Here is a 115,343-nt window from a genome sequence, read left to right on the forward strand (position 1 = left end):
ATACAACAAATTCGTTCCATCGTTATATTGGTTTAGCCCTGCATTCGAGTAATGGTTCACTGCGAGTTTTATCGTGTGATGTTGTAGAGGGGAGATGCCAAATTCAGCTTTATTCTCGAAGAGCCAATTGTCAACTAAATCACGGTTGTGCCACTTAATTGCATCGACATAGGTTACCCCAATACCTATTCGATAAAAGACATCGACACCAAAGAGAGTGTCATTGATGGTCAGTGTGGGTGTCATAGCGTCTCCGATAATGTCTCTGCCGTAATGATTATCCCAGTCCCAATAACTTGCATCGACACCGAGATATACATTGACGTTAGAGAATTGGTAGAAGGGGAGGTTTTGAGCATGACTGAGTTATATTTATATTGGCTGACAGATGTTCCTCGTAAGAAGGGAGCCTATTGATATACTAATTTGAAAAATGAGCCTTTATAAACGCTCTTTTAAGGCTTGAAAGGTGAAAGGTAGGTCAATATGTCATCTAAGGCCAGTTTAGCTTCAAATCGTAGATGCAGGCCCTAAGAGAGTGGTTGTTGATGGGAGAGGTAAATCGACGCTACTGCGTGATAGGCTACAGCGTGATAGATAGGGCAAGCACTGACATATGGCGTCTGCCTTAATGCCGTGCTTGCTATAGTATTAATCCTTAGCTAACTTCTTCACCCGCAGCTTGCTTGTCTGCATGGTAGCTAGAACGAACCAATGGGCCACAAGCAGCATGTGCGAACCCCATTTTCATCGCTTCGTCATGGAACATTTTAAACTCATCAGGATGAACGTAACGCTCTACTGGTAAGTGGTGTTTACTTGGCTGCAAGTATTGACCAATGGTCAGCATGGTAACGCCATGCGCACGCAAATCGCGCATTACCTCAAGAATTTCTTCGTTTGTTTCACCTAGACCAACCATTAAACCTGATTTTGTCGGTACATCAGGATTAGCTTCACCAAATTTCTTTAACAAATCGAGCGACCACTGGTAGTTAGCTCCTGGGCGAGCTTTCGTGTAAAGGCGAGGCGCCGTTTCCATGTTGTGGTTAAATACATGAGGAGGGTGCTCATTTAAAATTTCAAGCGCGCGATCCATGCGGCCTCTAAAATCAGGCACTAAGATTTCAACTTTTGTATGTGGAGCGTGTTCATCTATTTCTTTAATACACTCTGCGAATTGACTTGCGCCACCGTCACGTAAATCGTCACGATCCACCGATGTAATTACAACATATTTCAATGCCATATCTTTAAGCGTAAGTGCTAATTTCTTTGGCTCTTCTGCATCAGGCTTCAGTGGACGACCATGGCCGACATCACAGAAAGGGCAACGACGCGTACAAATATCGCCAAGGATCATGAACGTAGCGGTACCATGATTAAAGCACTCAGATAAATTTGGGCATGAAGCCTCTTCACATACAGAGTGAAGGCCATGTTTTCTCAAACCCGCTTTAACTTGATCAATTTTCTCTGTAGTCCGCGGAAGCTTGATACGAAGCCATTCAGGCTTGCGCAACATGGTTTCGCGTTCAGAGGCGACAACTTTAATTGGGATGTGCGCCATTTTTTCTGCGTCACGCAGTTTAGTTCCTGGTGCAATTTTTGAAGATTTAACAGTCATTAATCAATTTCCAAGCCTGATTGGTATGCAACATCGGTCGCATCAAACAGTTTAATCATTTGCTGAACTAGTGCATTGCCCGCCTGTTCAACAGTTTCTGGTCCACCAATATCTTTGGTCTGAATCATTTCTAAGCCAGCATACCCACAAGGATTAATCCGCAGGAACGGCGCTAGGTCCATATTAACATTGAGCGCTAAGCCGTGAAATGAGCATCCTTTACGAACACGTAAGCCAAGCGATGCTACTTTTTTGTCATCGACATACACACCAGGAGCGTCAGCCTTGGGATATGCTTTTATACCGAATTGGTTTAGCATATCGACGATACCGGTCTCTATTAGCGTCACTAATTGACGAACCCCCATTTTTCGACGGCGTAGGTTTATTAAAAAGTAGATAACTTGTTGTCCTGGCCCGTGATAGGTTACTTGCCCACCGCGGTCCACTTTTACTACAGGAATGTCTCCTGGCATCAACAAATGCTCTTCTTTACCTGCTTGGCCTTGGGTAAATACAGAGGGGTGTTCAACTAGCCATAATTCGTCAGTAATACTGTCATCACGATTATCGGTAAATGACTGCATGGCGTGCCACACAGTTTCATAATCCATGTTACCGAGTTGTCGAACAATCAACGAGTTATTCAATGTATTTTCTCACAAAATTCGATTTGTTGATTATATCTTAAGATAAGTACCAATACACCGTACAAAAATCGTGGTTTTACCTACAGGATATATCTTACTTGCTCGATTTTGTTTAACGACTGGTAGATGGTTTCAATATGGTCTTTACTGGTTACGCGAACAGCCACTGAAACAGACCAGTAGTTACCTTTTGCGCTCGGCTTAATTTTTGGAGAATAGTCGCCTGGCGTCGTTTTTTGCAATTCGGCGACGATAAGGTCTGGCAATTCATCACAGGCAACGCCCATCACTCTGAAGTTTAATACCGTAGGAAACTCTAATAATTCGTCGAATTTGGTCTGCATGTTTAATCTCTTTGATTAAGCACTCAGCAGGGAGTTTTTGAACTGCTGAAAGTGCTGATGAATAGCCTTTGATACTGGCCCAATACCGCCTTGGTTCACCATTTTATCATCAATTGTGACAACAGGGCTAATTTCGCGTGATGAACTGCTTAGCCATACTTCGTCGGCACTTAACAGGTCTTGGGCAGTAAACTCTTTCTGAGTGACCTTTATGGAGGCATTTTCTGCTAATTCAACAATAAGATCGCGCGTTATGCCTGCCAAAATGTGGTGGCTTTTAGGAGGGGTATAGATAACACCTTGTTTTACCATGAAAACGTTACTGGAGCTTGCTTCGGTAATTATGTTGTCGCGACACAAAATAGCTTCGTCAAAGCCTGCTTGGGCGGCTTGATTGCGCAATAGGATGTTCCCTAGCAACGATGTTGTTTTGATGTCGCAATGTTGCCAACGGAAATCCTCAATAAGAGCAACTTTTATGGGAGATAATTCCGCTACGCTGGTCGAAAGAGGCATTGGCATAATAAGCACTGTCGGTTGTGTTGAGTGCTCACTGACGTGATTTCGCTCTGGATCAGCACCTCTTGTCACTTGAAGGTAAATCGAAAGGTGGCCGCCACCATTTTTGTCGATAATCTGTTGCATCAAGCTTTGCCACTCAGCGCGACTGAAGGGATTGTGGAGCTTTATCTGCGCTAAACAGTATTCAAGTCTATCGAGGTGTTGGTCTAGTCTAAATAAGGAACTGGCGTAGACGGGAATGACTTCATAAATGGCGTCACCAAATAAAAAGCCTCGGTCAAGGACCGAGACTTTTGCTGAATCTTTGGCAATGAAGTCGCCGTTAAGAAAAACTGTATCTGCCATTAATTTGCAAATTGTAGTTTTACATAGTCCATCAAACGGCTAAACATACTGCCTTCGTTTACTTCCTGAAGTGTCACAAGTGGGTATTGCGCGATATCTTCGCCGTTTAGTGTCAAGAAAAGAGTGCCAACTTCTTCGCCTTTAGCAAGCGGGGCAACAAGTTGCTTCTTCAATTCAAAATTAGCTTCGATATTTTTCTTTTGACCACGAGGAATCGTAATTGGTGTGCTCATCAAAATGCCAAGATCAACTTGCTTGATATCGCCCATCCACACTCGGTCACTCACGAATTTCTCACCTGCTTGATACGGTGTAATAGTCTCGAAAAAACGGAATCCGTAGTTAAGTAGCTTTTTACTTTCAACTTTACGCGCTCGCTCGCTGTCAGTGCCCATAACAACAGTAACTAATCGCATATCGCCTTTCGTTGCTGATGTGACTAGGCTGTAACCTGCTTTCGAGTGGTAACCTGTTTTAATGCCATCAACATCTAAACTTTTGTCCCACAATAAGCTGTTGCGGTTGTACTGTTTAATGTTGTTGTACGTGTATTGACGTTGGTCATACAGCTCATATTCTTCAGGTACATCGCGAATAAGCGCTACTGCTAGTTTCGCCATGTCACGAGCTGTTGTGTAGTGATCTTTACTGTGAAGACCGTGGCTATTTTCAAAGTAGCTGTCTAACATGCCAAGCTGCTCAGCATGTGCATTCATTAAATCAGCGAATGCATCTTCGCTGCCTGCAACATGCTCAGCAAGCGCTACACAAGCATCGTTACCTGAGGCGACAATCATGCCGAGGTTTAGGTCTTTAACGCTGACTTCAGTGCCGACTTCGATAAACATTTTTGAAGAATCAGGAAAGTTCTTCGCCCATGCATTCTCACTAATGGTAACCATATCGTCATTTGAAATATTACCTTCTTGCAATTCACGGCCGATGATATAACTGGTCATCATCTTGGTTAAACTTGCCGGCTCTAAACGCTCATCAGCATTACCTTCAGCGATGACTTTACCGGTTGTATAGTCCATCAGAATAAAGCCACGCGCATTAATTTCTGGTGCGCTAGGGGTAACTTTTATAGATTGAGCTGTCGCAGATGAAGATAAAGCTACCGCGCCGATGAACAGCAATAGCTTTTTGCGCGATTTAGCCAGAGAGTTAGCTAATCTAAATGACATAGTATTCCTTCAACATTGTTTCGTGAGTAAGACTGTAGCCGCAGGAAATAGTGGCCACAACAGACAAAATTGCGAAACAGTATATCACTCTGATGGCTATTTTCTATGGGCAGAGCAGGGTATTTGCGGTGTTATTGTAATATTTTGCGACGGTACGCAGATTCATAGCCAGAACGTCGCAAACTGGCGACAAGTTCTGAAGTGTCGAAGCTTTCTTCAAATGGTCCCATCTTGACGCGATAGATGCCATTTTCTTCCGGAAAAATGACGTTTTGTTGGTATAGACTAGAAAGAGCTGCTGCTGTGTTTTGCGCCACTACTTTATTTCGTGTAGCGAACACTTGAATAAAGATGTTGTTGTCTTGTTCCGTAGTGGTCAAAGGTCTAGTTATATTAGGCTCTGAAGATGCTATTACTTGAGGTTCAATAACAGGTTTTACAATGGGTTTTGTTATTGCTTCAATTTTTACGTTCGCTGTGCCAGTTTTTAACATGCCAATTTTGTACGCCGCACTGTAGGATAAATCGATAACACGACTTTGATGGAAAGGCCCCCTGTCATTGACGCGTACAATCACCGACTGTTGGTTCGCCAAGTTCGTCACTTTGACATACGTTGGCAATGGTAAATGCTTGTGAGCTGCACTCATGCCGTACATGTCATAAATTTCACCATTTGACGTTAAATGTCCGTGAAACTTATTCCCATACCAAGATGCGATGCCGGTTTCTGTAAAACCTACTGCATTATCCATTACCTCGTAATATTTTCCTCTCACAGTGTAGTGTTTGTTGCCACCCCGGCTCTTTGGTTCAAAACGTGGTGTTGCGTCACGAAGTTCTGATGCTGACGGTAGACGAGAAGGTGTGCTGTCATGCGTTTGTTGGTATCGGCCTGACTGCATACTACAGCCGACTAGCAAAATGGCTGTAGAAACATATAGCGCTGAGCGAAGTCGGTTCATCATTATTTTTCTTAGGCTAAGAATCGGCGATGTGTACTAATGGCCATTAGGATGCCAAAGCCGGCCATCAATGTCACCATGGATGTGCCACCATAGCTAACCAAAGGAAGAGGAACACCAACTACAGGAAGTAAACCTGACACCATCCCTATGTTGACAAACACATAAACGAAAAAGGTTAGTGTAAGGCTGCCAGCAAGTAACTTAGTAAAGGCTTGTTGTGCGTTAATCGCAATCCAGAGGCCGCGCATGACAATACCTAAATAAACCAACAGTAAAAGCACAACGCCTATTAAGCCAAACTCTTCACTGAAAACAGAAAAGATAAAATCGGTATGTCGCTCCGGTAAAAATTCAAGCTGCGACTGTGTGCCTTGCAACCAGCCTTTACCGTGGAGGCCACCAGAGCCAATCGCTATTTTCGATTGGATTATATGGTAACCGCTGCCTAATGGATCCTGCTCAGGGTTTAGGAATGTTAGAACCCGTTGCTTTTGATAATCCTTCATCAAGAACATCCAGAAAATTGGCGTAAATGCAGAGGCAAGGCCAACACAAGTACCAATAAGCTTCCAACTCGCACCCGCTAAGAAAATGACGAAAATGCCGGAACTAGCAATAAGTAGTGAAGTACCTAAGTCAGGTTGTTTGGCAATTAACAGGGTTGGTATCAAGACAATAACAAAAGCGATTAAGATATTACTTAGCTTGGCAGGCAAATCGTGTTGGCTAATAAACCAAGCGACCGTGATAGGTACTATTAACTTCATTATTTCAGAAGGTTGAAATTGCATAAACCCGAGGTTTAACCAGCGCTGAGCGCCTTTACCAACAGTGCCTACCAGCAATACCGCTACCAACATCAGCAGGCCAATGACAAAAACGGGGACTGCCCATTTTAGGTAAACGGTCGGAGGGATTTGCGCAACAATAAACATCACCACTAGCGCGACACCGAGACGAATTCCTTGTCTAATGACAAGGGCTTGGTCCTGCCCACCTGCGCTGTAAACCACAAAAAGCCCCAACACCATTAGACATAAAATGCCTATTAAAAGCGGTAAATCTAAGTGGAGTATTTGCCAAATATCTTTTTTCTTTTGCTGGTCTTGGCCGGTACTGCGCATTACTCCGTTCCTGCTTGGTGTTCTGTTTCAGAATAGTGTTCATCGTGAGCGGGGTGTTCGCTAGGTATATAACTACTTACCACCACACGGTTGCCGAAATACTGGTCCATAATTTGTCGAGCGACCGGCGCGGCATTGGTTGCACCGCCGCCAGTAGCTACATTTTCGATAGCGACAGAGACAACAATCTCGGGTTTGTCATAGGGGGCAAAAGCAATAAACATTGCGTTATCACGTTTTCGTTCTTGTACCTTTTCTGCATCGTATTTTTCATCTTGGGCAATACGAGCTACTTGTGCGGAGCCGGTTTTACCAGCGGCATCATATTGATGACCTTTAAACGCATTGTGCCCTGTAGCACCTTCTCTTTGGACGGTACTGTGCATCGTATCTAATACCAACTTCCAGTGTTCAGGGTTCTTTAACTGGATTGGCGGTCGCTCTTCAACTTCATAGGCTTCAGGAGTCACTTTTACCGTGCTATTTTCTTCGCCCTGACTATAGGTAGTTTGCGACATGGCTTTAACAAAATGAGGTGTGCGTATTTCACCTTTGTTGACCAAGATAGACGTCGCCTGTGCTAATTGAAGCGGCGTTACACTCCAATAGCTTTGGCCGATACCCACAGAAATAGTCTCGCCGGTATACCAAGGTTGATTGAAGCGAGCACGTTTCCAACCGACACTTGGCAATATACCGCGACTTTCTTCATGAATATCGATACCGGTATGTTCGCCAAAACCAAACTTGTCCATCATGTCACTGATTTTTGTGATCCCTAGTTTGTATGCGAGATCATAAAAATAGACATTACATGATTGTTCAATGGCTTTTGTTAAGTCTACCCAGCCATGCCCCCAACGCTTCCAGTCACGATACTTATGATCAATACCTTTTAATTGATACCAACCTGGATCCCATATGCGAGTTTCCGGTGTAATCACCCCTTCTTCTAAGCCGAGGAGTGCCAGAAATGGTTTAACTGTAGAGGCGGGGGGATAGCCTTGCACAGATCGGTTAATAAGCGGTAAGTCTTTTGAATCAAGCAGTTTGCGATAATTTTTTGAGCTGATGCCATGAACGAACAAGTTACCGTCATAACTAGGGTTAGAGTACATGGCGAGTATACCGCCATCGCGCGGGTCAATGGCGACAACTGAGCCGCGCTTGCCAGCGAGTGCGCGCTTGGCGATCATTTGTAATTCGATATCTAATGTTAACGTAATATCTTTACCCGGCGTTGGCGGAGTAAAATTAAGGGTGCGAATAACTCGGCCTTGGTTGTTAACTTCTACCTCTTGGTGGCCAATGGTGCCATGAAGCGTCTCTTCGTAATATCTCTCTAAACCTAATTTGCCAATCTCACGCGTTGCTGCGTAATTTTCTGATTTCCCCTCTGCCTCTAACTTGTTGGCATCTTTGCGGTTAATTCGGGCAACATAGCCGAGGTTGTGTGTCGTTAAATCACCAAAGGGGTAGTAGCGTTTTAGTCGTGCATCAACAAATACGCCAGGAAACTTGTGCTGATTAACAGAAAAAAGGGCTACTTGTTGCTCACTCAATCGAGATAAAAGCTCGACCGGTTTGAACCGACGTTTACCTTTAATCGCTTTGAAAAACTTAGCTTGTTTCTCTTCAGATATACTCAGCAGTTCACTGATTTCGGCAATAGTAAATTCCAGATCTTCTACATCTTCTGGAATAATTTCTAAGCTATATACTGGGCGGTTCTCTGCGAGCAATACGCCATTTCGGTCGTAAATTTGGCCCCTATTGGGAGCAACAGGCAGCAACTTTATACGGTTAGAGTTAGACCGGGTTTGGTATTGCTGGTATGAGTCAACCTGAATGTTGTAGGCGTTATTGAATAAAATCAATAACATGATAACAACACCAATAAAGGCGATGAATGCTCTTCGAGCAAAAAGATTTGCTTCAGCGGTATGGTTTCGAATGGATACGCGCTTACGAGGAGCCATTATTGATTATTCTCGATGATACGGGTGATTAGTATTCACGCTCCAAGCGCGATAGAGGCTCTCAGCAATTAAAACACGTACCATAGGGTGGGGCAGTGTTAATGGGCTTAAAGACCATTTTTGTTCAGATGCTCTGATGCATGCAGGTGCTAAACCTTCTGGGCCGCCAACAAGCAATGCCACGTCACGACCGTCTAATTGCCATCGCTCAAGCTGATTAGCAAGCTGTGGTGTATCCCATGGCTTACCTGTCACTTCTAGTGTCACAATACGATTACCCTTAGGGATGGCAGCAAGCATTTGTTCGCCTTCTTTATCAAGAATGCGCGCTATATCGGCATTTTTGCCGCGCTTACCTGGCGGAATTTCGACTAAATCGAAACTTAGATCGCGAGGAAATCGCCTCGCATACTCTTGAAAGCCTTGTGTGACCCAATTGGGCATTTTGTTGCCAACAGCATATAAGGTTAAGCGCATTGTATAGGACCAAAGATCTCGCTTATTCCCAAAGTTGTTCTAGTTGGTATTTGTCGCGCTGTTCATCAGTCATGATGTGAACAACAACACTACCTAAGTCAACTAATGACCACTCGCCAACATCATTACCTTCAATGCCCAATGGTTCAACGCCTTCGGCGCGGCATTCCATGGAAACATGTTGTGCGATTGATTTGACGTGACGGTTAGAGTTACCAGATGCAATGACCATGTAGTCTGCGAAATTAGACTTTTCTTGGATATCGAGAGTAATGATATCTCGACCTTTTAAATCGTCGATTTTATCGGATACGAAAGCCGTTAGAGCTTCACTTTGCAACGTTTTTTCCTTTTATTTGATTGAACGTAAATAGTCTACCACTAAATAATGTAGTCGTTAACTGCCAGAATGTAAGAGAACACGAATATTCTTAACGGTATAAGCTGTTTGTGCAGATATAAGACCAAACTGTGTTTGGTAACATCGATTTTGCGGTTGAATGGCTTTCGCTTGAGCTGAGTAGTGCCCGTAACTGAGTCGATGAAATATCTTGCTGTATTGGCGGTGCCAACACTATTTGGCCAGCAGCGTGAAAATCAGCTTCATCTAACGTTACCAAACGGTTGCGCAGTTTTGTATTCAGTGCGGCCTTAATATTGTTGCTGTCATAACCTGGGCGTGTGCAAACTAGCAAGTTCACTCGGTTAATTATATCTTGCCATTGTACCCATTTCTCAAAGTTAAGCAGTGAGTCCATGCCGATGAGTAGCGAAAGTTGCGTATCTGGCTCATCTATTTCAAGTTCTTGCAAAGTATCAACAGTATATGAGGGTTTATCTCGTGCTAATTCTCTTGCATCGATGTTGAACGCTGGATATTCACATGCCAGTTCGGTCAGCATAGCCAATCTATCTTGTGCGCTGACTTTTGCCGCCGCTTTATGTGGCGGAATATTGGCTGGCAAGAGTGTAATCTTATCAAGCGATAGCCAGTCAATAATATGCTGCGCTATGCGTAAATGGCCTAAATGGAAAGGGTCAAAGGTGCCACCAAAAATTACTTTGATATGCTGCTTTAAAGGCCCTTGAATGTCTGAGCTCTTATTGGCTTTCATAGTCAAGGCTGAACGGTTGCAACTGGTCGGCATGAAACAGCGACAAACAGACGTCAGCTAGCAGTTGGAAACTATTAAAGTCACTTGAGGTTTTACTGACAAAATCAACAGCCGCTATTCGGTCGAGCGCCGAGTAGACATTGTCGATCGAAGAGTGTTGTAACGCATTCATGTAAAGAGGTTTGCGTTTATCCCATATTTTAGCGTCTTTAATAGCCGCGTCGCTTGGCATGCCGCCAGCGACATTGCTGAACAGTTGCTTTAACAGTTGAAGCTCTTTGTTGATAAAGAAAATAAGTTTAGCGACGGGCGTGCCTTCTTGCTCCATTTGGCTGAGCATAGCTATGCATTTTGCGGTCTTGCCACTAAGCATGCTATCAATCAAACCAAAAGGGTTAAATTTCGCTTGATTGATAACTAGTGACTCAATCGTGTCGGCATCAATAGGTTGATTGCCGTAAAGTATAGAAAGCTTCTGTAATTCTTGATCAAGTGCTAAAACATTGCCTTCAAACAGTGTCGTCAATAGATTCTGAGATTGTCTGTCTAACGTCAATTGATAATGACGTAGCTGCTTACTTAGCCAGAGGCTCATACCTTTGCTGTCTAAATCATAAATCGCGACATAAAAGCCGAGGTTGTTTAGGCTTTTAAACCATTTTCGGTTGGTTGTTGCGCCGTCTAACTTATCACCATGGAAAAGTAATACCGTATCTGGATTAGGTTGCTCGACAATCTCTGCAATGGCTTTTTGCGCCTTGTCATTTAGTTTACTTGAAAGGAACTCAAGTTCTATAACACGGCGAGCCGCAAATAAGCTCATCGCATTGTATTCGCTGAGCAATTCTGACCAATCAAATTTATCGTCTATCGCAAACCGAATGAGTTCATCAAAACCTTGATGAAGTGCTGCGGATTTTATTTGGGCAAGGCTGTCGTTCTTTTGCCAAGGCTCATCACCAAAAACAAGAACAAACGGTGGTAAAGGCTGGTTGAGTTGATTAACAAGTTGATTGTGGTAAATGCGCATTACTACGAATCAATCTGTATTGTCGCCATGTTACGTAAAATGCGATCTGCAGCTACTTTTCGCATTTCGCCAAGTAATAACGCTAACTCACGGCTTTTCGCAAGTGCTCTGTTAGGGTCATCTTGGTAATCGCGATACAAGTCGAAACTAAATTCTTGTGCATTTTGGTTCGCCAGTCGCAATTGGTATTTCACAGTATAAATAATTTCGTACTCGGCCACTTGGCCGTTTGGAAATACACTTAACGTGCGACGATTTAGTTCGTCTTTAAGAATACGTAATTCAGGTAATTCTGCCTTAGGAACAGCCACAATGTTAACGTCGTTAAGCTTTAAGTGCTGTTTCACAATACGCGTAAGCTCGCCGTGCTTATCGACAGAGCTCACGTATAGCGTTTGAAGTTCTGGTGCCAATAAAAAATCACCACGTAATTGAAAGCCACAACCAACTAACATGGATAGTGATAAACATGCAGTGATAGCGACTTGTGTGATTTTCTTTAAAACTGACACCATGAGCTTCCTTTTATTTCCTATCGACTAAAAACGCTGATTAGTTAGCAACGATGTTTAACAGTTTACCCGGCACGTAGATAACCTTGCGCACTGTTTTGCCGTCAACGAATTTAGACACGTTTTCTTCCGACATACCCATTGCTTCAACGGACTCCTGACTTGCGTCAGCCGCTACAGTAATTTTAGCGCGGAGCTTACCGTTAACTTGCACGATAATCAGTTTCTCGTCTTCAACAAGTGCAGACTCATCTACTGCCGGCCACAACGCGTCTTCAACGTTACCTGCATTGCCTAAGTCTTTCCATAACTGATGACACATATGCGGTGCGATAGGCGTTAGCATTAATACTACAGCATTGATTGCCTCTGCTAACACAGCTTTGTCTTCTGCAGATTCCATGCTCGCTTTCGATAAATGGTTCATCAATTCCATAATCGACGCGATTGCCGTGTTGAAGGTATTACGACGACCAATATCGTCTGACACTTTAGCAATTGTTTTGTGAACTTCACGACGCAATTTCTTCTGCTCAGAACTTAACGTCAAACCTTCTAGTGACGGCGCTTCACCAGCTTGTGTGAAATCGTTCGCTAATTTCCAAACTCGTTTTAAGAAACGGTGTGCACCTTCAACGCCAGAATCAGACCATTCAAGTGTTTGCTCTGGTGGTGAGGTGAACATGATGAATAGACGAACGGTATCAGCGCCGTATTGGTCAATAACTTCTTGCGGGTCGATACCATTGTTTTTCGACTTAGACATCTTGCTCATGCCTGCAGAAATCACCGGTTCACCATCAAGCTTACTAACGGCTTTAACAACTTGACCTTTCTCGTTACGTTCAACGTCTACGTCAGTTGGAGAAATCCATTCTTGGCTGCCATTTGCGCCTTCACGGTAGTATGTGTCAGCTAGCACCATACCTTGACATAACAAGCTCTTAAATGGCTCGTCAGAATCTACAAGGCCTACATCACGTAGTAATTTGTGGAAGAAGCGCGCGTACAATAAGTGAAGAATTGCGTGCTCAATACCACCAATGTATTGATCAACTGGTAGCCAGTAATTTGCTTTTTCTGGGTCTAGCATTTGGCTGTCATCAGACGGTGAACAGTAACGTGCGTAGTACCAAGATGATTCCATGAAGGTATCGAACGTATCGGTTTCACGGAACGCTTCTTCACCGTTGTAAGTGGTCTTCGCCCACTCAGGATCGTCTTTAATAGGCGACGTTACACCGTTCATTACCACGTCTTCTGGTAACTCAACAGGTAGTTGGTCTTCAGGTACTGGTACTGACTCACCGTTTGCTAGGTTAATCATTGGAATTGGTGCACCCCAGTAACGCTGGCGTGAAACACCCCAATCGCGTAAGCGGTAGTTCACCTTAATTTGGCCTTTCCCTTCTTGAGAAAGTTTCCAAGCAATCGCTTTGAACGCTTTTTTGAAGTTTAAGCCATCAAACTCGCCAGAGTTAATTAGCTTACCTTTTTCAGTGATCGCAGCAACGCTGATGTCATCTTCGTCTGTGCCTTCGATAACTTGCTTGATGTCTAAACCGTATTTCGTCGCAAATTCAAAGTCACGTTGGTCATGGCCAGGTACAGACATAACGGCACCTGTGCCGTAGTCCATTAATACGAAGTTTGCTGCCCATACAGGTACTTCTTCGCCTGTTAGTGGATGAATAGCTTTAAGACCAGTATCAACACCTTTTTTCTCGATGTTGGCCATATCAGCTTCCGTTGCACCTTCGGCTTTGCAATCTTTAATAAACGCAGCCAATTCTGCATTGTTTTCAGATGCTTTTACTGACAACGGATGGTCCGCAGCAAGCGCCACGTAAGTCACACCCATTAACGTATCTGGACGTGTCGTGTAGATATCAAAGCTCTCTTCAGAGCCTGCTACCGCAAACGTCATTTCTACACCCTCAGAGCGACCAATCCAGTTTTTCTGCATGGTCTTCACTTGCTCAGGCCAACCTTCAAGCTGGTCTAAGTCGTTTAATAGCTCTTCAGCGTAATCAGTGATTTTGATGAACCACTGTGGAATTTCTTTCTTCTCGATTAGTGCACCTGAGCGCCAACCACGACCGTCAATCACTTGCTCGTTTGCAAGTACGGTTTGGTCAACCGGATCCCAGTTAACCGTCGCCATCTTCTTGTAAACTAGGCCTTTTTCAAAAAGCTTAGTAAAGAACCATTGCTCCCAACGGTAGTACTCTTTAGTACAAGTGGCTAATTCTCTGTCCCAGTCGTAACCAAAGCCTAAAGACTTCAACTGACCTTTCATGTAATCAATATTTTGGTACGTCCATTTTGCTGGCGCAGAGTTGTTTTTGATTGCCGCATTTTCAGCAGGTAAACCGAAAGAATCCCAACCCATAGGCTGCATAACGTTCTTACCTTGCATGCGTTGGTAGCGAGAAATCACATCACCCAGGCTGTAGTTACGAACGTGGCCCATGTGCAAGCGACCGCTTGGGTATGGGAACATCGACAAACAGTAAAACTTTTCTTTACCAGGTTGTTCTTTAGCTTCGAAGGTTTTGTTTTCAGTCCAGAACTTTTGGACTTCAGACTCAATAGCTTGGGGATTGTAGGTGGATTCCATCAACAAATTCTCAGTACAAAATAGTGAAAGGCCTAAATATAAGAAGGAGAGGCTTTCATCGAGCAAATAAAATTGCGCATAGAATACCTTATCTGCCCTTGTAACAACAAGTGTCTTGGCGGGCTTTGCCCAAACATTCGTAGCGCGTCGAGCAAATGCATTTTTTCACGGGTTGCTATACTAGAACTAAGAGGCAATAACACTCGGAGGTCATATGCAGGAAAAGTCGCAACTCGATGTTATTTATCACGATCTTTCTGACTGGTTAGAAGGCGTAAAAAAACATGAAATCACAGAGCTCGTCGAAGTGGTAGAGCAAGCAAAGGCCTATGCAGCAGCGGCCGAAGCGTTGCCTCACGAGCGCGTTAGCCAGTTCATCAGTAATTTTACATACGATCTTAATGACTTTATCAGCAATTGGCAGAAACAGTCTGCCCATTCGGTATATCTTGGCGTGCTCAATGAAACTTTCTGGGACAATGTGGCAAAGGCGGCCGATAAATCACAAGTGGAATGGGCTGAACTTCCTGATGACTTAGCACATCAGGGGCAATACAAAAGTGGTGATATAATTGGCTTTGGATTACTGCAATGTAAGCAATGTGGATACGAGCAAACTATCTCACATTTATCAACGGTGATTGATTGTCCAGAGTGCGGCTGTTCAGAATTTCAGCGACAACCATTATCACCGTAAATTCGCTTTGCTATTGTTGAAGTTAACACGGTAAACTGGCGTTAACTTTCCTGTAAAAGATTGCAATTAGAGTATCTTAATGAGTACAGCTGCAGTTACTTGCCTCTTAAAACCATCTCAACTTTCTGCGACATTAACTGAGTCAATGTTTTCGGTGTCTTCGGAAGAAGCCATTGAGCGCCAACCGTTTATTGGTCATGACCGTGCAAAAGAAGCACTAGAGTTTGGCCTATCGATGGATGCCATAGGCTTTAATGTGTTTGCAATGGGTGAACACGGCACAGGCCGACAAACCCTCATTAAGCAGATGTTAACTGAGCTCGCAGCTGAGCAAGATACACCGCCAGAATGGTGTTACATCAACAACTTTGATGATAACCACAACCCATACAAGCTATATGTCAGCCCAGGTGATGGTAAGCAGTTACTTACGCGTATCAATACATTTATTGATGAGTTGTTAGCACTATTCCCGGAAATTTTTGATAACCCAGGATATCAGCGCCAGAAGGCAGCTATTGATCGCGAGTTCAATCAAAAATACGACGAGGCAATTGACACTGTTGAACAAACCGCACTCAATCACAGTGTGCTGCTTTATGAAGAAAAAGGGGAAGTTGGCTTTTCACCGCTTGTTGACGGTAAGCCTCTTGGCGACAAAGAGTTTGCCAGTTTACCAGAAGACAAACGAAAAGAATTCTATGAGCTATTAGAGGCACTTGAAACGCTACTGTCTGAACAGTTGTTAGAGCTTCCGCTTTGGAAGCGCGAGTCGTCTGATAAACTGCGTAAGCTGAAAAATGAAACCGCTGAGCAATCTATTCGCCCGCTTATCAAAGAAATGGAGCATGAATTTGCCAGCAACTTAGGTGTTCTTAAGTATCTGTCGAAGCTGAAAAACCATGTTGTTGATACGGTGCTTGAAATATTGGTGGACGAAAGCAACGAAAACACCAATGACAAAGACAACCGCAAATTATTGGTGGAACAGTTTTTACCGAACCTACTTGTTGAACGTAAGCTAGGTGAGGGGGCTCCTGTTGTTTATGAGCAAAACCCAACGTTTGCTAACCTTTTTGGTCACATTGATGTCTCAAGTTTCCAAGGGGCAACGTACACTAGCTATCGTTTAATTCGCGCTGGTGCACTGCACAAAGCAAACGGAGGTTACCTAATTTTAGATGCTGACAAACTAATGCAACAGCCATTGGTTTGGAATCGATTAAAACTAGCACTAAAAACCCAACGCCTCGCTATCGACAACCCATATGCAGAACTGGGGCAAGGCTCTAGCTACAGTTTACAGCCCGAGAAAATTCCACTGAATGTGAAAGTTATTCTGCTGGGGGGCTCTGATGTGTACTACATGCTGCAAGAGTATGACCAAGAATTTACCGAGCTATTCCGCGTGCTGGCCGACTTTGATCGCCATATCGACAATGACCATGGCAGCCTAAAAGCATACGCAAATTTAATTCGCCGCCGCGCAGCGCAATATAATTACCCTGAAGTGTTAGATGAAGCTGTGCTTGAGCTAGTGCGCTACGCGCTGCGCCGCGCGGAACATCAACACAAAATATCGGCCAACATCGTGCAAGTGAATGACCTACTCGATGAGTCAGTGTACTGGTGGCGTAAACAAAGCTTAGAAAGCAAATTAACGGCTGAATTTGTCAAGTTAGCACTTGCTGCAAAACAACGCAGAACAGGGCGTTTAAGTGAAACGTGGTTAAGTGAAATAAAAGAACGCCAAGTGCTTATTAGCACTGACGGCAGTTATGTCGGTAAAGTCAACGGGCTGACGGTACTTGAAATTGGCGACAGTGTGTTTGGTACGCCAGCGCGCATAACAGCCACTGTTTATGCTGGCAGTAATGGTGTTACTGATATCGAACGAGAGGTAGATTTAGGGAAGTCTATTCACTCAAAAGGTGTACTGCTACTAACAGGTTATTTAGGCCATAAATACGGACAAGACTTCCCGGTATCTATTTCAGCCAATATTGCGATTGAGCAGTCGTACGGCCATATCGACGGTGATAGTGCGTCAATGGCAGAGCTATGTGCACTTATCTCAGCCATCACTAAATTGCCTATTGATCAAAGCATTGCCATTACGGGCTCTATTAACCAGCACGGTGAGGTGCAGTCTGTTGGTGGTGTTAATGAAAAAATTGAAGGCTTTTACCGACTGTGTAAGGACAAGGGGCTAACGGGCAAGCAGGGTGTTATTATCCCTAAAACCAATGTCATCAACTTGATGCTAGAGCAAGATGTTATTGATGCAGTTAACGCGGGTAATTTCCATATTTACGCGGTTGAATGCATTGACCAAGCCATTGAAATTTTAATGTCGACGTCGGCGGGTACTATCAACAAAACAGGGCGTTATCCACGTAAGTCTATTCACGGCTTAGCGTTAGATAAGTTAAATAAGTTTGCGTCTATTTTAGACGGTGCAGAAGAATAAAAGGGAAGAGGCAAACATGGCTAGCGCGTGTGCACATCATATTTTAGTAAAAGACAAAGCATTGGCGGAAAAGCTTAAGCAGCAACTCTCAAAAGGGGCTGACTTTGCAAAATTAGCAAAGAAGCACTCAATATGTCCGTCGGGCAAAAAAGGGGGCGACTTAGGCGAGTTTCGCAAAGGCCAAATGGTGAAACCTTTTGACAATGTGGTATTTAAAAAAGCATTGTATGAAGTGCATGGGCCGGTAAAAACCAAATTTGGTTTTCACCTGATTAAAACCGTGTATAGAACTTAGCTTGGTGAATAAAAGGTTATTATTTAGTTAACGCTTACGCTAGCGGTGGTTGGAGCACAGTGTAACGAATCCAGCGCGTGTACTTGTTAAATGTAAATGCTCTTACTCCCACCCTAATTCTTTGTATGTCTTTTTATCTTCTTCGGGAGAGTCTGATGAATACTTTCCCCAACCTCTAAACTCATAGTATTTGGTCATTGCTTCGAAGTGAGAGCTAGCCTCACAGGTCCACACTAGTTTTGAATCTGGCTCCATATCTCTTCTAGCTTCGCTGCCAAGTTCACCAGCAAAACAAAAAGTATCAAGTTCCTCAGCGTTTGACCAAAGCTCGTGTTTCATCATGACCTTTTACATATAACGCCCCAATAAGGGGCTGGTAAATGCTTGGCTAAACTGTGTAGCGGAGCGGAACCGAGCCAAGCTTTAGCAGTCCCGCGCTTAATTGGCTTGTTATATTTTACATACTCGCTTTGATCAAGCTAGCTAAAACAGCTTTGCCTTCTTTGTTCTCAACCGACTCAAACAGTTTTAACAATTTGGGGAGTAAGAGTTTCTTTTGCGATGTTGAAAGTTCGAAAGAATCATCAAACCAAATTGCGTTTTCGTTATCTAGCATCAAGGTGAATTTGTCATTGTCCGAAACTAACATAACGCCCATCGTTGTAGCTTCAATAAAATAACCTTCATATTTCAATTGGCTATTTATTTGTTGAACACGGGAGTGATTTACATCACCTGCAATCGTGGGAAATGCAATTAAGAGACTAAATATAAGTAGGCGTATGTTCAAACTAGACTCTCGTAAAATATAACGCCCCAATAAGGGGCTGATAATGCTTGGCTAAACTGTGTAGCGGAGCGAAACTGAGCCAAGCTTTAGCAGTCCCGAGCTTAATTGGCTTGTTAGGTGTATCTATATATGCCAAAACAACATACAGATAAAAATAATACCGCTAAATGCACCATAGATAACGAATTTACCTATACTGGCTTGGTGCTGTTTTGACAATGACACCAAATCTAGGTTTTTATAACGATAATGGACAGTTACCGCAACGATAAAATATAAAATAACTGCACTTACAATGTAGTGTTTTGGGCTAAATAGAAAGTTATTTATTTCAGCAAATACACTTCCTAAGAAAATTTCACCTATTAATAAAACCGACCAAAGATTAAGTAGCAAGAAAAAAGATAATGTCGTTACAGAAGAGATAGCTGTATAAGAGCGTGATTCGCCTTTATCAATTTCTCTGAGTGCTAAAGATAAAAATAGTGATTTCAGCATCGATATTCAGTGATACACCTAACGCCCCAATAAGGGGCTGATAAACGCTTGGCTAAACTGTGTAGCGAAGCGGAACTGAGCTAAGCTTTAACAGTCCCGCACTTAAACAGCTTGTTAGCTTGCGTCTTTATCCATAAATGGGGATTCATTATGATATTTGAATAGCCCATATACAAAAGCACCAGTATAAAATATTGCAAATATAGCAACTGAGGCAATAACCAATCTTTGAATTAAGACTGAAATGGGATCTTCAGAACCTTTGATTAAGCTACCAAATATTGCGATAGACATAGTTGCTATGAATAAAGCACCTCCCATCCTGAGAGCATAATTTGATGCGAATTTTATATAATGCTTCAAAATTTCCACATTTCCTTTGAGCTAGCTAACGCCCCGCTATGGGGCTGATAATAGCTTGCTAAAATTGTGTAGCGGAGCGGAACCGAGCAAGCTGTTAGCAGTCCCGCACTTCAGCGGCTTGTTATATTTCACTTCAACACTTTATCGATATATTGATCTAACAATCTATTTTCTGTTGATGACTTATAAAAAAATAAAACCTCAAATAACGCTATTGGTACTATAAAAATCAAAAGTGAACTAAAACCATATGAATGAATAGCACTAGGAAACATTGGTAACATTAAGATAGGAAGTGCCCAAATATAAATTAATGGTCGAGTTTTTATATGAAGCTTACTTTGGTTTCCGACACTTTCTATCCAAATTTCTTTTGCAATTGAATAGTTAAATTGAGGGTAAGCGATATTTTTATTGAAACTAATACCGAATGTTCGTGTTCCTTTACTTTTCACTTCAATAAATTTGGTATCGTTCACAAACTTATTGTCTAGGGACAATAAGCGGTCGATTGCGTCTTCTGCCAATAATTGCGATTTTATTATCCTAACTTTCCGAAATAGACTAATCATGCTTGTGAAATATAACGCCCTGTTAAGGGGCTGATAATGTTTGGCTAAAATGTGTAGCGAAGCGAAACCGAGCCAAACTTTAGCAGTCCCGTGCTTAAACAGCTTGTTATACGTATTCACTTTGAACGTAGTAAACGAGCCTTTTTAGTTTTCTTATCTACAACTACATCGATATACGCGGGTTTAGAACTTTCCTGAAGTTTAAATGTCACGTACCAGCTACAGCCTTTTGAAACAGTAGAAATTGATTTCCATGACATATACTTTGGACTTTCTAACCCATTTAAATAGTTGTGTGCAATTTTTCTAGCGTGATCATCAGCCAAAAAACCTCACAATAATTATCTGCAAAAGACGTAAAGGACAACACTGATACTATGGAGATGAAAAATAGCTTCATAGTATGCCTTTACGTATAACGCCCCAATAAGGGGCTGATAAATGCTTGGCTAAACTGTGTAGCGAAGCGGAACTGAGCCAAGCTTTAGCAGTCCCGCACTTAATTGGCTTGTTATATGTACCTTACTTCACAGTTTAAATACTTTAGCTTTAAAACGATGCCATCGTCATCTAAAAGCTCAATGACATAAAGATTGTCTTCGAATTTAAACTTTGCATCGCTGATATAAACAGGGTCATCGATAAAAGAGTAATCTACGTCAAGAAAGCTAATTTTTATCTGAGAAAATAGATAATCTTTCAACTCTAACAGAAAACTGTTTTCAGCTAAGTCATGTGAGTAATTGGAAATCGTGCTATCTGACCAAACTAGGTTGTTTAACTTTTCATCAAGTTCACTCATAACGTCCTGTACATATAACAGTATATTATGTAGACGTCTCAGTAATATCCGCCCACGATTATCCCGCTAAACTACCAGAAATAGTAAATAATTCAATTCGTTATAAATGGGTTTTGTGGTCGTTCTTGAAAGGAAAGGGGAATTACTGAGACTTCATAGTAATATCCGATAGTAACCATCTGCTTTTATTTAATTTTTTCAATACATTACACGTTTTAATGTTGGTGCCTTGGGGATTTACTGAGAATTCTCAGTAATATCCGGTAATCTCGCCTAAGCGTAGTTTTTTCTGCAAACAGTAGTGTTCGTCGATAGCGATATTAGCTGGCTAACTCACAGGAATCAGGTTTATCTAATCCTGGTCCTCTTTCTCAAGCGCTTCGTTACGCTCTTTGATTTTCTTGAGTTGCTCATCGGTTAACTTAAACTTTTTTGCCGACTGCTTTAACAGCAGTATTCCACTGACGATAATGCCCAATGCAATCGCGAGAATGATAATGTGTGTTGTCTCCACAATTTCTCCAATAAAAACATATTTATTTTGAAAATCTAATAGAAAAGTAACCGAATTCTAGGTAACTTGGTATACGTTTATGTCATATAAGCACGAGTTTTGAATGCTCGTCTAAAATAACGAAAATTATAAAGAGAGTTGGATAGTGGGTATGCTAGAAAAACTTAACATAAAGTTATTACTGCCTGTGGCGGTCATTGGTCTTATTTTTATCATTGTTGCTGCGGTTATGGGGGATTCATTATCGGGCTTTGGCACGGTTGGGTTACTAGTGGTGATGGTGATAGCACAGGTTGCTGCCGGCGCTGCGTTTATTCAATCACAATTGTCTAATCGTTTAGCTGCGCTTCGTGATTACTTAGCGTTAGTGATAAGTACAGACAAAGCACCAGAACAACCGTTAGTAGACGACAGTAACGATGAGTTAGGCGAAATTACTAGCGAGCTATCAACTTTTATTTCTCAACTGGGCGAGGTTATTGAAGAGATTCGTGCAGAGTCTGAAATGTTGAGCCAAGGTTCGTCTCAGCTGGCGTCGCAAATGGGCGAGTCGGTAAATGCTGTTGATGAGTCATCAAATCAAATAGAGCAAATGGCTGACTCTATTACGCAAGTAGCCGAAACATCAGGCGTGTTGTCAGAAAGCGCAGAACGTGTAAGTGAAACGACTAGCCGCGTGATGGAAATTTTAGCGCAAGGCACGTCTAGCTCAAACACCAGTCAAATTAGCATTGAGTCAGTGACTCAAGAAGTAAATAGCATGGCGGATGACTTAGCCTTGCTACAGGAAGAGTGTTCTCGCATTGGCTCTGTTCTTGATGTTATTCGTGGCATTGCCGAGCAAACCAACTTACTGGCACTTAACGCAGCAATTGAGGCTGCGCGTGCTGGCGAACAAGGTCGAGGCTTCGCGGTTGTAGCGGATGAAGTGCGTGCCCTAGCGCACCGTACACAAGAGTCGACAGTTGAAATACAGTCGATGGTTGAAGGTCTTCAAGAAAAATCAAACAATGCCGTAAGTGCAATAGCGCGCGGTCAAGAATTGGCGCAAGAAAGTTTGTCGCACTCTCAGCAGGTTGTTGAAGCGCTTGACCAGGTGGGTGATGCGTTTGCCGATGTTGACAACTTAACGTCTCAAATTGCAAGTGGTACCGACGAGCAGCGTTTGTCTACGTCTTCTATCAATGAAAACATGTCGACTGTGGTTGGTTTAAGTCGTGAGATTACATCGGGCTTAGCATCAGTTGCTGAGCATGCAGAGCAGCAAAAAATTACGTCAGCGGCTGTTGATACCACGCTGAACAAAATATGCGTGTAATACAGCACTAAACATTAAAAATAAAAAAGGAGCTTGTTAGCTCCTTTTTTTATTCTTGTTTGACACTTGAACTTACTCAGAGCTTTGCTCTTGCTCTTGTTTTTCTCGCCTTTTCTGCGCGAGTGCTTGTAATTGTTTAGATTGTTGATGTAACGAGTGTCTTACCAACACTTCTTGGTCTTCTTCACGGATATACTTAAAGACGACTTTGTGGTGATAACCACCTTCTACTTCCGTTGTTTCTACCACTTCACCCGCTGTGTAAATGGCGCAATTTTCTTCGAGAAGAAACACCTTCATTTCTAGCAAGCTTTGCAGTTCAAATGGCTGCTCACTGAAAAATATAACACCGCCACCGCCAAAACGAACGCCTAAAAAACGATTAGTGGGCTCATCTTGTTGGCTGAGAATATAACCGACCAACATGTCGAGTTTATGTGATTGATGGTTGAGATAGTCGACAAGCTGAGAAGCCACACCGCTTAAGCTTTGTATGGAACGAAGCGCACCTTGGTCAACCGTCATCACTTCTGCTGCCATTTTAAATGGCAGAGGCATATTGGCTACGAAATGGTCGTAAGAAACAGCTTCATGTTTTTCAAGCGGTCGAATATTGATATTGAATTGGTGTTCTATAGAAAAGAATTCATCAAATTGTTGCAATTTACTTTGCAAGTCCGCGTCGCTCATGTGTTAGCCTATAAAAATATTATTTGATAAGTATTCAATATTTAGACCTTTATTACGAGCGCTTTATGTCAAATCTCATCGTAAGAGCAGAATCTAAAAGAGATGTCGATGCTATTTCTGCGTTGATTACTCAAGCATTTAAAGATGATCAATATTCACAGGGAACCGAAGCCGCTATTGTTAATGAGCTGCGCGACGATGGGGACCTGATTATTAGTTTGGTGGCAGAACTTGACGGCGTTGTGGTTGGTCATGTCGCGTTTTCGCCGGTTACTGTCGACAATGAAGTGGTTCGCTACTTTGGTTTAGGCCCGGTGGCGGTGTTGCCTGAACATCAGCAGCAGGGTATTGGTAAAGCACTAATAACAGAGGGACTTACGCAACTTAAAGCGCTTGGTGCACATGGCTGCGTTGTGCTGGGTGAGCCTTCGTATTACCAAAAATTTGGTTTTGCTGTTGATGAGCATGTGACTTTAGCTGATGTGCCTCCGGAGTATTTCACGGTGAATCATTTTATGGAACAAACGCCTAAAGGCGAGGTCAGATATGCGTCTGGATTTTCAGCCACATAGCATGTAATTATGATGACGGGCCTACTTGGTGATCACGTATCAGTACTTAGGTATCATTACTCAGGTACAAGTATTCAGGCATCGGCATGTAAGTAGAGGCGCTGTTGGTAGCATGCTATGCTTGGCGCAATTAAAAGAACAACGTAAGCTTTCGCAAATTTAATATCTTTATGTTTCAACCTGTTCAATGCTTTATCGGTTACCGTTACAGTCAAAGTCGTAGCCGATCAGGTTTTATTTCCTTTATCACCTTTTTCTCTATCGTCGGTATTCTACTGGGCGTTGCTTCATTGATCACCGTTGTGTCGGTGATGAATGGTTTCGAAGGCGAGTTAAAAAAGCGTGTGCTGGGGTTAGTGCCACACGCCATCATTCAAACTGACTCAAGTGATACTTTCGATAGCGCGCGAGAGCAACTAATGACCTTACCTAGCGTAAGAAAGGTAACGCCATTTGTTGAAGCTGAAGCCTTAGTTCAGTCACCAGCGGATATCTCTGGTGTATTAGTACAAGGGTTAAACCTTGCCTATGAGCAGGACTCTTTGGTTGCTAATCATATGATGTCTGGAGAGCTGGGGAACCTTGAGGCGGGCGCCTATCGTGTGGTAATCGGCAGGGCGCTTGCGCGCAAGTTAGAAGTGTCAGTGGGCGATAAAATACGCTTAATATTGCCGAATAAAACGTTATTTACCCCGATGGGACGTATTCCCATGCAACGCACTTTTACCGTAGCGGGTGTGTTCAACGTAGGCTCACAAATTGATGACGGTATGGTGTATCTCCATCAGCAAGACGCTGAGCGACTAATGCGCATAAAAAAAGGTGCTCAAACCGCTATTCGCGTTTACTTACATGACGCTTTTGAACTTGAAGCGCTCATGGCCTGGCTTGAATCTACACGACCGAATTGGCAAGTTGAGACATGGCAAGAAAGCCAAGGAACTTTGTTTTCAGCCGTTAATATGGAAAAAAATATGATGTGGCTGATGCTAAGCCTAATTGTTGCCGTAGCCGCATTTAATATCGTTTCTGCGCTAGTCATGGTGGTTAATGACAAGCAAGGCGAGATCAGTATTTTGCAAACAATGGGCATGAATAAATCCAGTGTTATTGGCATCTTCATTACACAAGGCATGGTAAACGGTGCATGGGGCGTCACTTTAGGTACCGCACTTGGACTGTTATTGACGTTTACGCTGAATCCTATTTTAGCCCTTTTAGGTATTAATATTTTTGGTGCAGGTTATGCAACGCAAGTGCTGCCTATTTTGGTGGAGTGGCAAGACGTTGTTGTTATTGTTGTGTCTGCTTTTGTAATGAGTTTTGTTGCCACCCTTTATCCCGCTTATCGCGCGTCAACCACATTACCAGCTGAGGTTTTAAGAAATGAGTGATGTTTTAGAATGTATTGAACTTGCCAAAGTGTATGGTGAAGGAGATACGCAAACGCCTGTTTTGAAATCGCTAAGCTTGTCAGTAAAGCGTGGTGAGCTATTGGCTATTGTGGGTAGCTCAGGCTGTGGTAAAAGCACGTTTTTGCATTTAGCAGGCGCGTTAGATGAACCAAGCAGTGGCCAAGTACTTATTCAAGGCACGGATATTTTTTCATTAGACGACAAAGCAAGAGCACGCTTTAGAAATGAAAACTTAGGTTTTATTTACCAGTTTCACCACCTCATGATGGAATTTAGCGCATTAGAAAATGTGGCAATGCCGTTATTAATCCGAGGAGATGCGCCCAATATTGCCAAAAACGCCGCGAAAGAGATGCTAGAAAAAGTAGGGTTGGGACATCGTATTGAACATCGCCCAGCACAGCTTTCCGGTGGTGAACGACAGCGCGTAGCAATTGCACGCGCCTTAGTGACAAAGCCAGCGTTGGTGCTTGCTGATGAGCCAACAGGTAATTTAGATTTTGATACGGCGCAGCAAATTTATCAGCTAATCACTGAACTGAATCAAGACTTGGGTATCAGTTTTGTTGTAGTTACTCACGACTTATCGTTAGCCGCGAAAATGGATAGACAGCTAAGGCTTGACCACGGCGCGCTTGCACCACTGATGTCAGGGGTTGCGTAAGTGTTTAAACCGGTTAGTTTTTTTGTTGGTCTTCGTTATATTCGCGCAAGGCGTGGTAAAGGTTTTGCCAAGTTTATCTCTGCTTCATCAACAATAGGCATAGCGCTTGGTGTGATGGTGCTAATTATAGTGCTGTCGGCCATGAATGGCTTTGAAAAAGCACTAGCCGACAAGTTGTTGTCCATTATTCCCCATGCTGAGCTTATTGCCGTTAATGAACCAGTTAAAAACTGGGAAACCAAATCAGAACGTCTACTTTCACATCCGCAAGTAAAAGCAATAGCGCCTGTCATCAAAGCCAATGGCATGGTGCAGTTTAAAGGTCAGCTCAAAGCCGTTGAATTGCGCGGTGTAGATGTGCAGTTGGAAACAACGGTAAGCGATATTACTGATTACATGATGTTGGGCAGTTGGCAGCAATTAGCACAAGATCAACTTGTGATAGGTGCAGGTGTTGCGAAAAAACTCAACGTCACCGTTGGTGACACGGTACAACTGTTGGTACCGAAAAAGCAGCAAGACTTCAGTCAAAAATTTAAAGCGCCACAACGAATTAACGCCACAGTAGGTGGTATTTTTAAATTTGGTGGTATGGTCGATGACACGCTAGCTTATTTGCCGTTATCAATGCTCGGTGCAGAATTGGGCTATCAAGCCAATGAAGTGCAAGGTATTCGTATTAACGTGAATGATGTATTTCAGGCCAATGATATTGCCCGAGCTTTAGCTTATGAATTTGATCACTATGTCTACATTTATGATTGGACGTATACGCAAGGCCATTTATTTAACGACATTCAGCTGGTGCGTGTGGTGATGTTTATCGTTATGGTGCTTGTTATTGCGGTTGCCAGTTTTAACATTGTTTCCACATTGATCATGGTGGTTAACGAGAAAAAGGGCGATATTGCGATACTAAAAACAATGGGGGCAAGTCATGGTCAAATCATGACTATCTTTATTCTACAAGGTACGACAAATGGCGTTTTGGGAGCGCTGAGCGGCGCATTACTTGGTAGCTATATTGCGCATAACCTGACGGATATCTTCACGTCTATTGAACAGGCTTTAGGTGTTACCTTCCTCTCTGGTGATGTGTATTTCGTCGATTATTTACCAACGTTCGTGAACATGAGTGATGTTTATCTAACAACAGCAATAGCGCTGATTATGAGCGTACTAGCAACTATTTACCCAGCCTATCAAGCGAGTAAAGTGCAGCCTGCACAGGTGCTTGGACAGGTGTAAAAACAAGGGTAATTTAGTAGAAATAAAAAGGGGGGCATTTAGCCCCTTTTTTGTTTGATAATTAGTGCGAAATTATCAAGATACGTGCTTCTGTTGTTTGCTTTCGGAACTATGTCTAATAAGTAAGTGAGGATACAAGATTAGCTAAGTTCATGCTTAAAATACTAGGCTGAATGAGCTGCCTGTCCCCACTTCTGTGTTTAATGACACATAACCTCCATGGGCTAACATAACTTGTCTCGTCAACGCTAATCCAACGCCTGAACCTTCTCGCTTCGTGGTAAAAAAAGGTACAAATATTTTTTCCGCAACCTCTGGGGCTATACCTGAGCCGTTATCATTTATCTCGATAAGCACTCTCCCTCGAGCGTTAATGGACGCACTAACAGAGATTGTTGCATTGTGTTTATTTTCTACGGCATGTTCGGCATTTTTCAGCAAGTTAATTAGTACCTGTTCGACCATATCCTTATCCGCATCAAGGGTTAGTGATTTTGGGGTTACAGAAAAAGAAGAGTGAATATTTGTCTCATGCCAACCATGGCAGGCAAGTCGCTCAACGTCGCTAAAAAGCGTGTTAATATCTATGCGTTGTATTCTAGGCGGCGGCAGTCGGGTCAAACGGCGATAGCTTGTGACAAACTGCATTAACCCATCACTTCGGCGCGCAACAGTATTGACTGCATCTTTAACGTCACTAAGTTCATCCACAAGTTCAGGTTGAGTCGCCAACTGCTCTGACACATCTTCCACTAAATCTACAGCGGTTTGGGCCAGTGAAGCGACGGGAGTAATACTGTTCATGATTTCGTGTGTTAGTACCCTGACAAGATCTTGCCATGCTTGAAGCTGTGCTGCGTCGAGTTCTGATTGAATGTCTTGCAGGCTTATTAGTAGCTCTTTTTGCTGTGCAACGATGATTTCGGTGGCCGCAATACTGAGCTGATGCTGAATACCGTCAATGGTGATAGTCATCAGAGACCGCTCGCCGGGTGTTAAACTGAGCAACTGCTGGGCGAAATCTGGGTGGAAATGATTTAGATCAGTAAGTTTTGTCACGGCGTGGGTACCGAACAAACGTCGTGCGCTGTTGTTCCAAATCGTTAATTTATCGTCTGACTTTATACTAATGAGAGGGACGGGCACGTGCTCAACCACGGCTTTAATATGTCTAAGCGTTTCCTCTTGCTGAGTACGAGCAAGTTGTAAACGGTGAAGAATGTCACCAAACGCTTGACCAAGCTCGTCGAAGCCTGCGCCCAGTTTACTCAAATCAAACCGCTGTGAGTAATCAGCATGTCGAGCTGCATCAAAAAAGCGAACAAGTTCGGCGTTGGTTCTGGAAACAAAGCTGAGTAATTCAAATAACTGCCCAAATAGAATTAATGTCATCAATATAGTGGCCATATGGTAACCGGGCTGGCTGATCAGAATAGCGAGCAAAATCGCTGTAAGCATGGCAAATATCGTACGACCAATAATGAGTAAGGAGAAACGTTTAAAGCCCATGTTTTTCCATCCTACGGTAAAGTGCCGCGCGCGTAAGGCCTAGCTCTTTGGCTGAGTGGCTAATGTTATATTTATGCTTGCGTAAGGCTTGTTCAATTGCCATTTTTTCAATGACTTCTAAGTTAAGTTCATCAGGAAGTTGACCTTGGCCAATTCCTGTTTCTCTCGGTATTGGCTTTGCTTCAGGGGATAACGCTGGCGCTGTCGAACTGTGCTGCGGCGCGTGGTTGGTCAGTTGAAAGTCATCTGCAGCGAGTTCAGAGTGCTCTGACAAAATAACCGCGCGTTCTACTGCATGTCTTAATGCACGTATATTTCCAGGCCAAGCATAAGCTAACATGGCTTGCTGGGTGCTTTGAGCCAAGGTTAATGTTTGTTTTTGATATTTTTTGCAGTAAACCCCAATGAAATGATTGGCAATATCAATGATATCAAGACCACGCTCACGTAATGCAGGTAGGGTAATTTCAACCGTGTTAAGTCTAAACAGTAAGTCTTGCCTAAAATAGTTTTCATCGGCCAGTTTTGATTTTTCGACATTGGTTGCGGCGACAATACGAACATTGAAAGGCTCTTCTGTATTACTGCCTAACGGAGTAACTTTTCGCTGTTCTAGCACTGTGAGCAACTTTGCTTGCAGGTGCAGCGGTAAATTGCCAATTTCATCGAGGAAAAGTGTACCGCCTTCAGCGGCTTTAATTTTACCAATGCGATCTTGGTTTGCTCCGGTAAATGCACCTTTCTTATGGCCGAAAAGTTCACTTTCAAATAACGTTTCAGAGATGGCACCTAAATCAACCGAGAGAAACACATGATCTCGGCGCGCACTTTGTTGATGAATATCTCTCGCGATAAGTTCTTTACCGGTGCCATTCTCGCCCAATATTAACACGTTGGCATCTGTAGGTGCTGCGCGGCTCACTAGCGAGTGAACATGCTGCATAGCGGCAGATTGCCCAATAATAGTGTCATTAGTTGATACAGTAGCTTGAACCAGTGCTTGATTGGCAACTTTTAGTGATTGCGACTCTTGGCGCGTGCGTTTTAACTCAAGTGCGGTCGATACTGTCGCGATGACTTTCTCGTTGTGCCAGGGTTTAGCAATAAAGTCTGTTGCGCCTTTTTTAATTGCCTCAACAGCCACATCAACACCACCATGAGCAGTTATCATTACCACAATAACCTCTGGTTTTAGTCGTTTTACTTCGCTAAGCCAATGAAAGCCTTGCGCGCCAGAGCTTTCTCCTGGTCCAAAGTTCATATCAAGCAATAGAACATCATAATCATTTTGTTCAAGCAATTTAGGTAATTGCTCGGGACGGTTACAAATATCGACTTGCGAGAACTTTCTTTTCAGCAATAACTTACCTGCTACCAAGATGTCTTCATCGTCATCAACAATAAGAATATGTGCGTTTTCTTTCACGACTTTTTTCACTCATTCCCTTAAAACTGTTCATTAACGTACACCTAGTGTTCGAATACGTACAGTAATTTATTGTTGAGAACTAAGAAAAAACAAAATAATTCCATAAAAACAAGTGCTTATTGTTTTGGCTTGGTTTTTGTAACTGATGTGTTAACAACGTGCGCAACAGTTGCGCATAGCTGAAGACAAGCAAAGACAGGTTGCTATGACTAATTCACTTAAAGCCGTTCAAGAAAAACCGACGACTGCTGTTACTGGCGCAGGCATGGATCGTAAAGTTGAGAAGAAGAAAGCCAAGTGGCACAAGCAAGGAGCTGCTGTTCTCGTTGGTGCCGCCGTTCTTTGGTTTGCTTTTAATATCAGCCAACAAGGGCAGGGCAAAGTGCTTGCAATAAACAGTGAGCGTATTGTTGTGTCTCAAGTTACAACAGGAACGTTTGAAGATTTTATCCCAGTTAGAGGTCGCGTTGCCCCAGCAAAAACCGTTTTTCTGGATGCTATTGAAGGTGGACGTGTCGAACGGATATTGGTGGAAGATGGCACAGAACTAAAAGCTGGCGACTTAATCGTTGAATTATCAAATGCATCGCTTCAGCTAAACGTGTTAGGCAATGAGGCAAGAGTAGCCGAGCAATTGAACAACATGCGTTCTATTGAATTGAGTTTAGAGCAAAACAGGCTGCGTCATAAAAGTAACTTGATAGATATTGAATACCAAATCAAATTACTAACGCGACAACTTGCCCGAGAAGAGGAGTTAGTGGCGAGTGGTGCTGTATCTCAATCTCAATTTGATGATACGCGTGACACCTTGGATTGGTACAAAAATAGGCTGACAGTGACCCTCGAAAGCCAAGCATCTGATACCCGTATGCAAGAAGAGCAGTTGACGTTTTTGAAACAAACCAGTCAACGTTTAGAAAGCAATTTGGCTATTTCTCGCCAAAACCTAGACAACATGAATGTGCGTGCGCCAGTGGATGGCAAACTTTCTGGCTTTAATGTTGAAGTTGGTCAAAGCATTGGGCGTGGCGAGCGCCTTGGTCAGATTGATACGCCAAATGATTATAAAGTCACGGCATTTATTGATGAGTTTTACCTAGGGCGTGTTGATATTGGCCAATCTGCAACATTCGACAATTTTGCGCTCGAAATCAGCAAGATTTATCCACACGTTCAAAATGGTCAGTTTGAAGTCGATTTCAAATTTATCAACGAACAGCCGAGCGGTATTCGTCGCGGGCAAACGGTTCAAACACGCCTAACGCTTGGTGACGCAAGCTCTGCGCTGCTTATCCCTAATGGCGCTTTCTATCAAGACACCGGTGGTAACTGGATTTTTGTTGTCACTCCAGATGGTAGCGAAGCAGTAAAACGCAATGTGCGCTTAGGTCGTCGTAACAATCAATTTATCGAGGTGCTTGATGGCCTAGAGGAAGGAGAAAGTGTAATTACAAGCCCATATACCAGTTATCAAGACATGCAGCGATTAACACTTCATGACAAGTAAAAATACAACGCAAATTTATCTAAAAGAAACGCAAGACAGAATTTAATAAAGGAATTACAACGATGCTAAAACTACATAACTTAACACGTGTATATCAAACGGAAGACGTTGAAACATTGGCGCTTAACGGCGTAAACATAGAAATTGCCCACGGCGAGTTTGTTGCCATTATGGGACCTTCGGGCTGCGGCAAGTCTACGTTGCTGAACACCATTGGCATGCTGGACTCGCCAACTTCAGGTCAATATTTGTTTGATGAAGAAGATATATCTAATTACTCAGAAGCGCAGCTCGCCCAAATTCGTAAAAAGAATATTGGTTTCATTTTCCAAAACTTTAACTTGATTGACGAATTAACGGTAGAAGAAAACATCGAGCTTGCGTTGTTGTACCATAACATTCCCGCGGCAGAGCGCAAAGCGCGCGTTGAAAAGGTAATGGATCGTGTAGGCATTGCGCACCGTGCAAAGCATATGCCCAATCAATTGTCAGGTGGCCAACAACAACGTGTTGCTGTAGCGCGCGCTGTAGTGGGCGATCAAAAAATGATTCTGGCGGATGAGCCAACAGGGAACCTTGATAGCGCACACGGCCAAGAAGTAATGGAAATGTTGCAGTCGTTAAATGAAGGCGGCACTACCATTGTGATGGTGACACATAGCCCGGCACATGCTGATTATGCTAAACGTACGATCAACTTGTTCGATGGTCATGTGGTAACTGAAAACGTTCGCGCTGCATAAGGCAGGAGGCAATCATGTTTAAGAATTATTTAATTACCGCATGGCGAAACATCGTGAAAAACGGTGTGTTTTCTGCCATTAACATTTTTGGTTTGGCGGTTGGTTTAATGAGCTGTATTTTGATCATGCTGTTTGTTCGAGCAGAAACGGGTTATGACAAATGGCTACCAGAGAGTGATCGAGTTGTGCGGGTTCATGCCGCTTACACTATGCCAAATCAGCAACCATTTTTAACCGTGCGTTCCCCTGGTCGCGTTATGGAAGCTGTGCGTGACTATGCAAAGAATGAGGTAGAAGCCGCAGTGAGGCTGATTCAATGGTCGCTGACGGTACGAAAAGGAGAGGATGTATTTGATGAAGCTATCACCATGGCAGATGGCAGTTTCTTAGATGTTTTCCAACTTCCTTTTGTGCACGGTAATCGCGAAAATTCATTCAGCCAGCCAATGAACTTATTGGTTACTGAGGAACTTGCCAACAAGTACTTTGGTCGCACTGACGTTATCGGTGAAACTTTGACTGTTTGTTGTGTAGGCCCAACAGGACCGGTTGATGTCATGATCACAGGTGTGGTTCAAGATTTGCCCGATGAAACGCATTTAAACATTAATATGCTGTTTTACTTGCAGCCTGCGCTGTTTCCGCCGGGTAACAATGTGCTAGACACATGGACAAGTGTGAATGTGTATACCTACTTTAAACTCAATCCCCTAGTGAATAGTGAGCAGTTTCAAGATCGTTTGAATTACTGGCTAAACAATGAAAGCCCCTATTTGGGGATGTGGAAAAGTTTACTAAGTGATCACAACGGGATGAAAATTACCGATGTATTTAACCTCAATGTGATGAAACTTACCGATTTGCACCTAAACGCTAAGGACGATGCTGGTAACTTAGGGGATATGACGGCAATGGGGGACGAAAGCATGATTCAGACATTTGTGGTCGTCGCACTGATTGTATTGGCTATTGCGTGTATTAACTTTATGAACCTTTCAACAGCTAAAGCCAGTAAGCGAGCAAAGGAAGTCGCAATGCGAAAAGTACTCGGTGCGTCACGTAGACAAGTCGCTTTCCAGTTTCTAAGTGAAGCCATAGTTATCGTCTTTATCGCGTTGTTGTTTGCTTTAGCGGCAACAGAATTGGTACTCCCTCTTTATAGCCAAGTGATTGGTAAAGACCTTCAACTTCAGCTGTTTGATGAACCAAGTCTTCTACTAATGTTAACGATGACTGCCACGGTAGTTGGTGTTCTGGCGGGTATTTATCCAGCCCTTTATTTATCTCGCTTTTTACCTGGTTACATACTAAAAGCCAGTAAAAGCAGCGAATCTGGTCAGTCTGCAAAGACACGTAGCCTATTAGTCATTTCACAGTTCACTGCCTCTATTGTGCTTGTAGTCTCGACTGTCATTGTTTATGCACAGACGATGTACTCGGTAAATGCTGATGTGGGCTACCAAAGTGATAACAAACTGATACTAAATGTCAGAAATGCTGGCGAAAACTTACAAAGTTTAAAGCAAGAGTTACTCAACTTACCTGAAGTGATCTCGGTGACTTATTCGTCAGAAGCGCCAACTCAAGATGATGAAAACAATAACCTGTTTACCTTGTTAGAAACTGATGAAAACGGAAACAAAGTAGAGCCTGTTTCGTTAAATTATCACAACATGGATTATGGCTTCTTCGAGGCGTATCAAATCAATCCTATTGCTGGTCGTGTTTTTAACGAAAGCTTTGGCAGTGATATGTTAACACCTGTTGCTGAAAACACTGATGAAATGGGCCAAGCAAGTGTCATCATTAACGAAATGGCTGCTCGAAAATTAGGATTTAACACCCCTGAGAATGTACTAGGGAAAACACTGAAAATGGGGCATCACAATCTTACGGTGATTGGTGTGTTACCTGACATTCATTTCAGATCAATCAAATTTGGTATTCGTGCTACTGCATATACGCTGAATCCGAATCGTTTTCGTGTTGCCAATATTGCCTTCGATACTGACAACGTACCTGCTTTAATCAGCAAAGTGGAACAAGTGTGGAAGCGAAATGTACCTCAGCATCCAATCAATTTGCAGTTCTTGTCAGAAATGATGGCTGCTCAGTATCAGGATGAACGTACGACTGCGCGCTTATTCTTGGCATTCTCGGTGTTGGCCATTATTGTCGCATGCCTTGGTTTGTATGGTTTGTCAGCATTTACTGTTGAACGCCGAACGAAAGAGATTGGCATCCGTAAAGTCATGGGAGCAAACGTGTCAGATATCGTTAAGTTGCTCATGTGGCAATTTTCAAAACCGGTGGTGTTCGCAAATGTTATTGCATGGCCGGTGGCGACTTATTTTATGTTAGGTTGGTTGCAAAACTTTCCTTACCGAATCGATAGCTGGTTAATTGCTCCGATTTGTATAGCGGTAGGTTTATTATCACTAATGATTGCTTGGGCGACAGTTGGTGGAAATGCTGCATGGGTGGCACGTCAAAACCCAATTAAAGCTTTGCGTTATGAATAGCAGTTACTCAGCTGGGTAGCTGAACATCGTAAATAAAAAAGGAGCTCGTTTGAGCTCCTTTTATTAACTTTTAATGTCTAGGCTTAAGACTACAAACCTGCAGCCGCTTTAAGCGCGTCTGCTTTATCTGTCTTTTCCCAACTAAATGCAGTGAAGGTTTCACCGTCAACCGTTTTTTCATAAGGTTCACGACCGAAGTGACCATATGCAGCTGTTTCTTGGTACATTGGGTGAAGAAGGTCAAGCATCTTAGTAATGCCGTATGGACGTAAGTCGAAATGCTCGCGAACTAAATCAACAAGCTTTTCTTCAGATACTTTACCAGTACCAAATGTTTCTACTGTAATGGAAGTTGGCTCTGCCACACCAATAGCGTAAGAAACTTGAATTTCACAACGATCAGCAAGGCCTGCAGCAACAATGTTTTTTGCAACATAGCGACCTGCGTAAGCAGCACTGCGGTCTACTTTTGATGGATCTTTACCAGAGAAAGCACCACCGCCGTGGCGAGCCATACCGCCATATGTATCAACAATAATTTTGCGACCTGTTAAACCACAGTCACCCACAGGGCCACCAATAACGAAGCTACCTGTTGGGTTAATGAAGTATTTGGTTTCAGGTGTTAATAACTCTTCAGGTAGCACGTGCTTAATGATGTTTTCCATCACTGCATCGTGAAGCATTTCCTGAGAAATATCAGGGTTGTGCTGAGTTGAAAGTACCACCGCATCAATAGCTACAGGCTTGTTGTCTTCGTATACAAAGGTAACTTGCGACTTAGCGTCTGGACGCAACCACGGTAACACACCAGATTTACGTACCTCAGCTTGGCGCTCTACTAATAAATGCGAGTAGTAAAGTGGTGCAGGCATGAAGGTTGGAGTTTCGTTTGTAGCGTAACCGAACATCAAGCCTTGGTCACCAGCACCCTGTTCTTCTGGTTTTGCACGGTCTACACCTTGTGCAATTTCAGATGACTGTTGACCAATTAGGTTCATGATGCCACACGTTTCGCCGTCAAAACCTACGTCTGAAGACGTGTAGCCGATATCACTGATCACTTTACGAGTAAGACTTTCTAAGTCTACCCACGCTGATGTTGAAATCTCGCCAGAGATAATGGCAACACCAGTTTTAACCATCGTCTCACACGCAACACGTGCGTGCTTGTCTTTGGTTATAATTGCGTCTAATACCGCATCAGAAATTTGATCGGCAATTTTATCCGGGTGACCTTCTGAAACAGATTCAGAGGTAAATAGGTGTCTAGACATAAAACCTCAATAATTGATGTGTTTTTTATCACGTATTTTAGATTGTCGTAGAAAGTTTTCTCACGACAAATTTTTCGACATTCTACGCGAACTTTTTTCAGAAGGAAAGGTTTTTACGCCTAGACGTCTAAACGTCTTTGCTTAGCTGTTGATAAGACAGTGCTGTAGGCCAAAACTTTTCGATAACGTATTGTTGATTCTGAAAAAACGCGCTTGAATAAACTTGTTTCTTTACGTTCATTTGCTCGGTAGAGTTCAGTAATTGTTGAGCAAGCAGTCGACGCTTGAGTTCTTGAGTAACAGGTTTAGCGGTTTCCAATAATTCAATACTTGTAGGAAGATGCTGTTGAATTTGTTGGCTAATGAGGGGGTAGTGGGTACAGCCTAGCACCAGAGTATCAATGCCTTTTAAGACAAGCGGAGTAATGTAACGTGAAAGTAAGGCGTTGCAATGTTCACTGTGATGTTGACCTTGTTCAATTTGTTGGACCAGTCCAGGACAGGGCTGGATATGTACTTCTGCATCCAGTTTGTGTCTATCGACCAGCTCTAAAAAACGTGGGTTGTTGGCCGTCGCTTGAGTCACGAGAATACCCACTGATTTTGCTTTTGAAACAAGGGCTGCTGGTTTTATGGCAGGCTCTACACCGATGATTGGTAATTGATATTGCTTTCTGAGTGATTCTATAGCGATAACGGTGGCGGTATTACAGGCCACGACAATGGCTTTTACCCCTTGATTTATCAAGAATTTAGCGACAGAATGAACTCTGGCTATTATCTCTTCATTGCTTTTGTCGCCATAGGGCGCAAATCCGCTATCAGCAACGTAAATAAGCTGTTCATTTGGCAACATCTCACTGATACAGCGAGCAATTGAAATACCTCCTATCCCGGAATCAAAAATACCAATAGGCGCCTGTTCGGGCTGTGTTAAAAGGTCAATAGCCATGTAATCAAAGTTTGTTTCAATAAAGCGATGCCGTTATAGGGATATTTACTGTTTTTGTAAAGTAAATTCGCGGCAGGCGTTTTTATCTATTAGAAAAGATTGAGTGTAAACACGGAAAGTCGTCATGGACAACAAAGTATCGTTTAATGTTGCAAAGCAGTTTCCCGGATTAATGTGGATCATCTTATTTGGTGACTTCATTACACGCGGTAGTTTTTATATGGTTTGGCCGTTTCTTGCTGTCATTCTGTATCAAAAGTTTGGTATCTCTGCGACTGAAGTGGGCTTGATACTATCAGGGGCAGCGGTACTTTCCGTATTTATCGGCTTTTTTGGCGGAGCATTATCAGACAAATTTGGCCGAAAACTGATTATGTTCAGTACTGGCATCGTCTATGTTATTTCGTTTGTGCTGCTTGCTTATGTTGAAACAGTTATGGGTTATGTGCTGGTTATTGCATTGTGCTCAATTTCAAAAGCTATCTGGGATCCACCCACGCAAGCATTAGTGTCTGATATTTTACCTGATGTGAAAGTCAGGGAGCTTGGCTTACAAGCACGTTATTTTGTCGTCAATGTGGGGTGTGCTATTGGTCCTATGGCAGGTGTGTATGTAGGTGTTACAGGTCAGCAATCAGGTTTCTTGTTAACAGCGGCAACTTTCGGGTTCTGGATGGTATTGCTTGCTGTCGGTATGTACAAGCATGGTGATATCAGTGAGCACAGTGTTAAAAGTGATGGCAAACTGCGCGATACTATGAAAATACTGTGGCAAGACCGCGTGCTTCAATGCCTGATTGTCGCGAACATCATTTGTATGTTTGTGTATGCGCAAATGGATTCAACGCTCATTCAGTACCTAACCCGTGCGAAAGTGCCGGAGTTAATGACGTTGATCTCCAGTATGATATTTGCCAATGCGTTGGTGATTATTAGCCTCCAGTTTGTGCTGTTAAAAATGATGGCAAGCTTGTCATTACCTAACCGTATTCAAGTTGGGTTGGTGTTGTTGGCGTTGTCACAAATTTGGATGGCGTTTAATCCCGTTTCGGCGTTTTGGGGGTGGATTGGTGCAGTGGTCATTATGAGTATTGGAGAAGCTATTTTATTCCCGACTATGAATGTACACATTGACAGGCTCGCACCGAAGCATTTGCGAGGAGCCTATTTTGGCGCTGCTTCCTTTTATTCAATAGGCTTTGCGATGGCACCGCTTGGTGGAGGCATTTTGCTTGATTGGTTGGGAGGCCCTTGGGTCTTTGGCATAGGTGCTGTGATGGTACTGTTGGTGATGTATCTTTATTTCATTTTAGAGTCGCTACCACGCCCTGATTTTGGCGAACCTCTTACGCAAGGTGATACGTTGGAAAGTCGTAACGAAACGAATTAAATAAAACGTCTGCTGTGTCAGTGCAAGACAAACAAAGGGGAGAATAGGGAGTGGTTAAAGAAATTTAGCTGCTTCCAGAATGCCGTTGCCAACGTCAGCCCTTGAACACCGTGTGCTCAAGGCGGGAATCAATATACTTGCCGTAGGCTTCTCGGTACAAGCCGAGCATGCTCAATAGCCAGCAAATGATACCCTAAGGTAATGATTATCGGCTCAGGGACATAGTTAACATACGAACATCCCAGAAGACAGGCGTTGATTATAGCAAATATCCCTGCTGGATTAAGTAATTTATTGTAGAGAAGTGTTGTTTGCCGACTATTTAAGCTAAGTGATTAAAACTTCGTTAGTTATTGTTCAAGGGGTGGTTAAGGAGATTCAGGGCAGGGGTTATAATCGGGGTTTAGTGATTTTAATTTTGCTTCTTCTAACATAGCAACCGTTGCAGCTTCTTCGCCAAACTGTTTCCCTGTTTCCAACCAGGTACGCATCAACTCTTGGTCGTGAGTAAACAAAGCTTGCGTGTTGATAAAATCTTGAGAATAGAGTTTGTCATAGAGTAATTGAGATTCTATGACTAACGCGTTTACTGCTTCCGTATCTTTTTCATCTTTATAGTGGTCTTGCAGCATACCAGAGCCCATACTTTTAAGGTTAACCGAGGAGCCGTATTTGCGCATTGCATCGAAAACATTGAAGCATTGTTCTTTGTACTTGTCGTCGTTTCGGCATAGCTCCATCACGTTGGCAAACAAAAGCGGCCTCGCAGCGGCGTATCCAGTAGCTGTGATTGCTAGTTGATTAAATGAGCTGTCGACATAACCTACCGTGTTATTTAAAAAAGTCTGAATAGTGTCAAAGAAATACTCATCAAAGTTTTGCTTGCTGGCGGCTATCGTAAAAAACTGATCAAAGGCATGCAGTTTTTCTTGTTTCAGCATATTTGCAGCATGCTGCAGCCAAAGGACGCCATTCTCATTGTCTGCACTTTCGATGAACTGTGAAATATCTTCACCACAATCATCATCGTTCGGGAGATTAAAACACACATCCAGTAATGCTTGCACAGCTAATTTATCATTTGGAGCTTGCTCAAGATATGCACTAAGAAAGAGGCGTTTATGGTGAGGGCTAACCTCTTTTAATTTGTTGGACGCGAACAGATAGGCGAACCGCTGTTGGATAACATCGGGGGAACTAAGCAACTCTTGAATAAAGCTATCAATTGTTGCGTAGTGTTTGTCACGTTCTTCATCTGAAAATTCAGGAAAAGCACACTGTTGGGTTACTGTCTGTTGATTAGTTTGAAGGTTCTTAGGTTCTTTAGCTTCATCAAGCATAGAATGATTGATAGGCGCTGTGAGCATAGCTTCGGGCACATTGGGCGTGTCGCCTTGCTTCTGTAGTACAGTGCTTTCTTCCATAAACGTTTGAAGAGGCATAGAAGAAATGAAGGATTTTTGCCAAACAATTATTACAACAAGGATCAAGCTAATCAGCAGCCAGAGCTTGTTGCTCATGCCTATGCAGATTTATCTATTTGGGGGGTAAGTGCTTGTTCAATTGTGTGTTGCAGTAGCTCAATCTTACTTTGCGTATCAATACGTTCTTGTTCTTGCTGAGCTTTATTCGCCAAAAGATCGTTGGCTAGGTTGAGTGCAACCATCATCATAGCCTGATCAGGTGAATTAACTGCACCTGACTCTGCAATGCTTTCTAGTCGATTGTTTAGCTCGGTAGCAGCCGCAAATAGGGCGCTCTCCTGTCCTTTAGGGCAAGCTATTTTTAATTTTCGACCAGCGATCGTTACTTCGACTTTATTGCGCATTGCCGGCGCTTTTTCCTTTTAAAAACAAGCGTTATGGATCGCACTATAACTATCTCGATCCTCGGTTGCAAGCACAATAGCGGGCTGTCGCTTTTTTCTGGTTTCATTTCACTGTCAATGGTACGATTAACGCCATCTAATTACATGACATTTGTGAATTTTTATGTCTGATGAATCTTTGCTCGATTTCGCTACAGCACAAGCTGTACTTACCTCTGAGAGCGTCCAAGCACATGCTGCTGAATTACACGGTGTATTAACGGGATTAATTGCCGCGGGTTACGAATTTGAATCTACTGATTATCTCGCAATGATCAACGATATGTTCAACAATGGCGAAGGTTTGCCTTTAGAAGCGAAGAGCTTGGTGAAACAGTTGTATAGCCAGATATGGCAAACTTTGTTGGATGACTCTTATGGCTTCAAGTTGATGTTGCCTGATGACGATGACACCATTGCTGAACGCGCAGCTGGGTTAGGCCATTGGGTGCAAGGGTTTAATTTGGGCTTTGGTTTACAACAAAAAGATACACCTGTAGCGTCTGATGATGTAAAAGAGGTGCTATCTGACTTTGGCGAAATTGCTAACCTTTCTGACGAAATAGATGATGACGAAGCGACAGAACAAGCGTATTACGAAATAGCGGAATATGTGAAAGTGTCTGTATTACTTTGTTTCTCTGAACTTGGCTCGGCGCCAGACACACAAAACAAGCCTATTTTGCATTAAAGCAATGCATTAACACTCTGTACGAATGTGTCGTACGTGAACTCAGAACGATGTAGATTTTATGTTGAAAAATACCCTATTACCTGTAGAAGAGTTTGTTGCTCGTCGCGAAGCACTCTTCGCTCAAATGCCTAGTAACGCCGTACTTATTGTTAAGGCGGCGCAAGAAATCACGCGTAGTAACGACACAGAATTCCCTTTTTGTCAGAATAAAAACTTTTATTATCTCACAGGTTTTCATGAGCCTGATGCGTTATTAGTCATGGTGAAAGCTGAACAAAACTCAAGCATTTTGTTTTGTCGTGAAAAAGATCCTATGCAGGAAGTGTGGCATGGTCGCCGTGTCGGTCCAGAGGCAGCCAAAACACAATTTGCTATGGATTACAGCTATACCAATGAGCAAATCGATGAACTTGTACCTGATATGTTAGAAGGCAAGTCGGTCGCTTTATGTTGCTTTGACGACGACGAAGCAATGGCACTAACAACAGAGCTGATGAGCCATGTCGCCCGCCAAGTGAAATCAGGCAAGAAGTCTCCTGCGCAAATGATGAACTGTGCAGAGATGATCAACGATATGCGCTTGCATAAAAGTGAGAACGAAATCTCATTGATGCGACAAGCTAATGTCATAAGCGGTCAAGCGCACCAGCGTGCAATGAAGGCAACAAAAGCGGGTAAGTTTGAGTATCAAATTGAGGCTGAGTTGCTTCACGAGTTTGCAGTAAATGGTGCTCGTCATCCAGCTTATAGCTCGATTGTAGCTGGCGGTGACAATGCCAATATCCTGCATTACACAGACAACGATGAAGTGCTGAATGATGGCGATTTGCTGCTAATAGATGCTGGTGGTGAACTAGCTGGTTATGCAGCCGACATTACGCGTACTTTCCCCGTCAGTGGTAAATTTAGCGAACCACAAAAGATCATTTATGATCTTGTCCTTGCATCACAACTCGCGGCTATCGATGCCATTAAGCCAGGAAACACGTTTGCACAGTTGAATACTATTGTTTGTGATGTGTTAACTAAAGGCCTTTATGAGCTTGGTATTTTGAAGGGCAACCTTGATGAGCTTCTCGAAAAGAAAGCATGTAAACAATACTTTATTCATGGATTAGGTCACTGGTTAGGGTTAGATGTTCATGATGTTGGTGATTATCATGTCGATGATCAACGCCAACAAATGCGTCCATTTGCACCTGGTATGATAATGACTATCGAACCCGGCATATACATTCCTCTGGGAACCGAGGATGTTGATCAAAAATGGCAAGGCATTGGTGTGCGAATTGAAGACAATATATTAGTGACCGAAAGCGGACATGAAAATTTGACGGTTAACGCTCCTAAAACAACGTCTGATATCGAATACTTGATGGCAAATGGCTAATTCTGCACTTTCTTATGACATAGTGATTGCAGGTGGCGGCCTGTCAGGATTACTCACTGCAGTAGCGCTCAGCCATCAAACAAACTTCGCACGTATCGCCATCATAGAAAGCAATGACTTGTCGACTGCGTCAAATGTTAGCTTTGATGACCGCGTCATTGCGCTCTCTCATGGCAGTGTTGACTACATCAAGCAGTTAGGCGTTTGGCACCAAATGTCTGCAGATGCGACAGCGATAGAGCACATTCACATATCTGATCGCGGTAATTATGGTAAAGCACGAATTGCCGCAAACGATCATAACGTGGATGCACTAGGGCATGTGGTGCCGCTTTCTAGTATTGCCAATACGTTGCTGCAAAAAGCGAAAACGTTTTCGACTATTGATTGGCTGAGCCCTAACAGTATCGCCAAAATAGAGTTTTTAGCAGAACGCGTTGAACTTGTGTTGGATAACACTCAACAGATAAATACCAAGCTACTTGTCGCATGCGACGGTGGGCAATCAATGTGCAGAAAGGCGGCAGGTATTGCAAATACGAGCCGTGATTATCAACAATCAGCCGTTATTGCCAATGTCACCACCCAAAACCCTCACAACAACGTTGCTTATGAGCGATTTACTGAGCAGGGCCCTATTGCCATGCTACCAATGACAGGCAACCAATGTTCATTGGTGTGGACGGTGAATCATGATAATGCCGAAATAATCAAAACATTGAATGAACAAGCGTTTTGTCAGGCGCTTGAAGAGGCTTTTGGGCGCTACTTGGGCGCCATTGAGGGGACGACCAAACGAAGCGTATTTCCATTAAAGCTAGTGCAGGCTGAGCGACAAACCTTTCATCGGTTAGCTCTCGTGGGCAATGCTTCACATGCGATTCACCCCATAGCGGGTCAAGGCTTTAATCTTGGCATCCGTGATATTAAAGAACTTGTACAGTTATTGAGCGAAGGTAACAAGGATACGCAGAAAGAGGAGCGAAGCTTTGATCCAGGTCGAGGTAAAGTGCTTAATCAATATCAACAGTGTCGTGGACAAGATCAACAGGAGATCATTACACTAACGGACTCTATGGTGACTTTGTTCTCAAACGAATTGCCGCCGTTAGTTGCTGGCCGCAACGTTGGCGTTAAAGTGATGAACTATTGCCGTGCCTTGCAGCAGGCTTTCGTCAATAAAACCATGGGATATTAAACACGATGCAAAAGTTTGACTTACTCATTGTTGGTGGCGGTATGGTAGGGCTGAGCCTGGCGCTTGCCTGTCGAAAGCTGTCTTCAATGACAATTGCCGTTGTTGATGCAAATCCTCCTCAACCGCTAAACCATGAACCTGAACTTCGTGTCAGCGCTATAAACGCAGCAAGCCAAACCATCTTCGAAAACCTAGGCGTTTGGTCTTCTATCGTCGAACAGCGCATGCAACCATATCAGCATATGCATGTCTGGGATGTGAATAGTGCAGGTAGCCTTGATTTGAATATTGACGATTTGCGCGGCAAACGTAACCGTGAATCTTTAGGCACAATTATTGAAAATAGTGTTGTTCGCCAAGCCTTGTGGCAGCAGATTGAGCAAGACCAAGGTGTTACTCTGTTTACACAAGAGCGCATTCAAAGCCTTGCTATTGGCGAGCATGAAGTGTTTGCAGCGTTTCAATCACAATCGCCCATTATGGCTAAGTTAGTCGTTGGGGCAGACGGCGCTCAATCGTGGGTAAGACAGCAAGCCGATATGCCCATAGCGTTTCGTGATTATGATAACCACGCTGTTGTTGCGACGGTTAACTGCGAACAAGGTCATCAAAATACTGCTTGGCAAGTGTTTTTACCTGAAGGGCCACTAGCATTTTTACCACTTTATAACAGCAATCAGTGCTCGATTGTGTGGTCGACATCGCCTGAAAAAGCGAATGCTATTTCAAGCATGGCACCTGAAGAAATTGGCAAAGAGTTAACGGCACTGAGTAGCGGCAAGTTAGGTAGAGTTTCAATAGCGAGTGATACTGCGACATTTCCTCTGACAATGCGTTTGGCACATCAGTTTGTTAAAGATCGCGCTGTACTTGTTGGTGACGCTGCGCATACGATACATCCATTAGCTGGGCAAGGCGTTAACTTAGGGTTACTAGATGCGATGGCACTGGCACAACACCTATCAATGGGGTTCGAAGACGATGCCTTGCTTGCCAAGCAGCTAGCACAGTATTCCCGTTGGCGACGGGCTGAAGCGGCCAATATGGTGGCAGCTATGGAAGCTATTAAGCAAATATTTACGCCTCAGCAGCCGATTATTAAAGCAGCAAGAGGCTTTGGCATGGAAATGCTAAGCCAATTAAAACCAGTAAAATCGAAAATGATTGAACAAGCACTTGGCTTAGTCGGTGATTTACCTGAACTGGCGAAAAATACTTGATTTCTTGACCATTTATTCAAGAAAAAAGTTTTTCAAATAAAACACGAAAGCGACCTTTGGTCGCTTTTTTATTTGGCTTTTAATTTTGATAAAGGTTATTTATTTAAATTATATTCGGAATATGTGTTTTTTAGCCTGAATCAATTCGGAATGCGGTGTTAATTCTGTTGAATCAGTGGTTCGCTTTAAATATAATTCAGCGCAAGTTTTGTAAAACCCCTGTCTATCATCTACTTTTTGCCAAGTAGGTGGCTGTTACGACAACAAGCAAGAGTGATCAAACATGACAAACAAAACCGTTCTTCATGCCAAGCACCTAGAAGCTGGCGCTAAAATGGTCGACTTCTACGGCTGGGATATGCCAATTAATTATGGCTCACAAATCGAAGAGCACCACGCTGTTCGTCAAGACGCTGGTATGTTTGACGTGTCTCACATGACCATTGTTGATATTGAAGGGGCAGACGCCAAAGCATTCTTACGTAAGTTAGTGATCAACGATGTTGAAAAACTAAACGTTGCTGGTAAAGCACTTTACACGGGCATGTGTAACGAAGAAGGCGGCGTAATTGATGACCTTATTATTTATTTCTTCACTGATACTAGCTACCGATTGGTGGTTAACTCTGCTACTCGCGAGAAAGATTTAGCCTGGATCGCAAAGCAGTCTGAAAGCTTTGACGTAACCGTTACAGAGCGCCCAGAATTCGGCATGATTGCTGTTCAAGGCCCACAGGCTATCGCAAAAGTGGCGACTTTACTCAATGCTGATCAAGCAGCTTTAGTAGACGGTATGAAGCCATTCTTTGGTGTACAAGCGGGCGATTTATTTATCGCAACGACAGGTTACACGGGTGAAGCTGGCTACGAAATCGTAGTACCAGAGGCACAAGCTGCAGACCTATGGCAGCAATTACTTGATGCTGGTGTAAAACCATGTGGTTTAGGTGCACGTGATACGCTTCGCCTTGAAGCAGGTATGAACCTATACGGTTTAGATATGGATGAGTCAGTAACGCCACTAGCGGCAAATATGGCTTGGACCATTGCATGGGATGATGAAGCACGTGACTTTATTGGTCGTGATGTATTAGCAGCGAAACGCGAAGCCGGTAGCGAACCAAAATTAGTGGGTCTAATTTTAGAAGAGAAGGGCGTACTTCGTTCAGGTCTAAAAGTGGTTACTGAACATGGTGAAGGCGTGATTACTTCGGGTACTTTCTCGCCAACGTTAGGTCACTCGATTGCAATGGCACGCGTGCCGCGCACAGTGAAGTTAGAAGATACTGTTCAGGTAGAAATGCGTAAGAAACTTGTTGATGTTAAAGTCATCAAACCGTCGTTTGTTCGCAACGGTAAAAAGGTTTTTTAATACCTGACAACAGATAAATTAGCGCTATAGTTAAAAGGCTAAACAGCGCTTAACCAAAAGAATTCAACATTAAGATTAGGAACAAGAAAAATGAGCAACATTCCTTCAGAGTTAAGATACGCAACTTCTCATGAGTGGGTACGCAAAGAAGGTGACGGTATTGTTACTGTTGGTATCACTGAGCACGCACAAGAGCTTTTAGGCGACATGGTATTCGTTGAATTACCAGAAGTGGGCGAAAGCGTGAGCACAGGTGATGATGTTGCAGTTGCAGAGTCTGTAAAAGCGGCATCTGACATCTACGCACCAGTGACTGGTGAAGTGGTAGAGGTTAACGAAGACCTTGAAGACTCTCCAGAGCTTGTAAACTCTGACGCATACGGCGATGGCTGGATGTTCAAAATCAAAATTGAAGACGAAGCTGAGTTAGAAAGCCTACTGGATGCTGAAGGCTACGAAAACTCAATTGACGAAGATTAATCGTTAAGTAACAAATAGATAAGGCCTCGGACAACGTTCGGGGCTTTCTTTTTTAAAGTAGATTAAGTGAAGCTGTTTTATGACTATTCGATCGTTAACTGACTTAGAACAAACTCAAGACTTTATCCGTCGCCACATTGGTCCGGACGAAGCACAAACGCAGGCGATGTTAAACGACATCGGTGCTGAATCGGTAGATGCGCTGATTGATGAAATTGTACCGGCAAACATTCGTTTAGCCGACTTACCAGCGATTGAAGAAAGTAAAACGGAAGTTAAAGCACTTGCTGACTTAAAAGCAGTAGCAAGCAAAAACAAAGTAAACAAAACTTACATTGGTTTAGGTTACTACGGCACACATACGCCGAACGTTATTCTACGTAACGTGCTAGAAAACCCAGGCTGGTACACTGCGTATACGCCATACCAACCAGAAATTGCGCAAGGTCGTTTAGAATCGTTACTTAACTACCAGCAAATGTGTTTAGACCTAACAGGTTTAGACTTAGCGTCTGCGTCATTACTTGACGAAGGCACAGCTGCTGCTGAAGCCATGGCACTAGCTAAGCGTGTTTCTAAGAACAAAAAATCTAATGTGTTCTTTGTTGCTGAAGAGGTTTACCCACAAACTATTTCGGTAGTGAAAAACCGCGCGGAATTCTTCGGTTTTGATCTTGTTGTTGCGCCTGCTGCAACCGTGGGCGATCACGATGTATTTGGTGCTTTACTGCAATACCCGACATCAACTGGTGAAATTGTTGATATTCGTCCGCTTATTGAAGCGGTTCACGAGAAAAAAGGTATTGTAGCCGTAGCTGCTGACATCATGAGCTTAGTAATGCTAAAAGCGCCAGGTGAACTGGGTGCTGACGTAGTTATTGGTTCTTCACAACGCTTTGGTGTACCGATGGGGTACGGTGGTCCTCACGCGGCATTCTTCACAACGTCTGACAAATACAAGCGCTCAATGCCAGGTCGTATTATCGGTGTTTCAAAAGATACTCGCGGTAACAGCGCACTGCGCATGGCAATGCAAACGCGTGAGCAGCACATTCGCCGTGAAAAAGCGAATTCAAACATCTGTACAGCGCAAGTATTATTGGCGAACATGGCTGCATTCTACGCAGTATTCCATGGTCCACAAGGCCTTAAAACGATTGCTAGCCGCATTCACCGCTTCGCAGATATTTTATGTTTAGGTACAGCAACGAAAGGCTTACAAGCTATTCATGCAAACTACTTCGACACATTAACGTTTAATGTAGACAACAAAGAAGAAATTGTTTCACGTGCACTAGCTGCTGATATTAATTTACGTACTGACGTTGAAGGTCAATTGTCTGTTTCTCTTGATGAGACAACAACGCGTGACGACGTAGCGGTTCTATTTGACGTGCTACTTGGCGAAGGGCATGGCTTAGATGTTGCTGACCTAGATGCGAAGATTATCGAATGTGGTCACTCGTCTATTCCTGAAGACCTAGTGCGTGAATCAAAGATCTTAACGCATCCAGTATTTAACTCTTACCACAGCGAAACTGAAATGCTTCGCTATATCAAAAAGTTAGAAAACAAAGATTTAGCACTGAACCACTCAATGATCTCATTGGGTTCATGTACGATGAAGCTGAATGCAACCGCGCAAATGATTCCAGTGTCATGGCCAGAGTTTGCAAACATGCACCCGTTTGCACCAGTAGACCAAGCACAGGGCTACGCAGAGATGATCAACGAACTAGGTGACTGGTTAGTTGAGCTAACAGGTTACGACAATATCTCGATGCAGCCTAACTCAGGCGCGCAAGGCGAATACGCTGGCCTTATTGCTATTCACAAGTACCACGAAAGCCGTGGTGATGCGCATCGTAACATTTGCTTAATTCCATCATCTGCACACGGTACTAACCCTGCTTCTGCGCAAATGGTAGGTATGAAAGTTGTCGTTGTTGACTGTGATAGCAGCGGTAACGTTGATATGGCTGACCTAAAAGCTAAAGCAGAAGAAATGGCGGATAACTTGTCATGTATCATGATCACGTATCCATCTACACACGGTGTTTACGAAGAAACGATTCGCGATATCTGTGACATTGTTCACGCTAACGGTGGTCAAGTTTACCTTGATGGCGCAAACATGAATGCACAAGTGGGTATTACATCGCCAGGCTTTATTGGCGCTGACGTATCTCACTTAAACTTGCACAAAACATTCGCTATTCCACACGGTGGTGGCGGTCCAGGTATGGGTCCTATTGGTGTGAAAGCACACTTAGCACCATTCTTACCAGACCACCCACTTATCACAGTAAAAGAAAGTACTAAAGGCAATGGCGCGGTATCTGCAGCGCCGTTTGGCTCAGCGGGTATTTTATGTATCTCTTACCTCTACTGTGCAATGCTTGGTAAGCAGGGTGTTACAGATTCAACGAAATATGCGATTACCAATGCTAACTACTTAGCGAAGAAGCTAAGCGAACATTTCCCAATTCTGTACACCGGTGCAAATGGTCGTGTAGCGCACGAATGTATTGTCGATATGCGTCCGCTAAAAGAAGCGTCTGGCATCACTGAAATGGACGTAGCTAAGCGCTTAATGGACTATGGTTTCCATGCGCCGACGATGTCATTCCCGGTAGCTGGAACATTAATGATCGAACCTACTGAGTCTGAAAGCAAAGTGGAAATCGACCGTTTCATTGAAGCGATGGTGTGTATTCGTGACGAGATTCGTAAAGTAGAGCAGGGCGAGTGGACAGTTGAAGACAACCCGCTTCACAATGCACCGCATACGCTTGCTGATATTACTGATCCAGAGTGGAACCGCGCTTACACAACTGCAGAAGCTGTGTTCCCTGTACCGGCAGCTGCGGCAAATAAATTCTGGCCAACAGTTAACCGTATCGACGATGTGTACGGTGACCGTAACCTTGTTTGTTCTTGCCCGAGCACAGATACGTACAAAGACTAAACAAAAGTTTTATTGTGTTTAAAAAAGCGGGCTTAAGGCTCGCTTTTTTTATTTCAGCCTACCTTCGATTATCTAAAAATGTAGTCTGGTTTGTTGTTGTAAGAATAAATACTGACTGATAATCTATTGAAATTAATGAGTTAAATTTTTATAGGGATATATTCGTTTAAGTAATTAAGACATTGGTATTTTCTTAAACGAGCATTAATACATGAAATCTTCAACACTATTCTTCACAACTCTTTGTTCGGTATTGGTAACGTTATCCGCTTGTTCCCAAAGTAACGAAAATAAACCTTTTAACGCCAAAGCTGCTTGGCTGGAGCTAGAGGACGTTATTAAACAAGATTATGCCTATTTGGATCGTGCATCGTTTAATGTAGAGAGCGCTTTTGACACCTTTGAAAAGCAAGCACTAAACACGACGAATAAAAAAGCATTTATTGATGTTGGGCAAAGGCTTACGCGCTACTTTTCGGATCCGCATTTAAACCTTGGTCCTTATGATGAGTTTGATTTTAGCGTTTTTCCAACTGGCTCTGATATCAGAGCGGTGTATCTCAACAAAAAATTTATTATTGAAGATGTCAAAGCGGACTCTGCGGCTGACAAAGCTGCGCTCCGTCCCGGCAGTGAGGTGATAACCATAGATGGTTTTCCCGCAAAAACAGCGATTGAAAACGTTTTTGGGCAGCCATTTGAATCGCTATCGCTGACTCAAGTTAATTATGGTCTCAACATAGCGTTAGGCGGGCTTAGAAACAAGGAGCGTTTACTTACCATCGCAACTGACGGAGAAGAACAAGACTATGCATTGGCTGCAAGCTATGAGGCAATAAATCAGTTAAATGATGGGCCAACACTGACTTACAAAAAAATAGGGGATTTGGGCTATATCCGCTTTAATAACTCGTTAGGGAACGCTGAAACGGTTAGTGAATTTGCTAACGCTATCACTGAACTAATGAGTACAGAGGGGCTTATTATCGATCTTCGTAATACGCCAAGTGGCGGAAATACAGGCGTTGCAGAGCCTATTTTAGGTCATTTCGTGAGTTCGAAAACACCGTATCAGCGATACCAAAAGCAAAACCCTGAAACAGACTACCAAGCAGCTGACATGCAAACAGCTTACGCTGAGCCTTCAACTCCTTTTTATGCGAAACCTTTTGTTGTTATCGCAGGACGATGGACAGGCAGTATGGGAGAAGGGATGACTATAGGATTAGACGCTATCGGTGCCAAAACAGTGGTAGGGGCGCCAATGGCTGACCTGCTTGGTGGCATCAAAACGGTTCAACTGAGCCATTCAGGCGCGTGGTTGGAGATTGCATTTGAGCGCTTGTACCATGTCGATGGGACATTTCGAGAAGACTTTAAGCCGCATGAGCTTGTCATTCCAGCTGATAGAAGTGCTGATGGCGGTGATCCTTCATTAAAGCACGCTGTTGAGATACTAGAAACGAATTGATTGTGTGAGCGCGACATGCGCTGCCATTTATCGTCAAAGCTAGCGTTGTGACAGAATCTCTTAGTGTTTCATGTTTAACGATTACGTTGACTATTTAAATATAAACCTTTTAATTTTCAGTGAAATAAAGGTGCTCATCCTTAACATTCGATTGTTTTTCTTTTCAAGGATGACATATGATGAGTAGTAACTACACTCAATAACGTACCTGTTGCAGGTTGAAGCTAACGCGGTGTTTCTCATAAATAGCAATACATTAAAAATATGTGTTATCGGGATATTAGCCATTCTAGTGAATGCATTCCCGGTGAGCTTAATTAGCGGCTCAGAACTCATTTTCGGAAATGTGTTGGCTGTTGCTGTTACACTGCTTTTTGGCATAAGAGCAGGGCTTTTCGTTAGTTTAAGCGCGTCTTTAGTTAGTTATTTTAACTGGGATCATTTTCTCTTATTAGCGCCATTTGCTATTGAAATATTATGTGTAGGCTATGCGCGTAAAATTAAGCGTTCTCCACTGCTTGCTGGTTTAGGCTATTGGTGTACGCTGGGTGTATCCATTGTCGCAATAGAATATATATATTTCACTGACTATCTCGATGAAACACGTAATGCCATTATCATTAAGTACCTGCTAAACGGTATAATAAATGTGTCTGCAGGCTATGTACTTGCCTTGGCATTGAGCGGATTTCTCAAAAAAACTCACCTATTCCAACTTAGGTTAGCCAGATTAATCACTTTAGTTGTATTTATGGCTGTCGCCTTTTCTGTGTTACTTAATTCTTATTTTTGGCTGCAAGAAACAAAACAAGATAAATTAGCACATGTACAAGAATCGCTAAGTATTGATGCTCAGCACGTGGCCAAAGGCATTGAGGAATATATTTACAAAACCAGCGATGCGTTAGCACTGCAGGCGGAGCTCTCTCGAGATATGATTGTTTGGGAGGATTTTTCGCGCCAATTACCTCTTATTGCTCAACACCAACCTAATATTTTAACCATGCTAGTTGCAGACGATGAAGGGGATATAGTGGCTACATATCCTGCTTCTTTATTGGCATTGGTCTCGAAAGACAACAGTAGCTTTTCGGTGGTTCACAGAGACTACTTTATACAGGCTAGAGATACGGGGAAGCCGTTTATTTCGGACGTATTTCAGGGGCGCGGTTTTGGCAACGACCCTATCATTGCGCTTTCTTCACCATTATATGCCAACAATCAATTTCAAGGCATTATTGAGGCGTCCCTTAATTTGGATGAGTTTTCTCAACTAGACCGAAAGCTGATTAATCCAGAACAAAGCCTCCTTATTCTTGATAAACAAAAGCGTGTTATTTACTTCTCAGATTCACTTAAATATCAATTCTTACAATCGCTTAATGACGCAGAGGTATCACGTTTTATTGATGCGCCAGATAATTACTTTTTTGTGAATCAGTTTGGCGAACATATGATTGCCCATGGCCATACGCTACCGTCACTGGAGTGGACCGTTATATCGATGTTGCCACGGAGCGTTTATGAGCGCGAACTTGGCGCTCTTGTTCAGCAATCGTTGATGATATTGGCATTGTCGATAGCATTTTTCTTGTTTGTGGCCGTCAGAATTGCAAGGACCATGAGTCAACCGATCAGTGATTTGAGTGCAGCGCTGTCAACAGCCAATAAAACCGGTAAATTTGAGCAATTAAAGCTGGATATGCCCGAAAGTGTATTGGAAGAGTTTAATGAGTTAGTGCCTATTTTGAATCGATTTTCGGGAGAACTAGGCAAAACATTAGATTCTTTAAATGAGTCACTGAGACACTCAGCAAAAGTGAATATAAAACTGGAGCAACTCAACGATGAGTTGGCGAGTAAAGTTGAGGAAAAAACGAAAGCGTTATCAGGTGCGTTAACACAAGCTAAAGTAGCCAATGCCGCCAAAAGCGAATTTTTAGCAAACATGAGCCATGAAATTCGTACACCAATGAATGGTATTGTCGGTACCATTCAGTTATTGCAACAGACGCATCAGACCCAGGAAGCGCGCGATTTGCTAGACAAAGCCATGTATTCGTCAAACGCACTACTGGCTTTGCTTAATGACATTCTTGATTTAACCAAAATCGAAGCGGGCAAACTAACGCTGGAAGAGATTGAATTTAACCTGTCGCCGTTGCTCGAGTCTGTAAGTGACTCTGTTCAAGCCGTGGCGGCAGAAAATGGTGTTACGGTAAACACAGCAGTTGAACAGGGATTCTATTCAAGCCGCGTTGGTGACCCTGTCAGGGTAAGGCAAATACTCCTGAATCTCGTTTCTAACTCTGTGAAATTTACGACAGATGGCACGGTAAGCATTTCTATTGCAGAGATTGAAGGTGAGCGCCTTCGAATGGAGGTGACTGACACGGGGATCGGTATGTCTCAAGAAGCCGTTGAGCGCTTGTTTAGACGATTCGAGCAAGCCGATAGCTCGACTACGCGAGAATACGGTGGTACTGGGCTTGGTATGTCGATTACCAAAAATTTAGTCGAAATGATGAAAGGCGACATTAGTGCTGAAAGTGAAGAGGGCAAAGGGACTCGAATCACTGTGGTATTACCGCTTAAAAGAGCGGCCAATATGGTGGATGAAGTACAAAGCCAAAAAGAACACCCTGTGCCTGAACTTAGCAGTAAAAAAGTGCTTCTTGCCGAAGATAATAGAATTAATCAAGTCATCTTCTTATCCATGATGAAAGAGACCTGTGCTGATATTACCGTCGCGGTAAATGGACAAGAAGCAGTAGAACTGGCGGCTAAAAACACGTTTGAACTGATCTTCTTAGATATACAGATGCCAGTGATGGATGGTATTGAGGCGTGCCAACGAATCCGTGAGAAAAACCCTGATATCCCTATTATTGCAATCACTGCAAATGTGATGGAAGCAGACATTAAACGCTACTTAACAAGTGGTTTTAATGATCATATCGGCAAGCCAGTTCAACTGAATGAGTTGTATCAGAAAATTGCTAATATAATCTAAACCCTATTAACTTGTCATTGTTGGTAGCACTTTGCAAAAACGCCAATTGTAGCGTTTTTGCAAAGTGCTTAACTTCTCAACAAATAGGAACCCTTAAACGACTTCTGTTTTCTCTGTTAGGGCATCGTAGCAAAAGATTCACGTATGACAGGGACCATTCCGCTCAACTGATAAATAAGCGTTTTCTCGCCTTTATGATTAATTATTAACAAATACTTAAAAGTGAATAAGCCATTGTCTCAATAATAAACCCCCAGTTTATAGACTACGATTATCAAACACATTAGGCCACTTGAACTGAATGGTTCAATTAATGTGCTTAGGTATATGAAAACTAAATTATTTTTATTGGGAGTTTATTATGAAGTATGAAGGGTTTCAGACGTTCAGCGCTAAGCAAAGCGAAGGGATTTTAACGGTTACTTTTGACTTTGGACCGGTAAACGTTCAGGGGCAAGAAATGCTTGCCGACTTAAATAGCCTAGCAATGAGACTAGAGCGAGATCGCACGACGAAAGTGGTTGTTTTCCAGTCTGCCAACCCAGAAATTTGGGTGTGCCATTATGATACTGAACTGCTTAAAGATATGTCAGAGGAAGCAGTATCAAGAGAAGATGTGCAGTTATTAGATTTACAGTCAGTTTGCGAACGAATCAGCAAAGTCCCTCAAGCAACCATTGCGAAACTTGAAGGTTTTGCTCGCGGTGGTGGTCATGAATTGGCGCTAGCGTTAGATATGCGATTCGCTGCTCGCGGTAAGTACAAGTTCATGCAAATGGAAGTTGGTATGGGCATTTTGCCGTGTGGCGGTGGTGCGTCACGTATGGCTCGCCAAGTGGGTTTAGGCAAAGCGTTAGAGATAATTCTTAGTGCACGAGATTTTGATGCAGACGAAGCCGAAGCATTAGGCACTATTAATAAAGCACTAGATCCTAATGAGATTGGTGAATATGTTGATAACTTAGCGAAACGTATTTCTCAATTCCCAGCAGAATCAATTAATGCCTGTAAACAAGCGGTTTATGAGTCAATTGATAAGCCAATTGATGAAGCGCTTAAAGCTGAAGCTTATTGGTTGTATCAAGCGACAAGCAAAACACCAGCAATTAAACGTTTTACTATTGCCGATGAGCAAGGTTTAGAGCACGACATTGAAAATCAGCGTAATTGGAATGAGCTTGTCATGAAAGTGCAGGACATTAATTAATTCATTGTTTGTTTAGATACTGACAAAACTAAGCCAAACAAAATAAAACAAGACGAGCAAAAGCATAGGTATTTTATCTATGCTTTTTTGTTGCCATTTTTTATTTTGAGCTTTCCTTGAAGTGCTGAGCTATTGCATAAGTCAGCGCTTTTGACGTTTAAGGTGCAGAGAATGCGGGTACAAAAAAGCACTGTTGTACACAGTGCTTTTTTAAATGACTTGCGCCACAAACGTGCCTATTAGAAAGGGGCCGCGTTGTCTCTTTCTGTACTAGGAATAGACCAACGCTCACGGGCATCAATTGAGACACTATCTACGCTCGTTGGCTGCGGAATCTGCATATGATCGCCATACAGCCAAAGTACCATGTTTGAGCGTTCTCCACTCAGAATAGGTTGTGACGCATGTGCGACATGACCTCGGTGAATCATGGCCGTACCCGGCTCAAAGCTAAGTCGCGTTGTGTTCCCGGAAGCAGGATCATAAAAATCAACCTCAGAGCCAGTAAAATCCTCGCCAGGCAGGTTCATATTGATATTAATAGTGACTGCCGACGCGTCAGTATGTAAACGCAACGATGTGTCCATCCCCGCTTGCCATTTAATCGAAAAGCCAAAGGTTTGCGCGTCGTAGCCCATAATTTCTGGAAACAATAAACGGGCAATAGGGCGCAAATACTTATCAAATAGCTCGCGATAAAACGCTTGAAACTCTGGCGCTGCAAGGTAGCCTTCAGAACGCTCGTCCAACATCGCACCATACCTGTTGAGGACCAATCCATAAGGAGGCCTTACTGGAATGTCCGCATTGGCAACGCTTTCAAGGTAATCCCGCAGTTCAAATAGCTTCTCAGGCGCAAAAAATTGTGCCTTGTATACGCCAGGCGCTGCTTCTTTCCATAATGCCTTAACTGCATCTTCAGAGCTTGGTTTTTGCCAAGCATTGTTAACTGCCGTTTGCAGCTCTTCGTCTAAAATAGACTCGTTAGGGGCCTTCAACATACTCTTGTTTTGGTTTTCCCACTCTTGCCAAGCATCGGCAAGTAACGTGCGATTCTCGTTCCAAAATCTTTGCACAGAAGGCGCTCTAGCAAGCATCTCTTGTCTTGAAGGCAATGCTAATTGCTGTGCTTTCTCTAATGCACTCAATTGAGTGATATCTTTTACGGTATTACTCTGTTTCATATTTGCTCTCCGATAAATACACGAGAGACTTCTCGCATTAACGGATGCAAATATATTGCGTTGTTATTCATTAATAAATGATGTAAATGCCAAATCAGTATTAATGAAATTTTAATAAAAGTGGCGTTATAGCGCCTTTTCCCAATAAGGGTTGTCGCCGTAATATTCGACAAAGTAGTCAATAAAGGCTCTAACCTTGGGCGCTAGAAGTCTAGAGCTTGGGTAAACCGCCCAAATAGCAGTATCTGATTTTAGTGGGAAGTCTTTTAATACTTGAACAAGTTCACCACTTTCAAGCGCTTTGTATGCACACCAAATAGAACAAATCGTCAGTCCATTACCGTTGATACATGCATCTCTTATCGACTCACCATTATCAATTCGTATCGTGCTTTTAGGTTTAATTTTTTCGATACCCGACGGCGTTTCAAAATCCCAGTGGTCAATACCAATCAAGTTGATCGTGTCGTGCTGCAAAATATCACTAGGCACCTTAGGTTCGCCAAAAGCCTTTAAGTACTCAGGTGAAGCGCAAATAATTCGGGTATCTTTCGCAAGTTTTCTTGCAACTAAATTCGAATCGTTCAGTGAGGCGTTTCTGATAGCAATATCAAATCCACCTTCAACCATATCGATCATGCTATCGCTTTGTCTTAGGTCGACTTTAAGTTCAGGGTTTGCTTGCACAAAGCCCTTAAGCGCTGGAATGATGTGCATTCGGCCAAATGAAGCAGGGGCGGCAATTCTAATGGTACCCTGAGGCGTATAACTGCCCACACCAATTGATGCTTTGGCACTATCGACAGCATTGAGCACTTCTTCTGCGTGCGGCAGAAATTCTCTACCTTCTTCAGTGAGTGACACTTTTCGCGTGGTTCGATGGACAAGCTTAATGCCTAGCGACTCTTCAAGACGATTTAAATGCATACTGGCAACAGGGGCTGATAAACCAAGTTCGCTGCCAGCAAGACTGATATTGTGGGTGGCGGCTACACGTACAAAGAGCCTTAAATGTTCATTGTTCATTATTAACAATAGCTAAAATATAAATGACACTTTAATCGTATTGTTAATCTATAGCCTTGTAAACCGAATGGGTGATGAAGTTAGAGTGGCTCTTTATCCAGAATAACCATTCTTATAATCGTTATGGTGACTTTGGGCACCGTTGGGTAGCCAAGTTTAGGGCCTACACCTACTTCAACTTGAGAGATTGCATCAATAACATCAAAGCCTTCAACGACCTCGCCAAACACCGCATAGCCCCAGTCTCTGCCGGGATCTAAGTTGTCGTTGTTGTTGAGGTTGATAAAAAACTGGCTGGTTGCTGAGTGAGCATCTGATAGCTGTTTCGCCATAGCAATTGAGCCAAGTTTGTTTTTAAGGCCATTGCCAGACTCATTAAAAATAGGCTCGTAAGGCGTTATTTCTGTAAAGTCACTGGTATAGCCGCCAGCTTGGATCAGGTAGTCTTCTTCCACACGGTGGAAAATAGTTTTATCAAAGTCTTTGTTCACCACATAGCTTAAAAAGTTATTGGTCGTGATTCTCGCTTTTAGCCTGTCTAATTGCAGGGTGAAACTTCCCATAGATGTTTCAACGCGTACTTTTGGAAATAGGTTATCAGGTTGGACGTATTGACCTTTAGGGGAAGCAATCGATTGAAAGGGCATTGTCGCTACGTAAAATAGAGATGCTGCGAGTAGTAATAATTTTCTTGTCACGCGTTTGCCTGCTGGTTTCTGGAATGAAAAAATAATTAACTGGAATTCTACATTTCAAATAGCGCTGATTGCAAAATAGTCACTCCGTTTTTTCTTTTTGCAATTAGCGTTGCCGTAAATTTGGCGGCAACGCTAACGCTTGTTACCACTCGGTATTAGCGCAGGAAATGGGAAATTGCTTTATGGGCATTGTCTTGAAAAGTGACGTTATTGATATCAGAGAAAATTCTCCCTTGGTCACCCAGCGGTCCGGTTAATCCTTTCTCGCTTGCGTAAAACCCTCCCGATTTAAAGTTTTGATCGAAAACGCCATCAAGGTAGCGGCGCGCACCTTGTTCAACACCGTGCACTTTGCCAAGCCATAACATGACTTTCATCATGCCTTTCATCACATATTGCTTTAGCATTGGCAGCGTATTAAACCCGTCAGTGCCTGTTGTAGCCCCTGGGCTCATCGTAACGAACCGGATATGTGTGTGCTGTCTTGCCAATGATGACATCCACAATGCTGCCATGAACTTTATTGGGCCGTAAGGCACTGTGGGGTCAGTTGTTTCGCTATAGTGCCTGCCATTAGCAAGCGTGATGAATTCGTCCACTGACGCTGAGGAGAAATTTGGGCGTTTCATCCCCATTTCCGGCACTCCACGAGCGGCTTCGGAGCCAGCATATAAAGCAACCTGCTTTAATTTTCCTGTTCGGATAAGTTCTTCAGTAAGTAGAGCATGACCTAACAAATTCACCGCAAAAATTTGTGTAACGCCATCTTCATTGACTTCGTTAAACTGCTGGCCGCCAGTGCCACCTGCATTCATTATCAATGCATCAATAGGCTCTGGTAGTACATTGACCGCGTCTCGCACTGAATTAAGGTTACTGACATCTATATTGATAATTTCAAAGATATCTTTACCTGTCGTATTTTGAAGCTCAATGAGTGCACTTTTCGCTTTGTCTAGGTTACGGCAGCCTAAATAGACTTTCTTAATCCCTGGCTCCATGGCTAACTGTTTTGCTGCTTCTTTGCCAAGGCCTGCATTTGCGCCTGTAATGAATATGCTTTTTATCATGATAGTTACTCTCTTGATTGATTCTTTCGCGTTGTGAACTGTTGTGCAGATGCACGACCTGTGAGAGTGCAGGTTACAGAGGAGTCTGTTGGTCTTTTTGATATTTCTTGCTGACTTGCAGTTTTGCCGGCGAGTTGAGCAAAGATTTACGGTTTGCTTTGCAGCGCTATTCATAAAAATGCCCGCATGTGCGGGCGTGTGTTATTTAGAAACAAGCTAGGTTTACAGTGCTTAAGCGGACTTAGGGGTTACCGGAATATTGAGGTAAATTTTGTTGTTTGGATCGGCGTTGTTAAAGCTAGCTGGCAATAGTTCAAAGTCAGGTTTATCTGCATATTCATAACGACTTTTAGGTAACCAACTCCCCCATATATAGCGAAGTGTATCTTCAAGTTTTTCAATAGGCCCTACGTGGGTAAACCTTGCATACGTTTGTGCATCTAATTCACGGGTAATAAGGCCATCGGGCACATTATCAAAATTGGCCACTTGTGCAGAACAGATATAGGTGAAAGTTGTGCCTTCTTCTTGCTCCTCATAACTTTCATAGATGCCAAAAAAGTCCGTGCCTACACGATTAGGAATGCTATCTCGGTATGGTCGAAAGGCCGACCATAGCTTTGGTAGGCTCAAGTCGCCGTCGTCGTATTGCGTTGCAATACCAACAATTTTCATTGCCGGTTGGTCGATGATTTCTGGCTCCATGCTGATACTGTTCTGTAAGAAGTCCATGTCCTGTTCTGAGAACGGCTTTTTGTATAGCAGCCTGAAAGGTTCATTAATCTTGCGATATTGTGCAGGGGTCATGTTAAATAACGCTTTAAACGCACGGGTGAAAGCCTCTTGTGAATCAAATTGGCAATCTAGCGCAAGAGTTAATATGCCCACGTCTTCAGTGAGTAAGCGTTTAGCCGCTAACGTTAATCGTCGTTTACGCAAATATTCTTTCGGGGTATCGCCAACCAATGCTTTAAATATCCTACTGTAATGATATGTGGAATAGTGAGAAGCAGCAGCGATTTCATGGACACTGATTTTGTCGTGTAAATGCGCTTCAATGTACTCAATACTTTTAAAAAATCGCTGCATGGCTTCTTCCTTTAATATTTTGGTTTGTATGCATTACGCGTTAGCGTGATTAACTGATAGCGTTGTCGATTCAGCATACTGTTTTAACCCCTGTAGTAGTTTGCCAAATGCAACCGGGAATATCAGCCTTAACAACGGATAAAAGGGAAAGGCAAACCATTTGAGCTGCGGTGACGCAACCCAGGTAACTTCACTTTTCTGTTTGCCAATCGACTTAACTTGCATGTGAACATTGTTTTGCTTAATCGGGACAATGGCAGGGTTATTGACGGGTAGCACATCAAACGTAAGGCTTTTATCTTGCTCGCTGAAATGCGTGATAATTTCTTTAACTTTCGCACCATTAGGGTTGTCACTTAAATCGCATATTCGACCTTCCATTGGAGCGCCAGCTTTGCTTTGACCTTCGCCTAAAGCAGTTGAGTTAGGTATAGGCCCCATCCATAAATGTGCTTTGTCGAATTGATGGGCAATTAAATGCCACACTTGTTCCGCTGACTTTTCAATAATGACTTTTTTTGTAACTTGCATAGTAGCTCCAGTATTGCCCGGATTCTTGAGGGCGTTGTTAACCTTGATGGAGCTACTGTACAAAATGCAGGAAAAGGTTTTTTGATATTTCTTGCGGTGTTAGTGCGCTAATTTACGACGCGATTTTTACTACTTGTTTCCCAAACAGACCACCAGCTAACTGGCGGTGCATAGCAGATGTTACTTCTTGGGATTCAAAAGGGATTTCAATCACATCTGGCAGCTTTAGTTGCTTTTTCGTGACTAATTCGAGTAAGCAACTGCCTTTTAATCCTAACTTATGTTGGGCACACATATCGTTTGATAACCAAGCACCGCCTAATGAAATGACATGAATAGACGGGGCTTTGGTAAACATTAGATCAGGATCAAGCTCAGGTAGGCTATTTAAACAGGCGATACTACCGTTGAATTTCAACAATTCAATATCTCGGACAGTGACGTCGCCACCAATAGAATCGAGCACTTTATCAAGGCGCTCATGTCCCAGTGTTTCTCTAATGTCGTCTACCAAGTTGTCACTTTTGTAGTCGAACACAAAATCAGCACCTAAGGTTTTTAAAAAGTTGTGGTGCTGTTTTGATGCAGTGGTATATACGGTTAAGTTGTTAATTTTCGCCAGTTGAATAGCAAACTGACCCACAGCACCAGCGCCTGCTTCGATCAAAATTTTGTCGCCTGCTTGCGCTGATAAAGTACAAATTGACAATGCGGCGGTCATACCGGCACAAGGAATTGTTGCCGCGTCTGCTGACGCAATTTCGTCAGGGACAACAGCAACGGCGTGGGCATCGATTACGGCGTACTCTGCCAACACACCTTGTTTGGTCAGGTCTGAATGCCAGATAACACGTTCACCGAATATAGGGCTATGTTCGTCGCCACTTGCAACTACTTTACCGACACCATCAAGCACAGGAATATGCGGGTATTGCCATTGACTGTGGCCTGATAAAGCCAATTTTGTGTCAACGGGGTTTAGCGCTGCATATTCAACTTTAATGAGCAACTGTCCCTCTTTGGGCTCTGGTACCGGCACTGACATTTCTGTCAGTGCAAAGTCCTCTCCAGCATGCTCTAGCACTAGTGCTTTCATTGTGTCTGGTTTTACAAACATAGTCGCTGTTTACCTAATTCCTAACGCTATCTTCTGTCTTAGTTTCTAGACGATCTTTCTGTTTTGTTACCAGCATATAGAATACTGGCGTAAATAACAGTCCGAAAATTGTTACGCCTATCATGCCAGAAAATACCGCTACACCCATAGCTTGGCGCATTTCTGCTCCGGCACCATTAGCAAGCACTAGTGGAATAACCCCAGCGGTAAATGCGATAGAGGTCATTAAAATAGGGCGCAAACGTAATCTACACGCTTCTAAAATAGCCGCGAATGGAGATTGACCGCCGTCTTGAATTTCTTTGGCAAATTCCACCATTAAAATAGCGTTTTTACAAGCCAGTGCTACCAATACAATGAGCGCAATTTGCGTAAAGATATTGTTATCGCCACCGATTAACGCAACGCCAGCGAGAGCAGAGAATATCGTCATGGGCACGATTAAAATAATCGCCAATGGTAAGCGCAGGCTTTCATATTGTGCCGCGAGTACAGTAAATACAAGTACGACTACCAGCGGGAAAATATACACCATGGTATTGCCCGCTAATATTTGCTGATAAGTGACCTCTGTCCACTCATAAGCCATGCCTTTAGTCAGCGTTGCTGACAACACTTCTTCGATAGCTTGCTGTGCTTGGTCAGAACTGAAGCCAGGCGCTGGGCTTCCGTTCAATTCTGCACTTGGGTAGCCGTTGTAGTGCATGACGCGATCTGGGCCGGTATTTGGTGTTACCTCGACCACGGCACCTAATGGCACCATTTGCCCAGCAGCGTTACGCACTTTTAAGGCTAATATTTGCTGTGGATCCGCTCTGAAGTTTGCATCTGCTTGTGCGTTAACTTGATACGTTCGGCCAAATAAATTGAAGTCGTTAACATATAGCGAACCTAAATAGACTTGCAGTGCATCAAATACTTCATCCAAAGGAATACCAAGAATAAGCGCTTGCTCTCGGTCTACCTCAATATCCATTTGTGGTACTTGTATTCTGAATGTTGAATATAGCCCCATCAATTCTGGACGTTTTTGTCCTTCAGAAATAACAGTCTGCAGGCTGTTGAATAACGCTTCAAAACCTTGATTACTTCTGTCTTCAATTTGCAATTTAAAGCCACCGGTTGAGCCTAAACCTTGAATAGGCGGAGGTGGGAAAATCGCAACAAAAGCTTCGTCAATAATCGAAAACTGTTGGTTGAGCTTAGCAACAATAGCGTTTGCAGATAACTGAGGGTCTTTACGTTTGCTAAAGTCATCCAAGGTAACAAAGACTATGCCGCTGTTCGGGCTATTGGTGAAGCCGTTAACGGATAAACCTGGGAATGAAACGGTATCTGCGACACCATCGGTGTCTAATGCAATTTGCTCCATTTCCTTGATGACAGCTTCGGTGCGATCCAAGCTCGACGCATCTGGTAACTGCGCGATCGCAACAAGGTATTGCTTGTCTTGCTGAGGAATAAAGCCACCTGGCACTGCGTTGAACAATGCGCCAGTACCACCAACAAGGGCGATATAAAGTACGAATACAATCAATGAAAAACGGATTAACTTTTTAACGATAGCTTCATAGGCGTTGGCACCTTTGTCGAACAAACGGTTGAACGGATTAAAAATAAAGCGGCTTAGACTCTTGTCCAAAGTACGTGTTAGCCAATCTGGCTTTTCTTCTTTGCCTTTTAACAGAAGCGCGGAAAGTGCAGGCGATAAAGTCAGTGAGTTAATCGCTGAAATAATCGTTGAAATGGTAATCGTCAACGCAAACTGTTTGTAGAATTGGCCTGATAAGCCGGTAATGAATGCAGTAGGAATAAATACCGCACAAAGCACAAGGGCGATAGCGATAATCGGGCCTGTAACTTCTGTCATCGCTTTTCGTGTCGCTTCTAATGGCGTTAATCCTTGGTGAATATTACGCTCGACGTTTTCGACGACTACGATGGCGTCATCTACGACTATCCCTATTGCTAACACTAGGCCAAATAACGAAAGAGTATTAATAGATACGCCAATCCACTGCATAATGGCAAATGTACCAATCAGTGAAACAGGTACAGCAATCAACGGAATGATAGATGCTCGCCAGGTTTGAAGGAAAAGGATAACAACTATAACCACAAGTACTATGGCTTCGAGTAAGGTCGCGATAACCGCATCAATAGAGCCACGTACAAACACCGTTGGGTCATACGCAATTTTATATTCGACACCAGCAGGGAAGTCAGCTGACAGTGTTTTCATGGTTTCGCGCACTTGGTCAGATAGCTCGATAGCGTTTGAGCCCGGGCGCTGGAAAATAGGCATGGCTACGGCAGGTTTACCATTTAATAGGGCGCGAAGTGCGTAGGTATTTTGCCCTAGTTCTACTCTTGCTACGTCTTTAAGGCGTGTAATTGCGCCATCACTGCCAACTTTGATCACGATATCGTTGAACTCTTCGATCGAGTTTAAACGGCCTTTCACGTTGAGCAGCACTTGAAACTCGTTATCAAGTGCTGTTGGTTGAGCGCCTAAAGAACCCGCCGCAACCTGACGGTTTTGAGATCGAATAGCTTGAATAACATCCATAGCCGTTAAATTTCGGGCAGCAACGGCTTCTGGATCAAGCCATACTCGCATGGAATACTCGCCGCCACCAAAGAGTTGAACATCGCCAACACCGCCTAAGCGAGCAATTTGGTCTTTGATATACAAGCTTACATAGTTAGATAAATAGCTGATTTCACGCGACTCGTCGGGCGAGTATAAGTGCACGACCATGGTTAAATCAGGTGACGCTTTTTCTGCAACCACACCCAATCGTTGCACTGTTTCAGGTAATCGTGGCAACGCACTGTTAACACGATTTTGAACCTGTACCTGTGCTTTATCCAAATCAGTGCCAAGAGCAAAGGTAACGGTGAGTGTCATACGGCCGTCACTTGTTGCTTGAGAGAACATGTAAAGCATATTCTCTGTACCATTAATTTCTTGCTCAAGTGGCGTTGAAACGGTTTCTGCTATGACTTTCGGGTTTGCACCTGGGTAATTCGCCGTAACAACCACTGTTGGCGGTACAACTTCAGGGTATTCACTTACCGGAAGTTGAAATAATGAAATAGAGCCGGCAATTAAAATAACCAGCGACAGCATTGACGCAAATATTGGTCGCTGAATGAAAAAATGAGAAAAATTCATAAGAACCTCGCGAACGCTAATTAGCGTGCTGCAATCGTATCGGTCGCTGCTGATTCATCTATGGTGAGCTTTACAGCAGATAAATCGAGCGTGACGCGACGCGGCGTAACAGGCATGCCAGGGCCAACTTTTGCAGGGCCATTGACGGCGATTTGGTCATCCAAGGTTAAGCCTTTATTAATAACGCGGAAATTACCATGACGCTCACCCACCTCAACCAACTTGTACTCCAAGACATTGTCGTTGCTTACGGTCAATACAAAACGGTTTTTTAAGTCAGTGCCGATGGCTCTATCAGGGATCAGAATTTTGTTACTAATATCACTTGAAGCAAGTTGAAGTCGTGCAAAGGCACCCGGCTTCAATGCTGCGTCTTCATTGCTAAAACTGGCGCGAACACGCAGGGTACCTGTTGATGGATTAATTGTATTATCGACAAAATCTACAAAACCGTGGTGTTTGACTTGCTTATTGCCCGTTAGGCTCAACGTCACAGGTAATGGCGTGTTTGACGTTACTTCACTAAATTCACTGTTCCAAGTGCGCTCATCAATATTGAAATAAGCGTACATTTCTTCATTCGCTATGATGGTCGTTAGTACACTTTTATTGGCAGTAACATTATTTCCACGGGTGATATCCGCGCGTGAAATAACACCATCGATAGGTGATTTTACCTCCGTAAACGTTAGGTCAAGCTTTGCAGCATCAAGTTGTGCACGAAGGGCGAGTAAATCGGCTTGACGCTGTTTGGTATCCGCGACTCTTGATTCCATTTGCTCTTCGGAAATGGCACTTCGCTTGCCCAAATTAACGGCGCGTTGTTCTTTACTTTGGGCTTGTTCAAGGGCTGCTTCAGCACTAGTGATTTCTGCTTTGAGCCTGGCAACTTCTGCTTGAAAGGGACGAGGATCGATCTGAAAAAGCACATCGCCTTTATTGACTTGTTGCCCCTCATTAAAAGAAATGTTGTGAATAACCCCCGACACGCGTGGCATTAAGGTCACAACTTCTGGTGACTCTAATCGAGTTGTATATGTGTGCCAGCGTTGTACAGCTTCATAAGCGACGGATGCAACATCAATTGCAGTAGGTGGTGGTGCGATAGATTGCTGTTCTGACTGAGGATTACAGCCACTTAATATAATTGCTGTGAGAACACTTAATACTGAAAATTTGTACTTCATAATACTTCTCCAAATTTGATGGGAAGTATTTTAAAAGTTTAATTGATGTTTAATAAGCATGTATAATTCAATTCACTGTTGCTAATAATGCACCAATAGGGCGTGATATGGATACGGCAAGTCGACTTTTACTTTTTCTTGATGTCACAGAGCGAGGTTCGTTTGCGAAAGTGGCTGAGCATCAAAATATTGATCGCTCTGTTGTTTCAAAGCAAATTGCAAAATTAGAAGAAGAGTTAGGTGTGCGACTACTCAACAGAACCACACGGTCATTCTCTATTACTGGTGCCGGCAATGAAGTGCTTCGTAAAGCGAAAGAGTTGAAGCTTCTACTAACAGAAACAAAGCGCCTTGCAGAGAATTATCACTCTGAGCCAAAAGGAACATTAAAAATAACCAGCAGTTATTCAATTGCTGAGCGAGTGCTTCAACCTGTTGTAAACGATTTTCAGCGCCGATTTCCACAAGTTACTATTGAATTGGTGATAACGGATAAGGTAATTGATATTGTCGGCGATGGCTTTGATTTGGCCTTTCGAGTGGGGGAATTGAAAGACTCTTCGCTTGTCGCCCGCTTTCTTGCCAGAAATCGGTTGTTATTGCTTGCTGCGCCGTCTTTTGTAAAGCGCTATGGAGACCCTCAAACAACAGCAGACTTGGCTAAATTACCGGCTGCTTGCTACGCCAGTGAATACATTCGAGCTGACTATATCGATTACTTCAATGAAGAAAATGCGTTAGTCAGGCTCAATATGCGAAGCAACTACTTTGCAAATGATATTGATATGATGAAACAGAAAGTGTTGGCTGGTGATAGCTACTATTTAGCGCCAGCATTTCATATTGATAACGAAGTTAATGCAGGCCAATTGGTGCCTATAATGCAGCATTTAAAATTGAAAGACTTTGCTGCTATTTATGCAGTGTACCCACACCGAGATTTACCATTACGAACGCGATTATTCTTCGATGCCGTCAAAGAATATATAGGTGAAAACCTCCCAGCATGGGAAGCAAACATACCAGGTTTTGAGGATATGTACGGCAATCCCACCAGAGATATCTGGCATCCAGATATAGGAGGCTAATGTTTCAAATTAGCCTCTGAAAGCTGCAATCAACTAGTCGAATACGTAGGGGCAACCACCAAAGTTATTCATGTCTTCATCCCAGCGCCAGACGTCATTCGCTCTGCGCCAAGCGCTGTGATAAAATTCCATCAGACACGAACCTTGTTCCAATTGAATAAGAATCGTATCGCCTTCATTCACTTTGTCATAATCGGGGTATGTTGACGTAGCCCCAAAGGTTAGGCCGCCTTTACTGCCGGCATACTCCTGCCAAAAAACTTCTACATTGCTACCTTTTTGATATTCAACGGTATGGGCTGTAGAGCCACTTTGTTGAGCACAAGCGGTGATTAACGGAGTACTCACTACTAACAGCGCAGTGCTAAATAATTTTTTCATTAAATCTCTCCTAAAGTTTGGGAAACTCCCAATAGGTTTAGTTATATTTATATATAAAAATGCGCATCGCGCTTGTTAAAGCTAAGAAAGGAATAACGACAATAATCTTTCAATTGAAGGCAATGTTTATGGTGAATTTAAAAGGCCCTTGTATTGAACCACGTATCAAATTAGGATGATGTCTCTCTTATTCATTTCTGTGAAGGAATTAAGGCCATGAACAATTCAGCCGAATCTTTTGCAGATCTCTTGCTTTAATTTAGCGCTCCGCTAAACAGCTTAGATCTCGCAAACATTACTATTATCTAGCGTTGCTGTTAGATGCTGATGTGTAGGCAGATCACTCCAACTATTAAAGACACCCTAAAGCCCAAGTTGGCTTGGATTCTATGCATACATGAAAACTTGCGCATCGCTAGTTTGGCTAAAATAACGGGTCGTTCAGCGATACATGACACGCTGGACGAAAAAAGGAACATGTATGAAACGACTTAACGGGAAAGTGGCGCTTATCACGGGCGCAGCACGAGGTATAGGTGCAGCTATCGCAAAACTTTTTGTTGCTGAAGGCGCCAAAGTGCTAGTGACCGATATTAATGATGTTTTGGGTCAAGACTTAGCAAGTGAACTAGGCGCACAAGCGCATTATTTACACTTAGATGTGGCAAAAGAAAGTGACTGGCATGATGCTGTCAGCTTCATTTCTTCAGAATACGGGCACCTTGATGTACTCGTCAACAATGCGGGAATTACCGGCTTTTTAGAAACCGATGGCCCTCATGATCCGGAAAGCTTTGAGTTATCTAGCTGGCGCAAAGTGCATCAAACCAATATTGAGGGTGTTGCTCTTGGCTGCAAGCACGCGATTTCAATCATGAAAGAAAAGCAGTCGGGTAGTATTATTAATATATCTTCCCGTTCAGGGTTGGTTGGTATACCAGGCGCTGCGGCCTACGCTTCGAGCAAAGCAGCCGTGCGAAATCACACTAAGTCAGTGGCGCTGCATTGTGCTAGTTATCAATATGGAATACGTTGCAATTCGGTACATCCTGGCGCGATTTTGACGCCAATGTGGGATGCCATGTTGGGTGAAGGAGAAGCGAGAGCCGTTTCAATAGAGCATGTGTCATCAGAGATACCGCTAGGTAGAATGGGTAATGCCGATGACGTCGCATACGGTGTACTTTATCTTGCGTCTGATGAGTCTAAATATGTAACAGGTATCGAACTCAATATCGATGGTGGCATTTTAGCTGGAGCTGCTGCCTCACCTAGTGCTAATGACGACTGATAGTGAAAGCCTTCGAAAAGCGAGCATCATGCTCGCTTTTTTATTAATAAGGCGTTAAGCCCATGCCAACACGTTAAATCCATACTAAGACATTGTGTTCACGTTTAACGGGAGCATCAATTTTTACGTCTAGCAAACCTTCTCCGTTAATCGATTTAAGAAATGTAGACTGCGCAGTTCGGTCTGCGTCTATTTCGCTCAAGGAAGACAGTACCCTTTGCAGTTTCCATTGTGAAAAGGGCGTCACAAGTCGTTTTCCTGTGGCATTGCCAAGCGTAAAAGACGTTTCACTAATTGCTCTGGGAATTGCTATGTCTCGGTTTTCACCTTTCCAGTATGCAACTGCTTCAGGCGTTTTTAGCATGTGCGTCAAAAAATCTTGGCAAAGTGTGTGAAGAATAGGTGTTAGTGTTTCAGGAATCTTGTCATCGGCTATCCATTCACCTACTGCTTCTGGTGTTTCATTCATTCGGGTAATCCAACGGACGACATTTGGTGCGATGCTATCCATGATAGCTTTAGGGGTTGGGTCAGTGTAGAGGTGAGCAGAAAGAGGGCCTATTAAGCCGAAATCACCAATAGAGGCTTTGTTACCAAGTAAGTAATTGTGCTCTGCGAAGTGGCAATCTAACTGAGGTAAAAGTTCTTTTTCGAACCAGTCTTCTAGTGCCGGTACAATGCTCGGGGTAATACCTATTTTCGGGACGAAGCCTCGAAATTTGATACCCACTTTTTTACCAATAAACTTTTGTAAAAATCGAGGCAAGTTAGGGAATACAGTTTGGCCAAATTGTTGATAAATATAGTCATCATCACCAACATTCCAGCGATAGTGCATAGCGGGTAATAACACCCATTCGTCACCAAACCACTCGAACAACTTAGCGACTAACAGTTGCTTTGGTGCAGATGGAAATACACTATTTTTGGGGTACGCCTTTTCAAGAAAGTCAATGATGTTAGCAGTATCTTGAATATATTCATTGCTAGGGGTTTTCAGCACTGGAATAAAACGCACGCCAGTATTCGGTAGGATAACTTTCTTGTACACACGGTATGTTGATAGAACCTCGTTAAACGGGATGTTTTTGTATCGAAGGTAGGCGCGAGCTTTTCCTGTATACATAGAAATTGGCGCACCATAGAGGGTATATGTCGACATAACGTGTGTCTCAATTATTATTTTATGTAATATTCCTGTTCAACATAAACTGAGAAAGCCCGAAGAGAAACAAGTTTTTGTTTTTGATGCTTTTCCCGACAAGGAAAGCTAGCGAATAAAAGCAAGAATAGCCAGGCAACAAATGCCTTTAGGCTTGAGCATTGAATTAGGACGCGTATCACTAGAGCTGTTCGGCGATGTGATTCTCGAGTATTTTTAATCTATCCTGTCCCCAAAAATGCATATTACCGTACCGAATAACAGGGACTCCCCAATAGCCAAGGGCGTTGAGCTCATCCATATTATTTTCAGTCATGCTATACCAAGCAGTGTTATCCAACTTTGTCTTGGCAACTTGCCAATCTAATCCGCATCGAGAGACTATTTTTTCTAAGCCCTTGTCTGTGTCTGCACGAATCCCTTCAGTGTTTACCCCTCGAGCAAAGCTTAATAAAAACTCGATAAGCTTGTTCTCGCTCTCGGCATACTCAACTAATGCATAGCATCGTTCAACCGCTGCCCCAAGTGGGTCGGCAACAAAGCCATATGAAAGCCCTAGCTTGTTGGCCTCACGTTTTGTGTCTTGAAAAATATAGAACTTTTTCGTGTCGGGGACCTGCATACCTCGCATTACCATAGGCATAACAGGTTTTATCACTAAACGTAGCTTGTAGTGCGCAGCCAATTGCACTGCACGCTCCAGCGCTATGTACGAATAGGGGCTGCGGGCTGACCAAAACAGGGTCAGTGGCTGAGGTTCAGCAAGGTATGTTTGCCTGTTGGCGCAAAAGCCCTTATAGGTGAGGTTGAATAACACCAACTCATTTGAAGACTTTGATAGTTTTTGTTCGATAAGCCGGCGTTCTAGGTGATCCAGACGATCAAGCCCCCAATACCATTCCCCTTCAAAGTAAAGCATTGCACCGAGGTAGTGGCCTTTCTTCGCCATTTCTAAGTGATTTTGTTTAAGCCTAAATTTGGCAGCCTCAATATCTAGAGGGGCTAAGTCTTCAAAAATTTCATTGTGCCAAAATGCGCGTAACAAATATCTCGCTTGTACGATGAATTTTGGTGAATCCTGGATACTCGCCAGACGTTCAGCAAATAACTGCATTCGAGCTTTATTGTCTAGCGCAATCGCAGCATGCATAGGGAAGTCCATGTCATAAAGCTCTGCAAGATTAAGAACATCTTTGAGTGCGTATTGCTGCAATAAGTCAGGTCTTGGGTACATGGCTTCATCAATATCCGTGATGACAACAAACTTGAATGCCACATCAAATCGTTTTGCTAGTGAAGGCAGTGCTTGGACAAGTAAATAGCTATATGGGTCGTCTACTCGTAAGAACACATTAATCGTTGGAACATCTCCCATTAAGAAGCGCGAAACAGCATGTATTCTTCTGCGTAGATACTTAAGCGTATCGCTGGACAGCAGTTTTAAGACATAAGGTTGAATGCTTTTTTTCATGTGTGATGACTTATAGCGAAAACTTCTGACTTTTTATTTTTAGGTGTTTGAAAAGCATATAAAAAAGAATAGCAAATTGTTGGTGTTTTGGTAGCTAAGTGTAGTAAAAGCTAAAAGTTGAACCTTTACGAATAACGTTTACCTATTGAATTTTGGTGTTTAGCACCAACGTCTATTTGATAGATAAAGATAGGCGCTTTTGAATGATTGAATATATTTTACCCATCGCTATAGCCGTTTTACTGATTGGTTTTTCCGCGGGCAAGCCATACTGGCGCGAGTATCAGAGAAGGCGCATCAAAAAACAGCCTTTTAAAAAAGAATGGCGACAGATATTACAACGACGCTTTCCATATTTCAGGCAAATGCCTTCTGATTTACAGTTACAATTAAAAGAGCACATCCAAGTGTTCCTAGCAGAGAAACAGTTTATCGGTTGCAATGGGGTCAACATTACCGATGAAATTCGAGTTACAGTAGCAGCGCAGGCGTGCCTTTTGTTGCTCAACAGAAAAACGGACTACTACCCCAAGCTTACGTCAATCTTGGTCTACCCGAGCGCGTTTATTAAAAGTCAGCAAAGCAGCGATGCGGCCGGCGTTCACTTTGTGCAGAAAACGACACTTGCTGGCGAGTCGTGGGATTTCGGCAAGGTCGTACTATCGTGGCAGGATACTGTTGACGGGGCAGATATCCCTAATGATGGAAAAAATGTTGTTATTCATGAGTTCGCCCATCAATTAGACCAAGAAAATGGTCCAGCAAATGGCGCCCCAATTTTAGGGAAAGACCACAGCTATCAATGCTGGTCTTCGGTATTTTCCGAGCAATATGAGCAGCTAAAACACAAGGTGCATTTAGGGCTTCCATCGTTGTTTGATTATTATGGCGCGACCAATCCAGCAGAGTTTTTTGCGGTTGCTAGCGAAGTCTTTTTTGAACAATCACAGCAGCTTAATGATATGCACCCTAAGCTGTATAAGCAGCTAACTCAGTACTATCACGTGGACCCTATTCATTGGCATTAAAAAAAGGCGCTTAAGCGCCTTTTTTTAATGGTTTCAGTGTTAGTCATTAACACCTTCAATCTCTCCGCGTTGAACTGGGAACCCTTGATGCATCCAACCAAATATGCCTTCCCATAGAACAGCCGTGCGAGTGTAACCGCGGTCGCGTAACTTGTTAATTGTGTAGTCGGCGGCAGCGCGAGGGCACGAGCAGTAGGCAACAATCTGCACGTCTTTCGGAATACCTCTTACGGTTTCATCCAAATCGGCGTAGTAAGGGAACGGTATTGAGCCCTCAATATGTGCGGTTTGCCATACTGATGTTACGCGAGTATCGAGTAACACCATTCGTTTCTTCGCGACAAGAGCGTCATTTAAATCACTAGAAAGTACATACATACCATCTTTTAAATCGAAGTTTGGGTCATCTCCATCTTTATTGACAATGTAATCCGCTGGCTCTGGTAAAGCGCGTAAAATTGGTTTTTCTGCTTTCCAACCAAGTGATTTGCTGCGTAAAAATGCGGTGATATTGTCAATGTCTTCCTCAGAAAGCTTATCTTTGTATGCTTGCATAGGTGTGTCTTGACGGCCATTTACGATGGCATGGCGGATAAACTCATCGGTATTATGTGCAAGCGCAGATTGATTCATTAACGCTGGCGCATTGACGCCTTCGCCTTTGACACCATGACAGTTCGCACATTGTTGTTGATACACTTGTTCACCACGTTTAACATCACCAAGTACAGGGTTTGTAGAAAATTTCAGTCGGTCATAGCCAGCTTGTTCAAACAGCCAATACGTTAAGTCCCAGGTTTCATCCAAGGTCATAGGGCCACCCACTTCATCTAAATAGCCGCCCATCGCTGTGCCTTTCCTACCGTACTGCATAGGGCGAAGTACTTGGTGCGCAATGCCTGACTCCATCAAACTTTTACTGCGCAATGACGGCGCATGATCGTTGGCATGACCTTCTCTGTCTTTACCATGACATAACGCACAGTATTTTTGGTAATTGGCAGCAGCGACTTCAGCCTGATGAGCCGTCAGCTTACGAGGCGGGGAACGACGTTCTCGCTCTTGAGCAGATGCCGTTGAATGAAAAAGAAAAGTGACGAGTACAGTGCCAATAGATAACACCTTAACTGCAATTGACATAACCTACCCTGGAATAATGAAAACCAAGGTTAGCCTATGCATTCCTTACTGATTGCGCAATCAAAAATGCGTAACAAATTCCTACGTTTAAAAGGTATGTGGGCTGTCTTCACATTTTCTTCACAGCCAAGTTGATAGCGTTAAGGCATCACAAAAGGAGCGTGAACATGAAAAAACTATTATCAACTATTGCATTAATAAGTGCCTTAACGGGTGTCACAAATACAGCTAACGCAAATGAGCAAGCACCGAATATTTTGATGGTGCTGAGCAGTTATGGTGAAAAAAGCGATGACGGAGAGGTGATCAAACCAGGGTTTGAATTTGATGAAATGAGTAAGTCGTACCTTGTGTTTGATCAAGCTGGCGCTAATGTTACCTTCGCCTCTCCTAAAGGTGGCAAGCTTATAGCAGACAAGTATGACCCTCAAAAACGATACAATCAGGCATTTTTAAAGGATGAAGAAGCAGTAAAGGCGCTCGATACCACCATTAGACTGAAGGATATTGATGCTAACCTATATGATGCCGTTTATGTTGTTGGCGGAAAAGGTCCTATGTATGACTTAGCTAATGATGTGGACGTTAAGCGTATTATTGCCGCTATTTACGAAGACGATGGCGTGGTCGGTGCTGTTTGTCATGGGCCGGCAGCGCTGCTTGATGTGCAGTTAAGTGATGGCCAATATTTGATAGCGGACAAACGTGTTTCTGGTTTTACTAATCAAGAAGAAACGGCATTTACCAAAAAGTGGAAACTACCTTTTTCATTGGAAGACAAAATCAAAGCACAAGGGGCGCATTATCAACGAGATGGTTTGATGTTAAACCAAGTAAGTATTGATGATCGCATCGTCACTGCTCAAAATCCATTCTCTACGGCAGACGCTGCAAAAGCACTGGTACAAGAACTTGGCTTGTCTGTTGATGGTATTGAGGATTTTAAAGATGATCGCACAGTTAAATTAGCTGAAATGTACTTCGCTGATAGACAGCTAGCAGCTAAAGAGTTCGCTAACAATACAGAGCAGTACGACACAGTGTTACTTGCCATGCTAGGTGTGTATCAGTCCAAATTTGCTAACACTCAAGTAGAACTTGATGTGGCAATTGCCATTATGGAGCAAACACAATCAGCCGTTAACCACCCAATGTTGGATACCTCGATTGCAAAGGCTTACACCAACAAAAACCAAACAGCCAAAGCGGTTAATGTGCTGCAAAAGTCACAGAAGAAATTCCCTGACAATGAAGCCATTGCTTCGATGCTAGCGGAGCTATCAGAATAATGGCTATTCAATTGAAAACTATTTGGGAAGAAACGAACCTCAAAAAGGTCGTACTGACAGTGTTGGCCACCATTTCGATACTGGCACTGATTTGGTACATCATCTGGGGGCTTAAGCCTTATGATGTAGATCGCCAACTGATAGAAACGCGATATAGCTACAATAGCGTACAACCAGAAATGGAGATAACTCAAGAATCACCGACACACTTTGCATTTTCATACACCACTTTCGATGGTACTGAAGTCAATGGTCGTCTGGAATATCCGCACCCGCTAGCGAAAGATATGGCAAAGGTGCCAGTCTTTATTGGGGCACATGGCATGGGTAGGAGTGACAATCGTTGGTTTATGGACAGCTTTAAAGAACGTCCAACCATAGAGCAGACAGATAAAATAACAGAACAAGCGTTACAAGCAGGTTATGCAGTTATTGCTATAGATGCGAGAAACCATGGTAAACGGAAAGACCTGAATTACACCATTCGTGACGTCATGACAAATATGCACTTCTGGGGGAAAAGAGATCCTTATGAAGTTATGATTGTTGACACTGTTAAAGACCATAGAGTTTTACTTGATTGGTTACTATCACAACCACAATTTGACCACAGCAATATTGCGGTCGGTGGTTACAGTATGGGGGGACATGTTTCTCTTTTGCTCGCTGCTGTTGATAGTCGCATTAGTCGCGTGCTGTCTATTGTTCCACCGTATTTAGATGATAAGGTGGCGATTGTTGCGCCTAAAAACTTCGTTGAATACGTCCACGTGGATAAGCTCTGGCTGGTGACTGCGAATGACGATGAGCATGCCTCTGAGAAAGAAAATGCTAAATTGTTCAGCGCAATTGCCGCGGCTGATAAAAAACATGTTCAGTTTGAAGGTGGTCATATTTTGCCTGAGGGATACTATGAAACATTTACAGGGTGGTATGAGTGAGTAAGCCGCTGAAATTATTGATTGTTGAAGACAGTGTGGCGATAAGCCAAAACATTGCGACGTATTTCGAACAACAAGATGCAATTTTGGATTTTGCCTATGACGGTGAGCAAGCGTGTCAGCTTGCTCTGTCAGAGTATTACGACGGTATAGTGCTGGATATTGCTTTACCTAAACTCGACGGGTTGGGGGTATGTAAAGTATTACGAGAACAGGCAAACCGTCATATTCCTATTATTATGCTAACGGCAAGAGACACGTTAGAAGATAAGTTAACAGGTTTTGGCCAAGGAGCGGATGACTATCTGACAAAGCCCTTTGCTCTCGAAGAACTTTGGGTAAGGTGCCAAGCGTTGGCCAGTAGGCAAGCCCAACACCTTCCGAAAACACTGACACTTGGTAGTGGCACTAAAGCGATATGTTTGAACGCCGAGAGGCAAGCTGTGAAACGCAATGGTCAAGATATTCACCTGCAGCCAATTGCGTTTCAAATTCTCAAGTGTTTGATGGAAGCGCACCCCAGAGCACTTACCCGCTCAGAACTATGTGACAAGCTTTGGGGAGATGAACCCACAAACTCTGATGCGCTGCGTTCACACCTTTATCAATTGCGCAAAGCTATCGATAAACCCTTCGAAGAGCCCATCATTAACACAATACATGGCGTTGGTTTTAGCCTCTCTGTTTGACGTTATTTATTAAGGAAAGCCTCGTGTTTATCAATATTCGTTCCCGTATCGTTGCCTATTTCATTACGATGATTATGCTGGTTTGTACCTTATTCACAGCACTCGTATTTATTTTTTCTTATAACGTCGAAGACAATTATTTTATTCAGCTACTTAAAGATGAAATGAGCTTAGTCAAAGCACAAGTAGAACGAGGTGAACATCCGTCATCAAGATTTGATTACATCTCGTTTTATCAGTCCTCACAGGCGTTGCCTGACGCTATTCGCACCGTGTTAGTAGAAGAACCTGAGCGTATTGAGTTTTCAGGGCCGCAGGGGGAACACTACCATTTACTTAAAACGGATATTGGCTTTTTAGTCGCAGAAGTGAGTGATCAGCTAGTTGTGCGAAAAATCAAAGGTGGCATGTTACAGGCGCAACTAGCGTTCATTGCGATTACAGGCCTGTTGATTGGGATAGGGACATGGTTTTTAGCTAAGCGTCTAGTAAGGCCGATAGATAGGTTAATGCAGGTACTTGATCAAGTTCAAGATAATGCGTTACCGGCAAATTTTTCTGCGCAATTTAAACCCGATGAAATAGGGATGTTTGCACGACGACTCGATGACGCCATGCAACGTGTTCAGCAGTTTGTTGTTAGAGAGCAAGACTTTACTCGCGATGTCTCCCATGAATTGCGCACGCCTGTTGCTGTTGTGAAAGGTGCAACGACGTTGTTGGCTAGTGCCGAATTGACGAGTGAACAACGGGTTTTAGTCAGTCGAATTAAAGAAGCCAACACTTATATGGAAAAGTGCATTGAAGGGCTACTGACATTAGCTCGTGAAAAGTCATTTGAAATGCACTCGTTCAAGTTGCTACCAGTCGTTGAAAAAGCAATTGTTGAGCATCACCAATTGTTAGAAGGGAAAACGATAGAGGTGGATGTGAAAGTCAGTAATTCAGTTTGTGTGATTGGCAATGAGCAAGCAATGAACATGATAGTGAGCAATATAGTCGCTAACGCCTTCACCCATTCACATAGTGGAGCAGTTGAAATAAGCTTTTCAGCAGGCCAACTGATTATTAAAGACAATGGACAAGGCATATCTCCAGCCATACAACAGCACATGTTTGAAGCGGGTGTGAAGAGTCAATCAAGCGAGGGATTTGGGATTGGGTTGTCTTTAGTTAAGCGACTGACAGAGTGTTTGCAATTATCATTAAATGTCACCAGTAACGAACATGGTACAACAGTGTGTTTGTCAGACTTTGAAGTTCATTGTTAATGCTTGAAAGGCGCTGGTAAACAACCTTACACAGAGTAAATAGTGAGTTACTTTTTCTTGTGATAAATATGATGTAAAAGCCAGATATATGTGTTCTTAAAAATCAATTCTTTATTTGCTGCAAAAGCACTTGTTGCTTATCAAAAAAACTAACATAATCGAGCGATACATTACGAAGGATATGGCCGTATTTTATGTCTCGAGTACCCAAACCGAAAATGTTAACCGAAGCAGTTAACAACCTATTAGGTGATAGTGATTTACCGGCAGCGTTAACATTGGAACAATGTGCGTCTGCACTAGCAATGAGCACTACATCATTTCGCCGCAAACTCAGCCAAGAAGAAACCAGTTATAAGCTCATCCAAACCAAGTTTTTGAATGAACTTTGTGTCATGGTGTTGTCTTTACCACATGTAAAAATAGACGACTTAGCGGTTCGACTAGGGTACTCAGAACGAGCAACATTTGAGCGTGCATTTAGACAAAAGTTTGGTTTGACGCCCTCACAATTTAGAGAATTAACGGCAACAGGTTTGAACTCTGAAAATGAGAAAGAGCTGAAAACTATAGCCCAGAACATACCTGCGATGCCAGATAGTTGTCGTGAGTTACTGCAGGAGAAAGATCAAGGAAACTTAGATGTCCAACGCGTGCTTGACATCGTCAGTAAAGACCCGATTTTCTCTGGTCGACTGATGGGACAAGCAAGTAAAGCCATTTACGGCAAAACGCCAGATGATTTGCGCGAAGCCATCACCCGAAATTTGGGCATTAATACCGTACTCAACTTCGCCGTGATCTTTGCCATGCAAGACGCGTTAAGCGAGCAAGTTTCGCCGAAATTAATCGAAAAATACAGCCAAGCATTCATGCTTGCACCTAAGCTATTTCAAAAGTTACGCCGCAGCTTGAGCAGTAGTGTGAAGTTTGATGTGCCTTTGGTAGAACAAGTGTTAGTGTTCGGATTATTAGGCGTATTTTTACTGAGCCACAAAGACGCTAAGCAGCATGAACTTGTTATCCATTCATTACGAGGTATTGAAGACCTACAAGTGCTTAATAGTCATGTCAAACAAACTGGTGGTATCAGTATTTATATGGCGTCGGCGCTTATGCTGTCGCAGTGGCATATTGATGCGAACGTTATCAAGATGTTGACTGACTTAGACAAGCTGAGTGACTCTTCTGAACAAGGCACACCTGAGCAAGAACTTGTGCAGTTTATGTTCGCATGCATGTACCAACTGGCAGGTGAACACGAAATCGATGAAAGCACTCGAGAGAAAGCGCAGTGGCTTGGTATAGATACACTTGATGAAATTCTGGAAGAAGTCGTTATTTAGTGTCGATTAATTAGCGATAACTAATTACTGATAGAGTTTTAAAGAGAGGTTAGCCAGTTAAACATGTATGCTAACTGGCTATAGTGCCTTCGGTATCTCACTTGAGATCGAGAGCGGCGCAATTTGGGGGCTGGCCACCCTCTATAAAGGTCTTTAACTTTTTTGATTTAAGACGTTACCTTCGCTTTTTTCTTGCGAACAGCTAAAAAGCCTATAGGTAGTAGCATTAACGCTATCATGCTTGGTTCAGGCACCTGAGCAACATGGTTTAGCGATACATTGTCGATTAAGCCACCCAACGTATTTTGTGTGCCAAAAGAAGCAAAGCTTAAATTCATTGACGTTGATGTTGCTCTGAAGCTTACTGTTTGTTTTTGCCAATTTGGCGTATCACGACGAATACCATCTGCTGCGTAGATAGCGTCCATTGACATGTCAAAATTAGCTGCAGCATCATGCCAGTAAACGTTGATGCCGTTGTCATTCTGGTTATTGGTTCTTGCTTTATAGAAGAATTCCAATACGTACTCTTCACCAACGATCAACGAATCAATGGTCTGTGTCATCATTGAGTTTGAACCGTTACGTCTGTGCGAGTCCAATTCAATATGTTGGAAGCCGTCTTGTGAAGCTGTAACAACGCCTTTTTGCAATTCAATACCATTACCGTAGCTGGTGTACCAACCGGGAATGATATTGAAAACATCCCAACCACGCTGTTTGTTTGCGAAGTCAGCTAAATCAGTATTTTTCACTGCACCATAAGATACCGTGCTATCACCAAACGTTGTTTGCTCAAAACTACCATTGGTGATAAGTGATGCATTGGCCATGTGGCTACATGCCAACAAAGCAATCGATGCTGACATTTGTTTGAATAACTTCACCATATGCTCACCTCTTCTAAATATGTTAATTGGCGCCAGTATAGGAGGCTGGGCATATGTGAGATATGGCTAAACTGTCCATTTTTAAAAAAGTGGTTTCTATTGATATGAAATTTTTCTTACTGATTTGACAAAAGTTGAATGATTTCTAAGCTTTAGAATAGGTTAGAGAACATAATTACAAGCAGGAGCATGTTGTGGTTGACGTGAAAAGTTTAATGAAGGTTTATGAGATTTCAGAGCGAGACCTTCAACTCGTCGGTGAACTGGGCGAGCGAATCATCCCTTTGCTCGATGATTATGTTGAGGCATTCTATGATTGGCTTGAGCCTCAACCAGAGTTTCTGCAGTTTTTCTCTGATAAAAACAGACTCGCTCGCGTGAAAGAAGCACAAAAAAACTACTGGCATCAAACCTTTTTGGCCAATATCGATGAGGGCCATATTCAGTCTCGTGAATACTTAGGTGCACATCATGCAAAAATTGGTTTAAGCCTAGAGAGTTACTTTTCTGGTGTCAGTAAAAGCTTGAGCTTTTTCCAAGGGTTGTTTCTTGAAGACAGCGATAAAGAGCATTTTCATCAACAACAAATCTCATTAGGTAAACTCGTCCACCTAGAAACGTCGATTGTCGTTCAGGCATACAGTGCCATGACACAACAAAAAATAGAGCACCAAAGCCGCACATTATTGGAGATGTCTACACCTGTTACTTCTATTTGGGAGGGGGTGTTGATGTTACCTATTGTTGGGATTTTAGATTCTAAACGCGCGCAAGATTTAATGCATACGGTGCTTGCAAAAATTGGCGAAACGAGTGCCAAAGTTATCATTCTCGATATCAGTGGTGTTGCTGTGGTTGATACTGCAGTAGCCAATCACATTATAAAAATTACTAAAGCGTCCAAGCTTATGGGCTGTGATTGCATTGTCTCGGGCTTGTCACCGGCAATAGCACAAACTATTGTTGAGCTGGGAATAGAGGTCGACAGTTTGACGACAACGGCAACCTTGAGTAATGCATTAGAAAATGCACTGACCACTATCGGTCAAAGAATAGTGGCAGCGTAGTACATGCTTGGCGAGAGTAATATTGTTTTAAACAAAATTGAGTCGGCTGTATTGGCAACCATTCAGTCCGCGCTAACAGATGAGGTGTTAAATCGGTTTCGTGAGGACCTACTGACACACTTATCCGCAACGTCAGTAAAGTACTTGTTATGTGATTTCTCTGGCCTTGATTTACTCGATATCGACGAATACCAGTCGGTACAGAAAATCTGTCAAATGGCACAATTGATGGGGGTGACGTCAATTATTGTGGGATTGAGTCCAGGCCTAGCTGCAACCATAGTCGACTACGATATTGATACGAAGAACATCCGCTTCGCGCTCAATATTGATGAAGGACTACTGTTGGTGCGAGAAGGTGGCTAGGTTCGATAATGGCAGTAATTGAACGTTTCGATGTTGAAGATGAAGCGAGTTTTCAAACCGCTTTATTGCATGTGAAGTCTCGGTTGATTACAGCGGGCTTTTCGTCAATAGAGGCGTCGCGTTTCTTAACCGCGGTATCTGAACTTGCTCGTAATATTTTGAAGTATGCTGATAAGGGGTGGCTTGAGGTTAATCAAGTGCAAAGGCTTAACCGAAAAGGCATCAAAGTAGCGGCGGTAGACCAAGGTAAGGGTATAGAGGATATCCCGTTAGCTATGTCGGATAGTTATAGTTCCAGTGGCACGTTAGGGCAGGGGTTGCCAGGGGCGAAAAGGTTGGTCGATGAATTTGATATCGAGTCTTCGTCGCAAGGGACTCGTGTAACTATAGTGTCTTGGTGTTAACAGTGAGCAGTAAAGTTGCCACGAGAAATCGCGCTAAATATGGCGAAATTGTCAGTGGCGATAAGGTCGTCGTGCGTCAGCTTGAACAAAAACTTTTGCTTGCTGTAATCGACGGTGTGGGTCATGGCGCAGAGGCTGACAAAGTATCAAAAATTTTGGCCCGCTATTTATTGCAGCTCGAGACACTTGAATCACCTTCTGCCATGATTGACGCGATGGACAAAATTTCACATCCATGTATTGGCGCTTCAGTTGGGCTTGCTATTGTTGATGAAAACTCTCATCGGGTTGATTTTGCCGGTGTTGGTAACATTGCTGCTTATGTTATGGGGGCAAATAGTGAAAGTTTCGCAAGCCGTGATGGAACAGTTGGCTGCCACTCTCGCATACCGCTCGCGCAATCCAAGAATTTATCCGCTGGCGACCTCATTGTGATGCACAGTGACGGTATTCAAAGCCGTTTGTTGAGGCAGTTTGATAGCGATTACTTGAAAGCATCGGTCGAGCAAATACTGAGCTATATTTTTAGTAACTTTGAGAAAAATTATGACGATGCGTCATGTATCGTCTATCGATTTTAACATGAAAAACTTAGCCGACATTCCATTGACAGACATTAGCATGGTATATGGTATTCGCCGAAAGCTATACGATGCAGGTTTATTGTGTGGACTTAAGGCTATTCTCTTGAATCGTGTTGTTGGCTGTATTTCGTCATTACTTAAACAAGTGATTCATGATAACCCTGATACTTGCAACGTATTATTTAGGATAGCGGTTGATTATCATGAGGCTCAACCTGCCCTGGTATTCAACGTTGTTGCACCGAACAGCATTGGTCTACCTGATGTTGCTAGTACCCTGTTTTATAAAACTGATCACACTGTAACGGCTGAGTTGCATCACCACCGTTTGTTTTTGTCTCTGACGCCCAATCAAGCAAAGGTGATAGAAGGAAGCAGTGAACAACTCATCAATCTTTTCAAACACAAGAGCAGGCAAGAGCTATTAGCTGAGCTAAAAACCAAGAACGAAACATTAGAAAACCATTCAAAAGAATTAGAACAACAGGTAGCACAGCGCACTGAGCAACTCGAGTTTGCGAAACTTCAAGCTGACTCAGCGAATAAAGCGAAAGGTGATTTTCTAGCGAACATGAGCCATGAAATCAGAACGCCAATGAACGCCATCATTGGTATGTCTCACTTAGCTTTGCAGACACAACTTGACAGAAAGCAGCGCAACTACGTAGAAAAAGTGCATTTATCTGCAGAGTCATTGTTAGGCATCATCAACGATATCCTCGATTTTTCAAAAATTGAGGCGGGTAAATTAGATATTGAGCAAATTGCTTTCCGACTGGATGGCGTAATGGAGAACCTTGCTAACTTAATAAGCTTTAAAGCTGATGAAAAAGAGTTAGAACTGTTATTTGATGTAGGTGTTGATGTACCTAACTTTCTCACTGGCGATCCGCTTAGGTTGGGGCAAATATTAATTAACTTAGCTAACAATGCCGTTAAGTTCACAGAAACGGGACAAATCCTAGTTAAAGTGCGCACTGAAGAAGTGTTGCCTGAAGAAACCATCTTGCGGTTTTCAGTTATTGATTCAGGCATAGGTATGACTGACGCACAACAGCAAAAACTCTTTCAGTCCTTTTCTCAGGCAGATACGTCAACCACTCGTAAGTATGGTGGTACAGGGTTGGGGTTAACCATCTCTAAACGTTTGGCTCAAATGATGGGCGGTGATATTTGGGTAGAAAGTGAGCGGGGCAAAGGTAGCAAATTCCATTTTACCGTTAAACTTGGCTTACAGGATGAGAAACCTAGTTATATTAGTTCCTCGCTGGATTGGTCCGAAATTCATACCCTTAGCGTGCTGATTGTTGATGACAATGCTACTGCTAATGAAATCATGAGTAATTTACTGCACTCTTTCGGCTTTAATGTAGTCGCCGTTAATTCGGGCCAAAAGGCCGTGGACGTGATTGCGTCAAATGAGCACAAATTTGACCTCGCGCTAGTGGATTGGAAAATGCCAGGCTTAGACGGAATAAGCACTGCACAACAGATGAAGCAGCATGTCGATATTCCCATCATTATGGTTACAGCGGCAGGGCTTAGCGATATTACCGACAATGCACAAGCCAGTGAACTGCTTGCATGTGTACTAAGCAAGCCCGTGTCGGCATCGTCACTTCATGACGCCATTATGGAAACATTTGGCTTTACGGTCGACAAAAGTATGCGCCGTGATCAAATCTCTGATCAAGCAATGGGACAGGACATTGAACAGTTAAGAGGTGCCAAAATATTGCTTGTCGAAGATAACGAGTTAAACCAAGAGCTTGCTATAGAGTTGTTAAATTCACATGGACTGAAAGTCACCTTGGCTGAAAATGGCTTGAAAGCTTATCAATTGGTGAAACAAGAAGATTTTGACGGTGTCTTAATGGACTGTCAAATGCCAGTCATGGATGGGTTCGAAGCAACCCAAAAAATTCGTGAATTAGGCGCTGAATACGCCGATTTACCTATTATTGCCATGACGGCCAATGTAATGGCCTCTGACCGTGAACGTGTAGCGAAAGCGGGTATGAATGACCATATCGGTAAGCCTATTCGCATAGAAGAAATGTTTGGCACAATGGCTAGATGGATTACCCCTTCTGAGCCAGTAAGCTCAGACGAAGAGTATGATACTAAGCATGCAGATGATAATGCTTTACATAATCAGCTTTCATCGTTGAAGGTGGTCGATATTAAGTCCGGCTTAGATAATGCGAACAACACGACAGCCCTGTATTTCAAGTTACTTATACGTTTTAGAGAGCTGCAAAATACATTTTGCCAACAGTATAGACAAAGTTTAGCGGAAACCGACTTTATCACTTGCACGCGTCTCGCTCATACCTTGAAAGGATTAGCTGCGACTATTGGCGCTAAAGAATTGGCAGATTTTGCAGAACAGCTTGAAAAAGCGTCTACAGAGCAAAACAGTAAGTCCGCAGCAGCTAAACTTACAAACGTTGATGAAAGCCTGGCAAGCGTACTGAAAGATTTAGCTATATTGAAAGTACCTGAAATTGAAGGTAGAGATAAACAACCGATTAGCCCTGAAGAATATAAGCAGTTAATTGAGCAACTGATAGAGTGCTGCGAGAGCTTTGAACCCGAAGCGCAAGATATTATTGCTAAGCTGCTTTCTTTCCAGTTAGAACCAGGTGTTGATGACATTCTTCAGAGCGTTCAAAGGATGCTGAATGATTACGAGTTTGATGAAGCGCTTGAATTGGTGAATCAATTAGCCACGACAGATATGGCATAGTATTTAAAGCTTCGACAAACGTTACTCGCCTGCTAAAATAGTTGCTTATTTCGATTACCCGCCTGAAAAAGTTATGAGCGATAGTTTACCCCCTTGTCCAAGTTGCCAGTCTGAATATGTCTACCAAGATCAAGAACTCTTAATTTGTCCTGAATGTGGGCATGAATGGAACCCTAAAGAAGCTGCTGAGGAAGAAGCGATTATTGTCAAAGACTTTAATGGTGCATTGCTTGCCGATGGTGACAAAGTGACCGTGATTAAAGACTTGAAGATAAAAGGTAGTTCACAAGTAATTAAAATAGGCACTAAAGCGTTGGTTCGCCGTGTACTCGACAAGAAAGATCACGAACTAGATTGTAAAGTCGATGGTGTTGGCGAAATGATGGTAACTGCTAAATTTGTTAAAAAGGCATAGTCTGCAACGAAAAGTGGTAGTGCGAGCTATCAACTCTTCAATTACACCTCATCAATTAATGATGATTTTAGGGCAGCTGATATTGTCTAGTACATTATCAGCTGCCTTGTAGATTCGACTGACAAAACTTTCCATGACAAAACTCGCTCTATTGGGGTGGGATTTAGAAAAGCGCTTGAAGTCAAAGCGTTCATAGCTCCTGTCGCTAATGTTGGCATTAAACCTTGCCACACGGTCTTCTGAACTCGGCTCGAAAATATTGACTGTCTGATGCATTTCACAGGGCTGCATACTGTTCGCTTTGAAATCCTTTAACATGACGAGCGCTTTGGCGCCCAATGTAACGTGGCCACCATAGGAAATATCTATTGGGTAAAGGCTATTGGCTTCATCCCAATTAAATCCTCCAATAGTCACTTTGTAGGGTAGGTTAGCCTCTTTTACGGCACGACTAGCGCCAAAGGCCATAGGGTCATTAGCGGCCCAAATAATGTCTATACGTTGACGTCTCAAAAGACCTTTAACTTTAAGGTACGCTTCATCCTTAGACCAATTGGCGACAGGGTTGTCGATAAGATCAATATCGGGTTGCGTACTCAGGAAGTCCGATAAGCCTTTGCCTCGTTCGATAGCCGCAGCAGAGCGATAGTCGCCTTGCAGTGCCAGCAGATTAAACGACGATTGGTTTACATATTTAAGACGATGCAGGGCCACTAAATCCTTCGCAAGTAGTTTACCAGCATTGAAATTGTCAGGGGTTAAACTACCAATAATCGATGATTTTTGTTTATCGGTTAGCGTTGCTCTTTCCGCTAAAGAAAAACCATTGAGCAACGTAAAAATAGGAATGTCATGACCTGCAATGGTTTTGGCAAGCTCTAAGCCTGCTCCTTTTTCATTAACGATAATGGCAAAGTCAGGCCGATGCTTGGCAACATCGTTAGCAAGCTCCTTCATTAAGATATGGTCTCTATTGGCGAATAGTGTAATTAGCTCAATGTTGAGATCGTCAGCAGCGGCGAGCATGACATGATTCACCGTCGACCAGAATGTTCCTGTCGAGTCCCTATCTGGGTGACCAGGATTAATGAAAACTACTTTAAAATCACTTGCTATGGTTACATTCGATGTAGCAATAACTAAAAGCAGTGACACTGCATAAATAAACCGATTCATCCCTTTATAGTAGCGCAAATCTGTTTTGAATCGAATATAAAGTGTGAGTAGTTATTAACTATAAAAAGCTTATTTTAATTGTGCTGTCGAATATTAGTGTTACAAATTTTCGTTAGTGCTTGTATCGAGTTGATTTTGTTCGGCTAGTTTTGATACACGCTTTTCTTTTAGGCGTTTTGCTTTTTCTTTTCGTTTAATTTCAGCTTTTTTGACATGCTTAGTTATCCATTTTCTCATTTTGGGTATGAGTGCCGGAGGGAAGTCATGACCCATTCCGGGCACCACCTTAAGCTTTGATTTTTTTATTTGCTCAGCTGTTTTCTGCCCACCTGAAACAGGAATAATCGGGTCTTCTGCACCATGGATGACTAAGGTTGGCGCTTTGATTTTTCGCATCAGATATTGGCGACAACCACTTGCTGTAATCGCTGCTAATTGTCGTTTAAAGCCCGATGGGTTGTAGCCTCTATCGACATTAGCCGTCGCTTGTTGTCTCAATCTTGCTTCATCTAATGGATAAGCGGGGCTGCCAATCAGACGATTCATTTTCATGTTATAGCGAATAGCGGCTTCTCGATTGAATTTACTCGGACGTTTCGCCAATTGTAAAAATACTTTCAGGTTTGAGCCTGAGATACCGGGCGCTGAAATTGTTGACATGATTGACGTCAGGCTCAGTACTTTTTTCTTATGCTTGGCAGCAATAATTTGACCTATCATGCCGCCCATTGAAGCGCCGACCAAATGGGCTTTTTTAATTTTAAGGGCTGACATCAGCTCTAACACATCGTCGGCCATATCATCTAAGTTATAAGGTGTTTGAGCACGAATAGGTGTCCTCTGACTTAGCCATGCTTTAATAATGCTTGGTTCGCCATGGTCATCTAATTGACTTGATTGGCCCACATCTCGATTATCAAATCGAATAACACGAAAGCCCTTATCAACTAGCCCGAAATAAAGCTCGTCTGGCCAAATCGTCATTTGTGCGCCTAATCCCATAATCAAAATAATGGTGGGTTGAGATTTTAGTCCTCGGTCTTGATAGCTCAGTGTGATGCCGTGTGACGTTGTTAGCTTGCGCATGAAATTCTAAAAATGTGCAGATTCGTTATTTGTTTTATATAGGTTTCATAGCAGCTCAAGATCTCATATCCGTATGAAGTTTTTATGACTATCTCGTAACGCCGCGAATAGCTTTATGTGGCACCTAGTAAGTTTTTACTTACCTGTTAGTTATCATTTTTAATAAGGAGTTAATCGTTAGTTGGCGTTTATACGTAAATTGTAAAAACACATTAGAAAAGAGATTGTTATGTTACGTTTATCATGTTTAGCTTTATTGGTTTTTGTTATCGCAGGGTGCTCAAACCCAGTCGCTAATCGCACACCAATAAACGAATCATTTCCTCAAGTAGCCGGTGAAAATTTAAATCGCCAGCAAGTTGTACTACCGAAAGAGCTCGAAGGTGACTTGCGACTACTATTAGTTGGTTATGTGCAAGATTCGCAGTTTGATATCGACCGTTGGTTAATTGGACTTGATATGACGCAAACGAAAGTGACGGCATATGAGATACCGACTATCAAAGGTATGTTTCCAAGAATGTTTGAGGGCTTCATCAATAACGGTATGCGCAAAGGAATTCCCAAGCAGTTATGGGGAGGTGTGATCACGGTTTATGACGAAGCAGAAAAGATAACAGCACTGACTGGTACAGAAAACCCGAATAACGCGCGAGTATTGCTACTGAATGAACAAGGTACGATTTTGTATTTCTACGATAGCGGTTTTGCTGTTGATGCGTTAAATGATTTACGTGATGTTATTGATAGCACACGTGCTGCAAAGATTGCGCAAAATCAGTGATGTTAACGCGATAGTGAGTACTCGTTTTTAACAGGCAAGTAGGTAATCGACACAAATTGTTACGCATTGAAAGTGATTAATTTTTAAACCCAAATTTAACATGCTGCGTAATCTGCAATAACCGCGGCAACGACCGTAGCGCTCTCAGGATGGGAATGCTGCAGGTCAACAGCTTTTATTTTTAATGCAAATGATTAACAACAGGAAAACATGATGAGAGTGTTCAAAAAGTTACTTACCACTGTATTAGCGCCGCTATTTTTAATTGGTTCATTCGCTGCTAGTGCAGGTGGTGGATATGGCTACAAGAAAGACATAGTTGATGTGGCCGCATCAAATGACAGTTTTACAACCTTGGTTGCTGCAGTGAAAGCTGCCGGCCTTGTCGACACCTTAAAAGGTGATGGTCCGTTTACGGTGTTTGCACCAACTAACGAAGCGTTTGCCAAGTTACCAGCAGGCACTGTTGAAAGCCTATTAAAGCCAGAAAACAAAGACAAACTGGTCGCTATTCTGACCTACCACGTAGTGCCAGGTAAGGTATACGCAAAGCAGGTAGTCAACATCGATTCAGCAACGTCTGTACAAGGCGCGAATATTGATATTACAGCGATGAACGGCAAAGTGAAGGTCGACAACGCAAACGTAATTAAAACCGATATCAAAGCATCTAACGGTGTGATTCACGTTATCGATAGCGTTATCTTGCCAACAGACAAAGCGACAACTGCTAAGCGCTAAACGAATTTCAAACTTTTAGTTCCAACCATTCGCCCACTTCCTACAGTGGGCTTTTTTTGTACATTATTTTGTATTCATAATGGGGAGGAGTATGGAACAACTACTTATTCTTTATTTTATACTGTGTTGGGCAGTGTGAGCGCGTAACGTCGGTGCTTCTCAGTTGCTGGTGCTTAGTCGCTCTGCCTGAAACGCGTGCTCGCCAATTTTTAAACGTTTTTGATTTTAGCTGTTGGCGCATGAGACGAATAACTTGTGATTCGTTTAGCCCATATAAGTTTTCAATAGCTTCAAACGGCGTTCTGTCTTCCCACGCCATTTCTATAATGCGAGATTGGTCTTCACTTGAAAGCATGTATTTTCCTGATTTTTCGTGTGTAGCTAGGCAAAGCGGAGCTGAATTAATCGTAGAAGTTAAAGGGTTTAAATAATTGCTGAGCGTTTATTCGCGCCTTTAATTTGGCTGCTAATAGGTATAGCCCAGCTAATTTACGGTGAATAAAAATCGCGTCCACTGGTGGCGTGTGCCATTGATCTTGACGTCGATTAATACTCAGGCCTTTAGCTTTTATACGTTGTGCCAGACCACTGTTTGCGAAGTCATACGCACCCTCATGACGAAGTGGTTCACATGCTAACGTGAATATTTCGAGGATTTGGCTCAAATAGTCAGGGCAAATATCATCTGCAAAGAAGCCTATTTGCTTTGCGGCAGCATGCATATCGCTTTCGTTGCCAGTGACCCCAGCAGAGATAAGTGCACGATAGCCTTCGCTAATGCTTTGCGGTATTTCTCTTGTTGCGCCAAAGTCGAGTAATACTATGTTGTCGCTACTTTCTTGGTACAGATAGTTGGCAAAATTTGGGTCGGTTTGCATCAGTTTGAAAGTAAACAACTCATCAAAGAATAACTTGATAAGTAAACTTGCAACATTATCCCTTATTGCTTGAGAGCAGTGACCGATAGTGTCGATAGCAACGCCGTCAACATAACCCATGACTAAAATCGATGGTGTGCTAAATGATGGCTCTACAGTCGGCACGATAAAATTATCATCACTAAGTTTCGCCCGATAGCTCTCGATAAATGCGGCTTCTTGCTGGTAGTCTGCTTCGGTCAGCAATTGCTTTTTGGCTTCTTCCAGCAAATCGTCAATTCGAATATGTGGTGGCAATAGACCAGACAGTTTTAGTAGTGTCGCTACGTTATCAACGTCACTATTTATGGCTTTAGCCACACCAGGGTATTGCACTTTTACCGCTAATTTCTCGCCGTTATCTTTATAAGCAACATGAACTTGTCCGATGGAGGCTGATGCAAATGGCTTGAGTTCAAAGTGACTAAAGTTATCAAGCCAGTCGTTTCCCCATTCGGTGTTGAGTACGCTTAATAATTGTTTATGTGGCATAGGCTCAGCGTTAGAACGTAATTTATCGAGCAGTTGGCTAAGCTCTGGTGGCAGTAAGTCACCTGCATCCATCGACAATAATTGTCCCACTTTCATTGCCGCACCACGCAATTGCGCAAGCTTGTCGGCGAGGTTTTCTATGTTCTTGGGTTGGAGTACCAGATTTTTGAGGGTAGGTGATTCACCTTTTGACCATTGCTTGGCGCCATCGATTACGGCATTGCCTGCTACCTTGGCAACAAAGCCGCCAAAGGTTGTTAATCGTGAAAAGCGAGAAGTGGGTATCTTTTTTTCGTGCTCCAAAGCGTTATTCCTGAATTAACCTTGCAATAAGCTTTATTACGAATAGTCATGTCACTTTGATCTAAGCTTTTATCCAAGCTTTTAATTAGGTAACAGCCTAAGCATAGCCTTTTTTAGCATGGCTACGCTTAGTTTGTTGCAATCGAATTTTGGAGTTAATGCAGGGGCGCATCTATCACGATAACTTCTGCATCCGACTCTGCAACTAGGGTTACTTCTCGTTGTTTAGTTATTTCGGCACCATCTCCTTCTGAGAGAGTAACTGATTTGCCATTGTCCAATATTGTCACTTTCCCTTTCGAGGCAAGTACATAGGCTTGATGTGCGATCGGTACAACCACTTCTTGTTGCGGGGCGAGTGAACCACCATAAATACGAGCATGCTGATGAATAAATAGCGCATGATTATTATCTTCAGGGTAGCCTGATACCAATAGCGGCAGCCCTTTGTCGTTCACTTCACTAGGGAATAACTTGCTGTCCCAGCGTGGCGGCACATCTATTTTGTTTGGCTCTATCCATATTTGATAAAAGGTGAGTGGCTCTTTCGTGCGGTTATATTCCGAGTGCATGATGCCAGTACCCGCACTCATCACTTGCACTTCACCCGCAGGTGTAATGCCTTTATTACCTTCACTGTCTTGATGGGTAATGGCACCTGATCGAATAAAGCTAATGATTTCCATGTTGCGATGTGGGTGCGGCGGAAAGCCAGTTCCGGGGGCTACCCAATCATCATTGATGACGCGCAAGGTGCCAAAGCCCATTCGAGCGGGATTATAGTAGTGAGCGAAACTAAAATGGTGACTTGAACGAAGCCAGCCATGATTGGCTTTGCCTAGATTTTGATGAGGAAAATGCTTAATCATCGTATTGTCCTTATTCCTAACGCTATTTTTCAGTGAATAATTAGAGAGGCGAACCGTTAAGTCTGCCTCCATACCCGTGGCATTAAAATTGGGGCATTTAACTTATGACAGCAAACTGCGATCATGCGGCAAGCTGAAATCTTGCTCTGGCCCTTTAGGTACGATTAATGTTGGGTTAATAGTGCGATGGCTCGCGTAGTAGTGAATTTTTGTATATGGCAAGTCAACCGTGTCGGCAATACCGTCTATTTGAAATAGTTCGCGTACATAATTGCTAATATGATGAAACTCACTAAGTTTGTTGCGATTACATTTAAAATGCCCGTGGTATACAGCATCAAACCTCAACAATGTGGTAAATAAGCGCCAATCTGCTTCGGTTATTTCAGCACCCATCAGGTAGCGATTTTCACTCAGATGCTGCTCTAACCAGTCAAGGCTTTCAAAAAGCTCATCGTATGCTTGGTCATAAGCTGTTTGGGTAGTGGCAAAGCCCGCACGATAAACGCCGTTATTGATGGTGTGATATATACGCTCATTCATTTCATCAATACCGCTTCGTAATGCCTCTGGGTAATAATCATCAATATTGCCAGTAAGCTCGTTAAACGCGGTATTGAATATACGAATGATTTCACTTGATTCATTGTTAACAATGGTTTGGGTTTTCTTGTCCCACAAGACAGGCACGGTAACGCGACCTTGATAATCTGGCGCAGCTTTTAAATACAATTGGTACATGTATTTGTGTTGATACAATGAATCAACATATTCACTGCCTTGCTCACCAAACTCCCAACCGTTTTCTAGCATTTCTGGCTGAACAACGCTGACCGATATGATGTCTTCTAGCTGCTTAAGTTGCCTGAAAATCAGTGTACGATGTGCCCACGGACAAGCTAGTGATACATAGAGGTGGTAACGCCCAGCTTCAACAGGGTATTGGCTGCCCGGTTCGTCAGAAATAGTGTGGCGAAAGCGGCTTTCTTGGCGTTGAAATTCGCCTTTACTTGTTTTTGTGTCATACCAGTTATCAACCCATTTGCCATCTACGATTAAGCCCATGATTACTCTCCAATTGGTGAAAGTGGTTACCTATAATTTAGGTTGTATGTGATTAACTGAGGCACGGTTCAAACGTGTGCCTCATCTTTTTCGGGACAGTTGTTACGCAAGTTTCTTTGCAATAATGTTGTCAATGGCTAAGCGACCACCACCTTGGAAAAGTAAGGCAACACTCATCGCGAATAACGCTAGGCCAAATTCATAGCCGTTGTTTGACATAAATAAGCCGTTTTCAAAATGCACGCTAAAGATTGCGACTATCATGGTGAATGCAAGTACCAATGCTGCTGGTCGTGTGAGTAATCCCGCGATAAGCAATAAACCGCCGAAGAATTCTGCACTTCCTGCCATCAGTGCCATTAAGTAACCAGGTCCTAAGCCAATAGACTCCATCCATTGACCTGTTCCGTCTAATCCATAGCCACCAAACCAGGCGAATAGCTTTTGAGCACCATGAGCGGCAAATATAATACCGGCGATTAGGCGCAGTGGTAGGGTTGACAATGCGTTGTCTGAAGTAAAAACTTTCTCAATAATTGAAGTGTTCATAATCTACTCTCTTTGTATCTGCTGTTAATAAATAAAGGTTTTCTCTAAAAGATGTAGCCATTGTAGTTTCTTGGTTTTCGTGGAATAACCGTTTTATTTTGTTTAATATGTTCAAAATATTTGAACAATTAATTTGGTTGCCTATGTATAGTTCACCTATCACGTTAGAGGCATTGTTAGTGCTTGACGCCATAGACAGTAGAGGAAGTTTTGCTGGTGCTGCTGAACAGTTGAATAAAGTGCCGTCGGCACTTTCCTATATCGTCCAAAAGCTCGAAGAACAGCTTTCCGTCACCTTATTTGTTAGGCAAGGGCGTCGTTCGGTATTAACGCCAGCAGGTCGCCATTTGTTGGAAGAAGGAAGAAAAATACTGGGCGCTGTCAGTAAGTTAGCTGAACAAACGCAAACCATTTCACATGGCTGGGAGCCTAAAATTCGAATTGCAGTTGACTCTATTTTCGATCTAAGTGTCTTGTATCCCCCTTTAAAACAATTCTTGTATCAACACCCTAATATCGAAATTGACTTGTCAGAAGAGGTGATGAATGGCGGTTGGGAAGCATTAATTGAAGATAAAGTTGACTTACTTATTGGTGGGCCTTCACCGGTACCGAACCAACAAGGTATACGTGCCGAGAAAATAGGTGAGTTAGACCATACCTTGGTGGTAGCTAAAGGTCATGAGCTTACCCGTTTTGACCAGCCGATAAAACGACAAGATATTCAGCATTATCGAACAGTCATTGTGCACGATAGCGCAAAGCAAGCAGTTCCTTGGTCGGCCAACATCATTGAACAGTCGCAGCACTTTTACGTCACGTCAGTTGAGCAAAAAATCCAAGCCATAATCGCCGATATCGGCGTTGGCTTTTTGCCCAGAGCAAGAGTTGCAGAGCATTTGGCATCTGGAGCGCTAGAAGAAATAGATGTTGAAGGCAAAAAGTCACCTGTTGACATATTTATGGCTTGGAAGCTGGTTAACAAAGGAAAGGCGCTTCAAGCATTACGTGAAGAATTCATGAGAAGCCTCGTGCATTAGTGCTACCAACGTTGCTTACATCAAGAAAAGAAGAAAAGACATATATCAACATATTTGACAGGTATTAAAAATAAAAACAATTCTCATTTGTAACTAAGTTGTTTTGCCATTATGATTGCTGCTTTGATAATTACCATAGAGCAATCAAAGGATGAGTGAGTCTCACGAAAATACGCGTGTCAGTGTATTTACGTCATTGAAAACGCGAAACTTTGCTGGTGTGCTAATGGCGTTTCTAACCTGTGTGGTACTAATCCCGGGTATGACAACTTACTTGCCATTTAGTCTTGCCGACCAAATCGCCGTTCCTATTTTATTATTTCCGTTTATTTGGACAGGGCTTTGTCTGTATAGCTATCTAGCTGAAAAGGCTTGGCAACCATGGGCGCTAATGGTCGTACTAGTACTCTCGCATGCGGCGCTTTCTTACTTAGCGTTAACGGGGTAACGCATGAAAAGTAAAACGATAAAAAAACTCTACACATTGCACAGTTGGGTAGGGGTTATCACGGGTATTCTCCTGTTTGTTATTGCCTTTACTGGCGCAGTTTCAGTATTTGGGCGACCTGAAATAAAAGTATGGGCGACGCCAGAAGTGCGTGATCTACCCAAAGTCGATGTCGCAAAAGTACAAAGCTTAGTCGAAAAATATGTGGTGACGGTGCCTGAACACTACAAAGAAGAGGTGCTTATATTTTTGCCAGGTACTCGCAGCTATAAAAATTTAGCGATTATATTTGAATCCCACTCTGGCCAACCTGAAAAAGCGGAAAAGCCAGTACCTGAAGGTGAGGCTGAACCAGAGCACCACAGCCCGCCTGTAGGCAAGCTTTATGAATTTGATCCCTACACCTATGAGTTGGTGAAAGAGCAAGAGGGGTTAATGGAAGAAATATTCGAAAGCCGATATTGGGATATGTCTGACTTTATTGTCGGATTCCATGCTGACTTGCACATGGGGCGTCCTATTGGTTTGCTTACCACGGGGGTACTTGGCTTGACAATGATGTTGTCGATTGTGACGGGGATCTTTATCCATCGGAAAATATTGGGGCAGCTTTTCACCTTCAGGCCGCGCAAGAATCTGTCCTTAATGTTAAATGATGGACACAAAGTAATTGGTGTTTGGGGACTGCTATTTAATTCGGTCATCGCCTTTACTGGGGCTTTTTTAGGACTAGCGCTTGTTGTGTTAGTACCTGCCGCCGCCTTTGTTAGTTTTGGCGGAGACCAAGAAAAACTGATAGAAACCTTCACTGCAATGCCTGACCCTGTTATCCAGCATGTCGAGCAGTCAACGCAAGTTGCCAAAATCATTGAAGGTGCGTATGAGATTCACGCAGATACTGTTGTTAACTCTGTTGTGATTAAAGGCATTGGCGATGCTAGTGCTATGGCGTATGCCAGCATTAGCGGTGGTGATTCAGTTGCTGGGCAAACTGCAGTGTTTAATGGCGCAACTGGCGAGTTTGAGGAGCGTTACAGTAACTTTGAGCGCATTGGTGGTTTTACCGGTGTGATTCTAGATGTCATGTTCCCGCTCCATTTTGGTAATTTTGGTGGTGTGCTTGTGAAAGCCATATGGGCGGTACTTGGCTTGGGTACAGCGCTATTGCCGTTAACCGGTTTAATGCTTTGGATGGAGCGGGGTGTTAATGCTGCGAATCCGAAATATTCAATGAAAACCTATCAACGATTTAATCGCCTAATCGTCGGCGGCTGTGGCGGTATTGTTGTGGCGACCTTGTTCTTATTTCCCACTCAAATGTACCTGAAGTTTTTCACTGATTTTGCCAATGTCGGCCCGAAACTTTGGTGGCCATTTTTTGGGAGTTGGATAGCAGTAGTGCTTTGGGCAATGTTCTCTCCGTGTGAAAAGAAAACCGCTAAACACATTACTTATTTGTGTGCGATTTTGTTGATGTCTATTATGCCAATGGACGCTATCTTAACGGGAAGCCATGTATTCAACGTGTTGTCTACAGGACACTATATCAATGTCGGTATTGATGTAGTGACGTTTATTATGGGTGTATACATGTGGCTGGCTGTCAATAAATTTACGCAACTTAAAGCGCAGTCTGCAACCGCAAACGAACCAGTTTCAGCGCCGTTGGAGGAAGCTTTATGATCACGTTAATAGCCACTGTCGTTATTATCTTCGGTATTTTGTTACTGGACGAAAACGGACATTATTCATCAAATACGACCTACAAACTAATTGGCTTTGGGCTTATGATAGCGAGTACCGTCGCGCTATGTGTCGAATGGGGGACGATGCGCGGTATTTTCGTGTCACTTGGCCTCATTAGTGTAATGGGTACTTTCATTCCATTGTTGGACATTCGGCTGAAAAAGCAATCGTAAATGCGAAAAAGCGAACCTAGCGTTCGCTTTTTTAATGCCTTGTTTGCAAGCGTTTCAACGAATCGTTGTTAAATGGAAAGCTCAATATACAAACAGGTTGTGTTAATTAGTCGTAATTTACCTGTTAATTAACGTAAACGTCTTGAATATTTTTCCTTAATGTTAGAGGGTAACACTTCTCGTATTTCTTACCGTGATTTGTCTTTAGAGGAGAAACAAATGTCAAACGGTCGATTTAAACTGCTCGCCTCAGCAGCTGCGGTTTCAGCTGCATTACTAATGAGCGGCTGTTCCAAAGAACCAGAACAAGCAAAAGCGGAACAAGGCCAAGCAGTTGAACAAACGCAAGCAACTGAACAGGTTAACACTGAGGCTGCAAAATCGCAGAACCCTTTCTTTACTGAGTGGAACACACCATTTGGTGCGCCTCCATTTGGTGAAATCAAAATTGAACACTTCAAGCCTGCTTTTGAAAAAGGTATGGAAGAGCACAAGTTAGAAATCAACGCTATTATTAGCGATGAGCGTGACCCTGACTTTGAAAACACTATTGCTGCGATGGAGCTAGCAGGTAGCACGTTGTCACGTGTTGCTCGTGTTTTCTTTAACTTAACAGGCACTGAGTCAAACGAAGAAATGCAAGCGCTTCAGCGCGAATTCTCGCCAGCGCTTACGCGTCACAGCAATGAAATTAACATGAATATGGACTTGTTCAAGCGTGTTAAAACTGTGTACGACAATCGTGAATCTGCAAACTTGAATAAAGAGCAGCTGCGTTTACTAGACGTGATTTATGAAGGCTTTGTGCGCACTGGTGCAAACCTTAATGATGAGCAGCGTGCTGAACTTGCAAAAATCAATGAACGTATTTCGGCGTTGACAACCGAGTTTGGCCAAAACGCTTACAAAGATTCAATTGCTTTCACTCTTGTGTTGGAAGAAGGTGACTTAGACGGTTTATCTCAATCACAAATTGACGCAGCTGCAGCAGCGGCTAAATCACGTGATATGGAAGGTAAATATGTTATTACCTTAAACCGAGCCAGCGTTGAGCCATTCTTACAGTTCTCAAATCGTCGCGACTTACGTGAAAAAGCGTTTAACGGTTGGGCACTTCGTGGTGACAACGACAATGAGTTTGATAACAAAGCAAACATTGCCGAAATCGTAGAACTACGTGCAAAACGAGCGCAGTTGTTGGGTTACAAGCATCACTCTGAGTATGTGTTAACTGAAGCAATGGCAAGCTCGCCTGAAAAAGCGATGGACTTGCTAATGAAAGTTTGGACGCCAGCAGTTGCTAAAGCTGAGCAAGAGCGCGATTGGTTAAAAGAGCAAATGGCACTTGAAGGTTTTGATCACGAGTTAAAGCCATGGGATTGGCGCTACTTTGCTGAAAAAGTACGTAAAGCTAAGTTCGACCTAGATCAGGGTGAAATTGCGGAGTACTTCGAATTAAACAACATGATTGAAGCGAAGTTTTACGTAGCTGAGCAATTATTCGGTCTTAAGTTTGTTGAGCGTGACGATGTACCTGTGTACAACGACGTTGTTCGTGTATGGGAAGTGCAAGACGCGCAAGGCAATGCAATCGGTTTATTCTATGGTGACTACTACGCTCGTTCGACTAAGCGCTCTGGTGCTTGGATGAGTTCATTCCGTACTCAGCAAAAACTTGCGGGCAACGTGAAGCCATTAATCATCAACAACATGAACTTAAACCAGCCTGCTGAAGGTGAGCCAACATTAATGAGCTTCTCTGATGCGGTAACTTTATTCCATGAATTTGGTCACGGTCTACACGGTTTACTGTCTAACGTAACGTACCCAACACTTGCTGGTACGAACACGCCTCGCGATTGGGTTGAGTTCCCAGCGCAATTATACGAACACTTCATTGAACAGCCTGAAATGCTGAAAAAGTTTGCTCGTCACTACAAAACAAACGAGCCAATGCCTGCTGACTTACTTAAGCGTATTAAAGATGCAGGTAACTTCAACCAAGGTTTCGCGACGGTTGAGTACACAGCATCAGCATTAGTTGATATGGCATACCACAGCAGAACAGATTTCACTGATTTAGATGTGCGTGCGTTTGAAGACAAAATCTTAACAGATTACGGCAAGCCAGAAGAGATCATCATGCGTCACCGCAGTACGCATTTCGGTCACATCTTCGCTGGTGGCTACTCTTCAGCGTACTACGCGTACATGTGGTCTGAAATTTTAGATGCTGACGGCTTTGATGCGTTCTTAGAAGCGGGTAACATCTTCGACAAAGAAACGTCTAAACGTTTATACGACTTCATCTACAGTCGTGGTAACACTTTAGATTACTTCGAAGCTTATGAAGGCTTCCGTGGTCGTAAACCTACGACAGACGCGTTACTTCGTAACCGTGGTTTAAACTAGTTTTAGACTTACACAGGTAAACACTACCTAAAGCAAAAAACGGCTTGATTATTCAAGCCGTTTTTTTATTTTCTAGTTTGAAATACTTGAACCCAAGCCTCTGTTTTACTCATAGAATCTATGTTTGTTTCTATCGTGCCTTTCAAATGAATATAGCTCTCATCCATCAATAGATACAAAGGAATTGTTGCCAGTGTCGTACACTGCAAATTTTTATCATTCTTCCGAGTAAATCCGGGTGAATTCTCAACCTCAGGAAAGATGAAATAGTCTATGCGTTTCCTTTCCAACATTTCGAAGCCTTGATCAACATTGGTAAGTTCTTGAAGGCTAGCTCGACGTATAGTCTGCTCCATAAAAGACTTTAATTGTAAAGAGGTAAAGTATCCTATTCTAATATCTCTTTTATCGATGCTTTCTAGTGATTTAGTAATGGAGTTGTTAGCTTTGTATGAGTAAAGGTTTAAATGAACGATGAGCAGGTGCGGGCGAATGAGAAAAAAATTTTGCCCTGAAACTTGTTTTATTAGTAACTCTGGCCCAGCGAAATATGCATCACACAGGCCTGAAAACAGTTCGAGTTCTGCCCTCTTAGGTGGAGAGAAATTAAAGTCTACATCGACTTTAATGCCGGCGAACAGCCGTCTTAATTGTTGATTTACTTTTTCGTCCCAGCTCGACGATCCGTATGTACCGATGCATAGATCGATTTTTTTCGGTCCATGTTTTTGTTCGAAAGCCATTGTTGAAACGATACAGACCATACTCAGTATGCAATAAAGAATCAGTCGATATACCACTACTCCTCCCTAACATGTTGCCATATCTAGTTGTTTCTAATTAGCTTAATGTCGAACTATAGAACACTAGTGCAATTTTAAGCGTAACCAATAGCAATGGTTTGAGCAAAAAATAAAACCAAAATGTTAATTAATAAGCGTGTTTCAAACTGATTGTCTATACTTTTCAGAAAATTCAAATAAGGAACTCAGTTGCTTGCACAAGACGCGACTGCACTAGCCACCGCCATACTTGTTCTTGTCTGTCTGCTTGCTTCAGCATTAGTGCGAGGAGAGTTACGTGGAGAGCCCGAACGCCCGTACTTAATGGCCTTTTTCTTGTTTGCTCTTACTTTTTTTCTTGCTCATTACAACCCAAGTAAATTCGATGGATATTACTTTCAGCTATTTAGAAATGTTGTGGGCGCGTCATTCGCTTTTACGCTACCCGCAGCATTGTGCAAGAGAGAGCGAGCTGTAATTCATTTCCGGCTGTTAGTCATTCTGTTTGTTATTGACTTATCTCTTATTTTGTTTGGTAGTAATCCAACGTATTCGAACTATGTATTTGCGGGCTTGGCAATAGGTGTTGGCTTATTGGTAATGATAAGAAAGCAGAATTTAAACATCGCTGAAACTGGTCTAATAATAGTTCTAACTGCGATGTTTTTATTGCTTGTCGTTGAATTGTTTGTGCTGCCAATAGATATAGATAAAGACAAGCACTACAGATTTGGTTTTATCTGGGTGTTAATTTCTTTACCCGCCTACATTTGTGCTGTCACTGTATGTTTGTTGTTAAGCTATAAAATAGAAGTAAACGATAAGTTAAAAGAGCTTGCCAGCCTTGATGCGTTAACCGGCATTGCTAATCGTCGCTCTGGATTTAGCCAAATCGAAAAACATGTCAGCATGTTACGTCGAAATCACAACAGCGCTGCCGTTATCATGGCAGATATTGACCATTTCAAGCAGGTTAATGATACGTATGGCCATTTGTTTGGTGACAAAGTGATAGCAACCTTTGCTGACATCATTAAACAAGAGCTGCGTGATTATGATGTGTGTTGCCGATACGGTGGAGAAGAGTTTCTTCTATTTTTGCCGAACGTACAAATTGATACGGCAATGGGAGTAGCTGAGCGAATTCGTAGTAAATTGATGGTTACGGCAATCAAGTTTGGCGACAAAGAAACCAGCGTCACTGCCAGCTTTGGTGTTGCATTGTGGCAACTACAACAAGTCATGGAAATTAACATTGAACGTGCCGATAAAGCGCTCTACCAAGCGAAAGAGGGCGGACGCAATTGCGTCCGCGTCGACTAAATGAGGGTATACAGGTTCTTAACGCTTATAAAACCAGTAAATTTAACGTCTCTGTATACGCTAATTGGCAGTGCAAAGTGTTGATTTTGATTGACGCTTGTCTAAACTGCCGGATAGTCGAGTAAGGGCAAGCGCAAATAGAACCACTATGGCACCAATCCAGGCAGTATCAGTTAGTTGCATGGAATCGACAACCTTACCACCGACTATTGAACCTAAGGCGATACCGATATTGAATGCGGCAATGTTAAAGCCTGACGCAACATCAACGGCCTTTGGTGTATATTTTTCAGCTAGTTGAACCACGTAAACTTGTAGCCCAGGTACATTGCCGAAAGCAAAAGCGCCCCAAATTAGTACGGTAATCACAGCCGCTATTGGGTGGGTTGCCGTGAATGAGAATACCGCTAGGATTACTGCAAGAAGCGCGAATATCGTGGTTAGCGCAGACACAGGGCCTTTTTTGTCCGCCAATTTACCGCCCCAAATATTACCAATGGCAACGGATACTCCATACACCAGAAGTACTAGGCCAATAGCGCCTGATGAAAAACCTGATACTTGCTCCAAAATAGGCGCCAAATAAGTAAAGGCGACAAATGAACCTGCATACCCAAGCGCTGTCATCGCGAATACCAATAAAAGTCTCGGATGTGTCAGTACTTGCAGTTGTTCTTTAAAGGTTGCGCTCTTTCCTTGTTTTAAATTGCTCGGTATGAGGAATGCGCTGCCAATAAGAGCGATAAAGCCTAATATAGATACCACTAAGAAGGTTGCCCGCCAACCAAATTCTTGGCCAATCCATGTTCCTAATGGAACGCCTGTCACCAAAGCAACGGTTAACCCCGTGAACATAATAGCAATGGCACTTGCTTCCTTATCTTTAGTCACCAAGCTCGTTGCAATTGTACTTCCGATTGAGAAGAAAACACCGTGGGCGAGACCTGTCAATATTCTAGCCAATACTAGGCTTTCATAGCTGGGGGATTGCCAGGCTAATAAATTACCTGCGATGAACAACGCCATGAGCGACAACAATACAGCTTTTCGTGGCCACCTGGCTGTTAAAGCGGTTAGCAGTGGCGCACCGATAGCAACTCCCAATGCATACAAGCTAACTAGCAAACCAGCAGAGGGAAGCGACACACCTAAATTAGCCGCAATAGTGGGCACTAAACCAACAATAACAAACTCAGTGGTTCCTATAGCAAATGCACTTAGGGTTAACGCAAAAAGTGCTAAAGGCATAATTTTTTCCTCGTTATTTATTTAAGAAGGGTATTGTCGAAAATCTATTTATTTACATAAACTACAAATAATGAGAAAAATATTTGTTAAATGTGCAAAAGTGAGTCCGCTATGAATGGCACAAACATTGTTGATTTAGAGATATTTATCGCGGTATCTGAAACGGGTGGTTTTTCTAATGCGGCAAATGCCCTCGACATTCAAATTGCTAAAGTGTCTCGATCTGTTCACCGTCTAGAGCAGCACTTACAGGTGACTTTGTTTAATAGAACAACTAGGCGTGTGGAGTTAACCCACGAAGGTAAGCTATTTCTTGGCTATGCTAAGCAAACATTGGCAACGTTAAATCAAGGTCAGGAAGAGATTAAGGCATTAAGGCAAAAACCTTCAGGCAAGTTACGTGTTGATGCAGTAAGCCCATTTCTGATCCATCAAGTCATTCCGTTGATCGGCGCTTTCTCTGCAGAATTTCCAGACATTCAACTAGAGCTAATTTCTAACGAAAGCATCATTGACCTATTAGAGCAGAGAACTGATGTGGCAATTCGTATTGGCCAGTTAACTGACTCAAACCTACACGCAACCATGCTAGGTAGAAGTCCTTTGCGTATGGTTGCTACGCCAAAGTACCTTGAAGAGAACGGCATGCCTCAATCGATAGCGGAACTTGCTACACACAAAATTATTGGCTTTGCAGGTACGCCTTCCTTGAATAAGTGGCCACTGTGCCAATCGGTTACCTTGCGGCCCAGCATTTACGCAAGTAGCGGAGAGTCGGTAAGGCAATTGGTGTTGAACCACCAGGGAATTGCATTGTTGTCTAACTTTATGAGTTATCAAGATCTGGAAAACAACAGATTGATAGAAGTGTTACCCGGTGAAGTTGCAAGTCCTAACCCGCGCGAGCTTGTGCAGGCGGTTTACTATAAACAAACCACGTTATCGCCAAGAATTCGGGCCTTTATCGACTTCTTAAAGGCCCATCTTTCGTTGTAGTATCGGCTGTTTGTAAATGTTGGCTGTTTATAGCAACTAACTCGTAAACAACTCAGGTCGTTCGTTGAAATTGGCGAGGTTCGGGAATACCGAGTTCAGTTCAGACTCACTAAGCCCTAACCACCCACCAAAGTTAGCAGCGTATTGCTCAACTGATGCCGTGGGGATAAGTCTGCCGCTGCCAGAATCAAGTTCATGGTTCAGCGTACTAGGCGGGATATCACCGAATATCTGTCCGCCATTGACTGCACCACCGACAACAAAATGATGAGCGCCCCAACCATGGTCAGTGCCATCGCCGTTTACTGCTAAGGTGCGACCAAAATCAGACGCGGTGAATAGTGTGACATTTTGACTTAGGTTCATGCTGTCCATTGCCGTTTGAAATGCTGACACGGCTCTATCTAGTGCCATTTGAAGCACAGGAAGACTTTGTGCTTGACCTGAATGGGTATCAAATCCGCCCATCGCAACCATGAACATTTGGCGCTTGCCTTGCAACTGGCTACGGGCACTGATAGTTTTGGCAACTGCTTCTAATTGTCGACCAATAGGTGAAGCAGGGAAGGTTGCCGTGCTATCTGACGCTGACGAAAGCGCTTGGTCAAACAAACTATTCGCTGCGTACGACTGGTTTATTTTGTTCGCCATATCTTGCTGTAAGATATTGCCAACTCCTGAGTTTTGCATACTGAAATGGTTTGTGAGTCGACTCGACAATTCAGCATCGGTTTCTTCAATTGCATCGATAGTAACGGCGCTGCTGCCTTCGATGCGATAAGGCGAGGTTTGTTGACCTGTTAACAGTAATTCGCCGTCCGTGGTGGTGATGGCTGAAAATGTATTTACATCGGTTTGACCATTCTGTATCAGTGCATCGTTAAGCTGACCTGCCCACCCAACCTGCGCACCTTCTGTTGTGCCAGACATCCATGTTGATTGTTGATCATTGTGAGAAAACAATCTTGCAGGTACACGTGCAGTTTGATTATTAAAGGTAGTGGCGTTTGTAGGCTCAACTAAAGGCCCTACGTTGCCCATTATCGCCATCTTTCCTTGGCTATAAAGCTCACTCAGGCCTGTCATCTCTGGTGGTAAGGCGAATTGTCTTTCGCCAAAGCGAGCGGGCGTTGACAGTGGTAGCAGATTATTACGTGCGCGACTTGTGCTGTATTGCGAAAGCATCGATGCACGAATTTGCGCCCATTGGTTGTAGCTCGTTTCATCAAATGGAATAACGGTATCGTGATTGTCCATGCCGCCGTATAAAAACACACAAACAAGGGCTTTATAGTCTTCATCAGTTGCGGCGCGCGCATTTTTACTGGCAATTAGGCCGCCTAGGTTCAGCATAGATGCTGACATAGCTGTCGCTGAGCTTGCTTTTAAAAAGTTACGTCTATTCATAATGTGCCCCTATTGTTGAACCAAGTAATCCGTTGACGTCATCACCATTAAAACGGCGACAGAAATGAAGTCGAATTCGTCGTAATACTCGGCCTCTTCCATTTCCGACAACGTGGTAAGAATGGCATTGCTTGTTTCTGTGGAAAGCTGACCATAGGTTAATAACTCGTTGAGATGGTTAACGAGTGCTGCGTGGTCATTGAGCAACCCTACTTCGGTGTCGTAAGTCACTAAAAAGCTGTTTTGCGCTTGGCTGACATCAATCTCCATTCCTAGCTCTTCCTGGAACTCTTCTCGTAGCTCATCAATATCAATGTCTTGTTGCTGACCCGTCGCAAAGTAGGTCATAAAGTTGATATAGCCTGGGATGGAGCTCGCATTGGTGATTTGTAGCTCTGGCGCAACAAGCCCTTGTTCAGCAGATATCGTACCCGGAGCTTTGTAACCTGGACGGAAAAAGTTAAATACAGACGGAGAGCGATATGGATGCTGGCCCAGTGAACTCGCACCTGATGTATCCCATAGGATAAATTGGAACATAGGTGTGATGTTTTGCACGTCAAACGCACGAGCCCAGTGTGTAAAACGCAAAATTGGCTCTCGTATCTTGCCGCCTGTATTACTGGCGATTGAGCGAGCTTCGGGGTGAAACAAAATAGCGGCCAACGTTGCTTGTAGGTCACCGCGTCGACCGTCGCCAACACTGGTGCCATCGGGCAATACATAATTGCCTGTATCAAATGTTGCCGCTACGTCGCTAACATAGGCTGAAGAGGGATTCGAGGCAACAAGGCGTTGAATTAACTGTTTGCCAACAAAGGGCCCAACATTAGGGTGCGAGAATATATGGTCAAGCGCCTGTGTTATTGAAGCCTGCGCGCCAGTTCCTGCGGCAATGGTTGTTCCTAAAAACGTTTTTTCTTTCTGTGAGTGAGAGCGTGGGTACGTTTGCATGGGGTAGGTGAATGCTATTTCGACTGACTCTTCAACCGCTTCGGCGTTAAGGTTTAAGCCAGTGAATACGCGAGCAAGCCCTGTAATATCGGTATTAGAGTAGGTTTCGATACTTTTTCCGTCGTCGTCGAGTTTCTCAGTGCCGTCGGCGTTTAATTCAGCGACGCCAATAGTGAAGAGTTGCAGTAATTCGCGGGCATAGTTTTCGTCTGGCATTCTACCGGTAGCTTCATCACCTTTTTCACTGCCTAAATAGGTTAGGTAGTAGCCCATAGCCGGAGCGTAAGTTACGTGTTCTAGTAGATCTCGATAATTGCCAAAAGCGTTGTTTATTAGAATGTCTTGATAATGTGCAACGGCATGGGGAATGTCAGTCAGTACTTCGCCACCACCATTAGACACTACAAGTAATTCAGACAGTGCAAAGGCCATGCGTTGACGCAATTGATCTTGGCCGGTAATGCTGTTCTGCCAGAACGCGAAGCTAGTCGCCTCAATATAAAGTAAATTGAATTCATCCTCTGGGTCGTCTGGGGCGTTCGCTAATACAACAGGTAAAGTGAGAGACGGCGTAATATCGATTTGTTGTCTAAACCAATCTGAAGCACTTGTCCCTGTGAGTTGGGCAATATCTGTTGGTGTCGGGCCAAAGGTAGCCTGCGTAAGGAAACGCGCTGTTGTTAAGTTGTCTGAAAACGTATTGTCTTGCGCAGACGGTGTTTGGTCATCACCACCTCCACCTTGATCGTCGCCTTCTCCAGGGTCTTGTCCTGAATCACCATCTTGGCCATTTTCATCGTTGGATTCTTCGTCTGAATCATCGTCAGATGTGCCGAGTGTTGCAACAACATCATTGTCGTTTGCATCGGCATCTCCACCGGACGAGCCACCGCCACAGGCAGTTAATGTTAAGCATAAGCAAAGTATCAGAATATGATACCAGCGTTGGTTAAGGTCAAACGCATTAAATGCGGTAACGTTGAATCGCGTAAGGTTTCGTTCCACTGTACTGCTCCACAACAAATTGGTTACATTTTCATTGTAGAGCGATATGACGTGCCTGTGTTTTACATATTCACTGCTCAAACCATACAAAAATGTATGGTTTGCATTACTAACAAGGGTTAGGGATTCATTTGATAGAGCTTATGTTTCGGCCAACCGCCTATATAGCCTGAATACTGCGCTAAGTGTTGTCTGAGTGCGTTATGCTGTTGGAATTACGATATTGAATACCGCGCCACTTTGGTTGGGGATCAATTGAATATCGGCGTCGTGTAGGTCACAAATTGCTTTTACAATACTCAACCCAAGGCCATTACCCGGCTTGTTTCGGCTGATATCTCCTCGATAAAAACGGCTAAATACTTTGATATGATCTGATGCTGGAATTCCGGGACCACTATCGCCAATTTGCAGTAAAACACCCGATGTATGACTTTGTAGCCTTACCCAAACGGTTGCATTAGACTCACTGTATTCAAGCGCATTTTCCAACAAGTTACTGAGCATTTGATTAAGTAAATCAGCATCACCTTTAGCACTAACGTTAGAGACAACTGAGACATCTAACGTTCGACCCGTATCATCGAATACAGGGGAGTAGTTCTCTGCCATATCAGTAATTAAAGCTGAGAGATTGAGAGAGACGAACTGCTGCTTACGTCGTCCAGACTCTATTTCACTCAAACGGACAATATTGCTAAACGTTGAAATAACAACATCAAGCTGCTCCACTGCGCGGTCGATATGCTGCTGCGTCATGTCTTTATTATCAATATCTTGTTGCATCAGTTGCAAACGATTAGCGACCCGAGATAACGGTGTTTTTAAATCATGAGCAATGCCAACTGACATGGTTTCAATGTCTTGATGCAGCGCTGACATTTTACCTATCAATTCATTAATCGCTAAACGAAGTGGAGACAAGGAGTCGCCTTTGTTTGATATATCAAGTGTCTTTAGTGACTTATCTGACTTTAATGTGCTGACTTCATCAGACAGCTGTTTTACTTCTGTTAGGAATCGACGGCTAGCAAAGTAGCTGATCAGTAAGATTGAGGGAGGTAAGAAAATGAGCAAACCTATGCTAAGTGAATAAAGCCACTCCAAAAGCTCATAATGCTCATGCGCTTGACCTCGTGTTAGACTAACGCCAAGATCGTTACCAAGCATAAAATGGTGACTGTAGACAACAATCTCTTCGTCTTCCAAAGGGTAGGTGAACATTTGCCATTCGGTATTTAATGTCAGTGGTAGTTGACTACCCGCAATCAGTTCGCCACTTGAATTTCGTAATGAAAATAGTAGCTCGTCTTCGTGAAAATGCGATTCTGTTTCTTCTCTTGGCCAAATATCTAATTCATCGATATGAAATTCTTCTACTAGACCTCGAACCCCGTCCTCTTCGTAGATGCCTACAACTTCTTCTTTAAATTCAATGATCTCAGCTTTGACGTCAGCTTCAATTTCGCTAAATCGCCACGCACTGTAACCGCTAATGAGAGCGACAATCGCTAGCGTAACAAGCGTACCTGTGACGACAACAGATTTAAAAATAGGGGTTTTAATAACGTTATTCATGCTCGGAAATAATATAGCCACTGCCGCGAACGGTTTTTATAAGGTCAAAAGAAAAAGGTTTGTCTAGCTTAGTACGAAGTCGACTCACATGGGTTTGTACTAAGCTCGTTTTGGGATCAAAACTAAAGCCCCAAACCTTTTCAAGTAACATGGTTTTGGTGACCAGTTGATTAGGGTTTTGAACCAGATACTCCAATATTTGATACTCCCGTGGCAGTAAATCCAATAACTGACCAGCTCGTGTTACCTGCCGAGTAGTGCGGTTTATTACTAAGTCCCCAAGTGTGAGCTCGTTAACTGTTTCTTGCATTGGCTGGCGTCGCGCTAATGCCCTCAGTCGCGCATAAAGTTCACTAAATGCAAATGGCTTAACCATATAGTCATCGGCGCCTGCATCTAATCCAGCAACGCGGTCTGCGGTTTCAGTCAAAGCGGTGAGAACTATAGTCGGCGTATTCACTTGGCTTTGCCTAAGAATTCTAATGGCATCAATACCGTCCATTCCTGGCATTAAACGATCGAATATCAGTACATCGAAATCCATTGTTGAGGCCGCGAGCATGCCTTTGCGGGCATCTTTTTCATGATGCACACTTTCACCCTCTTGCATCAGGCCACGCGTAATAAAGTCAGCAATCTCTTGGTCGTCTTCAACCAGTAGTACGTTCATGATCAGCCTTGTTCACCTTATCTCATTTAATACTAACGTATTTAACCTGATGACATTAATACAATTTTGTATGAAAACCTTCAGCATTAATCACCTTATGAGGGGAGCAGGCAGAAGAATTCAGGAATATATGAATTGCTTCGATAGACGGTGTTACCGCGTTAGTCATTATTGTTAATAAAAACTAAAAAGTGTTTAGTTATTTGTGATTATTATCATTAAAAGATTAGGTTGCTAACCTTGTTTTAAACTAAACAGGGCGGTATTCACGCACTGGCTGACAATCAAACTGTCATTTTACTGTCGTAAATTGGCAAATGATGAGGAAAATCGGACGTAGAGAGCTGGTGGGGAGTGATGGCCTTGGGAATGAATCAGTTGCTGCTATAGTTAAGTTCACTGGGGAATGTCAGCATTGTTCACAAAGTGTATTAGTTGCGTTTAATTGGCGCTTTGGCTTTATAACTGTATGTGAACCGGCGATTTAATATTACCTACGTTTGCGGTGTAAGGAATGAATATAATGACAAAAACAATATTGTTAACAGGCGCTACCGATGGCATTGGATTTGAGACAGCAAAGTCACTAATCAGCCTTGATCATACTTTGCTTATCCACGGCAGAAATCCACAAAAGTTAGACGATGTAGCGCTGCAGCTACATGGAATTAACCCAAAAGCGAACGTAAGAAAATACGTAGGAGATTTATCCTCTATTGTTGCTACTAACGAGTTAGCGACCAATATCGTCGCACATGAAAAACACATTGATGTCGTTATCAATAATGCGGGTATATACAGCACAAGAGAATGGCAAACGGTAGATAAACTTGATGTCCGCTTCGCTGTCAATACACTCGCTCCATACTTGTTGACCAAAAAATTATTGCCGTTAATGCCATCAGACGGCAGGGTCGTTAATCTTTCATCTGCAGCGCAAGCAACCATTGAACTAGATGCTATCTCTGGCCACAGAGAGTTATCGGACGGCGCGGCTTACGCGCAAAGCAAACTGGCGATTACGATGTGGTCGATGCAAATGGCAAAAGAGCTTGGTGACAAAGGACCATCGATTATCGCAGTAAATCCAAAGTCATTCCTTGGTAGCAAGATGGTGAAGGAAGCTTATGGTGTTGCAGGTGGTAACTTAAGTGTTGGCGCCGACATTTTGTGTAGAGCAGCGTTATCAGACGAATTTAACGATGCGTCAGGCAAATATTTTGACAATGATATTGGTCAATTTGCCAAGCCACACCAAGATGCACTGAACGAGCATTTAGTGACGTTAGTAGTAGATAAAATTGAGCAAATCATTGCTGAGATTATTGATTAATACCATGTACAGGAGCAAAACATGCTAGGCGAAGTTCACTCTTTGGAAAATGACTTTCCAGAATACAAAGACACCATTTATAAATTACTGGCAGCTGATACTGAGTTTGCTGCCAACAACAAAAAATACAACGAGCTCGATAGTGAAATTCGAAAGCTAGAGCTGAACAACGCACCTATTGATGACGAAGCTATGCAGCAGTTAAAACATGACAGGGCAACGTTAAAAGATGCTCTTTATCAGCGATTAGCCAGTGCTTAACGCTTTATCCCAGTAGGGGGTATCACCGTATAATTCCGCAAAAAAATCAATAAATGCCCGCACTTTTGGGGCAACTAAACGAGAGCTAGGGTACACCGCCCATATAGCGGCTTCGTGAATGAGGGGAAAGTCTGTCATTACTGGTACGACTTTCCCTGCTAGAATTTGCTTATAGGCACACCAGCTTGAACTGACAGCAATACCCAAACCAGCCGCACAAGCGTCGCGCACAGCCTCGCCGTTATCTGCTCTAAAATTTCCTGAAGTTTTGACCGCCACCGGACCGTCTGGCGTGTCAAGCGACCAAGTTTCCATGCCTATTAAGTTTAAAAAGTTATGTCCAGCTAAATCGTCGATTGAAGCAGGTGTGCCGAATTTTTTGAGATAGGCGGGGGAGGCAATCAACATTCTGTGATCTTTGGCTAATTTACGGGCGACGAGACTTGAATCACTCAATCTAGAGTCGCGAACCGCAATGTCAAACCCGCCATCGACCATATCAATGATGGAATCACTCAGTCTTAGATCAATATCTATTTCTGGAAAGCGTTCGAAAAAATCTGCGAGTGCTGGCGCGATATGCATACGCCCAAAAGAAGCTGGCGCTGAAATCCGCAATGTGCCCGTAGCCGTAATACTCCCTGAACCCACTGACGCTCGTGCATTTTCGACACGCATTAACACCTCTTCTGCATGAGGTAGAAATGCTTTGCCGTCAGCGGTTAAGGACACTTTACGCGTTGTGCGATGAACCAAGCGAACACCTAACCCTTGTTCAAGCTTGCTAATGTATGCACTTGCCACGGCGGGCGATAGACCTTGTTCATTTCCTGCTAAGCTGATGTTGTTAGTGCGTGCAACACGGGCAAACAATTTAAGGTGCTCAATATTCATTATCAACAAAATATAAAAACTGATTTGTATATTTAGCTTATTATCAAGTTAGTCATTAGTAAATATACTTTGTTCCAATTATGTAACGGGAGATAAACATGAAAGCAATGCTCGTAAACACCTTTGGCGGTCCAGAAGTTTTTGAAGTGGCAGACGTACCAAAACCAGATGTAAAACCAGGCCATGTACTTGTCAGTATTAAAGCGACCAGTGTGAATACCGTTGACACCATGATCCGTCAAATGGGCGCCGAATTACCTCTTTCACCTGCTGCTCCTGCATTGCTTGGTATGGACTTCGCGGGTGTTGTTGAAGCCGTTGGAGACGGTGTTACTGAATATAGCGTAGGTGATGAAGTATACGGTTGCGCAGGTGGGTTAGCTGATTTACCGGGCACGTTGGCTGAGTATATTGTTGCTGACGCTAACCTTATCGCATTAAAACCAACGAACTTATCGATGCAAGAAGCTGCTGCGTTGCCATTGGTTGGTATTACTGCTTATGAGGGCTTAATGCGTGCGGGTATTAAAGCGGGCCAAAATGTACTTGTGCACGGTGGTTCTGGCGGTGTTGGTCACGTGGCATTGCAACTCGCTCGACATTTCGGTGCCAATGTATTTTCTACTGGCGGTGGCGACGCACAGTCTGCATTGATTGAAAAGCTTGGCGCAACCGCAATCAACTATCGTGAAGAGACTGTCGCAGATTACGTTCAAAAACACACTGATGGTGTTGGCTTTGATGTGGTATTTGATTCAGTTGGTGGCGCAAACATGGCAAATTCATTCGAAGCGGCAGCGTTGAATGGTCACGTGGCATCGACAGTGTCAATGGTCGAGCTAGATCTCTCCACTGCTCACTTCAAAGGCTTATCATTGCATGTTGTGTTTATGCTGATCCCTATGTTGCACAATCATCGAAGAGAAGAACATGCAACCATCTTAAAAGCGATGAAATCCATCGTTGAAGCGGGTGATTTAGTACCAGTGCTTGACGAAACGTCTTATCGACTTGAAGAGGTTGGCAAGGCTCACGAGCGTTTAGCGAGTGGCCAAGCGATGGGTAAAGTGGTCATTACAGTCGACTAACTCTACTAAGTATCAACGAGAAGCCTAACGTAAGTTAGGCTTTTTTATACATCGTTTTGCTCGGACCAAATACGCAAGCTGTCAAGGATATCTAATGCTGAACGACCAAAGTCAGTTAATTGATAGGTGACAGCAATAGGGCGTTCTTCGACAACTTTACGAATAACCATGTCGCGTGATTCGAGTTCTTTCAAACGTTGGTCTATCATTTTTTTACTGGCACCGCCAAGCATGCGACATAAATCATTAAAGCGAACTGGCTCGTCTTTGAGGTGATAAATAATGGAACCGGTCCACTTGCCACCAATTAAGCGCATACCTTTTTCGATTGCGCATGGCTCAGTGCAAACATTTAATGTTTTTTTTCGTCCCTTACTATCTGTTTTTACAACACTTTCCAAAAGTCAGGCTCCAAATTTAAGGTGGTTACTAAAAGGTGACTGGTTGATAGAAGTTAAAAGGTTACTAAAATATACCACATAAAAGTTCTTAAACCCAAACCATTAAAACAGTTCACGCCATGAAAGCTTTGCTTTAGGTCTGTGGTCGTTTTAGGAGAAAGTTAGATGAGTAATGTATTAATTATTAATGCCCATCAGTATTACCCGTTCGCAGAAGGAAAACTAAATGCTTCCTTAGTCGATATTGCTGTCAGTAAATTGCAGGCAAAAGGCCATGAAATACGTGTTGTTACGATGACAGAAGACATCGATGTTGATCAGGAGTTAGAAAATCATACATGGGCAGATATTGTGCTGCTGCAAAGCCCAGTCAATTGGATGGGCGTTCCTTGGACGTTTAAAAAATACATGGATGAAGTTTACACCGCAGGCATGGCGGGCGCACTGTGTGCAGGAGATGGTCGCACCAGCGAAAACCCTACCGCTAACTACGGTGCTGGCGGCACCATGTCAGGTAAAAAATATATGCTCTCACTCACGTTTAATGCGCCTAAAGCATCATTTGATGATGAAAGTGAATACCTTTTCCAGGGCAAAAGCGTGGATGATTTGTGGTTTCCAATGCATATGAACTTTCGCTTTTTTGATATGCAAGCTTTACCTACTTTTGCTTGTTACGACGTGATGAAAAACCCTGATATTGAGAATGACTTTACGCGTTTTGAAGCACACCTTAACGAGCACTTCTAGACACCGTTAAAAACATTCTAATTGAACTATGGAAAATAAGAATATCAGATTCAAGGGGCATGAAATGAGTAAACAAGCGGATATACACCTTTATACAGCGTCAACGATGAACGGCTGGAAACCTGTCATTTTTTTGGAAGAGGCTGGCGTAGATTACGACTTAACGTATATCGATTTTGCCAAGCAAGAACAAAAAGCGCCTGATTACGTCAAGTTAAATCCCAACGGACGTATCCCAACGATCGTCGATCGCAGTAATGACGATTTTGTTGTTTTTGAGTCAGGGGCAATACTTTGGTATTTGGCTGAAAAATACGGCGTGTTTTTACCGAAAGAGCAAAAAGCAAAGTCGGAAACACTGCAGTGGCTAATGTTTCAAATGGGTGGCGTTGGGCCGATGATGGGACAGGCAATGTATTTTCAGCGCATTGCGGCCAAACAAGGTGAAGAACATCCTTTTGCAATAAAACGTTATGTCGATGAAAGTCGCCGGTTGATGGAAGTACTTAATACCCGTCTTGAAGGCCGACAATACCTTGTTAACGATGAATTCACCGTCGCAGATATGGCAATGTACCCA

The 115,343-nt window shown here is 43.1% G+C and carries 106 protein-coding genes, 1 other RNA gene and 1 pseudogene (1 of these 108 running past the window's edge); 50 read left to right on the forward strand and 58 right to left on the reverse strand.

The genetic code is table 11. The features are described 5' to 3' along the window. The 15 genes and pseudogenes from ACFSJY_RS07150 to leuS all read right to left on the reverse strand — a co-directional run. Positions 1-327, reverse strand: a pseudogene (locus tag ACFSJY_RS07150) (acyloxyacyl hydrolase); the annotation flags it as partial. 331 nt (positions 328-658) lie between these two features. Beyond that, positions 659-1,627, reverse strand: a complete 969-nt coding sequence (gene lipA / locus ACFSJY_RS07155) for a lipoyl synthase (protein WP_386032727.1) — start codon at positions 1,625-1,627, stop codon at positions 659-661. Further along, positions 1,627-2,277, reverse strand: coding sequence for a lipoyl(octanoyl) transferase LipB (gene lipB, locus ACFSJY_RS07160; protein ID WP_386032729.1), 651 nt, complete (start codon positions 2,275-2,277; stop codon positions 1,627-1,629). The genes lipA and lipB overlap by 1 nt, the downstream gene beginning before the upstream one ends. A gap of 80 nt (positions 2,278-2,357) precedes the next feature. Then, positions 2,358-2,621: a DUF493 family protein YbeD gene (gene ybeD, locus ACFSJY_RS07165; protein ID WP_386032731.1), complete on the reverse strand. Its 264-nt coding sequence runs from the start codon at positions 2,619-2,621 to the stop codon at positions 2,358-2,360. Between the two features lie 15 nt (positions 2,622-2,636). Then, positions 2,637-3,488 (reverse strand): D-amino acid aminotransferase, encoded by an 852-nt coding sequence (locus ACFSJY_RS07170; RefSeq protein WP_386032733.1) that lies wholly within the window; start codon positions 3,486-3,488, stop codon positions 2,637-2,639. Continuing rightward, positions 3,488-4,675 carry a serine hydrolase gene (locus ACFSJY_RS07175; protein WP_386032735.1) on the reverse strand — a complete coding sequence of 396 codons (1,188 nt, stop codon included), beginning with the start codon at positions 4,673-4,675 and terminating at the stop codon, positions 3,488-3,490. The genes ACFSJY_RS07170 and ACFSJY_RS07175 overlap by 1 nt, the downstream gene beginning before the upstream one ends. 131 nt (positions 4,676-4,806) lie before the next feature. Next, a complete protein-coding gene (locus tag ACFSJY_RS07180; RefSeq protein ID WP_386032737.1) occupies positions 4,807-5,643 on the reverse strand; it encodes a septal ring lytic transglycosylase RlpA family protein in 837 nt (278 codons plus the stop codon). 8 nt (positions 5,644-5,651) lie between these two features. Then, positions 5,652-6,767, reverse strand: a complete 1,116-nt coding sequence (gene rodA / locus ACFSJY_RS07185; RefSeq protein ID WP_386032739.1) for a rod shape-determining protein RodA — start codon at positions 6,765-6,767, stop codon at positions 5,652-5,654. After that, positions 6,767-8,746: a penicillin-binding protein 2 gene (gene mrdA / locus ACFSJY_RS07190; protein ID WP_386032741.1), complete on the reverse strand. Its 1,980-nt coding sequence runs from the start codon at positions 8,744-8,746 to the stop codon at positions 6,767-6,769. Before mrdA ends, rodA begins: the two co-directional genes overlap by 1 nt. Positions 8,747-8,752: 6 nt before the next feature. Further along, complete coding sequence (gene rlmH / locus ACFSJY_RS07195) at positions 8,753-9,223, reverse strand: 23S rRNA (pseudouridine(1915)-N(3))-methyltransferase RlmH (RefSeq protein ID WP_386032743.1); 471 nt, start codon at positions 9,221-9,223, stop codon at positions 8,753-8,755. A gap of 22 nt (positions 9,224-9,245) precedes the next feature. After that, positions 9,246-9,563, reverse strand: a complete 318-nt coding sequence (gene rsfS / locus ACFSJY_RS07200; protein ID WP_386032745.1) for a ribosome silencing factor — start codon at positions 9,561-9,563, stop codon at positions 9,246-9,248. A gap of 91 nt (positions 9,564-9,654) precedes the next feature. Beyond that, the gene (gene nadD, locus ACFSJY_RS07205) at positions 9,655-10,338 is read right to left on the reverse strand and encodes a nicotinate-nucleotide adenylyltransferase (RefSeq protein WP_386032747.1); all 684 of its coding nucleotides are present in this window, start codon (positions 10,336-10,338) and stop codon (positions 9,655-9,657) included. After that, on the reverse strand, positions 10,325-11,368 hold the full coding sequence (gene holA / locus ACFSJY_RS07210; RefSeq protein ID WP_386032749.1) for a DNA polymerase III subunit delta: 1,044 nt from the start codon (positions 11,366-11,368) through the stop codon (positions 10,325-10,327). Before holA ends, nadD begins: the two co-directional genes overlap by 14 nt. Positions 11,369-11,370: 2 nt before the next feature. Further along, positions 11,371-11,883: an LPS-assembly lipoprotein LptE gene (locus tag ACFSJY_RS07215; RefSeq protein ID WP_386032751.1), complete on the reverse strand. Its 513-nt coding sequence runs from the start codon at positions 11,881-11,883 to the stop codon at positions 11,371-11,373. Positions 11,884-11,920: 37 nt separating this feature from the next. Next, positions 11,921-14,500, reverse strand: coding sequence for a leucine--tRNA ligase (leuS, locus tag ACFSJY_RS07220; RefSeq protein ID WP_386032753.1), 2,580 nt, complete (start codon positions 14,498-14,500; stop codon positions 11,921-11,923). A gap of 214 nt (positions 14,501-14,714) precedes the next feature. On the opposite strand from leuS, the gene ACFSJY_RS07225 reads away from it, so the two are divergent. The 3 genes from ACFSJY_RS07225 (at position 14,715) to ACFSJY_RS07235 (ending at position 17,962) form a co-directional block, all read left to right on the forward strand. Continuing rightward, entirely contained in the window at positions 14,715-15,197 is a 483-nt protein-coding gene (locus ACFSJY_RS07225; protein ID WP_386032755.1) for a zinc ribbon-containing protein, read from the forward strand. A 79-nt stretch (positions 15,198-15,276) separates the two neighbouring features. Then, complete coding sequence (locus ACFSJY_RS07230) at positions 15,277-17,667, forward strand: Lon protease family protein (protein ID WP_386032757.1); 2,391 nt, start codon at positions 15,277-15,279, stop codon at positions 17,665-17,667. Positions 17,668-17,683: 16 nt separating this feature from the next. Then, positions 17,684-17,962 (forward strand): peptidylprolyl isomerase, encoded by a 279-nt coding sequence (locus ACFSJY_RS07235; protein ID WP_386032759.1) that lies wholly within the window; start codon positions 17,684-17,686, stop codon positions 17,960-17,962. 102 nt (positions 17,963-18,064) lie between these two features. On the opposite strand, the gene ACFSJY_RS07240 is transcribed toward ACFSJY_RS07235, so the two are convergent. The 6 genes from ACFSJY_RS07240 to ACFSJY_RS07265 form a co-directional block, all read right to left on the reverse strand. Beyond that, the gene (locus tag ACFSJY_RS07240) at positions 18,065-18,304 is read right to left on the reverse strand and encodes a hypothetical protein (protein ID WP_386032761.1); all 240 of its coding nucleotides are present in this window, start codon (positions 18,302-18,304) and stop codon (positions 18,065-18,067) included. Positions 18,305-18,419: 115 nt separating this feature from the next. Further along, the gene (locus ACFSJY_RS07245) at positions 18,420-18,752 is read right to left on the reverse strand and encodes a hypothetical protein (RefSeq protein ID WP_386032763.1); all 333 of its coding nucleotides are present in this window, start codon (positions 18,750-18,752) and stop codon (positions 18,420-18,422) included. A 123-nt stretch (positions 18,753-18,875) separates the two neighbouring features. Next, the gene (locus ACFSJY_RS07250; protein ID WP_386032765.1) at positions 18,876-19,250 is read right to left on the reverse strand and encodes a hypothetical protein; all 375 of its coding nucleotides are present in this window, start codon (positions 19,248-19,250) and stop codon (positions 18,876-18,878) included. Between the two features lie 491 nt (positions 19,251-19,741). Next, positions 19,742-20,140 carry a hypothetical protein gene (locus ACFSJY_RS07255; RefSeq protein WP_386032766.1) on the reverse strand — a complete coding sequence of 133 codons (399 nt, stop codon included), beginning with the start codon at positions 20,138-20,140 and terminating at the stop codon, positions 19,742-19,744. Between the two features lie 556 nt (positions 20,141-20,696). Then, positions 20,697-20,987 carry a hypothetical protein gene (locus ACFSJY_RS07260; protein ID WP_386032768.1) on the reverse strand — a complete coding sequence of 97 codons (291 nt, stop codon included), beginning with the start codon at positions 20,985-20,987 and terminating at the stop codon, positions 20,697-20,699. Between the two features lie 352 nt (positions 20,988-21,339). Beyond that, complete coding sequence (locus tag ACFSJY_RS07265) at positions 21,340-21,501, reverse strand: DUF2897 family protein (RefSeq protein ID WP_386032770.1); 162 nt, start codon at positions 21,499-21,501, stop codon at positions 21,340-21,342. 151 nt (positions 21,502-21,652) lie between these two features. Between ACFSJY_RS07265 and ACFSJY_RS07270 the strand changes: the two genes are divergently transcribed. Beyond that, positions 21,653-22,819 carry a methyl-accepting chemotaxis protein gene (locus ACFSJY_RS07270; RefSeq protein ID WP_386032772.1) on the forward strand — a complete coding sequence of 389 codons (1,167 nt, stop codon included), beginning with the start codon at positions 21,653-21,655 and terminating at the stop codon, positions 22,817-22,819. 72 nt (positions 22,820-22,891) lie between these two features. Here the strand turns inward: ACFSJY_RS07270 and ACFSJY_RS07275 are convergent, their stop codons facing one another. Continuing rightward, positions 22,892-23,509 (reverse strand): PilZ domain-containing protein, encoded by a 618-nt coding sequence (locus tag ACFSJY_RS07275; protein WP_386032774.1) that lies wholly within the window; start codon positions 23,507-23,509, stop codon positions 22,892-22,894. 65 nt (positions 23,510-23,574) lie between these two features. Between ACFSJY_RS07275 and ACFSJY_RS07280 the strand changes: the two genes are divergently transcribed. The 4 genes from ACFSJY_RS07280 (at position 23,575) to lolE (ending at position 27,408) form a co-directional block, all read left to right on the forward strand. After that, positions 23,575-24,081: a GNAT family N-acetyltransferase gene (locus tag ACFSJY_RS07280; RefSeq protein ID WP_386032776.1), complete on the forward strand. Its 507-nt coding sequence runs from the start codon at positions 23,575-23,577 to the stop codon at positions 24,079-24,081. A gap of 170 nt (positions 24,082-24,251) precedes the next feature. Beyond that, positions 24,252-25,475 (forward strand): lipoprotein-releasing ABC transporter permease subunit, encoded by a 1,224-nt coding sequence (locus tag ACFSJY_RS07285; protein WP_386032778.1) that lies wholly within the window; start codon positions 24,252-24,254, stop codon positions 25,473-25,475. Next, entirely contained in the window at positions 25,468-26,160 is a 693-nt protein-coding gene (lolD, locus tag ACFSJY_RS07290; protein ID WP_386032780.1) for a lipoprotein-releasing ABC transporter ATP-binding protein LolD, read from the forward strand. The genes ACFSJY_RS07285 and lolD overlap by 8 nt, the downstream gene beginning before the upstream one ends. Then, positions 26,161-27,408: a lipoprotein-releasing ABC transporter permease subunit LolE gene (gene lolE, locus ACFSJY_RS07295; protein WP_386032782.1), complete on the forward strand. Its 1,248-nt coding sequence runs from the start codon at positions 26,161-26,163 to the stop codon at positions 27,406-27,408. It abuts the gene before it with no gap. A 156-nt stretch (positions 27,409-27,564) separates the two neighbouring features. Here the strand turns inward: lolE and ACFSJY_RS07300 are convergent, their stop codons facing one another. After that, entirely contained in the window at positions 27,565-28,917 is a 1,353-nt protein-coding gene (locus tag ACFSJY_RS07300; protein WP_386032784.1) for a sensor histidine kinase, read from the reverse strand. Beyond that, entirely contained in the window at positions 28,907-30,355 is a 1,449-nt protein-coding gene (locus tag ACFSJY_RS07305; protein WP_386032786.1) for a sigma-54-dependent transcriptional regulator, read from the reverse strand. Before ACFSJY_RS07305 ends, ACFSJY_RS07300 begins: the two co-directional genes overlap by 11 nt. A gap of 196 nt (positions 30,356-30,551) precedes the next feature. Between ACFSJY_RS07305 and ACFSJY_RS07310 the strand changes: the two genes are divergently transcribed. The 3 genes from ACFSJY_RS07310 to ACFSJY_RS07320 all read left to right on the forward strand — a co-directional run bounded on the left by ACFSJY_RS07310 (position 30,552) and on the right by ACFSJY_RS07320 (position 35,121). After that, positions 30,552-31,856: an efflux RND transporter periplasmic adaptor subunit gene (locus tag ACFSJY_RS07310; RefSeq protein WP_386032788.1), complete on the forward strand. Its 1,305-nt coding sequence runs from the start codon at positions 30,552-30,554 to the stop codon at positions 31,854-31,856. Between the two features lie 62 nt (positions 31,857-31,918). Next, a complete protein-coding gene (locus ACFSJY_RS07315; protein ID WP_386032790.1) occupies positions 31,919-32,599 on the forward strand; it encodes an ABC transporter ATP-binding protein in 681 nt (226 codons plus the stop codon). 14 nt (positions 32,600-32,613) lie between these two features. After that, complete coding sequence (locus ACFSJY_RS07320) at positions 32,614-35,121, forward strand: ABC transporter permease (protein ID WP_386032793.1); 2,508 nt, start codon at positions 32,614-32,616, stop codon at positions 35,119-35,121. Positions 35,122-35,210: 89 nt separating this feature from the next. On the opposite strand, the gene metK is transcribed toward ACFSJY_RS07320, so the two are convergent. Next, a complete protein-coding gene (metK, locus tag ACFSJY_RS07325) occupies positions 35,211-36,398 on the reverse strand; it encodes a methionine adenosyltransferase (protein WP_386032795.1) in 1,188 nt (395 codons plus the stop codon). A gap of 127 nt (positions 36,399-36,525) precedes the next feature. Continuing rightward, complete coding sequence (murI, locus tag ACFSJY_RS07330) at positions 36,526-37,350, reverse strand: glutamate racemase (RefSeq protein WP_386032797.1); 825 nt, start codon at positions 37,348-37,350, stop codon at positions 36,526-36,528. A 124-nt stretch (positions 37,351-37,474) separates the two neighbouring features. Between murI and ACFSJY_RS07335 the strand changes: the two genes are divergently transcribed. Next, entirely contained in the window at positions 37,475-38,740 is a 1,266-nt protein-coding gene (locus ACFSJY_RS07335) for an MDR family MFS transporter (RefSeq protein WP_386032798.1), read from the forward strand. A 67-nt stretch (positions 38,741-38,807) separates the two neighbouring features. Here the strand turns inward: ACFSJY_RS07335 and ssrS are convergent. The 3 genes from ssrS to ACFSJY_RS07350 form a co-directional block, all read right to left on the reverse strand. Continuing rightward, a non-coding RNA gene (gene ssrS, locus ACFSJY_RS07340) (6S RNA) lies at positions 38,808-38,991 on the reverse strand. A gap of 117 nt (positions 38,992-39,108) precedes the next feature. Next, complete coding sequence (locus tag ACFSJY_RS07345) at positions 39,109-40,260, reverse strand: hypothetical protein (protein ID WP_386032800.1); 1,152 nt, start codon at positions 40,258-40,260, stop codon at positions 39,109-39,111. 2 nt (positions 40,261-40,262) lie between these two features. After that, entirely contained in the window at positions 40,263-40,568 is a 306-nt protein-coding gene (locus ACFSJY_RS07350; protein ID WP_386032802.1) for a cell division protein ZapA, read from the reverse strand. Between the two features lie 163 nt (positions 40,569-40,731). Here ACFSJY_RS07350 and ACFSJY_RS07355 point away from each other — a divergent pair, with 163 nt between their 5' ends. The 10 genes from ACFSJY_RS07355 to ACFSJY_RS07400 all read left to right on the forward strand — a co-directional run bounded on the left by ACFSJY_RS07355 (position 40,732) and on the right by ACFSJY_RS07400 (position 55,620). After that, entirely contained in the window at positions 40,732-41,298 is a 567-nt protein-coding gene (locus tag ACFSJY_RS07355; RefSeq protein WP_386032804.1) for a UPF0149 family protein, read from the forward strand. Between the two features lie 61 nt (positions 41,299-41,359). After that, positions 41,360-42,691: a Xaa-Pro aminopeptidase gene (gene pepP / locus ACFSJY_RS07360; protein WP_386032806.1), complete on the forward strand. Its 1,332-nt coding sequence runs from the start codon at positions 41,360-41,362 to the stop codon at positions 42,689-42,691. Further along, complete coding sequence (gene ubiH / locus ACFSJY_RS07365; protein ID WP_386032808.1) at positions 42,684-43,889, forward strand: 2-octaprenyl-6-methoxyphenyl hydroxylase; 1,206 nt, start codon at positions 42,684-42,686, stop codon at positions 43,887-43,889. Before pepP ends, ubiH begins: the two co-directional genes overlap by 8 nt. A 5-nt stretch (positions 43,890-43,894) precedes the next feature. After that, complete coding sequence (locus ACFSJY_RS07370) at positions 43,895-45,109, forward strand: FAD-dependent monooxygenase (protein WP_386032810.1); 1,215 nt, start codon at positions 43,895-43,897, stop codon at positions 45,107-45,109. A gap of 283 nt (positions 45,110-45,392) precedes the next feature. Then, on the forward strand, positions 45,393-46,481 hold the full coding sequence (gene gcvT / locus ACFSJY_RS07375; protein WP_386032812.1) for a glycine cleavage system aminomethyltransferase GcvT: 1,089 nt from the start codon (positions 45,393-45,395) through the stop codon (positions 46,479-46,481). Positions 46,482-46,571: 90 nt separating this feature from the next. Beyond that, positions 46,572-46,961 carry a glycine cleavage system protein GcvH gene (gene gcvH, locus ACFSJY_RS07380; protein WP_386032814.1) on the forward strand — a complete coding sequence of 130 codons (390 nt, stop codon included), beginning with the start codon at positions 46,572-46,574 and terminating at the stop codon, positions 46,959-46,961. 79 nt (positions 46,962-47,040) lie between these two features. Then, entirely contained in the window at positions 47,041-49,929 is a 2,889-nt protein-coding gene (gene gcvP, locus ACFSJY_RS07385; RefSeq protein WP_386032816.1) for an aminomethyl-transferring glycine dehydrogenase, read from the forward strand. A gap of 211 nt (positions 49,930-50,140) precedes the next feature. Beyond that, complete coding sequence (locus ACFSJY_RS07390) at positions 50,141-51,400, forward strand: S41 family peptidase (RefSeq protein WP_386032818.1); 1,260 nt, start codon at positions 50,141-50,143, stop codon at positions 51,398-51,400. Between the two features lie 292 nt (positions 51,401-51,692). After that, on the forward strand, positions 51,693-54,413 hold the full coding sequence (locus ACFSJY_RS07395; protein ID WP_386032820.1) for an ATP-binding protein: 2,721 nt from the start codon (positions 51,693-51,695) through the stop codon (positions 54,411-54,413). Positions 54,414-54,774: 361 nt separating this feature from the next. Beyond that, positions 54,775-55,620 (forward strand): enoyl-CoA hydratase/isomerase family protein, encoded by an 846-nt coding sequence (locus tag ACFSJY_RS07400; RefSeq protein ID WP_386032822.1) that lies wholly within the window; start codon positions 54,775-54,777, stop codon positions 55,618-55,620. A gap of 239 nt (positions 55,621-55,859) precedes the next feature. On the opposite strand, the gene ACFSJY_RS07405 is transcribed toward ACFSJY_RS07400, so the two are convergent. From ACFSJY_RS07405 to ACFSJY_RS07445, 9 genes are all read right to left on the reverse strand, one after another. After that, positions 55,860-56,804 carry a 2OG-Fe(II) oxygenase family protein gene (locus ACFSJY_RS07405; RefSeq protein ID WP_386032824.1) on the reverse strand — a complete coding sequence of 315 codons (945 nt, stop codon included), beginning with the start codon at positions 56,802-56,804 and terminating at the stop codon, positions 55,860-55,862. A gap of 126 nt (positions 56,805-56,930) precedes the next feature. Then, on the reverse strand, positions 56,931-57,830 hold the full coding sequence (locus tag ACFSJY_RS07410; RefSeq protein WP_386032826.1) for a LysR family transcriptional regulator: 900 nt from the start codon (positions 57,828-57,830) through the stop codon (positions 56,931-56,933). 80 nt (positions 57,831-57,910) lie between these two features. After that, positions 57,911-58,528: a peptidylprolyl isomerase gene (locus ACFSJY_RS07415; protein ID WP_386032828.1), complete on the reverse strand. Its 618-nt coding sequence runs from the start codon at positions 58,526-58,528 to the stop codon at positions 57,911-57,913. A 155-nt stretch (positions 58,529-58,683) separates the two neighbouring features. Continuing rightward, a complete protein-coding gene (locus ACFSJY_RS07420; protein WP_386032830.1) occupies positions 58,684-59,598 on the reverse strand; it encodes an SDR family NAD(P)-dependent oxidoreductase in 915 nt (304 codons plus the stop codon). A 231-nt stretch (positions 59,599-59,829) separates the two neighbouring features. After that, positions 59,830-60,687, reverse strand: a complete 858-nt coding sequence (locus tag ACFSJY_RS07425) for an AraC family transcriptional regulator (protein ID WP_386032832.1) — start codon at positions 60,685-60,687, stop codon at positions 59,830-59,832. A 33-nt stretch (positions 60,688-60,720) separates the two neighbouring features. Further along, a complete protein-coding gene (locus ACFSJY_RS07430; RefSeq protein ID WP_386032834.1) occupies positions 60,721-61,218 on the reverse strand; it encodes an SRPBCC family protein in 498 nt (165 codons plus the stop codon). A gap of 112 nt (positions 61,219-61,330) precedes the next feature. Continuing rightward, positions 61,331-62,335 (reverse strand): zinc-binding dehydrogenase, encoded by a 1,005-nt coding sequence (locus ACFSJY_RS07435; RefSeq protein ID WP_386032836.1) that lies wholly within the window; start codon positions 62,333-62,335, stop codon positions 61,331-61,333. Between the two features lie 13 nt (positions 62,336-62,348). Beyond that, a complete protein-coding gene (locus ACFSJY_RS07440; protein WP_386032838.1) occupies positions 62,349-65,513 on the reverse strand; it encodes an efflux RND transporter permease subunit in 3,165 nt (1,054 codons plus the stop codon). A 20-nt stretch (positions 65,514-65,533) separates the two neighbouring features. Further along, positions 65,534-66,700 carry an efflux RND transporter periplasmic adaptor subunit gene (locus tag ACFSJY_RS07445; protein ID WP_386032840.1) on the reverse strand — a complete coding sequence of 389 codons (1,167 nt, stop codon included), beginning with the start codon at positions 66,698-66,700 and terminating at the stop codon, positions 65,534-65,536. Between the two features lie 107 nt (positions 66,701-66,807). On the opposite strand from ACFSJY_RS07445, the gene ACFSJY_RS07450 reads away from it, so the two are divergent. Further along, a complete protein-coding gene (locus ACFSJY_RS07450) occupies positions 66,808-67,788 on the forward strand; it encodes a LysR family transcriptional regulator (protein WP_386032842.1) in 981 nt (326 codons plus the stop codon). 33 nt (positions 67,789-67,821) lie between these two features. Here ACFSJY_RS07450 and ACFSJY_RS07455 read toward each other — a convergent pair whose 3' ends face one another. Then, on the reverse strand, positions 67,822-68,169 hold the full coding sequence (locus ACFSJY_RS07455; RefSeq protein ID WP_386032844.1) for a hypothetical protein: 348 nt from the start codon (positions 68,167-68,169) through the stop codon (positions 67,822-67,824). 481 nt (positions 68,170-68,650) lie between these two features. On the opposite strand from ACFSJY_RS07455, the gene ACFSJY_RS07460 reads away from it, so the two are divergent. Further along, on the forward strand, positions 68,651-69,460 hold the full coding sequence (locus ACFSJY_RS07460; RefSeq protein ID WP_386032846.1) for a glucose 1-dehydrogenase: 810 nt from the start codon (positions 68,651-68,653) through the stop codon (positions 69,458-69,460). A 73-nt stretch (positions 69,461-69,533) separates the two neighbouring features. On the opposite strand, the gene ACFSJY_RS07465 is transcribed toward ACFSJY_RS07460, so the two are convergent. Together ACFSJY_RS07465 and ACFSJY_RS07470 are read right to left on the reverse strand one after the other, a co-directional pair. Further along, positions 69,534-70,622 (reverse strand): glutathione S-transferase, encoded by a 1,089-nt coding sequence (locus tag ACFSJY_RS07465; protein WP_386032848.1) that lies wholly within the window; start codon positions 70,620-70,622, stop codon positions 69,534-69,536. Positions 70,623-70,803: 181 nt separating this feature from the next. Continuing rightward, the gene (locus ACFSJY_RS07470; protein WP_386032850.1) at positions 70,804-72,093 is read right to left on the reverse strand and encodes a DsbA family protein; all 1,290 of its coding nucleotides are present in this window, start codon (positions 72,091-72,093) and stop codon (positions 70,804-70,806) included. 203 nt (positions 72,094-72,296) lie between these two features. On the opposite strand from ACFSJY_RS07470, the gene ACFSJY_RS07475 reads away from it, so the two are divergent. Next, positions 72,297-73,121: a M90 family metallopeptidase gene (locus ACFSJY_RS07475; RefSeq protein ID WP_386032852.1), complete on the forward strand. Its 825-nt coding sequence runs from the start codon at positions 72,297-72,299 to the stop codon at positions 73,119-73,121. Positions 73,122-73,160: 39 nt separating this feature from the next. Here the strand turns inward: ACFSJY_RS07475 and ACFSJY_RS07480 are convergent, their stop codons facing one another. Then, positions 73,161-74,261, reverse strand: a complete 1,101-nt coding sequence (locus tag ACFSJY_RS07480) for a c-type cytochrome (RefSeq protein WP_386032854.1) — start codon at positions 74,259-74,261, stop codon at positions 73,161-73,163. 167 nt (positions 74,262-74,428) lie between these two features. Between ACFSJY_RS07480 and ACFSJY_RS07485 the strand changes: the two genes are divergently transcribed. From ACFSJY_RS07485 to ACFSJY_RS07505, 5 genes are all read left to right on the forward strand, one after another. Then, on the forward strand, positions 74,429-75,550 hold the full coding sequence (locus ACFSJY_RS07485; protein ID WP_386032857.1) for a type 1 glutamine amidotransferase domain-containing protein: 1,122 nt from the start codon (positions 74,429-74,431) through the stop codon (positions 75,548-75,550). Beyond that, a complete protein-coding gene (locus ACFSJY_RS07490) occupies positions 75,550-76,491 on the forward strand; it encodes an alpha/beta hydrolase family protein (RefSeq protein ID WP_386032859.1) in 942 nt (313 codons plus the stop codon). Before ACFSJY_RS07485 ends, ACFSJY_RS07490 begins: the two co-directional genes overlap by 1 nt. Beyond that, a complete protein-coding gene (locus tag ACFSJY_RS07495; RefSeq protein ID WP_386032861.1) occupies positions 76,488-77,180 on the forward strand; it encodes a response regulator transcription factor in 693 nt (230 codons plus the stop codon). Before ACFSJY_RS07490 ends, ACFSJY_RS07495 begins: the two co-directional genes overlap by 4 nt. 23 nt (positions 77,181-77,203) lie before the next feature. Continuing rightward, complete coding sequence (locus ACFSJY_RS07500) at positions 77,204-78,451, forward strand: sensor histidine kinase (protein WP_386032863.1); 1,248 nt, start codon at positions 77,204-77,206, stop codon at positions 78,449-78,451. 194 nt (positions 78,452-78,645) lie between these two features. Then, the gene (locus tag ACFSJY_RS07505; protein ID WP_386032865.1) at positions 78,646-79,797 is read left to right on the forward strand and encodes a helix-turn-helix domain-containing protein; all 1,152 of its coding nucleotides are present in this window, start codon (positions 78,646-78,648) and stop codon (positions 79,795-79,797) included. Between the two features lie 167 nt (positions 79,798-79,964). Here the strand turns inward: ACFSJY_RS07505 and ACFSJY_RS07510 are convergent, their stop codons facing one another. Beyond that, positions 79,965-80,687, reverse strand: coding sequence for a DUF642 domain-containing protein (locus tag ACFSJY_RS07510; RefSeq protein ID WP_386032867.1), 723 nt, complete (start codon positions 80,685-80,687; stop codon positions 79,965-79,967). Positions 80,688-80,881: 194 nt separating this feature from the next. Here ACFSJY_RS07510 and ACFSJY_RS07515 point away from each other — a divergent pair, with 194 nt between their 5' ends. The 6 genes from ACFSJY_RS07515 to ACFSJY_RS07540 all read left to right on the forward strand — a co-directional run bounded on the left by ACFSJY_RS07515 (position 80,882) and on the right by ACFSJY_RS07540 (position 86,272). Beyond that, complete coding sequence (locus ACFSJY_RS07515; RefSeq protein WP_386032869.1) at positions 80,882-81,754, forward strand: protoglobin domain-containing protein; 873 nt, start codon at positions 80,882-80,884, stop codon at positions 81,752-81,754. A gap of 3 nt (positions 81,755-81,757) precedes the next feature. Beyond that, positions 81,758-82,120, forward strand: a complete 363-nt coding sequence (locus ACFSJY_RS07520) for an STAS domain-containing protein (RefSeq protein WP_386032871.1) — start codon at positions 81,758-81,760, stop codon at positions 82,118-82,120. An 8-nt stretch (positions 82,121-82,128) separates the two neighbouring features. After that, positions 82,129-82,524 (forward strand): anti-sigma regulatory factor, encoded by a 396-nt coding sequence (locus ACFSJY_RS07525; RefSeq protein WP_386032873.1) that lies wholly within the window; start codon positions 82,129-82,131, stop codon positions 82,522-82,524. Between the two features lie 2 nt (positions 82,525-82,526). Continuing rightward, entirely contained in the window at positions 82,527-83,105 is a 579-nt protein-coding gene (locus ACFSJY_RS07530; protein ID WP_386032875.1) for a SpoIIE family protein phosphatase, read from the forward strand. After that, positions 83,071-85,857 carry a response regulator gene (locus ACFSJY_RS07535; RefSeq protein WP_386032877.1) on the forward strand — a complete coding sequence of 929 codons (2,787 nt, stop codon included), beginning with the start codon at positions 83,071-83,073 and terminating at the stop codon, positions 85,855-85,857. Before ACFSJY_RS07530 ends, ACFSJY_RS07535 begins: the two co-directional genes overlap by 35 nt. Positions 85,858-85,930: 73 nt before the next feature. Further along, complete coding sequence (locus ACFSJY_RS07540) at positions 85,931-86,272, forward strand: zinc ribbon domain-containing protein YjdM (RefSeq protein WP_386032879.1); 342 nt, start codon at positions 85,931-85,933, stop codon at positions 86,270-86,272. A gap of 51 nt (positions 86,273-86,323) precedes the next feature. Here the strand turns inward: ACFSJY_RS07540 and ACFSJY_RS07545 are convergent, their stop codons facing one another. Together ACFSJY_RS07545 and ACFSJY_RS07550 are read right to left on the reverse strand one after the other, a co-directional pair. Next, positions 86,324-87,427 (reverse strand): ABC transporter substrate-binding protein, encoded by a 1,104-nt coding sequence (locus ACFSJY_RS07545; protein WP_386032881.1) that lies wholly within the window; start codon positions 87,425-87,427, stop codon positions 86,324-86,326. Between the two features lie 120 nt (positions 87,428-87,547). Beyond that, positions 87,548-88,534, reverse strand: coding sequence for an alpha/beta fold hydrolase (locus ACFSJY_RS07550; protein WP_386032883.1), 987 nt, complete (start codon positions 88,532-88,534; stop codon positions 87,548-87,550). Positions 88,535-88,763: 229 nt separating this feature from the next. Here ACFSJY_RS07550 and ACFSJY_RS07555 point away from each other — a divergent pair, with 229 nt between their 5' ends. Then, positions 88,764-89,318, forward strand: coding sequence for a hypothetical protein (locus tag ACFSJY_RS07555; RefSeq protein WP_386032885.1), 555 nt, complete (start codon positions 88,764-88,766; stop codon positions 89,316-89,318). A 219-nt stretch (positions 89,319-89,537) separates the two neighbouring features. After that, positions 89,538-90,059 (forward strand): fasciclin domain-containing protein, encoded by a 522-nt coding sequence (locus ACFSJY_RS07560; protein ID WP_386034981.1) that lies wholly within the window; start codon positions 89,538-89,540, stop codon positions 90,057-90,059. Between the two features lie 100 nt (positions 90,060-90,159). Here ACFSJY_RS07560 and ACFSJY_RS07565 read toward each other — a convergent pair whose 3' ends face one another. The 5 genes from ACFSJY_RS07565 to ACFSJY_RS07585 form a co-directional block, all read right to left on the reverse strand. Next, positions 90,160-90,414, reverse strand: a complete 255-nt coding sequence (locus tag ACFSJY_RS07565; RefSeq protein ID WP_386032887.1) for a TIGR03643 family protein — start codon at positions 90,412-90,414, stop codon at positions 90,160-90,162. A gap of 46 nt (positions 90,415-90,460) precedes the next feature. Next, positions 90,461-91,771, reverse strand: a complete 1,311-nt coding sequence (locus ACFSJY_RS07570; protein ID WP_386032889.1) for an ABC1 kinase family protein — start codon at positions 91,769-91,771, stop codon at positions 90,461-90,463. A gap of 155 nt (positions 91,772-91,926) precedes the next feature. After that, positions 91,927-92,640, reverse strand: coding sequence for a pirin family protein (locus ACFSJY_RS07575; RefSeq protein WP_386032891.1), 714 nt, complete (start codon positions 92,638-92,640; stop codon positions 91,927-91,929). A gap of 102 nt (positions 92,641-92,742) precedes the next feature. Then, entirely contained in the window at positions 92,743-93,705 is a 963-nt protein-coding gene (locus tag ACFSJY_RS07580; RefSeq protein WP_386032893.1) for a glutathione S-transferase family protein, read from the reverse strand. A gap of 102 nt (positions 93,706-93,807) precedes the next feature. After that, complete coding sequence (locus ACFSJY_RS07585) at positions 93,808-94,254, reverse strand: DoxX family protein (protein ID WP_386032895.1); 447 nt, start codon at positions 94,252-94,254, stop codon at positions 93,808-93,810. 143 nt (positions 94,255-94,397) lie between these two features. Between ACFSJY_RS07585 and ACFSJY_RS07590 the strand changes: the two genes are divergently transcribed. The 5 genes from ACFSJY_RS07590 (at position 94,398) to ACFSJY_RS07610 (ending at position 100,073) form a co-directional block, all read left to right on the forward strand. After that, complete coding sequence (locus ACFSJY_RS07590; protein ID WP_386032897.1) at positions 94,398-95,294, forward strand: LysR substrate-binding domain-containing protein; 897 nt, start codon at positions 94,398-94,400, stop codon at positions 95,292-95,294. A gap of 151 nt (positions 95,295-95,445) precedes the next feature. After that, a complete protein-coding gene (locus ACFSJY_RS07595) occupies positions 95,446-95,742 on the forward strand; it encodes a hypothetical protein (RefSeq protein ID WP_386032899.1) in 297 nt (98 codons plus the stop codon). Between the two features lie 3 nt (positions 95,743-95,745). Beyond that, entirely contained in the window at positions 95,746-97,425 is a 1,680-nt protein-coding gene (locus ACFSJY_RS07600) for a PepSY-associated TM helix domain-containing protein (protein ID WP_386032901.1), read from the forward strand. Next, on the forward strand, positions 97,422-97,661 hold the full coding sequence (locus ACFSJY_RS07605) for a hypothetical protein (RefSeq protein WP_386032903.1): 240 nt from the start codon (positions 97,422-97,424) through the stop codon (positions 97,659-97,661). Before ACFSJY_RS07600 ends, ACFSJY_RS07605 begins: the two co-directional genes overlap by 4 nt. A 219-nt stretch (positions 97,662-97,880) precedes the next feature. Then, positions 97,881-100,073 (forward strand): M3 family metallopeptidase, encoded by a 2,193-nt coding sequence (locus ACFSJY_RS07610; protein WP_386032905.1) that lies wholly within the window; start codon positions 97,881-97,883, stop codon positions 100,071-100,073. 65 nt (positions 100,074-100,138) lie between these two features. Here ACFSJY_RS07610 and ACFSJY_RS07615 read toward each other — a convergent pair whose 3' ends face one another. Then, positions 100,139-100,816, reverse strand: coding sequence for a hypothetical protein (locus ACFSJY_RS07615; protein WP_386032907.1), 678 nt, complete (start codon positions 100,814-100,816; stop codon positions 100,139-100,141). A 249-nt stretch (positions 100,817-101,065) separates the two neighbouring features. Here ACFSJY_RS07615 and ACFSJY_RS07620 point away from each other — a divergent pair, with 249 nt between their 5' ends. Further along, positions 101,066-102,178 carry a GGDEF domain-containing protein gene (locus ACFSJY_RS07620; RefSeq protein ID WP_386032909.1) on the forward strand — a complete coding sequence of 371 codons (1,113 nt, stop codon included), beginning with the start codon at positions 101,066-101,068 and terminating at the stop codon, positions 102,176-102,178. 60 nt (positions 102,179-102,238) lie between these two features. Here the strand turns inward: ACFSJY_RS07620 and ACFSJY_RS07625 are convergent, their stop codons facing one another. Then, positions 102,239-103,426, reverse strand: coding sequence for an MFS transporter (locus ACFSJY_RS07625; RefSeq protein WP_386032911.1), 1,188 nt, complete (start codon positions 103,424-103,426; stop codon positions 102,239-102,241). Positions 103,427-103,537: 111 nt separating this feature from the next. Between ACFSJY_RS07625 and ACFSJY_RS07630 the strand changes: the two genes are divergently transcribed. Beyond that, positions 103,538-104,422, forward strand: a complete 885-nt coding sequence (locus tag ACFSJY_RS07630; protein ID WP_386032913.1) for a LysR substrate-binding domain-containing protein — start codon at positions 103,538-103,540, stop codon at positions 104,420-104,422. Between the two features lie 36 nt (positions 104,423-104,458). Here the strand turns inward: ACFSJY_RS07630 and ACFSJY_RS07635 are convergent, their stop codons facing one another. The 4 genes from ACFSJY_RS07635 to ACFSJY_RS07650 form a co-directional block, all read right to left on the reverse strand. Then, positions 104,459-105,829, reverse strand: a complete 1,371-nt coding sequence (locus ACFSJY_RS07635) for a DUF1501 domain-containing protein (RefSeq protein WP_386032915.1) — start codon at positions 105,827-105,829, stop codon at positions 104,459-104,461. A gap of 9 nt (positions 105,830-105,838) precedes the next feature. Then, positions 105,839-107,788: a DUF1800 domain-containing protein gene (locus ACFSJY_RS07640; RefSeq protein ID WP_386032917.1), complete on the reverse strand. Its 1,950-nt coding sequence runs from the start codon at positions 107,786-107,788 to the stop codon at positions 105,839-105,841. Between the two features lie 201 nt (positions 107,789-107,989). Then, on the reverse strand, positions 107,990-109,366 hold the full coding sequence (locus tag ACFSJY_RS07645; protein ID WP_386032919.1) for a sensor histidine kinase: 1,377 nt from the start codon (positions 109,364-109,366) through the stop codon (positions 107,990-107,992). Next, complete coding sequence (locus tag ACFSJY_RS07650) at positions 109,359-110,036, reverse strand: response regulator transcription factor (protein ID WP_386032921.1); 678 nt, start codon at positions 110,034-110,036, stop codon at positions 109,359-109,361. Before ACFSJY_RS07650 ends, ACFSJY_RS07645 begins: the two co-directional genes overlap by 8 nt. Positions 110,037-110,559: 523 nt before the next feature. Between ACFSJY_RS07650 and ACFSJY_RS07655 the strand changes: the two genes are divergently transcribed. Together ACFSJY_RS07655 and ACFSJY_RS07660 are read left to right on the forward strand one after the other, a co-directional pair. Next, a complete protein-coding gene (locus ACFSJY_RS07655; RefSeq protein WP_386032923.1) occupies positions 110,560-111,369 on the forward strand; it encodes an SDR family NAD(P)-dependent oxidoreductase in 810 nt (269 codons plus the stop codon). A gap of 21 nt (positions 111,370-111,390) precedes the next feature. Further along, positions 111,391-111,630, forward strand: a complete 240-nt coding sequence (locus ACFSJY_RS07660) for a YdcH family protein (protein WP_386032925.1) — start codon at positions 111,391-111,393, stop codon at positions 111,628-111,630. Here the strand turns inward: ACFSJY_RS07660 and ACFSJY_RS07665 are convergent. Further along, positions 111,616-112,524, reverse strand: a complete 909-nt coding sequence (locus tag ACFSJY_RS07665; protein WP_386032927.1) for a LysR family transcriptional regulator — start codon at positions 112,522-112,524, stop codon at positions 111,616-111,618. The two genes, ACFSJY_RS07660 and ACFSJY_RS07665, sit on opposite strands and share 15 nt — an antisense overlap. 98 nt (positions 112,525-112,622) lie before the next feature. On the opposite strand from ACFSJY_RS07665, the gene ACFSJY_RS07670 reads away from it, so the two are divergent. Then, the gene (locus tag ACFSJY_RS07670) at positions 112,623-113,612 is read left to right on the forward strand and encodes a zinc-dependent alcohol dehydrogenase family protein (RefSeq protein ID WP_386032929.1); all 990 of its coding nucleotides are present in this window, start codon (positions 112,623-112,625) and stop codon (positions 113,610-113,612) included. Positions 113,613-113,656: 44 nt separating this feature from the next. Here ACFSJY_RS07670 and ACFSJY_RS07675 read toward each other — a convergent pair whose 3' ends face one another. Continuing rightward, the gene (locus ACFSJY_RS07675; protein WP_386032931.1) at positions 113,657-114,013 is read right to left on the reverse strand and encodes a winged helix-turn-helix transcriptional regulator; all 357 of its coding nucleotides are present in this window, start codon (positions 114,011-114,013) and stop codon (positions 113,657-113,659) included. A 165-nt stretch (positions 114,014-114,178) separates the two neighbouring features. Here ACFSJY_RS07675 and ACFSJY_RS07680 point away from each other — a divergent pair, with 165 nt between their 5' ends. Together ACFSJY_RS07680 and ACFSJY_RS07685 are read left to right on the forward strand one after the other, a co-directional pair. Beyond that, positions 114,179-114,763 (forward strand): NAD(P)H-dependent oxidoreductase, encoded by a 585-nt coding sequence (locus ACFSJY_RS07680; RefSeq protein WP_386032933.1) that lies wholly within the window; start codon positions 114,179-114,181, stop codon positions 114,761-114,763. Positions 114,764-114,827: 64 nt separating this feature from the next. Further along, positions 114,828-115,343: the 5' portion of a glutathione S-transferase family protein gene (locus tag ACFSJY_RS07685; RefSeq protein ID WP_386032935.1), read on the forward strand. The gene runs 210 nt beyond the window's last position; only the first 516 of its 726 coding nucleotides appear in the window; it begins with the start codon at positions 114,828-114,830; its stop codon lies off the right edge, out of view.

The sequence above is a fragment of the Thalassotalea euphylliae genome, from assembly GCF_042682785.1.
Taxonomy (GTDB): Bacteria; Pseudomonadota; Gammaproteobacteria; order Enterobacterales; family Alteromonadaceae; genus Thalassotalea_F; species Thalassotalea_F euphylliae.

What these genes read in the sequence shown, in the direction of transcription:
- ACFSJY_RS07535 (WP_386032877.1), top strand. Translation starts at nt 83,071, where the DNA reads ATGACGATGCGTCATGTATCGTCTATCGATTTTAACATGAAAAACTTA.
- lolD (WP_386032780.1), top strand. Translation starts at nt 25,468, where the DNA reads ATGAGTGATGTTTTAGAATGTATTGAACTTGCCAAAGTGTATGGTGAA.
- metK (WP_386032795.1), bottom strand. Translation starts at nt 36,398, where the DNA reads ATGTCTAGACACCTATTTACCTCTGAATCTGTTTCAGAAGGTCACCCG.
- ACFSJY_RS07230 (WP_386032757.1), top strand. Translation starts at nt 15,277, where the DNA reads ATGAGTACAGCTGCAGTTACTTGCCTCTTAAAACCATCTCAACTTTCT.
- ACFSJY_RS07390 (WP_386032818.1), top strand. Translation starts at nt 50,141, where the DNA reads ATGAAATCTTCAACACTATTCTTCACAACTCTTTGTTCGGTATTGGTA.
- ACFSJY_RS07550 (WP_386032883.1), bottom strand. Translation starts at nt 88,534, where the DNA reads ATGCGCAAGCTAACAACGTCACACGGCATCACACTGAGCTATCAAGAC.
- ACFSJY_RS07635 (WP_386032915.1), bottom strand. Translation starts at nt 105,829, where the DNA reads ATGAATAGACGTAACTTTTTAAAAGCAAGCTCAGCGACAGCTATGTCA.
- ACFSJY_RS07430 (WP_386032834.1), bottom strand. Translation starts at nt 61,218, where the DNA reads ATGCAAGTTACAAAAAAAGTCATTATTGAAAAGTCAGCGGAACAAGTG.
- gcvH (WP_386032814.1), top strand. Translation starts at nt 46,572, where the DNA reads ATGAGCAACATTCCTTCAGAGTTAAGATACGCAACTTCTCATGAGTGG.
- ACFSJY_RS07445 (WP_386032840.1), bottom strand. Translation starts at nt 66,700, where the DNA reads ATGAAGTACAAATTTTCAGTATTAAGTGTTCTCACAGCAATTATATTA.
- ACFSJY_RS07555 (WP_386032885.1), top strand. Translation starts at nt 88,764, where the DNA reads ATGTTACGTTTATCATGTTTAGCTTTATTGGTTTTTGTTATCGCAGGG.
- ACFSJY_RS07655 (WP_386032923.1), top strand. Translation starts at nt 110,560, where the DNA reads ATGACAAAAACAATATTGTTAACAGGCGCTACCGATGGCATTGGATTT.
- ACFSJY_RS07580 (WP_386032893.1), bottom strand. Translation starts at nt 93,705, where the DNA reads ATGGGCTTAATCGTAGATGGCAAATGGGTTGATAACTGGTATGACACA.
- ACFSJY_RS07520 (WP_386032871.1), top strand. Translation starts at nt 81,758, where the DNA reads ATGCTTGGCGAGAGTAATATTGTTTTAAACAAAATTGAGTCGGCTGTA.
- ACFSJY_RS07485 (WP_386032857.1), top strand. Translation starts at nt 74,429, where the DNA reads ATGAAAAAACTATTATCAACTATTGCATTAATAAGTGCCTTAACGGGT.
- nadD (WP_386032747.1), bottom strand. Translation starts at nt 10,338, where the DNA reads ATGAAAGCCAATAAGAGCTCAGACATTCAAGGGCCTTTAAAGCAGCAT.
- ACFSJY_RS07275 (WP_386032774.1), bottom strand. Translation starts at nt 23,509, where the DNA reads ATGAGCGACGCGGACTTGCAAAGTAAATTGCAACAATTTGATGAATTC.
- ACFSJY_RS07525 (WP_386032873.1), top strand. Translation starts at nt 82,129, where the DNA reads ATGGCAGTAATTGAACGTTTCGATGTTGAAGATGAAGCGAGTTTTCAA.
- ACFSJY_RS07410 (WP_386032826.1), bottom strand. Translation starts at nt 57,830, where the DNA reads ATGAACAATGAACATTTAAGGCTCTTTGTACGTGTAGCCGCCACCCAC.
- ACFSJY_RS07335 (WP_386032798.1), top strand. Translation starts at nt 37,475, where the DNA reads ATGGACAACAAAGTATCGTTTAATGTTGCAAAGCAGTTTCCCGGATTA.
- ACFSJY_RS07510 (WP_386032867.1), bottom strand. Translation starts at nt 80,687, where the DNA reads ATGGTGAAGTTATTCAAACAAATGTCAGCATCGATTGCTTTGTTGGCA.
- ACFSJY_RS07180 (WP_386032737.1), bottom strand. Translation starts at nt 5,643, where the DNA reads ATGATGAACCGACTTCGCTCAGCGCTATATGTTTCTACAGCCATTTTG.
- ACFSJY_RS07585 (WP_386032895.1), bottom strand. Translation starts at nt 94,254, where the DNA reads ATGAACACTTCAATTATTGAGAAAGTTTTTACTTCAGACAACGCATTG.
- ACFSJY_RS07345 (WP_386032800.1), bottom strand. Translation starts at nt 40,260, where the DNA reads ATGAGCAACAAGCTCTGGCTGCTGATTAGCTTGATCCTTGTTGTAATA.
- ACFSJY_RS07490 (WP_386032859.1), top strand. Translation starts at nt 75,550, where the DNA reads ATGGCTATTCAATTGAAAACTATTTGGGAAGAAACGAACCTCAAAAAG.
- ACFSJY_RS07310 (WP_386032788.1), top strand. Translation starts at nt 30,552, where the DNA reads ATGACTAATTCACTTAAAGCCGTTCAAGAAAAACCGACGACTGCTGTT.
- ACFSJY_RS07660 (WP_386032925.1), top strand. Translation starts at nt 111,391, where the DNA reads ATGCTAGGCGAAGTTCACTCTTTGGAAAATGACTTTCCAGAATACAAA.
- ACFSJY_RS07475 (WP_386032852.1), top strand. Translation starts at nt 72,297, where the DNA reads ATGATTGAATATATTTTACCCATCGCTATAGCCGTTTTACTGATTGGT.
- ACFSJY_RS07480 (WP_386032854.1), bottom strand. Translation starts at nt 74,261, where the DNA reads ATGTCAATTGCAGTTAAGGTGTTATCTATTGGCACTGTACTCGTCACT.
- ACFSJY_RS07460 (WP_386032846.1), top strand. Translation starts at nt 68,651, where the DNA reads ATGAAACGACTTAACGGGAAAGTGGCGCTTATCACGGGCGCAGCACGA.
- ACFSJY_RS07605 (WP_386032903.1), top strand. Translation starts at nt 97,422, where the DNA reads ATGATCACGTTAATAGCCACTGTCGTTATTATCTTCGGTATTTTGTTA.
- ybeD (WP_386032731.1), bottom strand. Translation starts at nt 2,621, where the DNA reads ATGCAGACCAAATTCGACGAATTATTAGAGTTTCCTACGGTATTAAAC.
- ACFSJY_RS07235 (WP_386032759.1), top strand. Translation starts at nt 17,684, where the DNA reads ATGGCTAGCGCGTGTGCACATCATATTTTAGTAAAAGACAAAGCATTG.
- ACFSJY_RS07260 (WP_386032768.1), bottom strand. Translation starts at nt 20,987, where the DNA reads ATGAGTGAACTTGATGAAAAGTTAAACAACCTAGTTTGGTCAGATAGC.
- ACFSJY_RS07595 (WP_386032899.1), top strand. Translation starts at nt 95,446, where the DNA reads ATGAGTGAGTCTCACGAAAATACGCGTGTCAGTGTATTTACGTCATTG.
- ACFSJY_RS07610 (WP_386032905.1), top strand. Translation starts at nt 97,881, where the DNA reads ATGTCAAACGGTCGATTTAAACTGCTCGCCTCAGCAGCTGCGGTTTCA.
- ACFSJY_RS07645 (WP_386032919.1), bottom strand. Translation starts at nt 109,366, where the DNA reads ATGAATAACGTTATTAAAACCCCTATTTTTAAATCTGTTGTCGTCACA.
- rodA (WP_386032739.1), bottom strand. Translation starts at nt 6,767, where the DNA reads ATGCGCAGTACCGGCCAAGACCAGCAAAAGAAAAAAGATATTTGGCAA.
- ACFSJY_RS07215 (WP_386032751.1), bottom strand. Translation starts at nt 11,883, where the DNA reads ATGGTGTCAGTTTTAAAGAAAATCACACAAGTCGCTATCACTGCATGT.
- ACFSJY_RS07650 (WP_386032921.1), bottom strand. Translation starts at nt 110,036, where the DNA reads ATGAACGTACTACTGGTTGAAGACGACCAAGAGATTGCTGACTTTATT.
- rlmH (WP_386032743.1), bottom strand. Translation starts at nt 9,223, where the DNA reads ATGCGCTTAACCTTATATGCTGTTGGCAACAAAATGCCCAATTGGGTC.
- murI (WP_386032797.1), bottom strand. Translation starts at nt 37,350, where the DNA reads ATGGCTATTGACCTTTTAACACAGCCCGAACAGGCGCCTATTGGTATT.
- ACFSJY_RS07315 (WP_386032790.1), top strand. Translation starts at nt 31,919, where the DNA reads ATGCTAAAACTACATAACTTAACACGTGTATATCAAACGGAAGACGTT.
- ACFSJY_RS07600 (WP_386032901.1), top strand. Translation starts at nt 95,746, where the DNA reads ATGAAAAGTAAAACGATAAAAAAACTCTACACATTGCACAGTTGGGTA.
- ubiH (WP_386032808.1), top strand. Translation starts at nt 42,684, where the DNA reads ATGGCTAATTCTGCACTTTCTTATGACATAGTGATTGCAGGTGGCGGC.
- ACFSJY_RS07420 (WP_386032830.1), bottom strand. Translation starts at nt 59,598, where the DNA reads ATGATAAAAAGCATATTCATTACAGGCGCAAATGCAGGCCTTGGCAAA.
- leuS (WP_386032753.1), bottom strand. Translation starts at nt 14,500, where the DNA reads ATGGAATCCACCTACAATCCCCAAGCTATTGAGTCTGAAGTCCAAAAG.
- ACFSJY_RS07680 (WP_386032933.1), top strand. Translation starts at nt 114,179, where the DNA reads ATGAGTAATGTATTAATTATTAATGCCCATCAGTATTACCCGTTCGCA.
- lipA (WP_386032727.1), bottom strand. Translation starts at nt 1,627, where the DNA reads ATGACTGTTAAATCTTCAAAAATTGCACCAGGAACTAAACTGCGTGAC.
- ACFSJY_RS07450 (WP_386032842.1), top strand. Translation starts at nt 66,808, where the DNA reads ATGGATACGGCAAGTCGACTTTTACTTTTTCTTGATGTCACAGAGCGA.
- ACFSJY_RS07370 (WP_386032810.1), top strand. Translation starts at nt 43,895, where the DNA reads ATGCAAAAGTTTGACTTACTCATTGTTGGTGGCGGTATGGTAGGGCTG.
- pepP (WP_386032806.1), top strand. Translation starts at nt 41,360, where the DNA reads ATGTTGAAAAATACCCTATTACCTGTAGAAGAGTTTGTTGCTCGTCGC.
- ACFSJY_RS07565 (WP_386032887.1), bottom strand. Translation starts at nt 90,414, where the DNA reads ATGCTTTCAAGTGAAGACCAATCTCGCATTATAGAAATGGCGTGGGAA.
- ACFSJY_RS07270 (WP_386032772.1), top strand. Translation starts at nt 21,653, where the DNA reads ATGCTAGAAAAACTTAACATAAAGTTATTACTGCCTGTGGCGGTCATT.
- ACFSJY_RS07280 (WP_386032776.1), top strand. Translation starts at nt 23,575, where the DNA reads ATGTCAAATCTCATCGTAAGAGCAGAATCTAAAAGAGATGTCGATGCT.
- ACFSJY_RS07670 (WP_386032929.1), top strand. Translation starts at nt 112,623, where the DNA reads ATGAAAGCAATGCTCGTAAACACCTTTGGCGGTCCAGAAGTTTTTGAA.
- gcvP (WP_386032816.1), top strand. Translation starts at nt 47,041, where the DNA reads ATGACTATTCGATCGTTAACTGACTTAGAACAAACTCAAGACTTTATC.
- ACFSJY_RS07575 (WP_386032891.1), bottom strand. Translation starts at nt 92,640, where the DNA reads ATGATTAAGCATTTTCCTCATCAAAATCTAGGCAAAGCCAATCATGGC.
- ACFSJY_RS07505 (WP_386032865.1), top strand. Translation starts at nt 78,646, where the DNA reads ATGTCTCGAGTACCCAAACCGAAAATGTTAACCGAAGCAGTTAACAAC.
- ACFSJY_RS07470 (WP_386032850.1), bottom strand. Translation starts at nt 72,093, where the DNA reads ATGAAAAAAAGCATTCAACCTTATGTCTTAAAACTGCTGTCCAGCGAT.
- holA (WP_386032749.1), bottom strand. Translation starts at nt 11,368, where the DNA reads ATGCGCATTTACCACAATCAACTTGTTAATCAACTCAACCAGCCTTTA.
- ACFSJY_RS07625 (WP_386032911.1), bottom strand. Translation starts at nt 103,426, where the DNA reads ATGCCTTTAGCACTTTTTGCGTTAACCCTAAGTGCATTTGCTATAGGA.
- ACFSJY_RS07300 (WP_386032784.1), bottom strand. Translation starts at nt 28,917, where the DNA reads ATGGGCTTTAAACGTTTCTCCTTACTCATTATTGGTCGTACGATATTT.
- ACFSJY_RS07435 (WP_386032836.1), bottom strand. Translation starts at nt 62,335, where the DNA reads ATGTTTGTAAAACCAGACACAATGAAAGCACTAGTGCTAGAGCATGCT.
- ACFSJY_RS07425 (WP_386032832.1), bottom strand. Translation starts at nt 60,687, where the DNA reads ATGCAGCGATTTTTTAAAAGTATTGAGTACATTGAAGCGCATTTACAC.
- ACFSJY_RS07320 (WP_386032793.1), top strand. Translation starts at nt 32,614, where the DNA reads ATGTTTAAGAATTATTTAATTACCGCATGGCGAAACATCGTGAAAAAC.
- ACFSJY_RS07355 (WP_386032804.1), top strand. Translation starts at nt 40,732, where the DNA reads ATGTCTGATGAATCTTTGCTCGATTTCGCTACAGCACAAGCTGTACTT.
- ACFSJY_RS07350 (WP_386032802.1), bottom strand. Translation starts at nt 40,568, where the DNA reads ATGCGCAATAAAGTCGAAGTAACGATCGCTGGTCGAAAATTAAAAATA.
- ACFSJY_RS07665 (WP_386032927.1), bottom strand. Translation starts at nt 112,524, where the DNA reads ATGAATATTGAGCACCTTAAATTGTTTGCCCGTGTTGCACGCACTAAC.
- ACFSJY_RS07630 (WP_386032913.1), top strand. Translation starts at nt 103,538, where the DNA reads ATGAATGGCACAAACATTGTTGATTTAGAGATATTTATCGCGGTATCT.
- mrdA (WP_386032741.1), bottom strand. Translation starts at nt 8,746, where the DNA reads ATGGCTCCTCGTAAGCGCGTATCCATTCGAAACCATACCGCTGAAGCA.
- ACFSJY_RS07225 (WP_386032755.1), top strand. Translation starts at nt 14,715, where the DNA reads ATGCAGGAAAAGTCGCAACTCGATGTTATTTATCACGATCTTTCTGAC.
- ACFSJY_RS07405 (WP_386032824.1), bottom strand. Translation starts at nt 56,804, where the DNA reads ATGAAACAGAGTAATACCGTAAAAGATATCACTCAATTGAGTGCATTA.
- ACFSJY_RS07615 (WP_386032907.1), bottom strand. Translation starts at nt 100,816, where the DNA reads ATGGCTTTCGAACAAAAACATGGACCGAAAAAAATCGATCTATGCATC.
- gcvT (WP_386032812.1), top strand. Translation starts at nt 45,393, where the DNA reads ATGACAAACAAAACCGTTCTTCATGCCAAGCACCTAGAAGCTGGCGCT.
- ACFSJY_RS07455 (WP_386032844.1), bottom strand. Translation starts at nt 68,169, where the DNA reads ATGAAAAAATTATTTAGCACTGCGCTGTTAGTAGTGAGTACTCCGTTA.
- ACFSJY_RS07400 (WP_386032822.1), top strand. Translation starts at nt 54,775, where the DNA reads ATGAAGTATGAAGGGTTTCAGACGTTCAGCGCTAAGCAAAGCGAAGGG.
- ACFSJY_RS07440 (WP_386032838.1), bottom strand. Translation starts at nt 65,513, where the DNA reads ATGAATTTTTCTCATTTTTTCATTCAGCGACCAATATTTGCGTCAATG.
- ACFSJY_RS07240 (WP_386032761.1), bottom strand. Translation starts at nt 18,304, where the DNA reads ATGATGAAACACGAGCTTTGGTCAAACGCTGAGGAACTTGATACTTTT.
- ACFSJY_RS07465 (WP_386032848.1), bottom strand. Translation starts at nt 70,622, where the DNA reads ATGTCGACATATACCCTCTATGGTGCGCCAATTTCTATGTATACAGGA.
- ACFSJY_RS07540 (WP_386032879.1), top strand. Translation starts at nt 85,931, where the DNA reads ATGAGCGATAGTTTACCCCCTTGTCCAAGTTGCCAGTCTGAATATGTC.
- ACFSJY_RS07175 (WP_386032735.1), bottom strand. Translation starts at nt 4,675, where the DNA reads ATGTCATTTAGATTAGCTAACTCTCTGGCTAAATCGCGCAAAAAGCTA.
- ACFSJY_RS07170 (WP_386032733.1), bottom strand. Translation starts at nt 3,488, where the DNA reads ATGGCAGATACAGTTTTTCTTAACGGCGACTTCATTGCCAAAGATTCA.
- ACFSJY_RS07250 (WP_386032765.1), bottom strand. Translation starts at nt 19,250, where the DNA reads ATGCTGAAATCACTATTTTTATCTTTAGCACTCAGAGAAATTGATAAA.
- ACFSJY_RS07590 (WP_386032897.1), top strand. Translation starts at nt 94,398, where the DNA reads ATGTATAGTTCACCTATCACGTTAGAGGCATTGTTAGTGCTTGACGCC.
- ACFSJY_RS07285 (WP_386032778.1), top strand. Translation starts at nt 24,252, where the DNA reads ATGTTTCAACCTGTTCAATGCTTTATCGGTTACCGTTACAGTCAAAGT.